Raw genomic sequence first — 96,881 nt, forward strand, 5'->3', positions numbered from 1 at the left:
CAGCAACAAAGCGCCCAGCTGGAACGGAAATCAACCGTACGTTATAGTGATGATCTAATTTTATCGTAATATGACTAAAAAATACCAAATTAGCACTTAATAGTTGTCTTCAAAGAGTATTCATAGCAAAATATAGAATAGAACATAATAAAAATTTAGGAGGTCAATCAATGAAAACTGAACAACAATATTTCAATGATGCGATTTCAATTCAACAATATATGGATAATATGACGACGTTAAAAGAGGAAAGCTTCCGTATTTATGATGGCTTCGATGCGCCACTAAACGATGGCTTTATCGAACTTCTGAAGGACAAGCAACCAAAAATTTTAACAATTACTGAGGATTGGTGCGGGGACGCAATGTTAAACAATCCAGTTATTCGTCGAGTTGCAGAGGCAGCAGGGTTAGAAATGCGCGCAGTACTACGTGATGCTGATACAGATTTAATTGATCGCTATTTAACAAACGGTGGCCGTGCAATTCCAATTTATATTTTATTAGATGATGCTGGTCAGGTTGTTGGAAAATGGGGTCCACGTGCACCAGAATTACAGGAATTAGTAGTGAGTAAACGAGCTACTTTACCAGATAAAGAAGATCCTACATTTGAAGATGCACAAAAAGCGCTATATGCTGAAATTCGTGAAGAGAATATTACGAATAAATCATATTGGACATTTGTCTATGAAGATTTTAAAAAGCAAGTAACAGCTGCATTACAATAATTGTAAATCGTAAGGCTGCATGTCAGAGAATGAGGACATGCCTTGCTTTTGTTGACTATTGGAAGCTTAATGCAACATTTAAACGAATAATTCATTGAAAGAAATAGAATCTTATGAAGCAAAGAAGGTATGTTATGAAACGAGCAAGAATCATTTATAATCCTACATCTGGGCGTGAAGTGTTTAAAAAGCATCTACCAGAAGTATTGGCAAAATTAGAGGTAGCAGGCTATGAGACATCTTGTCACGCAACAACTTGTGAAGGCGATGCAACCATTGCAGCAAAAAATGCAGTTGAACGTGGCTTTGATATAATCATTGCAGTTGGTGGAGATGGCACATTAAATGAAGTTGTTTCAGGTGTCAGTCCATTTGAGAACCGACCGAAAGTGGGTCTAATTCCGATGGGCACAACAAATGACTTTGCTCGTGCTGTGCAGATTCCTCGAAATATTGAAGCTGCAGTTGACATTATTATTAAAGGTGAATCGTTGCCGGTCGATGTTGGTTTATTAAATGGGGAACGCTATTTCATCAATATTGCCGCTGGTGGGCGTATTACAGAGTTAACGTATGAAGTGCCAAGTAAAATGAAAACAATGCTAGGACAGCTTGCTTATTACTTAAAAGCAGTAGAAATGATTCCATCAATTAAAGCTTCCCACATGCGTATCGAATATGATGGCGAAGTGTTTGATGGGGATGCCATGATGTTTTTATGCGGCTTAACAAATTCAGTGGGTGGCTTTGAAAAGCTTGCACCTGACGCGAGTATTAATGATGGCTACTTTACTTTATTAGTATTGAAAAAAGTAAGCCTGCCTGAATTTATTCAGCTTGCCGCAATGGCATTAAGAGGCGAGCATTTGAATGATGATCGTGTCATTTATAAAAAGGCAAGTGTCGTAAAAGTATCTACTGAAGATGAAATACATTTAAACTTAGATGGTGAGTATGGTGGGGATGCGCCTGCTACATTTGAAAACTTAAAGCGCCATATTGAGATTTTTGTTCCACTAGAAGATATTCGTGAAGAAGACCGTATTTAATGAAATATTAGAACAGGACGCTCTCAATTTAGGAGGAAGCCTTGTTTTATGGGTGAAATCGGTAAAAAAACCTATATGTAGGGGTAATTTCCTCCTATAATTGGTATTGTGAATGAATTAAGAAAAATGTTTGGCAAATGTGCGTATATTACTTGAACAAAATTTGAAACCTTTATAATAGGCCGAAATTCCGGTCCATTATAAAGGTTTTTTTCGTTGCAATGGTGGAAAATGGAGTAGAGATAAGGGAAAGGAAGTGTTGCCTTTGTATAAGTCACAGGAAAGAAAGCTCATTTGGCTAAGCTTTGGTGTTGCAATTATCATGCTACTTTCCATACTTGGAAGAATATTTGGAGGTTAGGGGGGCAATGAAATGGTGAATGAATCAGCAGTCTTTTGGAGTAGAGCATTAACGGAACTAACTTTATCGTTCCACATTATTTATGCAACGATTGGTGTTGGAGTACCGTTAATGATCATGATCGCACAATGGACTGGGTATAAAAAGAATGATGAGCACTATATTTTAATGGCGAGACGTTGGGCACGAGGTTTTGTTATTACGGTTGCAGTCGGCGTTGTCACAGGGACAGCTATTGGCTTACAGTTATCTTTACTATGGCCGAATTTTATGCAGCTTGCCGGTCAGACAATTGCATTACCACTTTTCATGGAAACGTTTGCATTTTTCTTTGAAGCCATCTTTCTAGGCATCTACCTATATACTTGGGATCGCTTCGATAGTCAGAAGAAGCATATGCTACTGTTAATTCCGGTTGCAGTCGGTGCATCGATGTCAGCTGTGTTTATAACAATTGTCAATGCGTTTATGAATGCGCCACAAGGATTTGATATTGTGGACGGCCAACTTGTGAATATTCAACCATTTTTAGCAATGTTTAATCCAGCAATGCCGACAAAGGTAGCACATGTTCTCGTTACAGCCTATATGACATCCGCATTTGTGTTAGCAGCAATTGCAGGATACCGTATGCTTAGAGGTTCTAAGCATATATATCATAAAAAATCTTTATTACTACTTATGAAGATTGGTCTGATTTTCTCCATTGCTTCAGCAATTATTGGAGACTTTTCAGGAAAGTATTTAGCGGAATATCAGCCAGAAAAACTAGCTGCAGCTGAGTGGCATTTTGAAACGGGAGACAAAGCTTCTCTTATACTATTTGGTGTATTAGATGGGGAAGAAGTAAAATATGCTATTAAAGTACCTTATGCTTTGAGCGTTTTAGCACATAATAATCCAAATGCAGAGGTAATTGGCTTAGATCAATTTGCTGAAGAAGATCGACCACCACTATATATCCATTACCTCTTTAATCTCATGGTGTTTATCGGTATGTTCATGGCATTGGTTTCATTGGTTTATGTATGCGGGAAAGCACGTGATTGGCAGTTTATTCATTCACGTTGGTTTAGATGGATTGTTGTTGCAGGTGGACCACTTTCTATTATTGCGATTGAAGCAGGATGGTGGCTTGCTGAAGTTGGACGACAGCCTTGGATCTTATATGGATTAATGAGAACACCAGAAGGGGCCACAACGAGTGACCATGTAGATTTAATGATGTTGTTGTTTACAGGTGTGTATGCCGTATTAGCAGTAGGAAGTATGGTGGTTTTAATTCGTATGTTCAAAAAGAATCCAATTGAGCGAGAAATAGAAGATCGCCATGCTGAAAAAGGCGGTGACATCTTATGACATTAGAGATTTTAGGTATTTCAGTTTTATGGATTTTCCTATTTGGCTATGTCATTGTAGCTTCAATCGATTTTGGTGCAGGCTTTTTTAATGCCTATAGCCTACTCATCGGAAAAAATCATATTTTAACGAATATTATTAAGCGTTATTTATCACCTGTTTGGGAAGTAACCAATGTCTTTTTAGTATTCTTCTTTGTTGGGATTGTTGGATTTTTCCCACAAACAGCTTTCTATTATGGAACGATATTACTTGTCCCTGTTAGTATTTCGCTAGTGCTTCTTGCAATACGAGGCTCTTACTATGCATTTGAATCATATGGTGCACGTGGACATATCGGTTACACGCTGACGTATGGGATAGCAGGCTTGCTCATTCCAGCCTCACTCTCTGTTGTATTCGCGATTGCTGCTGGTGGCTATGTTGATATTGTTGACGGGCAACCAGTCTTAAATTACTGGACATTGTATACGAGCCCATTTGCTTGGAGTATTGTCGTGTTGAGCATTGCAGCTGTACTTTATATTTCAGCCGTGTTTTTAACTTGGTACGCTCACAAAGCAAAAGATAAAGAAGCCACGAATTTAATGAGAAGATACGCACTTGCTTGGGCGATACCCTTGATGGTGAGTGCACTCGGCATTATGTACGAAATGAAATTCATCAATCCTGAAAGTTACGATCATATGGTTAATTTATGGTGGATGTTCGCCATTTCAGCCGTATTATTTATTATTACTGTAGTGTTAATTTGGATGCGAAAAAATTACGGTCTTGCGGTTGGATTATTGATTGCTCAATTTGCAGTGGCATTCTTCGCATATGGTATTGCACAATATCCATATTTACTGTATCCGTATTTAACAATTTACGATAGCTTTACAAGTACACAAATGGCGATCGCACTCGTCATTGCGTTTATTTTAGGACTGTGTCTGCTTATTCCATCACTGTTCTTGTTGTTGAAATTATTCCTCTTCAACAAAAATTATGTGACTGGAAAAGAAGACAATCACGTATAGGAGGGATAAAATTATGGCTAGTTTTTTAATTTTTTATGCGCCATTTATAGTTGTCATCCTCGGAGTAGTTGCTGCTTTCTGGTGGGCACCTAGAGATTACCACACAGTGAGGAAAGAGGGAAAGAGTCGCGAATAGCGGCTCTTTTTTCTACTCGTATAAAGGGGAAGATGTATTTGTTAGGGTACTCGGGTAAGCAGAGCAGATTACTTTTTTTGATCAGCTTGGGGTGAGAGCGGATCACATTTGGGTCCAGCCGAGCAGTTTGGGAGCAGAGCGGATCACTTTTTGGGCTAACCCGATCACTTCCTTAATACACCCGAGCGGTTAATATTAAGCCTTGTTCTTTTTTCATCCGCCACAACATGCTACAATAAAGAGATTGAAATGGAGGATGTACGAATGTCAGCACCCGTGAAAAAGAATGACCGACTAACAGTTTATATAGAAGATTTAACACATGATGGCAATGGCGTCGCAAAGGTCGATGGCTATCCATTATTTATCCAAGGTGCACTTCCTAATGAAACGGCGGAAGTACATGTTTTAAAAACGTTAAAAAATTACGGCTTTGCGAAGGTGGCAGAAATTCTAAAACCATCACCAGACCGAGTAGATGCGCCTTGTGAATATTTCAAGCAATGTGGCGGCTGCCAATTACAGCACCTGTCTTATGAAGGGCAGTTAAAATGGAAAGAAAATATGGTGCGTAATGTCATGCAGCGCATTGGTAAAATTGATGCGTCTGTTTTACCTGTGAAAGGCATGGAAGAGCCTTGGCATTACCGTAATAAAGCACAAATACCTTTCTCCTCAAATGAAGCAGGACAAGCTATTGCTGGCTTCTATAAAACGAAGTCACATAGCATTGTGGATATGGAGCGTTGCTTAATTCAGACAGGGGAAGCGGACGCAATTCTTGCAGGTTTGAAAAAGGAATTAGCGGCAATCGGTATTCGACCATACAACGAGCAAACACATGAAGGAATGCTACGCCATGTAGTCATTCGTAAAGCACGAGCAACTGGTGAAATTATGGTTGTTCTTGTAACTAAAAAGAAAAAATTCCCGCAAAAAGAAGCTGCTGTTGCGACAATTCAGAAGCTTGTCCCGAATGTAACATCAATTATGCAAAACGTTAACAGCGACAAAACGAACGTTATTTTCGGTGATGAAACCGTAAACCTATGGGGCAAGGACGTTATTATTGATACAATTGGCGATGTTCGCTTTGAAATATCAGCTCGTTCATTTTACCAAGTAAACCCTGAGCAAACGGAAGTCCTATACAAGCAAGCATTAGATTACGCTAACTTGCAGGGTGATGAACGAGTAATTGATGCTTACTGTGGTATCGGCACAATTTCATTATTCCTTGCACAAAAAGCAAAGGCTGTTATGGGTGTTGAAATTGTACCGCAAGCTATTGAAGATGCGAAGCGCAATGCAGAATTAAATGGTTTCACTAATACGTATTTTGAGGCAGGTCCAGCAGAGGAAGTAATTCCACGCTGGTATAAGGAAGGCAAAGAAGCGGATGTTTTAGTAGTAGACCCACCACGCAAAGGCTGCGATGAGGCACTTCTAAAGACAATTTTAGAGCAACGTCCAAAGCGCGTTGTTTATGTGTCCTGTAACCCAGCTACACTAGCACGTGACCTTCGAGTTTTGGTGGATGGTGGCTATCAAACGCAGGAAATTCAACCTGTAGATATGTTCCCGCATTCGACGCATGTGGAGGTTGTTACGGAACTAACTCTAAAGGAGCGATCATAATGGACGCAGCAAAAAAATGGCTCTCTATCCCGAAAGATATCAGAGAAATGCTCGTGAAAAACGTATTTTGTGGCAATTGTGGTGTAACGGCAATTGTGAAGTACACGATACAAGAGGGAGAATATGCCCCTGTATTGAAGGGGAAATGCAAGACTTGTGGTAGGGATGTTGCTCGGGTGATTGATTAGTAAATGATAGAACTCTGAAAGGATGGAGTGAATATTCCATCCTTTTTGTGTAAGCATAGAAAGGTTTTGGTTGAATCTTATGCTTGAATAGAAGAGGTTACTTTTGATATATGTGATGAAAATTATACACCTCATAATTGGTATCAGAACATTATAATAGGCAGTTCAAGAACGTGGGTTTGATATCAAAGGGTTTATAATTCGATTGCTTTATGATAAATTAACCGTTATCTTGAATTGCTTTTTTATGTTTTTGGAATAAAGTGTCCACTATTCGGGGTTCAGTTCAAAAATCTATGCCATCTACTTTTTGTTTATAAACATACCATTCAGGACCGATTTCCGTTAAAATAAACATTGCCGATTTACACAAATTATAAATGACAAAATGTACTTGTATTTGATAATCAATTATTAAGCATGATATAAGTGTAAACGAAGTGGAACATTTAGCTTCGTATTTTTTTGACCAAGAGTTTGAAGTTGTATCCATATTGAGAGGAATTGAGTTTGAAATGATAGATAATTTTTGGCGTGATTTACCACGACCATTTTTTGTACTTGCACCAATGGAAGATGTGACAGATGTTGTTTTTCGTCACGTAGTAAGTGAAGCAGGTCGACCGGATGTATTTTTTACAGAGTTTACAAACTCGGATAGCTATTGTCATCCAGAGGGCATGAAAAGTGTGCGTGGCCGTTTGATTTTTACAGAAGATGAACAACCAATGGTGGCACATATTTGGGGAGATAATCCCGAATATTTCCGGCAAATGAGTATTGGCATGGCAGAGCTAGGATTTAAAGGCATTGATATTAATATGGGATGCCCTGTACCGAATGTGGCATCGAGAGGGAAGGGTAGTGGCCTTATTTTGCGTCCAGACGTTGCGGCAGAGCTTATTCAAGCAGCAAAAGCGGGCGGACTCCCTGTCAGCGTGAAAACACGACTTGGCTTTAACGATGTAAATGAGTGGGAAGAATGGCTAACGCATATTTTAAAACAGGATATTGCGAACCTTTCTATTCATTTACGTACAAGAAAGGAAATGAGCCAAGTAGATGCGCATTGGGAGTTAATTCCGGAAATCAAAAAATTACGTGACCGTATTGCTCCAAATACGTTGCTAACAATCAATGGTGATATTCCTGACCGTCAAACTGGGCTACTGCTTGCTGAACAATATGGCATTGATGGCGTTATGATCGGGCGAGGTATTTTTAAAAATCCTTTTGCTTTTGAAAAGGAGCCAAGAGAGCATAGCAGTAAAGAGTACCTTGATCTTTTAAGACTGCAGCTGGATCTTCAAGATCAATATGCGGAAGAACTACCACGTTCCATCACAGGGCTTCATCGTTTTTTCAAAATTTATGTTAAAGGATTCCGTGGAGCTGGTGAATTAAGAAATCAATTGATGAACACGAAATCAACAGATGAAGTACGTGCATTGCTTGATAACTTCGAATCAAACAATGTTGATTGACGAAGGACGGTAAATAGACAAGAGGGGCAATGAACCCCTCTTTTTTGTTGCCTAATTCAGTTTTGTAAAGTATCTTATCTCTTCTGTATCCGTATAAAAGCCAACTGATTCGTATAGAGATAAGGCGGATTTATTTGTAGTTAGTACCATGAGAGTAGCTTTTTGTAGCTGATGTGACTTAAGATATTTCAAAGCTTGTGTAAGCAAATACTGGGCAATGCCGCGCTTCCTCCATGGTACACGGACAAAAACGTCCTCTATTACACCGTAGTCTTCTTCTTGCCATGCCATCAGTCCGCCAACAATAGTGTCTGTTTGACGTATGACCATGGATGTCCATAGCTTGTTATTCTTGTATTCAGGTAACCTATTAAGACCAAGTGGAGCGTCAGGCCAAATTTCAGCTTCTATATCAAGGTAATCTCTTTCCTCGCTAGATGTCTCCATGCTCCAGTGTGAGAATTGAAACTCCTCCTGAAGTTTGAACTCAGGAATCGGTTCATTCAAATCTCGATTCATACTATACAAACTATTCAGAGGGAGGTATCCTTTTTGGATAAAAAACTGATTGTTTGCTGTTTCTTCCGAATCGTTACCAACACAAAGTATTGTTCCATATTCTTTAGGCAAAGTTTCCTTTAATTGCTTTGCTCTTGTGAAAAGATATTGATAGACTTTGTCGAGCAGAGCAATGTCATGTTCTCTTTCAGAAATGGTTTTAAGATTAACGTATATGGAGTGATTATTCTCTTTTGAACGACCAGGAGGTACAACGTTAATGATGCTCACTTGCCCCTTAGCGACCATTTCCCCATCTTCAAATGCACAATAAACGTTACTCCAATTATCTTCATCCCCGACCCACCAAAATGTTGCATTTTCTTTTGCTGTTACGGATCGGTACAACTCGCCAAGTAAAGGCATGTCTCCATTTTCAAAGTTACGTATGAAATTTTCTGTTGATGAATGGCTCAAAATAACCCCCCCTTTCAGTAGTTGGGATTTTGCAGTTTAGAAGGTTAGCTATGCGAGTTCCCCGTATCGATACATTTATACATTATATATTATAAAATGGTATTATATGTAACATGGTGTTTAGTGCTCCTAAGCATGATTCTTTAAATAACTCTTTCTAAAATAGCTGTTACCCACTTCCCAAAAGGAGAATTAACTATGTACAAACTTATGCTTATTGAAGACGATAATGAATTAAGTGCGCTTATTCAAGAAAACTTGGAGCGCTATGGGTATACTGTTGTACAGCCTGAAGACTTTTTGAATATAGAGGATGAGTTTACGAAAATTAATCCTGATTTAGTTTTATTAGATATTAATTTACCTTATTATGATGGCTATTATTTATGTAGAGCTTTTCGTAAGCAGTCGAATGTACCAATCTTAATTATTTCTGCTCGTAATCAAGAACTAGATCAGATTATGGCTATTGAACTTGGGGCTGATGACTATATTACGAAACCATTTACGTTTGACATGTTGCAATCAAAGGTGAAAGCGACGACTAGAAGAGTTTATGGAGAATATGCAGCAAAAGAACAAAAACTTACGTGTGTTGGTCAGCTATGTATTAATGCCGATACACTTGTTTTAACTTTCCGTGAGAAAAAGATTAACCTTAGTAAAAATGAATATAAATTAATGAAAAAATTAATAGATAATAGGAATTCATTTGTTTCAAGAGAAGAGCTAATTGAGGAAGTGTGGGACTCAATTACATTCGTAGAGGACAATACATTAACTGTTAATATGACGAGAATAAAGCATATACTATCTGAATTAGGATATGCTGAAGTAATCAAGAGCAAAAGAGGAGTAGGGTATATGTTTCACCATTCTAATTCTACGAGGGGTTCGCAATGTTAAAGCATATTTTAATAAAATTTTTAAAAGATAGGTTCCGACTAATCATATTTTATTTAATAAATATGGTTTGCGTTATGACCTTTTTTCATCTAAATGAGCCGGCAAATGATGAAATTTTTTATCCATTATCGATAGGATTATTTTTATTAACTGTGTATTTAGTAATAGATTGGCTTAACTACTATCAAACGAACAAAGCCATTGAGCTTATGTTGAGGGGGCAATTTGTTGAATTACAACCACATTCAGAGGAACAGAAGGCGTTTTATCAATTGCTACAGAAAAATATAAGTGAACACACTCGCAAATACAATACAATGAAGGAACAGAAAAATGAAAGTCTATATTTTTTATCCCATTGGATGCACTTTTTAAAAACGCCTGTTTCTATAATAGAACTGATCATTAGTAAAGAAAAAACAGAGGATGCTACTGTCCTTTTTGAAAAAATTCAGCGAGAAAACAAACGAATACATACTTCAATAGAGCAAGCGTTAACGATGGTGAGAATGGAAAGCTTTGAAACGGATTTGGACATAAATGCAGTTGATTTACTTACTACTTTGCGAAAAGTCATTAATGGGCGAAAAAGGGAATGTATTTCCCATTCTATATTTCCGGTAATTGAATTTGATGAAGAAGAAGCCTTTGTAGTTACTGATGTAAAATGGAACGAAATTTTATTGGACCAGATTGTTTCCAATGCTATTAAATATTCTAGCTTAAAAAGCGGGAAGAAACAGCTTATTTTCAAGATTGAACGTCTCGGGGAGTACATCACATTATCCATTATTGATGAAGGGATTGGTATGCCTTCTTACGATGTGGATAGAGTATTTCAACCATTTTTTACAGGAGAAAATGGAAGGAAAATGCCCAATTCCACAGGTATAGGACTTTATATTAGTAAAAAAATAGCAGACAAGCTTGGACAAACGATTGCCATACAATCTGAAGTGTCGAGAGGTACAACTGTAACGATTCGATGGCAAGCAGCAGAAAATCATTTGTCTCAAGCATAACCAAACCTTACAGAGTTGTAAGGTTTTTTTAGTGAATCGAATTTTTGTACGTCCACTTGAGACTTAGAATGGTATTTAATAACGATTTCCTAGGGGGAAGAACAATGGTTATTTTAGATGCGAGAAATATAGTTAAAATATACGGAGAATCACTAGAAGAAGGTTCCACGACAGCACTGGGAGGAATAAGCTTATCAATGAAGAAAGGTGAGTTTGTTGCCATTATGGGACCTTCCGGGAGCGGAAAAACAACATTACTTAACATATTAAGTGGGATAGATAAGCCAACCTCTGGTGAAGTTACAATCGAAGGCAAAGCTATAAGTGAAATGAGCGCTGATGAATTAGCTTTATTTCGCCGACAACAATTAGGATTCGTCTTCCAAGAGTTTAACCTTTTAGATAGCTTAACGGTAAAAGAAAACATTATGTTGCCAATGATTCTGGAAAAGAAAGGCGCGGCTGAAATGGAGGAGAAGGTACAAAACCTATCTAAGCTTTTTGGTATTGATACGATCTTGAATAAATATCCCTATAACATATCGGGTGGACAGGGGCAGCGTACGGCTGTTAGTAGAGCACTAGTTAACGAGCCTAGTATTATATTTGCCGATGAACCAACAGGAAATTTGGATTCGAAAACATCAGAAATAATTATGGAATGCTTTGAAAAGATCGTCCAAGAGCTTGAGGCAACCATTCTTCTTGTGACCCATGATGTCTTTGCAGCTAGTTATTGTCAAAAAGTAGTCTTTATAAAAGATGGCTTTATTCATTCTTACATTGTGAAAAAGGGCAATAAGAAAGAATTTCTCAATCAAATCATTGATAATCTAGCTGTCTTAGGGGGAAGAGCCCATGACATTTAAGCAAGTTGTATGGAAAATGGCAAAGGTACATTATAAAAAATATCTTTTATACTTGGTCTGTAATAGCTTTGTCGTTATGTTTTTCTTTATGTTTTCCACCCTCTATTTCAATAAGCAAATCGAACAAGTTAAAAAGCTAGAATCTCTGGATTATGTGTTGAATGTACCTGCAATTGCTTTGATCGTTTTTATGATATTTTTCATTACATATGCACATGGTACTTTTATCAAAAGAAGAAAAAGCGAGTTTGGGCTATTCATAACGTTAGGGATGACCAATCGCGATATTAGCAAACTATTACTATTAGAGAATGCCATTATTGCTTTTCTTTCTATAGTTATCGGGCTTCTGTCAGGGGGCGTATTTTCGCGGCTATTCTTTTTACTTCTTATGAATAGTGTAGGCTTAGAGGAAATTGCTTTTCAGTTAAATAGCAAGATGCTTTACTTTCCTATTATCACTTTCATCATCATCTACTTTTTTGCGATTGGTAAATCACTTTATCTTATTTTGAATCGAAATCTTATACAAAGCTTAAAAAGCAATAAGGTTGCAGAATCAATTAAATTAAAAAGTCCGAAGCTTGGAGTGTTTGGACTTATATTGATTATTGGATCAGTTCTGGGGCTTTTTATCACGTATATTGGTCCACATGCTGGTGAATTTCTATATATTTGGTTTACCATAACAACTGTAGGTTTATATCTTTGTCTTTCTCAGTTTATGAGTTTTTTTATAGAGCTAGCGAAACAAAATAATGAATTTTTTTATCGACAATTATTGTTATTGACGAGTATAGACTATAAATTTAAGCAGTTCACCTCTATTTTAATGATGGTGACAATGATGATTATGATAACCATTCTGTACAGTACTATCATATTAACCACGTATACGTTAAATGAAAAGGAAGTGTTGAATCAAAATCCTTTTGATATAGCATTTCTCCAACCGGAAACGAAAGATAATTTGTCTATAGGAGAATTCGATGCAGTATTAAATAATAAAGAAAATCCTGTTCAAAAGCATATAGTGATTCCATTATATTCTTACTATGATAAAACGTACGATGGTTGGTATAACCTTTATAACATAATGTCAGTGGATCATTTTAATGCATTAACTTCTAGAGAGGTAATATTACAAGGACGAGAATATCTTCACTATTTGAATGTAGAACCAGAGTATGCAGGGGATGCGAATGAAGATATTCTAGAGTGGACAATCCCAAGTAGAAAAGGCAATATCACTTATTCACTAAAAAAATCTATTATTGAAAGTAATATTAATTCTCTTTTGGGTGTTTCCGATTTTATCATTGTCAGTAATTCCGAATTCGAGTTTCTTAAAGCGAATGTACATGGTTTCGCATCGAATCTCCATTTAATTAACGTTGTCAGCTGGAAAGAGACAACAAAGGCTGTTAAAGGCTTAGAGGAAAGATATAATAATGAAAAGACCCCATCAATTGTAGATGTTAGAGGAAAGAATGTATCACAAGAGAACCCATTCAAAATTGCCTCTAAAATAGGAGGCCATTATCGTAATATCCATTCTAATGGTATGTTATTCTTTGTCATGACTTTTTTGAGTATTATCTTCTTTTTTGGGTCCTTTATTTTAGTGTATTTAAATCTTTTTTCAGAGATCGATAAAGAACAAGTAAAGTATCAAAAACTTTATAATATAGGGATTACTGCAACAGAAGTAAAGCGAATGATATCAAGGGAGATGAAGATCATATTCTTTATCCCAACACTAGCAGGCATGGGCTTAGCCTTTCTATATGTTATTTCTATGGCAAATGATGTTGGCGGTGTCATAAGGAATCCAGAAATACTATGGCAGTTCTTTAGCATTTCAGGAATTTACCTTATCATTCAAATAGGATTTTATCTATATACAAGGAGGAAGATGTTTTCTCATCTATCACAGGGAAAATGAAGCATAAAAAAATCATTTTATCGCTACTTTCTAAGGGATAAGGTGATTTTTTCTACTATAAAACATTGCTTTTTCGATAATAATCTTATAGAATGTAGAACGATATAAATGAACGAAATAAATTTCCTTTAATACGGTCCAGAGAGGCTGAAAAGGGCTACATGATATTTTTTAAGCTAACAATATCTTTGTTTTCGCATGCCCTTTTTGTCCTCTGTGACAGAAGGGCTTTTTATTTTGCCAATTATACCTCTTTTAAAGGAAGTCCCGTGAGGCTTCAAAAGAGAATGGACAAGAATTGTGTAATCCATTCCCTCAAATAGGCTAAAAGAGATTTTAAAAAACTGGAGGATTGTAAGAATGGATTATCGTAAGAAAACAGTGGTAGCGTCAGTAGCTGGTTTAACGTTGGAAGGGATGGACATTATGTTTATTTCCTTTGCGATGACAATGATTATTTCGGAATTTAACATTGATTTTGCAACGGGTGGACTGATTTCTTCCGTAACGAATATTGGCATGCTGTTAGGCGGCATTATTTTTGGAGTTTTAGCTGATAAGTATGGGCGAGTAAAAGTGTTTACTTATACCGTCTTGTTGTTTGCGCTTGGTACAGCTTTAACTGGATTAGCAACAAATATTGAACAAATTTATATGTATAGATTTATTGCTGGTCTTGGTGCAGGGGGTGAATACGGCATTGGTATAGCGCTTGTTGCCGAGGCTTGGCCGAAGAATAAGCAAGGAAGAGCTTCTTCATATGTTAGTGTAGGCGCTCAATACGGAGTTATTTTAGCAGCGTTACTAAGTGCCGTTATACTTCCGACTTTAGGATGGAGAGCTTTATTCTTTGTTGGTGTGTTACCTGTCATCTTCGCATTCATTGTGCGAAAAAATCTTGAGGAATCACCAGAGTGGGTAGCTGCTCAGAGAAATAAAAAAATCGATAAGCAACATGAAAAAGGTAAGTTGGTGCAGCTATTTGAAACGCCTCGAACTTCGATGACGACAATCTCATTAATCGTTATGGCAACTGTTCAAATTGCTGGTTACAATGGCTTAATGATTTGGTTGCCATCTATGTTGCAAAAATCTCAAGGTCTATCCGTTTCAAGCTCGGCACTTTGGACAATTAGTACAGCAGTTGGCATGATTATCGGGATGCTAACATTCGGACGATTTATGGACCGATTTGGAGCAAAGCGTGCTTTTGGTTTCTTTTTACTTGCTTCAGCATGTGCTGTGTTTTTATACTCCTATGCCACAGGAAGTGTCGCAATTTTAATCGGTGGTGCAATTGTTGGCTTTTTCTCAAACGGCATGTTCGCAGGGTATGGAGCTTTAATTAGTAGCTTCTATCCGGTGCAAATTCGAAGTACAGCAACAAACACGATTTTTAACTTCGGTAGAGCAATTGGAGGATTTTCACCGATCTTTGTCGGCTATATTCTTCAAAGTTATGATATGACGGTCGTAATGATCTATTTAGCAGCCTTATATTGCATTTCCTTTATCGTGATGCTAACTCTTAAAAAAGGGGCAAGAGAGGCTTTACAACCGGTTGAAATTTAATAATTAAAATTGAAAGAACGAATTCCAATTTTAAAAAAGGGATTCGTTCTTTTTGAATTATTATTATAATAAACCTTTTGAACGTTTTTCAGCCATTTCTACGAGGCGTTTTGTTATTTCTCCTCCGACTGAACCGTTTGCACGAGAAGAGGCTTCTGGCCCTAATTGTACATTAAATTCTTGTGCGATTTCATATTTCAATTGATTAACGGCTTCATGTACACCGGGAACTAGAAGCTTATTTGAACTACGATTAGCCATTTATCTCACCTCCTTGTGATTAGAATGGTCGAGAGTTAGCTAATCATACATGTTAAAAAATAAAATGCACATTCTAAATACTATAGTAAAGTAACTTTTGGAAAGCTAACTAAAATTGTGAATGTCTCTGCTATAATAAAGTAATGCTTCAATTTGGATAGGATTATTAGAAGCGCTTTTACAGTTAAAATGGAGGTTTTTTAAAAATGACGAACAATGATATTTTAATCCGTTTAAGATATGCATTAGATATCAAAAATACAGATATGGTTAAAATTTTTCAGCTAGGTGGCATGGACTATACGAAGGAAGAAGTATTGAACATGCTTATTAAAGTTTATGATGAGGAAGAAGCACCAGAAGAATACATTAAATGTAATAATAAAATGGTAGAGGCTTTTTTAAATGGATTTATTACATTTAAACGAGGTCCGCAAAAGTCTAAGTCTGGTCAACCAGAAGGCCCACTACCTGTTTCAGGAAAAGAAAGCCCTAATAATATGCTATTAAAGAAAGTGAAGATTGCGTTAGCCTTAACGAGTGAGGAGATGCTCGATATTTTATATGATGGGGGCGTTAGCGTTTCAAAAGGTGAATTAGGTGCCATTTTAAGAAATCCAAGTCATCGTAACTATAAAGAATGTGGCGATCGCTTTGTGAGAAATTTCTTAAGAGGGCTTACAGATAAATATAGAGATTAAAAACGTCTCCTGTGAATTGTCAAGTGTAAAATTTGATAAAGAATCAATGAATTAATGATTAAAAAAGCAACCGCAATTTTGCAGTTGCTTTTTTTGTGAAAGGTTTTACATAAAATCTCTATTGCGATAAAAATATTCTGCAAAAAGCACGTTTTTCTTAGTTGAATGTAGTTGACAGTTTGTGACGAAATTGTGTACACTGAAATTGACATAAAGTTGTCACAAAGAGGAAAAATAAATGTTCACGAACAGAGGGGTGCTTTTATGTTTGGTTTAAACATTTTATTAGTTGCTTTCGCATGTGTTACGATCCCACTTGTTGTTGCTTCAGTGATGTTAGACATTTTTTATGCAGAAAAGAAACAAGTTCGTTTTTCATTACGCCGTACATCTATGTGGTATTCCTGTATGTTTGCTTTATCATTTATACCGTCAGTCTTATACATGACACTAAAATAGATATATCTTTAATTTGAATAATCATTTAGGGGTAATTGATTATTTAAAATTATAGTAGCAGCTACAATATTGCGTTGTAGCTGTTTTTAATTTCTCTGAAGAGAATTGCGGATGAGCCGAGAAAATTATGTAATATTGTTCATTTTATTGTAATAGTAAAATAGTAAATATTATGTGGTTTTTCAACTGGTAACATTGACTACTTTTACCCATTGTGTTAATTTGAGGAGGAAAAAGATGGGCAAATCTACTGAAAGGTAGAGACGCAAAGCTACAGATCTAAGGTAATAAATACTAGGATGGCTGAGCTGCAAAGGAGTACTAGTTAAGTACATATATTGCTAGTCATATTCTTTGATGCCTGTTTCTTTTGAAATAGGTTCTTTTTTTTGCCAAAAATACGATAAAGGAGGAAGTAATAATCATGAAGTTGTTTAAAAATGTTTCATTAAAAAACAAACTTTTACTAACGGTTTCTATTATTGTTTTGCTTCTAATTGCTATTATTACTACGCAAAGTATTAGAGAATTAAACAATCGAATGTCTGTTGATTTAGAACAAGAGTTGAAAAGTGTTGGTTTATTGACAGCTATGAATCTTGATAGTAATGAGGTTAAAGATTTATTGACTGAAAAGGGAGAGACTAATGCTGAATTTAAGAAAATTCAAAAGCAACTCGATAAGATCCAAGAAGAACAAGGTATTATGAGTTGGAGCTATATTTGGGATGTGAAGGACGCAGGTGGCGTTAACCCGATCGGCTATACATCTAATTTGAATGATGTCTATGAAGCGGGTGAAATCTTTACTGATTTAGCAGATGAACATGTAAAAACAGCTAAATTGGCAATTAAAAATAATAGCACTGCTGTAACTGATATTTTCGAAGATCCTTATGGTTCATGGCGAACTGTGTTTACCCCTATTAAAGATGACAATGGCAAGCTTATTGCGTTATTAGGTATCGATTATTCCGCGGACTACATAAATACCATCATTAAAACAAGTGTCATAAAACAAATTGTTATAGCTGTTATTGGAATTTTACTTCTATTAGTTTTACTCTACATAATTATTGATCGTCTATTAAAACCACTTAAGAAAGTAGTGAACGCTGCAAATCAAGTAGCGAATGGGGAATTAGTAAATGTAGATTTAGAAATAACGAAGGACGAAATCGGAAATTTATCTAAATCTATTAATACGATGGTTTCGAATTTACAACATATCATTTTAAATATTAGAAATACATCTGACAACGTTTCTTCTGCTGCTAATCAGCTAACTGTTAATGCAGCGGAAACATATAACAGCTCAACAACTATTGCTCAAGACATGGGACAAATCACGCAAAACGCTGAGGCTTCAATGGTAATGACTGAGGAAACAGCTGCTGCTATGGAAGAAACAGCGACAGGCATCCAGCAAATTGCTGACTCTGCTAATACGGCCGCTGAATCATCTATTTCTGCTTCGCAAGCTTCAGAACGTGGAAATCATGTTGTTCAGCAAGTCATTGCACAAATGGAGTTGATTAATGATTCTGTTGAACAAATCGGTACAACAATAAACGGATTACATATCAATACGAAAAAAATTAGCGATATCGTAAATCTTATTACAGCCATAGCAGATCAAACAAATCTACTAGCATTGAATGCGGCAATCGAAGCTGCTAGAGCTGGAGAGCATGGGAAAGGCTTCGCGGTTGTCGCTGATGAGGTTAGACGATTAGCGGAACAATCATCTCAATCTGCAACGGAAATATACAATTTAATTAGTACTATTCAAGCTGATTCTAACGCCTCTATCACGGTTATGGAAAAAGGGAAAGAAGATGTAAAGGCTGGTATGGAGTTTACAAACGAAGTAGGAGAAATCTTTAAAGAAATTCTCACTTCATCAGGAGAAGTTGCAAGTCAGATACGTGAAATTTCAGCTGCATCTCAACAAATTTCAGCTTCTTCGGAGGAGGTAGCAGCATCTGTTAATAATATTAAGCAATCTGCGGGGCAGTCATCTGAATTCTCAGCGAATGTGTCAAATGCAACACAAGAGCAATTGACGACCATGCAAGAGGTGAAAGAGGCATCTTCTTCATTAGGAAAAACAGCAGAAGAATTACAGGTACTTGTAGCAAAATTCAAATTGGAGAACGGTCAATAATGGAAATTAATTTTAAAGGAAAAAATGTACTAATTACGGGTTCAAGTAAAGGAATCGGCAAAGCCATTGCTTTAGGCTTTGCCGAGCAAGGAGCCAATGTATGTATCAATTATATTGGTGATGATAACGAGGCAGAAGAGGTTCGTGCACAAGCAGAAAAGTTTGGTGTACAGGCTATAAAATTTAATGCAGATGTATCGAATTCACAGCAAGTTCAAGCTATGTATCAATATTTGGACAAACAGTTAGGTGATATTGATATTCTTGTCAATAACGCTGGTTTCGCACAGGCTTCAAGTATTACGGATTTAACAGATGAGCAGTGGGATAAAATGATTAAAGTTCATCTATATGGTTGCTTCTACAATTGTCGAGAAGCAGCAAAAAGAATGAAAGAACGAAACAACGGAAAAATTATTAATATTTCTTCTGATATTGGTAGTTTAGGTTGTGAGGAATTTACGCATTATTCTGCTGCAAAGGGTGGCATTAATGCATTTACGAAGGCTTTGGCACGAGAGTTAGCACCTTCAATACTAGTCAATGCAGTAGCTCCTAGTGGTACATTTACAGACATCCTAAAGGAATTCGGAGAGAATTATGTAGAGGAAGAGTCTGCTAAATATCCGTTAAAACGATTAGCTCAACCAGAGGAAATCGCAAAGACTGTGTTATTTTTAGCTTCAGAAAATGCGAATTTCTATACAGGTCAAGTGTTAACGCCTAATGGCGGAGTCGTTATGAACGGTTAATGTGAAAAACTAAGGAGCAATACAATGTTAAATATAATCATCTTTAGCTTATACTTAATTTTTATTTATTACATTGGGTATAAAGGATACAAACGAGTTAATACTGCAGAGGATTTAATTGTTGCTGGGTGGAGCATGCCTTTATCTGTTGTCACAGGAAGTCTAGTGGCGGCCTTATTAGCAGCCCCATTCTTCTTTGCAGCAGTAGGCTCTGGCTACACAAGTGGCGGCTTTGAAGGTTCAGCGACAATGGGCGGTTTAGGGACTTGTATGATTCTTGGAGCACTCATTTGGACGAAGCCTTTACGTAGATTAAAAGGCTGGACATTAGCAGACTACTATGGATTAAGATATGGTAGCAAAAAGCTAGGTGCTTATACAGGCGTCGTCATGGCGATTGCCTTCGGTGTCTTTAATGCAGCGGCGTTAACAGTTGGAGGCACGTATATCATTCAGCAGCTGTTGCAAATTGATTTCGTTCCAGCAGCATTACTCTTTGTATCATTAACAGCCCTATATTCTGTTATTGGTGGCTTATGGGCTGTAGCCTATACGGAAATTGTTCAGGGAGCACTTGCAGTAGCGGGGATAGTAGGGATCACAATTTTTATCTTATTCTATTACCCTGATGTAACATTTAACCCGGAGTGGTGGAATATTAGTGAACTCTTCAATAAGGCTGGAGCAGAGTTTTGGACGCTATATCTTGTGTTAGCACTTGGTGATATTCCGGCAGTGGACTTAGGACAAAGGGTAGCCGCGGCTAAAAGTCCAAAAGTAGCACAGCGCAGTATGATTATAGCTGGAACTATTATTATCGCGATCAGCTGGATTCCGGGTATGTTAGGAGAAGCGTTCAAAACGATTTATCCTAATAGTACAAACCCAGAGACGTTAATGCTTGCCTTTGCTCAAGGATATTTCCCTCCATTATTAGCAGCCATCTTTTTAACAGCAATGGCAGCGATGGGGATGTCTACTGTAGCCGCGTGTTATGTTGCGACTTCAGGAATTATCACAAAAAACATTTATTTAGACTTTATTAATCGTAACCCAGATCCTAAAAAACTATTAAGATTTTCAAGACTTATTATTATTTTAAGCGCTTTGCTAGGCTTAGTTTTAGCGGTCAGCTTCCAGAAAGTAATTGATTTAGCATATTTGGCATGGGATATTGTCTTCGTGACGATTTTCTGGCCAATCGTTTTAGGGCCGTTTTGGAAGCGAGTAAGTACACCTGCAGTTTGGGCTAGTATAACTGTCGGGTTAGTTTATTACACTATTACATCTTTAACACATGTGCCTAGTCTTACAATCCAATCAAAAGGATTTTTAGGTTTGTTAAATGAACTGTGGCAAGCACCTGTTTTCTCAGGCGTTGTGATTACAGGTATTACAATTGTTATTGTAAGTTTGATTATTCCACCTTCGCAACATGTTCTCGAGATGCATAAAATTGAAAAAGATAAGACTTTAGACAATGTAGGCAGTAAAGAGGAATTAAAGGAACATTCAAATTAATAATTATTTATAAATAAAAATAGAAACATTTACAATATACAATATAAACATATGTTCTAAAAAGAAAAGAGCACTTCATTCCTCCCACCTTTGGAGAAGTGGGCTCCCTGAAGCTCACTTCTGTGATATTGCTTCACAAACTAATCTACTTGCATTAAATGCTGCGATTGAAGCAGCTAGAGCTGGTGAATCTGGAAAGGGCTTTGCCGTAGTAGCTGAAGAAGTTAGAAAGCTCGCGGAGCAATCAGAAAAATCAGCGAATAGTATATCAAATTTGATTTCCAAAATAAATGAGGATACGAGCTTAACGGTGCAAACGATGAATGTTGTAACAGGAAATGTAGAAGATGGTTTACAAGCTGTTGAAGAAGCTGGAAAATCATTTGAAAGTATTCTCCAATCTATTCAGGGCGTAGTATCTCATACCAAACAAGTTTCTGTAACCTCAGAAGAAATGTCCGCATTTTCTGAGGAGATTACAGCAGGCGTTATGGAAACAACGATGCTAGCTAATAAGGCTGCAAAGGCAACAGAAAGTGTTGTAGAGCGTACGATGGAGCAAGAAAGCTACAATCAAGATATCCTCCATTCTATTTTAAAACTGAACAAAATGGCAGAAGAACTGGAAAAATCCGTTTCAAAGTTTGATGTAGACGCTAAAAACACAGATATTTCCCACAGAAATTAAGAATGAAAAGATAATCGTTAGAATAAAATTTCTATTAACATGGATGAAATAAACCTATCGATTATCTTTTTGAGGGTGGGATATGGATGAAAACCTTTTTTCTTGTATTTCTAGGAATGATCTATTTATTACTAGCAAAGTTAGTCGAAACGGCTATCTTTAGCAACGTCTATTTTTTAATTGGTTTAGGAGTATTAATAGCAGGAATTATTCGATATGTTAAAGAACGATATATCTATAACAATAGATTAAATGAAATGAAAGAGGCAAGTGAGGAGGAGCTTATGGCTATCCCTCATACGCATTGCATTATCTCAAATGATTGTTTAAACGCTTTATTACTAAATGAACCTACAAATACACTTTTTCTCGTAAGTAGAGAAGATTTAGAAGAAGATTTGATTAAAAAAGAAATCTCATTCAATAAAATATATGAAGTTGCTATAGTAGAGGACGAAATGTATATTGCTAGGACTAGCAATAGTTTAATAAGTGGTTCATTACTTGGTGAAGATCTGGATATAGAAGAAGAGGAATCCGATGAAGAGGACCCTGAGGATAACACTGTGACTCAATTGACGTTGAAGATTGTAGCTGATAACTTATCTGATCCTATTCTAGAATATGTTTTTCTAGATAACGGTGAGCCTATTTCAAGAGAAGAGGATGAGTATCAAGAAGCGTTAGAGTTATGTGAGGAATGGTTTCAGAAGATCAGTGTTATTATCAAACGCTATGAGCTTGAAAGGGTACCAATTAGACAGTGGCAATAAACTAATATGTAGTAAAGAAAGCTATCTCGAACGTAATGTCGAGATAGCTTTTTAGCTTTTAGGATAATCTAGAGTAATGATCAGGTATCATCTTAAAGTGATCGGGTGAGCGTGAGAAGTGATCAGGTATCGTCTCGAAGTGCTCGGGTGAGCGAAAGAAGTAATCCGGTATCACTCCGAACTGCTCTGGTGAGCCAGAGCAGTGGTCAGGTAACACTCCAAAGTGCTCGGGTGAGCCAAAGAAGTAATCAGGTACCGCTCCAAAGTACTCGGGGTACCAAAGAAATCTCCGTTAGAGACCCAACACGCCACGTTCTCCAAATTAAGAATCCGAACCGAACTTTAAATTTTAAACTGCTGTAATTGGATATTTAGCTCTTCAGCCATACCAGCGAGTTGATTTGCACTCCTTGAAATTTCCTCCATAGTAGCGGCAGTTTCCTCTACAGTTGCTGTTGTTTGTTCTACACCAGCCGCAGACTCTTGAGAAATAGAAGCCATTTCATCAACAGAGACGTTGATAGACTCGGAATTTTGAGCGACTTTATTTAAATTACCTGAGATGGTATTTATGTTAAGAATCATTTCTTCAACGGCTTTCGAAATTTGGTCAAATGTTTCATTTGTTTGATTTAGTTGGGCGTTTCCTCTTTTTACTTCTTCATAGCCGGATTGCAGAGCGGTTGTTACATTGCCAGTTTCTCCTTGAATACGGTTGACGATTGTTGAAATATCAGTGACAGAGAATTGTACTTGTTCTGCTAGCTTCCGAACTTCATCGGCTACAACTGCAAAACCTTTACCATGCTCTCCTGCACGAGCTGCTTCGATGGCAGCGTTTAAGGCAAGTAAATTTGTTTGATTTGAAATATCATCGATGACAGAAACAAGCTTGGAAATTTCAGCAGACTGCACATTTAAGCCTTCAACTTTTTTCACTGAATTTAACACAATCTCATTAATAGCTGCCATTTGTTGTGTTGATTGTATCATTAAGTCTTTACCAGTTGTTGTTAGTTCTTGTACATGACTTGAATGTTCTTTTAATTTAACGCCTTCCTGTGTTGTTTCATGAATGCTACGCTGGAAAGAAGACATTGTTTCGGCTAAATCACCTGCTGTAGATGCTTGTGATTCTGTGCCAGAGGCTAACTCCTGCATAGTCACGGTAATTTGTTCTGTACCTGATTGCACTTCATTCGAAGATTGGGCCAGCTCTTCGCTACTAGCTGCTACTGTTTCGGAAACAATATAGATTGAGCTAATCGTTTGTTTTAATTTTTCATTCATTTCATTGGCGGAAATCATTAATTGACCAATCTCATCACGATGAGTTATTGGAAGTAGTTCATGTTGCAAATGGCCATCCGCTAATTCGCTCATGCGCTTTGAGACAATCGTAATAGGCTTAGAAATATCTCTAGCAGTGACAATAGCGATTAGGACACCTGCGATTATCAATACTATGCTAACAATCAGTCCGACTGTTTTATTGCTTAAACTGGTAGAGACTACGTCATCTCCTACCTTAGTAATGGCATCGGAGCGTTTATCGGCCAATTCTTCATAACCAACACGAACTTCGGTTACGAGATTATTGATAGCTGTTAAATTTTTTAATGCTAATTCTCTATCCCCTTTTTTATAAACATCGAATACTTCGGTATTTACGCGATTGCTCCATGTACGTGCCATTTCTACTAGTGCCGCACGCTCAGGCGTATTTTCGTATTTTTCAACTATACTATTACTTTCCTCAGCAATTTGACGATATTCATTAAAAGTTTCTATGTATTTTTCATCACCTGATACAACATAACTTAAAGCTGCAGAGAGACGAACACTCATAGACATTGCTAGATTCTTACTTGCAGTTAAGACTTGTAAATCTTCTTTCACTAAACCTTCTGCTTGTTTTTCCATCTTATTATTAGAAATGTAGCTATAGGTTGTATAACAAACAACTAGTACTAATAAAAGAATAAATGCACTTAATATTCGAGCTTTAAGTGTTTTAAACTGAAAAATACCTTTCATCTTTTCCCACCCTTTGCTAAATGGTCTCTAAAATATAATTGTTATAGTACAAATATTATTTTATAACTAAATCTTTACATAAATAAGCCCTTTTAATGGAAAAATGAAAAATAGTTTTTTAGTACAATAATATTTTGGTGTTAATGGGGTAGGTAGTTAAAAATATATTGTCTAATATGCAATTGTGAAGTTTTTTTAATATTTTTATGTATTTTTTCCTACTTGAGAAAAAGCACTTGCTGCACAAGTGCACCAAGCGCTCTAAATATTTGGTGTTTGAACACCCACTGAAAAGAAAACACATCTTCACCTCGCCATTTTTCAGCCGAGTCGTAATTGATTATTGTTGTTTTGCTTTTTTAGCTAGTCGTTCCCATTGTAGTAGTGATGGATATGGATCAAATGCCCATTCTGTACGTCCATTGAACTTATAAATGCCATAGTGAAGATGAGGCGGGAATTTTCCGGACGTTCCTTCTTTACCGTAGCCAGAACTACCAACATAACCGAGAACAGTTCCAGGCTCGACAAAGTCGCCTACTTTAATCTTCTTATTATAACTACCGAGATGGGCATAATAATGATATGAGTTATGATTATCACGAATTCCTATGCGCCAACCACCAAATTGGTTCCACCCTTTTATTTCCACTACTCCATAAGAGGTAGAAAGTACGGGAGTACCATAGCTAGCGAAAATATCTGTTCCTTCATGAATACGGCGTCCACCCCAGCCCCTATTGTCTCCCCATGTACTCCGATAACTGTAATCGTAATTAGTAGGAATTGGGAATGTGTGGGCATCGAGCTCAGTTGTTTTGAAATGACTATACATTTTGGAAATGGCGAAGATTTGATTTACGGCTTGTTCACTTCCGTAATATTCCCATAAAGCTAATTTAAAGTCCTCATCAGTTGTTCCGAATTTACTTAAAAATGTAGCCATGGAGAAAATTATATCGGCATCATCCTTTGGGCTGGCAACTCCGTCACTATTGCCATCTAGGCCCATCCCGCCAAAGTAACTAATTGTTTCTGGACGAGTATCATCTCGTACAGGATTTAAAGCACCTGACCAATATTCATCAGAAAATTGAATGGCAATGATACCATCCCGTTTCGGAATATCTTTGCGAACGGATTGTAAATTTCGTTCATATTGGTCAATGGCTGCTAAGAAATGCCATGGGATAAGTAATTCATCAAATTGTACGTAATAGGCCATACGTTGTTGCACAATTTCTTCTTGGGTGGGTTCTTCTTTTGCTAAAGCAACAGAGGGGAGAGTAAAACTCCATAATAACATCCATGATAAAAGGAATATAAAATGGCGATTCAATAGTGGACCTCCTTTCTAACGTTAGAATAACCGAATTTTTTATCTTCATTCAGCACTTTTTGTGGGAAAATGAAGCGGTAGAAATGAGCAATTTTTTGTGATAAAAACGGGCACATAGCGTAGGTTGATTTCCGTTCCGACTGGGCGCTTTGTTGCTACCGCTTCGCTTTCGCACAGATAAAACATTTGTTGCTGCCGCTTCGCTTTCGCACAGATAAAACATTTGTAGCTGACGCTTTGCTTTCGCTACAGGGCAGAGCTTCCTGGGGGCGTCCGATGAGCCGCTTGGGGCAACGCGATGTTGGTCACGAAGGCGTTATCACAGGACGTGATGGTTTTAGCCTTCGTTCCCCTATGCGCTCGCTCCAGGGTCTCATCTGTGACGCTAATCCCCAAGGAGTCGCCCAGTCTCCACTTCAATCAACTTATTCTCAAGTAGTATCTTTTAACAAATGTCATCCTAACTTTGGTGATGAAACAATAAAACGTCAGGTGAAACGAGTAAGTTTAAAACATTCTTTTTGTTTGACTTTGAATTCCTTTATTCTGTAGGAAAAAAATTATAGGCAATAAGAAGAAACTTCAACAAAGAAAAAGTATTGGGTATCATAATGCCATTTCCTTCATACTATGTTATAAATCAAGCCCTGAATGGAGGGAAGGCTATCAACATTTTAGATAAAGTGAAAAGCTATCGCGAAGAAGAAAATCGGCTAAAGTGGGAAGGTACATTTGCAGATTACTTAAACATCATCAAGGAAAGACCTGAAGTTGCTCAAACAGCCCATTCACGCGTCTACAATATGGTAAAAAATGCTGGTGTAGAGGAACGCGATGGGCAAAAAATGTATGAATTTTTTGGGCAAGAAATTTTTGGGCTTGAAACAGCCATTGAAAGACTGGTGGAGGAATATTTCCATCCAGCAGCGCGAAGATTGGATGTTAGAAAACGTATTTTGTTATTAATGGGACCAGTAAGTGGTGGTAAATCAACGATAGTGACCTTGTTGAAACGTGGACTCGAACAATTTTCGAGAACAGATGAGGGTGCAGTTTTCGCAATTAAGGGATGTCCAATGCATGAGGATCCTCTACATTTAATTCCACATCATTTGCGTAATGAATTTTTTGAGGAGTATGGTATACGAATTGAAGGAAGCTTATCGCCTTTAAATACGATGCGTCTTGAAAAGGAGTACGATGGACGTATTGAAAATGTAATGATTGAACGTATTACTTTTTCTGAAGACAAACGTGTGGGCATAGGAACATTTACGCCATCAGATCCAAAATCACAGGATATTGCAGATTTAACAGGTAGTATTGATTTCTCAACAATCGGAGAATTTGGTTCAGAATCTGACCCCCGTGCTTATCGCTTTGACGGGGAGTTAAATAAGGCAAACAGAGGTATGATGGAGTTCCAAGAAATGTTAAAGCTCGATGAAAAATTCTTGTGGAATTTATTATCTTTAACACAGGAAGGTAATTTTAAAGCAGGTCGATTTGCATTAATTAGTGCAGATGAATTAATTGTTGCGCATACGAACGAAACAGAGTATCGTTCATTTATTTCAAATAAAAAGAATGAGGCGTTACATTCACGTATTATTGTCATGCCGATTCCGTATAACTTAAAAGTTAGTCAGGAAGAATTGATTTACGAAAAAATGATTAAAGAAAGCGATATGTCACATGTTCATATTGCGCCGCATGCATTGAAGGCCGCAGCAATCTTTTCGGTTCTAACAAGACTAGAAGTACCGAAAAAACAAGGTGTGGATCTTATAAAAAAAATGCGACTGTACGACGGAGAAAATGTGGAGGGATTTAATTCCGTTGACTTAGAGGAGCTTAAAAAAGAGTTTCCGAACGAAGGCATGAACGGTATAGATCCACGATATATTATTAATCGTATTTCTTCTGCAATTATTCGAAAAGAGATACCATCTATTAATGCGTTAGATGTTCTGCGTGCACTAAAGGATGGGCTTGACCAGCATGCTTCCATTTCTCAGGAAGATCGAGAAAAATATATGAACTATATTGCAGTTGCTCGAAGAGAGTATGATGAAATTGCCAAAAATGAAGTGCAAAAAGCATTTGTTTATTCGTATGAAGAGTCTGCAAAAACATTGATGAATAATTACCTCGATAATGTAGAGGCGTTTTGTAATAAAAATAAAATTTTCGATCCATTGACTGGTGAGGAAATGAATCCTGATGAAAAATTAATGCGCTCTATTGAAGAACAAATAGGTATTTCGGAAAATGCGAAAAAGGCATTCCGTGAGGAGATATTAATTCGTATTTCTGCTTATGCTCGAAAAGGTAAGCGTTTTGACTATAATTCTCATGAAAGATTACGAGAAGCAATACAGAAGAAACTATTTGCGGATCTTAAGGATGTCGTGAAAATTACAACATCTTCAAAAATGCCGGATGAATCACAGCTGAAGAAGATTAATGAGGTTGTAGCAAGACTTGTTGATGAGCATGGCTATAATACAACGTCTGCTAATGAATTATTGCAGTATGTAGGTAGTCTGTTAAATCGTTAGTGGCTTTAACCTATTCAGTGGAAACTATAAGACTATTGATAGGAATGAATAGGAGTGTCCCATTTTAGGGCACTCCTTTTATCTTCATATAAGTTCAAGAAAGCGAATGACTAGCATAGTATAGAAAAAGCGAATTTGATAGATGGGTGAGGATAAAAATGACTGAAAACGAAAATAAACGTTTTGCCATTTCTCAGGAAAATTGGTCCCTCCATCGTAAAGGGCACCAGGACCAGCAACGGCATATGGAAAAAGTAAAAGATGCGATTAAGAATAATTTACCGGATTTAGTTAGTGAAGAAAGCATTGTCATGTCCAATGGTCGCGAGGTAATTAAAATACCTATACGTTCACTTGATGAATATAAAATTCGATATAACTATGATAACTCCAAACATGTTGGGCAAGGTCAAGGAGACAGTAATGTAGGTGATGTGGTTGCGCGTGATCCCAGCAGAGGCAATCAGGCTAATGGTCAAGGAAAAGAAGCTGGTGACAAGCCAGGTCAGGATTATTATGAAGCTGAAGTAAGCATTGAAGAGGTTCAAAATGTGTTATTTAACGAGCTTGAGCTACCAAACCTACAGCAGAAAGAAAAAGCGGATATTAAGACGGAAAAAATTGAGTTTAACGATATTCGGAAAAAAGGTTTAATGGGAAATGTCGATAAAAAGCGCACAATCCTTAATGCGCTAAAGCGTAATGCTATTCAAGGAAAAGCAGAAATTACGCCGATTCATAATGATGATCTGCGTTTTAAAACGTGGGACGAAGTGGAAAAACCTGAATCGAAGGCAGTGGTCCTTGCTATGATGGATACAAGTGGCTCGATGGGCTCCTTCGAAAAATATTGCGCAAGAAGTTTCTTCTTTTGGATGACAAAATTTTTGCGCTCCAAGTATGAGACAGTGGAAATTGAATTTATTGCGCATCATACCGAGGCAAAAGTAGTGACAGAAGAGGAGTTTTTTACGAAGGGAGAAAGCGGTGGAACGATTTGTTCATCTGCCTATATAAAAGCATTGGAACTAATTCGGGAAAAGTATAATCCTGCTCGCTATAATATTTATCCAGTACATTTTTCAGATGGTGAAAATATATCGATGGATAATGAAAAGTGCTTGAAGCTAGTGGGAGAGTTAATGGATGTATCGAGCATGTTTGGATATGGTGAAGTCAATCAGCATAACCGCTTCTCTACACTTATGTACACTTACAAAAAAATAGATGACCCTAAATTTAGATATCATATTTTGAGAAAAAAAGGCGATGTGTACGATGCCTTAAAGAGCTTTTTCAAAAAAAATGAATCTTAAATCATGTTCAAAGGAGGGGGCAGAAAAGTGGAGATGAACGAACTTGAACGAGCAATTGATGAAATTACAGAAATTGCCTCAAGCTTTGGCTTAGATTTCTTTCCAATGCGCTATGAAATTTGTCCGGCAGATATTATTTATACATTTGGCGCATATGGTATGCCTACTCGATTTTCACATTGGAGCTTCGGTAAACAATTCCACAAAATGAAGCTTCAATATGATTTAGGGCTAAGTCAAATCTATGAGCTAGTGATTAACTCAAACCCATGTTATGCATTTTTACTAGATAACAATACGTTAACACAAAATAAATTGATTATTGCGCATGTATTGGCACACTGCGATTTCTTTAAAAATAATGTACGCTTCTCCAATACTAGAAGAGATATGGTGGAGAGTATGACTGCAACAGCTGAACGGATAGCTGGCTATGAAAGAGAATATGGAAAGGAAGAGGTCGAACAGTTTTTAGATGCGGTTTTAGCGATTCAGGAGCATATCGATCCTTCCCTTTTACGACCAAAATTGTCTTGGAATACGGAGGATGAACTTGAGGAGGAAATTCATCAAGCAAAATCACCGTATGATGATCTCTGGCGTTTAGACGATAAGGAAAAAGAGTATAGATCGGTAAGGCGAAAAATAAAGCACTTCCCACCAAAGCCAGAAAAAGATTTATTGCTATTTTTAGAGGAGCATAGTCGGGAGCTCGAGGACTGGCAGCGAGATATATTAACGATGATGCGTGAGGAAATGCTTTATTTTTGGCCACAATTAGAGACAAAAATAATGAATGAGGGCTGGGCTTCCTTTTGGCATCAACGCATCATGCGTGAGCTTAAGTTAACAACAGCGGAAACGATTGAATATGCGAAATTAAATGCAGGTGTTGTGCAGCCTTCAAAAACATCCATTAATCCTTATTACCTTGGTGTGAAAATTTTCGAGGATATTGAGAACCGCTATAATCATCCAACGGAAGAGATGAGAAAGCTAGATGTTCAGCCAAACTCAGGTCGAGAGAAAATGTTTGAGGTTAGAGAGATAGAGTCGGATATATCCTTTATCCGTAACTATTTGACGAAGGATTTAGCAAGACGTGAAGATCTTTATTTGTTCCAGAAAAAGGGCAGTGAATACCGTATTACAGATAAGGAGCATGAAATGGTTCGAGATCAGCTCGTATCGATGCGTGTAAACGGGGGATTCCCATATATCGTCGTTAAAAACGGAGATTACCTTCGTAACGGAGAGCTCTATTTAGTACATGGCTACGAGGGAATGGAGCTCGATCCACACTACTTAGAAAACGTTTTGCCATATATTTATCAGCTATGGGGTCGTCCTGTACATCTAGAAACAAATGTGGATGGAAAGCCAATGCTTTATTCATATGATGGTACAAAAAATTATAAACGCAATGTGTGAGACATGGTTCCTTGGTGGATAATCAAAACAAAAACTTCTATCTGTTGGTATGAAATACCCCTACAGATAGAAGTTTTTGCAGTTCAGAAAATAAAGGTTCATCGCCATGATTTCCGTTCCGACTGGGCGCTTTGTTGCTGACGCTTCGCTTTCGCACAGATAAAACAATTGTAGCTGACGCTTCGCTTTCGCACAGATAAAACAATTGTAGCTGCCGCTTTGCTTTCGCACAGATAAAACAATTGTAGCTGCCGCTTTGCTTTCGCACAGATAAAACAATTGTTGCTGCCGCTTCGCTTTCGCACAGATAAAACAATTGTTGCTGGCGCTTCGCTTTCGCACAGATAAAACAATTGTAGCTGCCGCTTTGCTTTCGCTACAGAAAACAATTGTAGCTGGCGCTTCGCTTTCGCACAGAGCAAAGCTTCATGGGGATGTTCGATGATCCCAATAAACTTTATTCGTTGTTATTTTCCTCTAACAATGGAGAGAACTCATTTTCATCTTCACTACTTTCACTATGATTCGAAGATGAATGGATATCGCTGTCGATCACTCTACTGTCTCTTACTTTTATGCCTTGTTGTCCGCCAGCTTCATCATTATCGTCACTTGCAATACCGCTTCTACCGTTTCCATCGGCGAATTGGGAGTTAATATTTCTAGTACTGCCGTGTATGGCATTTTGACCTCCTTGGTTGGCATTAGTACCTACATCCTTATTTATCTTCATTCAGGAGAAGATTCTCACCTATGAAGATGGTGAGATGAATGCGGATGTGATTCCTTTTCAATGGATGTTCAAACACCTCCTGAATGAAGATAAAGCCTCCGGCGGATGTCACGGATTTTCAAAGGAATGAATTGTGCGGGCACAATTCAAAATCCGGACGCAATTACGCCAAGGCGAAATTGATTGGTCCGCCACCTTCAGCCCTTTGTTCAAAATGGATTTCTTTATTGCCAATATTAATAGTAAGATGGATGGTAATATGATTTTTAGATGGATCCTTTGAATGTTCATTATCAGGCATAATTTTCACCTCCTTCATTTTAGCATTACTATTAAGTTATTAACTTTTCTCTAGCTTACTTGTTCATGTAGCCCTAAGATGTATAAATAATGTGAGGGGATGGAGACTGAAAAACTGTTCCTTATCGTAAAATTTGATAAAATGAATAGGATTTGAATATAAGAAGAACTGGAACGGTGAATCAACGTTGAGAACATTTAAAAAGGTTTATATAGAAATAACGAGTGTCTGTAATTTAGCATGTAGCTTTTGTCCGCCAACTGCTCGTGCAAAGGGACTTATTAAAGTAGAACAATTTAATAAAATATTGGATGAAATACGTCCTCATACGAAATATATTTATTTGCATGTAAAAGGAGAGCCGCTTTTACACCCACGTATTGATCAATTACTTGATGCAGCACATGAGAAAGGTTTTAAAGTTAACATTACAACGAACGGTACGCTAATTAAAAAGAATCGTGAAAAGATACTAGGGAAACCAGCCTTACGTCAAATCAATTTTTCTTTGCATAGTTTCGACGGCCATGAGGGATCGGAAAATCGTGAGAAATATTTAGGGGATATATTAGATTTTGTGCGTGCTTCGAGAGACTATAATACGATTATTTCATATCGTTTATGGAATTTACAAAAGGATAGTGTAACGGATATTGCGGCACGAAGAAATCGTGAAACGCTTGAAATTCTAGAAAATGAATATAATCTTGATTATCGCATCGAAGAAAAAGTGCAGCCCGGTAAAGGTGTAAAGATTGCTAATAATATTTATTTAAATCAAGATCATGAATTCAAGTGGCCAAGCTTACTGGAGCCGGAGGATGAAGGCAAAGGTTTTTGTCATGCCCTACGAAGCCAAGCCGCTATTTTAGTGGATGGTACAGTAGTGCCTTGCTGTCTTGATGGTGAGGGCGTTATTAATTTGGGGAATGTGAATGAGAAATCCTTTACAGACATTGTTCAAGGAGAACGTGCAAATAATATTATCGACGGATTTTCACGTAGAGAAGCAGTAGAAGAGCTATGCAGAAAATGTGGCTATCGTCAAAAGTTTGGAATGTAATAGAAAGATCCATTTGGTTGTAGACTAAATGGATTTTTTATATGGTTAAAACAATGGCATGCCACCAGGATAGAACAGGTTCATCATCAAAAATTTTGGATGACATTTGATAAAATAATTTGTAGTTAGCCGTCAAACAGCTCCAACGTCATTGACTATTGGAGCTGTTTTTCTTTGATTGTGAATCAATAGTATCTAAAAAATCCTTCGTAATACGTACTACGTATTTCACTTCGTCTAAATTGCGCTCCCTTAATACTGAACGATGTATATCAAGCACAAGGTTCTTTTCTTCAATATCAGTAACACCAGATAATTTTTGAAAATTAAAAAGCTCCTCAGGTGCAATATCTAATGCTTTCATCAGTGTTTCTAAAGTGCTTAATGTAATATTAGATTGCCCGTGTTCAATGTTTGAGATTCGTCCTTTACTAAAACCTAGTTTCCCCGTTTTTTCTGCTACTTCTTCCTGACTAAGCCCCTTGGAAACCCTAATAATACGGAGTTGTTCGCCTACTAGCTTTAAAAAGTCTGACATATGATTCACCTCTATGTAAAAAGCTAGTGAAAAACATTAAAAATGCCTATACCATTATAGTGGTATAATAGAGTTAATGTTACATTAAAATGGTACAATGATTGGTAGTAAGTTTTTATTGAGAAAAAAGACTTATGAAAAATAGTGTTGATGATTCCAGTAGCTTGTTTTAGGGTATAACTAATTAAGTTGAGGATTGGAGGATTCAGGCATGGTAAAGCGTTATCGATTAGATGAAGTTGCTAAAATAGAAGAGGGGAAAATAGTACCGAAGAAAAAGTATTTTACAAACGTCGGAGTACCCCTAATTACAGCAGAAAATTTAAAAAAGTTAATGCTAAATGGTGATATTGAACAATTACCAAAAGTTAATAATACATTTAAAAAACATTTTAAGTGTGCACCAGTACCAGCTAAAACCATCATTCTTACTAAAGCTAATTTGAAGGAAACAAATAAATATATTTATCAATGCGAAACTGAAACATGTATTGCAAATGATATCGTCGCTATTATTCCAAATGAAACAATTATTTTAAGTGATTATTTATTACACTTTCTTAGATGGTATCAAATTAATAAAGAATGGCATCATTTGTACCATATATCCATTGATATTCCGATGATAGATAACCAACACAGAAAGGTGCAAATTTTAAATAAGATTCATCTTTTATTAAAAAATAAAGAGTCTTTGATGATAGCAGTAGAGGGGCTACCACAGCATTTTAACAATTTTTCAATGCAAATAGAAAATCACTCACAAAATTTACAACATGGGTTTAATCGGGCTCAGCATATTTACAATATAATGCTACATAAAATTTTTAAGGGTGAGCTTAAATAAAGTAAAAAGGTTCTTCATCCGCACTGGAATCGGATAAAATGAATTTAGTCGGTGTAAAGGTAAAAACCCCTTACACCGACTTTTATCAATTATGCCTCGGCATAATTGCGTCCGGAATCGGCTTTGTGCTTGCACAAAGAACTCCTTTCCGATTCCGTGACATCCGCCGGAGGCTTTAACTTCTTTCAGCGGATGTTGGGACATCTGCTGAAAGAAGTTAAATTTCGATAATTATAGGTAAAATCATTGGTTTTCTTTTTGTTTGTGTAAATAGATATTGACCGACAGCTCTTTTGATTTCTCTTTTTAAGACATGGATTGGCTGCTTACTTTCTTCCTGAAGCTCATTTACCGTTTCTTTGACGAGAATATTTACTTTCGTTAAAAGCTCCTCAAAGTCTTTGGCATAAACAAAGCCCCGCGAAATTGTATCCGGTTCTGAAATAAAGGCACCATCTATTTTATTAAGTGTTATAACGATAACGAGCATACCGTCTTCTGATAGCTGTTTGCGATCTCGTAAAACAATTCCTTCGACTTCACCGATACCGATACCGTCGACATACGTATCACCTGAAGGAATTTTACGTGTTTGCCTAGCCATTGCATTTTCAATATCAACAACATCCCCGTTTTTCATAATAAACGTATGCCCTCTTTTGACACCAACGGACTCAGCTAACAAACGGTGCTGATGTAACATACGGAATTCACCATGAATCGGAATGAAAAATTTGGGCTTCATTAGCGTCAGCATTAGTTTTAAATCTTCCTGGTAGCCATGACCTGAAACGTGCATACCGGTATGACTGGCCGAGCCATAAATAACCTTCGCACCTAGCTGGAACAAATTATCAACGATCCGTGATACACCCTTTTCATTCCCTGGAATAGGGGATGAAGCTAAAATAACTGTGTCATCAGGTAAAATTTTGACTTCACGATGATTTCCATTTGCTAAGCGAGAGAGTGCAGCTAATGGCTCACCCTGACTACCCGTACATAATACAACAACCTCTTCGGGAGGAAGATATTTCACCTCACGTGCATCTATTAACATATCCTCTGGAATGTTTAAATAGCCTCGCTCAAGCGCAACATCTACAACATTCACCATACTCCGCCCAAGTAATGCAAGTTTTCTATTTGTAGTAATCGTTGCATCTACAATTTGCTGTATGCGATTAACATTAGAAGCGAAAGTAGAGATAACGATTTTACGCTCAGCATGTAAAAATGCATCTTCTATATGACTACCGACAAGCTTCTCTGAAGGAGTTAAACCAGGTCGTTCGGCATTCGTACTTTCAGAGATAAGTACTAATACGCCTTCTGATCCTATCTCAGACATTTTATGAATATCTGCAAACTGATTATTGACAGGCGTTAAATCAAATTTAAAATCTCCGGTGTGTACTATATTGCCTTCAGGTGTATTCATAACGATTCCTAAGCAATCAGGTATACTATGGTTTGTTCTAAAGAAACCAACATCAACTTGTCCGAAATTTAATGATGAATCAGAACGAATTTCAATTAACTCAGTCTCTCTTAAAAGCTTATGTTCTTTCAACTTTAGCTCGATTAAACCAAGAGTAAAGCGTGTTGCATAAATAGGGACATTTATTTTTTTTAACAGATAAGGGATACCGCCGATATGATCCTCATGTCCATGTGTTACAATTAATGCTTTGATTTTTTCTTTATTTTCCAGTAGGTACGTAATATCAGGAATTATTAAATCGATACCTAGTAGGCTTTCGTCTGGAAATTTAGCGCCACAGTCGATAATTAAAATATCATTCCCATACTGTACTACATACATATTTTTTCCAATCTCATTAATGCCACCTAAGGCGAAAATCGATAACATATTGTCTTTTGTGGACAAGCCTATTCCCTCCTAATTTTTCAGTATGTTCCTTTAATGAAAATTCAGCATTAGTAGTATAGCTTTAAGCGTTTCATCCTATACGAAAAGACAATTTTAGGTTAAGCATTAATATTAGATTTTCATGAAGAATAGAATAGAGGAACGTATAGAATAAAGGAGATGTGACTGGTTGTCGAATTACTTACAGCATGCGATGTTTGAACATAGGTTTTGGCTAAGAATACTGAAAGACCATTCTCAATTTATTCATGATTCCTTGTATCCATCGGAAACAGAGGATATTAAAAGAGCGAGCGCATTTATTCTTCAATTTTCTCAGCTTCTTGCCTATGTAAATTCGATAGAGGCCAATAATGCGGTTTCCTTCTCACTTACAGTCGATGAAGCTGTAGAACAACTAAAGCAATTTAAATTTTATTTGCTTAGAAAGCAATTAACGGGAAATATTAATACCCATCTACCACCTACCTTTTTTAATCATATGGTGAATGAATTAGAGGAGTATCAAAATGTACTTAGCTATTTGAAGAAGGGGGAAGTCCCGCCAATCTTTCATGAGCTACATCATCACTTACTCTGGCTGTTAGATGCATCAGGACATGCAGGTATCATTCATGACGATTTGGATGGTGTAGAAAGAAGATTGAGACAAAAAAGTACTACCTTCGCTCAACATTTTGAAGAGTTTTATTTAAAAGCAGTAGAGCTTACAGGATACTTGCGTTCAAATATAGACTCATTTCCCGCATTAACTCGTTTTAATCATGATGTGGATATAGAAATGGGATTATTCAAAACTTTTTTACGGGAGTTAGAGGAGATGGAGTTAAGTGCAGAAGTATTAGGTACATTTACAGCTCTAATGGCGGATCATATGCTAAGAGAGGAGCAATACTATTTATCGAAGCTTGCACAATCTAGAGGCGAAGGTTAATTTCACTAAAGAGGTCTCTTTAGCAAAGTGAGAGGTTGATTTCCGTTCCGACTGGGCGCTTTGTTGCTGACGCTTCGCTTTCGCACAGTTAAAACATTTGCCGCTGACGCTTCGCTTTCGCGCAGAGCAGAGCTTCCTGGGGGCGTCCGATGAGCCGCTTCGCTGCAGGCTCTCATCTGTGACGCTGATCGCCAAGGAGTCGCCCAGCCTTCACTCCAATCAACCACTTCACATAGCGTGTATCTTCTGGCACGTCACCCTGGATGTTGGCATAAAAAGTGAAGGCAACCTGAGATTTTCAGGTTGCCTTTTTTATTCCGATAAATCAGCATAATGTTCCGATAAAACTAAAAAACATTCCGATAAAATCTTAGGAATGTTTTTAGTCTGAATTATGATGATTGTAAGCGCCTAACTTAAAGAGTGGAGGCTACTCGGCTTCACTCACGTTGTTGAATTTTAAGGATGAATAAAAACGCCAGTACCGATTGGGACAATGCTTGCAAGCTCTTCGACATCCTTATTATGCATACGAATACAACCCCGTGAAACGGCATGACCGATAGAGCTAGGATTATTAGTTCCATGAATACCATAATGCTCTTTCGATAAACTCATCCACATTGTCCCAAACGGACCACCGGGATTTGGAGCTTTATTAATGATTATAAAATTTCCAGTAGGTGTATCATGTAACATCCTACCAACCGCAATTGGGTATTGCTTTTGAAGAATATTATCCTTATATAACCGTAGCCATCGATTTTCCGTAGAAATATCTATTCTATAAGGAATAGTATTTGGATTAGGAAATCCAGGTATAACAATTTGTTGTCCTAAATAAATTACATTCGGATCTAACCCAGGATTAGCAGCCATTATGGATGATAACGGTGTACGATAATTTCTAGCTATTTGAGCCAAAGTTTCTCCTGCTTTAACTGTATGAATCAAATTTATCACCTCCAATAGATTAAGGCTCATCTCCAAAAGTTGGGGATGATATTTGTTAAAACGAATGTCGTTTCGAAAGCGCCAAGTCGGAACGGAAATCAACCCACGCTATGGTGATGTGCCTAAAATAATTTCATTTATACAGGTTATGCCGTGGATATAGAAAATACCTTTAACTTCTTTCAGCAAACACCTGTACCTGTACCTGTAGATACGCTTTCGTGCAAAAAACATCTGCAGGCCTAAACCATAAAGCCAATTCCAGACGTAATTATGCCGAAGCATAATTGATTTTTCATAAGGATAGCTACTGTAGTTAGTTGGATATGATAAGCAGTAACAAACTATATCCAGTAATCGAGGAGTTATTTATGAAAGAATTTAAAATTACTTATTTTTTTGATGAAATGCATTATGTACGGAGATTTATCCATATCGAATCACAGGAAAAAGCAGAGGCATTAGTTCGCAGCGAACGAGATCAATATATATCCTTTACAGATAGTAGAGGGATGTATCATGAGCTGCATACAAGAAATGTTCGGGTCATTCAAATATCTGAATATCATCGTATCGATAAAAGTGCGAAAACGAAAGGTACATGATTTGTCCAATATTGCACATGCTACAGGTAAAGGAGTGAGCAAAGATGGACATAGAAAACATACCACATGAGAAAAAAATATTTATGAATTTAGCAAGCAAGAACAAGCCAGACATGGTCGAATCAGATACAATAAGTCTTTTCGATTTACACGAAGATATGCAAACGGTTGATGCTATACCGATTAAGGAACTCAATAAAAAAGTAGAACGAGAAGGCGATGAATTGATCGAATTGCAGCCTGATGAATTATAGAAGGTAGGGATTTATATGACTGACCATAATGAAGCTCAGTTTACTTCTGCTGGAACAGATATTAATGAAGTAAAAAGAGAAAATGCAGAAGGTGGTTTATCATACAACGAAGTGAAAAAGCTACTAGCCCAAAGAGGTGGGCATGGTACGGAAATATATAGTGATACAGATGTCGAAGAAGTAAAGCAACAGATTCATGGGAAAAAGCAATAAGCTAATTGGGGAGGAGTATGAAATTAAGTACTCCTCTATTTTCTATTTAGATGAAAAAAATCACTGATTAAAATACAGCTTTATTTTACAATGAAAAGTAAATGTAAGGAGGTGTGCGAATGGAGGAAAAACGTTGTCCGTTATGTGGACAAGAAAATCATTGTGGGGTAGTAAATGGGCAAAAGGATTGCTGGTGTATGACAAAGAGTTTCCCTAAAGAAATCCTTGAAGAAGTACCTAAAGAGCAATGTATTTGTCAAAAGTGCTTGGATACATATAAAAAAGATTAAACGATTTCGGTATTAAAAATACTTCAATGCTGTTACGAAACAATAGAGATCAGTTGGTACAATTGTCTACCGCACAACAACCTATCGGACATATATTACTCTGAAAGGAGTGTGTCTAATGACTAAACCAGTTGTACTCAGTAATGTAACAAAGGTTTATTTAGAGGAAAACCAAAGGATCCTCGATAAAATGATGCAGGGCATGACCTATGTGACCATAACATGTAGTATTTCAGAAAATTTTATTAAGCAAATATTACCGCATCAAGTAGCTGCTATTAAATTGTCGGAAAACGTTTTGCGATACACCACGAATATACTTGTACAAAATCTCGCGTTAGAAATAATAGCAACAAGTACGGAAACTGTTGAATGCCTCGAAGCGATACAAAATAGATGCTGTATCGTACAAAATTCGGAATGTGAATTGTACGAATATATGTGTGCTTATAAAGAAATTACTGGGGCTATGTTCCAAGCAATGAGTTTACCGCCAGTTTCCAATAATATTAATATAAACTTTCTGCGAACAATGATTGTTCACCATCAGGCAGGCGTTCGACTAGCGCAAAACGTTTTAAGGTTCTGTATTTGCCAAGAATTAATACCAATCCTTCGAAATATGATTCAAACTATGTGCGATCGTATTTGCGAAATGGAAAAATTACTAGATGCTTTAAAGGATTGCGAGAATTGCTAGTTTGAATTTAACATTTATAAAGTGAAAAAACGCTAGAGTCGAAGTCGATTTTAGCGTTTTTTTTGTGACTACAATGTATATCAGCGAAACTCAACTCTTGATGAAAAATAATCAAACATTCTCAACAGAAGGAGCGCACATAAATGTTACTGTTCGTTTATTACTATCGTAAAGACACCATTCTCGATGATCAACAACCGATCCAACATTGATACCGTATTGCTTTTCTTGTAATGCGATTGGTTGGCCATAGCGAATACGAATAGGTAACTTTTTATTGCGATGATAAAGACCTGATTCATGACTATGTCCGAAGAAAAGAAGCGATTTATTAAATGGCGGAAATGTAGGCTGCCACGTCACACTCCATTTAAATTGATGTCCATGCATAAGTGTTGCACCATCAATCTCCATTGTCTCAGGTAGTTCTGTAAAACGTTCAATACCAGTTACACGTGTAATACGCTCTTCCTGATTGCCACGAATAGAGGGGAATGTTAGTAAATTTTCAAAATCATTTTCGACTATCGCAGCTTTTTGTAGCGGTATACCCGACATTGTTTGAGCCTTTTTCTTACTTACAGTACATTCGTATAAATCACCTAATCCCAATACCTTTGCATCTTTCGCAGATTGCTGAATATGGGCTAGAACTGCCTTAGTATCTTCTATATTAGAATGTAAATCTCCTAAAAGTGCGTACAACATTTTAATCAGGCCTTTCATCAATTATGCCTCGGCATAATTCCGTGACATCCGCCGGAGGCTTTAACTTCTTTCAGCGGGTGTCCAAACATCTGTAGCTGACGCTTAGCTTTCGCTACCAAAACATTTGCCACTGACGCTTCGCTTTCGTGCAGATAAACATTGTACCTGTCGCTATGCTTTCGGTTCAAAAGACATTTGCTGAAAGAAGTTATTCATTATACAAATATCATACACCTAACAGAAATTGATAGAAAAGTAAAATGTATAAATATATTTAGTTACATATGGATTATATTTCAGTTCATCACCATAACATCGAGTTGATTTCCGTTCCGACTGTGTGCTTTCCTAGAGGCGTCCTATGAGCCGCTTGGGCCAATAAATGTTGGTCACGAAGTCGTTATCCTAGGACGTAATGTATATAGCCTTCGTTCCACTATTGCTAATCCCAAAGAATCAGCAGTCTCCCTCCAATCAATTTTCCCGCATGACAAATACTTTAATAAAATGTCATCTCTAACTTTCGGTAATGAGTCTTATATTTTTTATGTGTAGAAAAATTGCCAACGTTTTCATAGATTGATAAAATATAATTGGAATTTTCTGATTTTTCTAGAACGATTCTACAGGGTATGAGGGAAATGAATTTTAAAAAATTTGGGGGGCTTATGATGACGATGTTAATGACAGATATTCTACAAAACTATGCTATGCAGCAACCAAATGGGATTGCAACGGTTTACGATGGGACAAAGCTATCCTATAGTGAATTTTATAAAGGTGCAGAAACATTCGCATCATACTTACAAGAGCAAGGCTTTGAAAAAGATGATGTAATTGCATTATATACGCTCAATTCAGATATATTTTTAATCGCTTATATCGGTGTTCAGTTAGCAGGCTATGTTGTCATGCCTATTAATACAAAACTAGCAGCTCCAGAGGTCGAATTTATTTTTAATCATTCAGAAGCTAAAGGGCTTATTTATGATGAAAGGTTAGAGGATGTACTCGCAACTATTGCCTATCCATTTCAACATACTGTAGGGCTCAAAGAGATGAAAGACGTTATTAAAAACTATCCAGGTCAAAGAAAAGCTGTCAAATTGGAGCCTCATGATACTGGTGTTGTTATGTATACTTCTGGGACGACGGGTAAACCAAAAGGGGTAATGCTAACTCATCAAAATATTGTATCAACTGCGGATATATGGTCGTCCTCAATGGATATGACCAATGAGGATAGAATGTTTATTTGTACGCCTTTATTTCATTGTGCAGGCCTTCATGTATTTGCGATGCCGATGTTTTATAAAGGCGGTACGATGGTTATAGAAGAGGCTTTTTCTGCGACAAACACTTTAGAACAGTTTGTTGCTACAGATTCAACAATTTTCTTTGGTGTTCCGTCAATGTATACAATTATTTTAAATACACCTAACTTTAAGGAACATACATTTAAAAATTTACGTTTATTATGTTACGGAGCGGCACCGATGCCTTATGAGCTTGTTAAGCAAGTGAAGGAGGCTTTCCCTAATGTGAAAGTACAAAACCTGTATGGACAAACTGAAAATTCTCCTGCAACTACTTCTCTTTTAGATGCCGATGCATTGACAAAGATTGGATCAGTAGGAAAACCATTAGCTCAAACGGACGTCCGTGTTGTTGATAGCTTTGGTGAAACGGTGCCAGCGGGTGAGGTAGGAGAAATTTGTGTCAAAGGACCACAAGTCATGAAAGGTTATTTACGTAACCCTGAAGAAACAGCTAGAGCAATTAAAGATGGCTGGCTCTATTCAGGAGATTTAGGGCGTTTTGATGAAGAAGGTTATCTCTATATTGTTGATCGTAAAAAAGATATGATCATTCGAGGTGGCGAAAATATTTATCCTATCGAGATCGAAGAGGTTTTATATCAACTGCCAGAAATTTTAGAGGCTGCCGTTGTAGGTTTACCACATGAGGTATATGGCGAAGTCCCGAAAGCATTTGTCGTATTGAAGGAAGGGAAGTCTTCCGATGAAGAGGCGATAATGGCTTATTGTCGGACTCAGCTTGCAAAGTATAAAGTGCCACATGAAATTGAATTTTTAACTGAATTGCCACGTAATGCTTCTGGTAAAGTTTTAAAGCATGTATTACGACCAAGAGTAAGCACGCATAACGTGTAAAACGGTTTGATGAAACTCGAAAATAGCAAACATAGTAATACCTTATCGGGCGTACACTGAATTTAGAGATGCTATTGTGTAGAGGATTTATATTAGGCCTCTGCGCAATTGCGTTCGAGGCTTTTACTTCTGGATGTTTGGACAACCGCTGAAAGAAGTTAAAATAGGAACGTCTATGAAATTAGCGTATAATAGAGTCTGCGACAAATTGAAATAATATAATAGAATTGAAGTTATTGTCTTCAAACAAGATAGGAGCGGAATTTGTCTTGTGGACGAGGTATAAACGCCTTTTACTAATAGGTATTATGATAATCATGCTACTTTCAAGTTGCAATCCGTTTTCGCAGCATGAAACGCAAAACAAAGGATTAACTGTGTTAACGGTAGAGTTTAATAGTGGTGCCCCCATACCTAACCTTTATATAACTGCTACAGATGTAGAGAAAGGAGAGGTAGTGGAGGATGCGGTTGGCTCGGAAGAGGGCGAAGCAACATTTTCGAAGCTTATCGAGGGGCGGAAATATGCTATGGCAGCAACTACGCTTGAAAATAGTACAACAAACGATGGTTATACGACAATCGAAAATTTTACATATGATGCGACAAAGCCGTATTATCGATTGGAAACACATTTTTCGAGGGATGAGCAAGAGCTGGATGTACCAGTTGTTATGCAAAATCCTGAACTACCACATGGCTGTGAAATAACATCATTAACAGCTGTATTAAATTATTATGGGCTAGACGTTACGAAGCTGGAAATGGCTGATAATTATTTACCAAAGCAAACAATAAGTACTGTAGACGGACAACGATTTGGTCCAAATCCAGCACAGGCTTTTGCAGGAAATCCTCGTGATAAAGCACACGGTATGTATGTCTTTGCAGCTCCGATTGTCAAAGCCGCAGAGGCAGTAATAGCAGATAAACAGGCAAACTTACAGGTGACAAATAAGAGTGGTGCCACGCAGGACGAAATTTTACAGCTTGTTCGAGAGGGAGTCCCTGTTGTGACATGGGTTACATTAGATTTATCAGAGCCAAAAAGAGATCTAGATAAGGGCTGGATCTATGAAGGTGAAAAAGTGCCGCATGAAGCGTATATGAACTTACATGCTGTTGTTTTAACCGGGCATTTAGGAGATAAAGTAGTTGTTATGGACCCGTTAAAAGGCTTTGTCACTTATAATGTGGATCAGTTTTTTAAAAGCTATAGAGAGTTAGGTGAACAAGCTGTAGCCGTTCATAAATGATTCGAAAGAAGAGTTATAAGTCGTACAAGGAAAGTATGTTACACTTGTAAAAAAAGGCTTGTCACTGGGGATGACCCCCACGTGATGTGAGAGCCAAATAAAAGCTAAAGTGAGTTGAGTAGAATGGCCATTGAGCACGCTTTTTTACCGGTTTTATTAGGAGATGAAATGAATGCTTACGGCATGGCAAGAGCATTTTACGAGTCCTATGGCGTTAAACCACTTGCATTAAATCATACGAATATGGAGAAAATACAGCAGAGTGATTTATTAATATTTCGTGAAGTTCCAAGACTCCATATTGAAGATCGTTTTGTCGTGGCGTTAAAGGCAATTGCAGAGGAATTTGCAGGAAAAAAATTGCTGTTGTTAGCCTGCGATGAATTTTACGTAAAAAAAATTGTGCAACATAAAGAGGAGCTAGCAGAGTATTTTGTAATTCCTTATGTGGATGCAAACCTTGCTAATGAGCTATTAACGCGTGAGAGCATGTATGAACTTTGTGCGAAGTTCGGCTTTCACTATCCGGCAATGCATGTTTGCACCGTCAATGATTACGAGGAATTTGACATTCCTTTTGAATACCCCGTTGTCATTAAACCTTTGAATATGACAAAGTATGCTACATGTATTTTTCGAGGCAAGAAAAAAGTGTATATTGCAAAAGATAACGACGAAAAGGATGCTATTTTCCACGCCATTTATAAGGAATCGGCATACCGAGATGACTTAATGGTACAGCAATATATTCCTGGCGAAGATGCTCATATGTGTGTCGTAAATGCTTATGTTGGGCAAGATAATAAGGTAAAACTGCTATCTGTAGGTAACCCAATTTTAGAAGAGCATTCTCCAGAGGGGATTGGTCGCTATGTAGCCATCATGACAGCATACGATAAAGACTTAATGGACCGCGTGAAATTGTTTTTAGAAGAAATTCGATTCCAAGGCTTTGCCACGTTTGATATGAAGTATGATGAACGTGACGGTCAATATAAGTTATTAAGTATTGAATTACATAATGAACTTTCAAATTATTATGTGACTGCAAGTGGCTATAATTTAATGCAATATGTTGCAGATGATTTTATCCGAGGAAGCAAGCAACAGCTAACATATGTTCAGAACAAGCATCTTTGGACAATTGTCCCTAATGGTGTCCTTTTTAAATATGTTCAAAATGAACAGCTTGTGATAGAAGCGAAAAGCCTTATTCGCCAAGGAATGGCTACGGATTCCATCTTTAATTATAAAGATATGAATGCGAAGCGTTGGTTGAATATAACGCTTGATAATTTAAACTTTTATCGCCAATATAAGAAATATTTTAACAACAAAGGTCTGTCAAACTAATGAAAAAACAAACTTTAGGTATAATTGGTGGCGTTGGTCCACTTGCAACGATGTTTATCGGTGAAATGATTGTAAGACGTACGAAGGCAGCGAAGGATCAGGAACATTTACATACAATCATTGATAATGATACGAATATCCCTGATCGTACTGCCTTTATTTTAGATAGTACAAAAGAAAATCCTGTACCAGTGATAGTCGCAGATGCAAAAAAGCTTGCTTCTGTTGGGGCAGATGTGATTGCTATTCCATGTAATACGGCACATACCTTTTATGATGAGATTGTTGAAGGTTCTCCGGTTCCGGTATTACATATGATAAGGGAAACGGCAAAGCGCGCCTCTGATTTAGGGGCAGAGCGTGTAGGTATTTTAGCGACAACGGGTACATTAACCTCACGTATGTATCAAGATGCGTTAGAGGAATTTGGTATCATACCAGTAGTTCCAGACGATGTGATGAAAGAAAAAGTCATGTCTATTATTTATGATTATGTAAAGGCTGGAAAAGATGTCTCTCAGGAGGATTGGCAGCCGATAGAAGAAGCAATGCTTGCACTTAATTGTGATCGTATCGTATTAGGATGTACTGAATTATCAATCGTCAATCGAGATTTAAAATTAAGTGACAAATATATCGACTCATTAATCGTGTTAGCAGAACGTGCTATATTAGCATGTGGCTATGAAATTGTAGATTAACAATCGTATGAACCAAATAAAATCTGCACGCTTTTCACAGGTAAGTTGTAAACCTTCAAAGAATCTCAAGTATCTAAAAGGGCTTGAAGGCTGACAAATCCCGTGATGAGTCGTGCAGATTTTTTTATCTGTATACTCAAAATTCATTTGGGGAGATTAAGAAAGCCCCGTTTTTGAAACGATTATACAAAGGTTTACGTACATATGAAGTAGGAAAATGATTAGTGTGTTAAACTAGTGTCAAGTAGATAGAAGGTGGGAAATTACATGTCAGTAATAAATGTATTAAATGAAGATTTACAAGCAAAATGGAAATTTGAAGAGCCGATGAAAATTCAAGAAGAAATGATTCCAGCTATGCTTGAGGGCAAAGATATTGTAGCCGAATCACCGACAGGGTCGGGGAAGACTTTAGCGTATGTACTTCCTTTACTAAATAAAGTAAACGGTTCAAAAAAACAAACACAAGGACTTATTGTAGCCCCGTCACAGGAACTAGCAATGCAAATTGTAGAGGTTATCCGTGAATGGACAGCGGGTTCTGATATTACGGTTCAACAACTAATTGGTGGGGCAAACTCTGCACGTCAAATCGAAAAGTTAAAGAAAAAACCGACAATAGTTGTAGGAACACCTGGCCGATTAAATGAATTAGCACGTGCTGGGAAATTAAAGCTAAAAGAAATTGAAACAGTTATTTTAGATGAGTGCGATCAGTTACTAAGTCGTGAATATCGTGTTGTCGTAAAATCCTTTATCGAAAGTGCAGCATTTGGGCGACAAGTAGTTGTTGTTTCAGCAACAATTACGGAGGAAATTGAATTAGTGGCTAGTCGCATGATGTTCGAGCCGATACGTTTCAAAATTAAACCAGAGGATATGTTAAAGGTTGGTAAAGTTGTACACTCTTTCGTGAAAGTGGAGGAGCGTGATAAAACTGATTTCTTACGCCGACTATCACATATAGAAGGATTACGTGGGTTGGCTTTCGTCAACAATATCGATCAATTGCTAATGAAGGAAACGAAATTACAATATCGTACGGCACCGATTGTGACATTACATTCTGACATGAAGAAGGAAGAACGTAAAAAGGCGTTAGATGCTTTTCGTAAAGGTGATGCGCGTATTTTAATTGCTACAGATATTGCAGCACGTGGTTTAGATATTGAAGGTTTAACACATGTTATTCATGTCGATGTACCAAGAACAATTGAGCAGTATCTGCATCGTTCTGGTCGTACAGGCCGTGCCGGAGCAGATGGTGAAGTATTAACGTTATTATCTTATCGTGATGAAAAAACGTATAAAAAATGGACAAGAGAAATTTCTGCGAAACCTGTACAGAAAGTATGGCATGAAGGCAAGTTAGTGGAGGGTAATTCAAAAACAATTGGACAAAAGCGAGGTAAATAATATGACGTTTGAAGAAAAATTACAAGCATATGCAGAACTTGCGGTAAAAGTCGGTGTTAATATTCAACCTGGGCAATACTTATTAGTTAATACTTCAGTGGAAGCATTAGATTTCGCCCGTTTAGTTGTGAAAGAGGCTTATAAAGCTGGTGCAGGACGTGTTCATGTTAATTTTTCAGATGATGAAATGGATCGTGCTTACTTTGAGCATGCTTCAGATGAAGAATTTAATCGTTTCCCAGAATGGGTAGTTAAAATGCGTGATGAAGTGATCGATCGTAAAGGAGCACTATTATGGATTGATGCTGCAGACCCTGATAAATTAGCAGGTATTTCAGCAGATCGCCTAGCTACTCATCAAAAGGTATCTGGAGCTGCTCTGAAAAACTATCGTAACGCCGTAATGAAGGATTTAATAGCTTGGTCGATCGTTGCTGTCCCTTCTCCAAAGTGGGCATCGAAAGTATTCCCGAACTTAGCGGCTGAGGAACAAGTACCAGCATTGTGGGAAGCTATTTTTAAAACTGTTCGTATCGGTGAAGGCAATGCTGTTGAAAACTGGCGTGAACACGTAGTAAATTTAGAATCTCGTGCGGACCTGCTAAACAATAAAAAATATGCAAAGCTGCACTATACAGCACCAGGTACTGATTTAACAATTGCCTTAGCACCACAGCATAAATGGCTTACTGGAGGTAGTAAAACGCCAGATGATACTATCTTTATTGCTAATATGCCGACTGAAGAAGTTTATACGTTACCGATGAAACAAGGTGTAAATGGCTATGTAAGCAATACAAAACCATTAGTTTATCAAGGAAATATTATCGATGGCTTTAAACTGACATTCGAAGAAGGAAAAATTGTTAAGGCTGAAGCACAAGTAGGCCATGATTTATTACAGGAGCTTATTAATGTAGATGAAGGCTCTTGCTATTTAGGTGAGGTAGCACTTGTACCGCATGAATCACCAATCTCAGCATCGGAGATTTTATATTTTAATACATTGTTTGACGAAAATGCATCGAACCATTTAGCGATTGGCGAAGCTTATCCAACTTGCTTAGAAGGTGGAAGAGATTTAGAAAACGGACAGCTTGAAGCGTTAGGTGCAAATATTTCAGTGACACATGAGGACTTTATGATTGGTAGTGGTGAGATGGACATTGACGGTATTTTACCAGATGGAACGGTAGAGCCAATTTTCCGCAAAGGTAGCTGGGCATTTTAAGCTCTTGATAAAACATCTTTCAGCAAATGTCTTTTGTACCGAAAGCGTAGCGACAGGTACAGGTGTCCAAACACCCGCTGAAAGATGTTAAAGCCTCCGGCAGATGTCACGGAATCGGAAAGGAGTTGGGCAGATGAAACGATTACTAAGCTTAATTGGTACAGCTATATTCATGATGGTATTTTGTGCTTCATCTGCTTTTGCTCATACTGAAAACTACCTATCAATTGGAGATTCCTTGGCGGCTGGTCAAACACCTTATCAACAGATTGATACAGGCTATAGTGATTTAATTGCTATGAGATTAGGAATGACTGGGCAATTAAGTTTCTATACAAAGGAGCTCGCTTTCCCAGGCTATACAACAGCTGATGTCTTGAAACGAGTACAATCAGAGGAAGCGAGTGACTTACTAGCTAATGCAACACTTATTACTATTTCGGCAGGTGCCAACGATTTACTGCGTCTAGTGCAGGTCAATCCAACTGCAGGTACATTAGCCTTTACGCAGCTGCAAACAGATTATGCATTAAACATTGCCAGAAAAAATATGGCGAAGATTTTGGATGAGTTGAAAGTGCGAGCACCTAAAGCTAAGGTCTATGTAATGGGCTATTATTTTGCCTATCCAAATGTTCACGCTACGCAAAAAGAAGGCACAAATGCACAGCTTGTAAAGTTAAATACGATTTTACAGCAACAGGCAGAGCAAGCCGGAGCAATTTATGTAAACGTCTATGATGCTTTTGGGTTAAACGCAACAAACTTTTTACCCAATATTTCTGACGTACATCCAAATTTTGAAGGCTATCGCCAAATGGCAAATGCATTTTTACATAAATATAGTGGAAGTAAAGCTTTAGCCATTTCTTCAAACGAACTGCCAAAGCCTAACCCTATTTCATTTGAGCAGATTTTAGAACAACTAGCGAAGGCAGAGCAGAAACAAGAAGAAAAAGAAACGCCAAGCCCTACTGCGCGTGCCATTCAAGATTTTACAGGATACGTTGCTTTTATGGAGAAGGTAAGAGCAAAACGTTTTAATCATAACTATTTGTAACAGGGCATCGACAAAGATGCTCTTTTTTATGTTGAATATCTATCAAAATATAAGCGACGGATGAAATCAGCGGGTCGAAGGGTAGAATCCCCTGAGCGACAGATAAAACCGGGGCGACGGAAAGAACCCTCGAAGCGACGGATAGAATTGCCGAAGCGACGGAAAGAACCCCTGGAGCGACGGAAAAAATCTTTGAAGCGACGGATAGAATTGCCGAAGCGCCGGAAGGAACCCCCGTAGCGATGGAAAGAACCGGAGCGACGGATACCCCAACACCTCAGCTCCCACATTATATGAGGAACCTTTATCAAACTAATAAAAGGAAAAACAATCAATCCATCAGCCGTGATAAAATGAAATAGACAGGAGGCGCAAAGAATGAAAATATTTCATACAGCAGATTGGCATTTAGGAAAGCTTGTACAAGGCGTCTATATGACGGAGGATCAACAATATATTTTACAGCAATTTATGCTAGCCATAGATGAGGAAAAACCGGATGTTATCGTTATAGCAGGTGATTTATATGACCGTTCGATGCCCCCTATTGAGGCAGTGAATTTACTAAATGATATTTTGGCGGAAATTGTGCTTGATAAAAAAATCCCCGTGTTAGCGGTTGCGGGGAACCACGATAGTGCAGGTCGCTTGAACTTTGGCAGTAGTTTAATGAGTGATAGTGGCTTACATATTAAAGGCCAATTTACGAAAGATCATGCACCGGTAGTTTTAAATGATGAGTATGGTGAAGTACATTTTCATCTCGTACCATATGCAGAGCCGGCTTCAGTACGGACTATTTTAGAGGATGATTCCATTCGATCTCATCAAGAGGCGATGGAAAAAATTGTCGACCATATTGGACATAGTTTAGATTCAACAAAACGTAATGTTTTTGTAGGACATGCCTTTGTGACGAAGTATGGAGAAGAGGAAGCGAATACGAGTGATTCTGAGCGACCTTTATCAATAGGAGGCTCGGATTGCATAAATGCAGCATTGTTTAAGCCTTTTCATTACACAGCACTTGGACATTTGCATAAAGCACATTTTGTGTTGAATGAAACGATTCGATATGCCGGTTCTCCATTGAAGTATTCATTATCTGAGCACTTACATGAGAAGGGCTTTTTAATAGTGGAGCTAGATGCAAAAGGAGAAATCACTGTCACAAAACGTAAGCTTATAGCGAGACGGGATTTACGTGTGGTAGAGAGCTTAATGGATGATTTATTGCAATTACCACCTAGTGATGATTATGTATTTGTACGACTAACAGATGCTACGTCAGTAACTTCGCCGATGGAACGTATTCGTACGGTGTTTCCTAATGCGATGCATGTTGAGCGAAAAGTAGCACGCCAAGAGGTATCACATGAAATTCAGACGATTGAGACAGAGAAAATAGAAGACATCGATTTATTCCGATCATTTTTTACAGATATAATTGGCGTACAGCCAGATCAAGATACAGAGCGTCTATTTACAGAAATGCTACAAGAATTATTAGATGAGGAGCGGGAGACAGTAAAATGAAGCCTTTAAAGTTAACGATTACTGCATTCGGTCCATATAAAAATACAGAGGTTATTGATTTTCAACAGCTTGGTGAACAACGTCTATTTGCGATTTCTGGAAAAACAGGTGCTGGGAAAACGACGATTTTTGATGCTATATGCTATGCACTTTACGGATCGGGTAGCGGTGAAGATCGTCAGGATACTGCTATGCTACGAAGTGGGTTTGCAGATGATGATATGTATACTGCAGTGGAGCTCGTTTTTGAAATGCATGATAGAGTCTATCAAATTTTACGTCAGCCAGGTCATATTAAAGCAACAAACAAAAGTGTTACTGGTAAGAAAATTGAACTGGCTGAAATCAAAGGAGACACGCTTGATTATAGTATTGTAGAAAAGCAGCAAACGCTTGAGGTAGATAAAAAGCTACAGGATATTATCGGCCTCACAAAGGATCAGTTTAGTCAAATTGTTATGCTGCCACAAGGTGAATTTCGCAAGCTGTTAACCTCAGATTCTACGAATAAAGAAGTTATTTTGCGTAAAATTTTTAAAACAGATCGCTTTGGTGCGATAACAAAAAGACTTGATGCGAAACGAAAAGAAGCGGAAAGTGATTTACTGCGTGCTCAACAATTAAAGGAACATCTTCTTGGCCAAATTGCAGGCGCTTTACCACAGCGTTCGTCATCTTTATTTACTTGCATTACTAATAATACTGAAAATATGCATCAGCTGAAGAAGGCTCTGGAAGAGGAGCAGACCTATTATACGGAATGTATACAATTGGAACAGCAACGCTATAAAGAGGCTTATGCACATCATCAAAAAGAGCAAGAATTTTATAGTAGAGCGAAAACACTGAATGAGCAATTTGATGAGCAAACTAATCGTCAGAATCGCCTACAAGCATTGCTAAAAGACCAAGATATATATAGCGCAAAAGAACGCGAAATTGCATTAGCAGAGAAAGCCGAGCGTCTTGTCATACTTGAACAACAATGTATCGATTTACGTGCTGAGCAAAATCGTAAAGAACAATCCTATCAGCAAGTGATGACAGAGCAGAAAAACACAGAAGCTCAGTTAAAAATAGCACAGGAAAAGTTTCACGTTGAAGAGGCGAAAGAACCTGAGCGTCAACACGTTCTACAACAGGAATTACAGCTACAAGCATTATTGCCGACATTCGAGGCGTATGAGAATAATCTGCAGCAAATGCAAATAACTGAACAATATGTTGCAACAGCAAAGCTAGCAGTAGTCGATAATAGTAAAATCGTAGAAACAGGACAAATGCAAGTTCAGCAATTAGCAAAAACAATTGAACAATATGAAAATCAACTTCAGCCATATGAAAGTTATTTAGAACAGCTACCGAAGCTAAAAGAGCAAGTATCGTTACTAGCGCAAGTTGAAAAATATACGAGAGCGGTTGCAACTGCAGAGCAGGATGTAGCCACTACTAATGTCCATTATCAAGAAAGTAAGCAGGCTCTTCAAAAGCTGGAGCAACAATGGATTGCGAGTCAGGCAAGTATTTTAGCACAGCAACTTAAGGACGGAGAGCCTTGTCCAGTGTGCGGTAGTACAACACATCTCGAAACACATCGTGAGCAATTAGAGATGATCGAATTAGCAGAGGTGGAGGCTTTACGAGGAAAGGCTAGTACTGATGAGCGCAAGTTTTTAGAAAAAGAAGCTTTATTGAACTCTACAAAGCATCTTCTACAAGAGGCGCTAGAACAGATAGAGACGAATGAGATTGATCAATCGAATCAAGCACAAATTGTAGCCTCCTTGCAAAACGTAGAGCAACAAATAACAATCTTAAAAGTAGTGAGCAATCAATTGTCTGATGTACGTATGCAACAAAAAGATCATCGTACACGAATGGAGCAGCTACAAGAAAAGCAATTAAAACTAGAGCAATATTTAGCTGAGAAGACAAAGGAATTGACTAAGGAACAAGCAATTGTGGAAGAGCAGCAAAAGCATATTCCAGAAAATCTTACGACGCTGCAAGCATTGAAACAGGCAATCGCTGATATAGGGTCACAAAAGGTTGCATTACAAACCGCGTGGAATATTAGCCAACAAAGTCTGCAATCTGCCAAGGAAGCAGCAAATAATGCTAGAATGACCGTAGAAATAGCGAAACAGGCATTTGAGGAATTAAAGCTGAAAATGGATGAAAAGCGCGAGCAATTTTCAGTAAGTATGACGGAAGCGGGCTTTGAAAACTATGAAGAATTTGCTACTGGGAAGCGAAGCATGCTGCAAATAGAAGCTTTACGGAAGGCTTGCAATGATTATGCACTACAAATCCACACATTACAGGTACAAATTACTGAGGGCGAGAAGCACCTTAAAGGGCAAGAGAAACAAGATTTAACGGTAATGGAAGAAAAGCTAGGGATGCTGCGTGTCACATATGAGGAAGCCTTCAAAGTATTGCAGCAAATGGAAGGATTTGCGAAGGCTTGTGTAGACTTTATCGAAAAAGTTGAGGAGACCGAACGGGAGATTCATTTACTTGAAAAAGAGGCAGGACGAGTGAAGGAGCTCTATGCAATGTTAAATGGACAGAATGCGAAAAAGCTGTCTTTTGAGCGTTATATTCAAATCAATTATTTAGATAAAATTACAGAGGCAGCAAATGTCCGGCTTTATCATTTATCCAACGGTCAATTTGAGCTACGACGTTCTGATCGCTTAGAAAAGCATGCTAAGCAAAGTGGGCTTGGACTAGATGTGTATGATGCTTATACAGATCAATTACGAGATGTGAAAACACTATCAGGGGGAGAAAAGTTTAATGCTTCTTTAAGTCTTGCCCTTGGGATGGCAGATGTCATTCAAAGCTTTCAAGGTAATATCCGCATTGAAACGATGTTTATTGATGAGGGCTTCGGTTCTCTCGATGAAGAAGCATTAAATAAGGCGATTGATACGCTTATTGATTTACAAGATTCCGGACGCATGATTGGAGTCATTTCACACGTTGCAGAGTTAAAAGCTACAATGCCTGCTGTGTTGCATGTTGAAAAAGCAATGAACGGTCACAGTCAAACATATTTTGAAGTGAAATAACAAAGAGGCGTATTTCTGTTTATATGGAAATACGCCTTTTTTGTTATTTTTTTGTTACGTTAGGATTTGTTCCTTTTTTTGCAGCGATTACTTTTTTGACAATCGGGATAACGATAGGTGCTAATTTTACAGCGGTTTTAACAACTTTAGATACTTTCACAAAATAACAGCTCCTTAAGTACTATCTGTTTAAGGAGAGGTTGAGATGAAACTTATCGGATCACGCGAACAGCCTGAACAATATTCCAAATAACGACTCCTAATGAAACGAGAATGTAAATTGCGAATGAAGCAAACCAAATGATAAGAAAATTATTACTACCGTCAAAATTGGTGTTGAATGATAAAGTTGAGAAGACAAAGACTGCAAAGAATATGATTCCGAATGCGACTGGAATTATATGCGAAATCAGTGCTCGAATAGAGTGCCTCTTTACGTCGCTATCTTTTGTAACAAAGTAAACGACTAATGGCACAATAAAGGGTGCGAATAAAATACTGAGATAACTAAAGGCAGATAAAATTTTTTGGTTCTCCATAGTAGTACCTCCTTTTTTAATATTTACGCATGAAAAACGATAAAGTTTCAAAAAAAAATGTGGAAGAGGTTGTAATCGTAACAGTGTTTGCGTACAATGAGGTTGTTCAATTAAATTAAGATGTAACGACCACAAGGGGAGCTGATGATGTCAGCTGAGACTGGGCACGTAATGCCTTGACTCTTCGAACCTGTAAGTTAACACTTGCGTAGGGATTGTGGATAGAAACCGACACTTTTACGATGTGAGGCTCTGTCCTGGCATCGTTTTTTTATCTTTATTGATGCCAGATAGGGACATATTTGCCAACTGATTTCTATTCCTGCTCTTGTATCCTACATCGGAACAAAGGAGAGAATATTTATGGACAATAAAAAACTTTTAATGCTTGTGGAGATTGCGATATTCGCAGCGATTGGCCTTGTACTAGATCAGGTTTCCTTTAAAGTATGGGCACAAGGCGGCTCTGTTAGTCTAGTGATGGTACCAATAATTTTAATAGCATTCCGCTGGGGCCTTATTCCTGGCCTGACAACGGGATTACTTATTGGTGTGATGCAAACAATGTTTGGCGCCTATATTATACATTGGCTACAAGGATTACTTGATTATGGTGTTGCCTTTACAGTAGTAGGCTTGGCGGCCGTTGTTCGCCGACCAGTGCTCGATGCTGCCAAAGATTTAAACAAAAAGAAAATGGCACTTTATATTATTGTAGGAACTGTATTAGCGGGCTTTTTACGTTATGCAGCACATACCATTGCGGGCGCTGTATTTTTCTCAGAGTATGCTGGCGATCAAAATGCGTGGATTTATTCAATCATCTACAATGGAACATATATGCTACCAGCAACGATTTTAACAGCGATTGTCGGTGTTCTACTATTTACAGCAGCACCTCAATTAATGCAACGAAAATCATAATTAGTATGCCCTTCACATAAGTGGAGGGTTTTATTATTATTGAAACTAGAACACCCACCTTTTATACCCTAAAAAGAATCCAAAAGGCGGAGGATTTTTAGAGCTAGATAGGGATGGCATTTGTTAAAACGTATCCATGGATATAGTTGATTGGAGTGGAGACTGGGCGACTCTTTGGGGATTAGCAATAGAGGAACGGAGGCTAAAACCATCACGTCCTGTGATAACGCCTTCGTGACCAACATCCTGTTGGCCTAAGCGGCTCATCGGACGCCCCCAGGAAGCTTTGCTCTGTGCGAAAGCGAAGCGACAGCAACAAATGTGTTTCTGTAGCGAAAGCAAAGCGTCAGCTACAAAGCGCCCAGTCGGAACGGAAATCAACCCCACGCTATAGTGAAGAGCCTGTTTTTCAGCACTTTACAATTCATGATGGCATATAATATTTAAAGCGTTTAGCGTTTTTTGTATAAAAAGTTATGTTATATTAATGAATAGACATTAGATGAAAGGGACGTTAAAAATGATTGTAAAAACGCAAGAAGAGATTGAAGCATTTAAAAAAATCGGCCGTATTTGTGCTGAAATTCGTGAGGCAATGAAGGCTGCTACAAAACCAGGTGTAACAACACTTGAATTAGATGAAATTGCAGGTCGTATGTTTGCAGAAGCAGGAGCAATTTCTGGACCTAAAGGGGAGTATGATTTCCCAGGATACACATGTATTAGTGTGAATGAGGAAGTCGCACATGGTATTCCAGGTAAACGTGTGATTAACGAGGGAGATATCGTAAATATTGATGTATCTGGTTCATTAAATGGCTATTTTGCTGATACGGGCATTTCATTTGTAGTTGGTGATGGCTATGAGGATAAAGAAAAGTTATGTCGCGTAGCTAAAAGTGCTTTCGACCGTGCGATGACAAAAGTAAAAGCTGGATCAAAATTAAACCAAATCGGTAAAGCTGTTGAGCGTGAAGCATATGCCAATGATTTAACAGTGATTATGAACCTAACAGGTCATGGTTTAGGTCGTTCTTTACACGATGAGCCAAATCATATTTTAAACTACTACGATGCTTGGGATTCAACAATTATGAAAGAAGGCATGGTGCTTGCAGTCGAGCCATTTATCTCAGCGAAAGCGGAGCATATTGTAGAGTCAGGTGATGGCTGGACATTCGTTACGCCAGACAAATCATTAGTTGCTCAAATCGAGCATTCAATTATCGTTACTAAAGACAAACCAATTATTTTAACTTCTCTAGATGAACAATAAAAAAGCTAAAAATCCTGCTAACCAATTTATTTTTGGTAGGCAGGATTTTTTTTAATAAATAATATACCGACAAGTAGCACTCCGCATAAAAACAAGGCTGCAGTTGTCACAAGTAGCTCATCAAAACCATTATGTAATGCGACCCCGATATAGGACCAGATAAATACACTTGGGTAGATAATATCAAAATAATGGAATCCAATATGTAGCGCTATTGCTGCTCCAACTGTTAGTAAAATAACTGCCCAAAGTGGATCACTAAGGCCAAGACCATTCCATTGATAAGATGTTAGCGTAAAGCTTACATTTGTCATTAGGCTAAATGTAACCCAGGCTAAATAAATCGAGAAGGGTATACGACCTGTGAGTGAATTATTGCTGAGAGGGTACGTTTTGTACAACTTAAATAAATACAGTACTAAAGCAAACGTACTGATAATTGACATGATAAATAGTTCGTGATGCCAAACAACAATTGCTAACGCCTGCATAATACATATGCTACTATAGAGAACAGTCTGTTGAATAGATGTCTTTTTTAGGTTCATGACTAACCAATAACCAAGTAACATGTAAACCACAATCCAAATCATATAACTAACATTAAACGGTGCAAATATTACTGGAAAACGATTTAAGATCTCTAAAAAAGAATGATCGTTTATTTTCATGAAATAGGATGAAAAGGTTAGGATGAGTGAGACAATAAAAGTTATTGTCATCAAAAAAAATCGAGGCATGTTTTCTCTCCCTTCGTGTTAAATTGTATAGGGAAAAGACAAATAAGTATAGGACTGTAACATTATATTTTCATTATAACGGAAATTTCCAACAATGTATCGTGTTGTTTCGTTAAAAATATCTACAATTTACCATTTGAATAGTTATTCATATATTTCTTTAGTACAATGAGAATATTCAAATGTAAGGAGTGAAGTTTTAATGACTCAAAATTTAAATGATCTAGATTTATCAGTTAAACTGGATAAGAAAATGTATAAAAAGAAATTAAAAGTACTCCAATATGAAATGTTAAATGCTCAACAGTTTTTATTAAAAAATAAAATTGGGTTAATTTTAGTTTTTGAAGGTATGGATGCTGCTGGCAAGGGAGGCGCTATTAAGCGTCTAATTGAACGTGCCGATCCACGTGGCTATGTCGTGCATCCAATTGCAGCACCTCAGCCTCATGAACTACGCTATAATTATTTACAACGTTTTTGGCGAAAGCTGCCACAGCATGGACAAATCGCTATTTTTGATCGCTCATGGTATGGTCGTGTATTAGTTGAGCGTATTGAAGGATTTGCAACAACAGAAGAGTGGTCTCGTGCATACGAAGAAATTAATAATTTTGAAAAGATTTTAACATCAGGAGATTATATTGTTATTAAGTTTTGGCTTCAAGTATCTGATGAGGAGCAGCTTAATCGTTTTAAAGAACGTGAAGAGGATCCGTATAAGTCTTGGAAGCTAACAGATGAAGATTGGCGAAATCGTGAAAAAACACCTCAGTATATAGAAGCTGCGAATGAAATGTTTGAGAAGACCGATAAGAAAAGTGCGCCATGGGTTCTAGTACCAGGTGACGATAAACAATATGCTCGTGTACAGGTGTTGCAAGAAACATTAGCACATATTGAACGTGAGGCAAAAAAACGTGGCCTTCATTTAACGAATGTATTAGGCAAAGCACATTTAGAAGATGCTGAATCATCTAGCCTTGAATTGCTAGAGGAGAAGCCTAAAAAACAAAAACAAAAAGTGAAATAATATTATGGATGCTGTAACAACAAGACGAGATGTTTTAGTTGTAGCAGCATCTTTTTTTACATACAATAAAGTAAAACTGCAATTAGTGGGTGTTTCTTCCATTGGTAAATGAGCTCTGGCATTAAAACGTATTGATAATTATCGGAAGGTTAGTGTGGAAAAATGGTGCTTAAAATTTGGAGATTATTAAGGAAAAAGGGTGAAAATGTGGTATCAATTCAAGGAGGGAAATGCTACATTCGCACATTTTATGAAAAAGATGCACAAAGTTTAACCGATCTCGTAAGTCGCAATAAATACTTTTGGTCTACACATGAACCGTTACAACGACCTGAATACTATACAATTAATGCTCAATATAAAAAAATTCAAGAATGCTTATACTTAATGGACTCAAAGAGGGAATTTACTTTTGGTATTTTTGAGCAAAGTACAAATAATCTAATAGGACATATCGCTCTTTATGCAGTAAAACGTTTACCGTATTCTAGTGCGTTTGTTGGTTATGCGATGGATGAAATTTATATTGGAAAAGGGATCGTCACAGAAGCAGTTAATATGGTCGTGCAATTTGCATTCGAGCAAGTAGGCTTACATCGAGTAGAGGCTTATGTTTCAACACAAAATAATCCTTCTATCCGAGTCTTAGAAAAGGCTGGATTCCAGCGTGAGGGTCTTTTGAGAAAGCTGCTGTACATTAATGGTAAATGGGTGGATCATTATATGTATGCACGTTTAGAAGATCAATAAAAAGAAGCGTCTATCTTTCAGTGTTTGAAGGATAGACGCTTCTTTTTTTATTATTGTTTACTACCGTTTATGATTAAATCAAGGCGACCTGTATTTGGATCAATTACTAATCCATGAACAGGCACGTCTTTAACCATTAACGGGTGATTGCGAATTGTATCGACGCTTTTCTTTACACTTGTTGCTACGTCACCAAAGCCACGTAAAAACTCTTTTAAATCAAAACCTGAATATTCTATCGTGTCGATAGTCTCAGGGGTAATCCCTCTAGCAACCATTTTATTTAGCATTGCTTCTGGGTCAACTGCACTCATACCGCAGTCGTAATGTCCAACAACATACACCTCATCTGCTTGTAGTTCATAAACAGCTACAAGTAAACTACGCATAATTGCACCAAAAGGGTGACTAACTAATGCCCCAGCACTTTTAACGATCTTTACGTCGCCATTACGCAAATTCATAGCTTTGGGTAACAGCTCTACAAGTCGAGTATCCATACAAGATAACACAACGATGCGCTTATCAGGATACTTTGTTGTAATAAAAGGCTCATATTTTTTTTCTTGAACGAAATCTTCATTAAACTTAAGAATATCTTGTAACATTGTCATGAAAGATTGCTCCCTTCCTTACAGGAATTATTTTAGAGCAAAACTATAAATATGCAAACAATAATGACAATATTCACGCAATTTTTTACGAAAAAAAAAGAAGTTTAGTAATTTATTTAGCAAATCGAAATAATTAAGTATCCGCAAAATCCGCCGGAAGATAAATAAAAAACAGCTACAATAATGTAGCTGTTTTCAACAAAATTAAAATTTTTCGTTTGGTTTTGGATCTACAGTTACTGAAGACTTAGAATCTAAACCAACTTGTAGGTAGTGGATGAAGAATGCCAAAGAGATTAATAAAACGGCACTAAAGCCTAATACAGTCGTAATGAACATAATAAAAGCCCCTCTCTACTAAAATAATCTACAATATTATCTAAAGTAATTATACAATAGGTTACTATGAAAATCTAAGGAGAATTTATGACATCCACAACATACCTAGTCCAGACTAATATTAGTAGGTATAAATTACTTAAATTGTCCAGTTAACAATACGGAATGTTAATTATTTTTACCTAATCGTGGTAGTGCTTTCTATATTCAATTGCCCGAAATAATCATATAGTAATGTACTGAGCTTTGAATTAGTCCAAAGCTCTCCAATGAACAACGCTTCCCACTCTCAAAACAAAAAGTTATAGGCAATCCCTTGCAAAAAAATAGAGACATCTAATCAGATTGTCAATAGGTGATGTGTGTTACTAACGCTATTTAATAATGTGCATTTCGTCTGTTGAAATAATTGATTTTAAATTTTCTTGTCCTTGCTTAGCCGTGACGTTTTTTGTAACGAAAGCGTAGCGGCAGGTACAGAAGTCTCAGTCTTTAGTTGGTGAAAGTTCTTTGTGCCAGCACAAAGCCGAATCTAGATGTAATTATGCCGAGGCATAATTGATTAAATATGGGAAGAAATAAAATGAGTCTTTCGGAGCGTTTTCGTAGCGAGTGCGAAAAAAGTATTTTGTCGAATAAATCGACATCAAACTGTTTTATATCATTTTAATGTGACGTTTTAGTAATTATCTGAATTAGTTTTTAATTGTCAGTCGAATTACTTATATGAATGCGTTGGTTTTATTGGATATTTAATCCTGATTTTATGACTAATCAAACATATTTTAGTAATTTTGTGTCGAAGAATAATAATAAATTCTTAACTTTTTTCAAATAAAGACAATTTAGTGTATTATTCTTAATTCAATATAATCAAATATGGTCGAAAAGTGAATAAAAAGTATTTATTACATCGAAAAAAATGTGAAATACATTTATACTATATTATGTATTTATTTAAAATATGGAAAAAAAGGACGAAATAAAGGTAAATAGGAGATTTGGAGGTTCTAGAATGGATATATCGTCGATTGTAGGGTTAATACTTGCGTTTATAGCGCTATTAACAGGAATGGTGCTAAAGGGTGTAAGTTTAAGTGCGTTTTATAACCCAGCTGCCATTCTAATTATCATCTTCGGTACAATTTCCGCAGTAACAATTGCCTTCCCCATGAAGGAGTTAAAGCGTGTACCAAAGCTATTTAAAATTCTTTTTAAAGAAACAAAATTAGCAGATGATATTGAGATTATTAAGATGTTTTCACAATGGGCTGATTTAGCTCGCCGAGAAGGTCTATTAGCACTTGAAAGTAAAGCTTCAGAGATTGAAGACCCTTTTTTAAAAAATGGACTTACATTAGCAATTGATGGTCAGAATGCGGACTATATTCGTGATGTCCTAACAGAAGAAGTCGAAGCGATGGAAGAACGTCATGCTAGTGGTTCTGCAATCTTTACACAAGCTGGTACATATGCCCCGACTTTAGGGGTACTTGGTGCGGTAGTAGGGTTAATCGCCGCATTAGCAGATATGAATGACATAGAAAAGCTAGGACATGCTATTTCAGCTGCTTTCATGGCTACATTATTAGGTATTTTTACAGGTTATGTTTTATGGCATCCGTTTGCGAATAAATTAAAACGTAAATCAGCTATCGAAGTTAAGCAAAAAAGAATGATGATTGAAGGCATCCTTTCTGTCTTAGAAGGGGAGGCTCCACGTGTTATTGAACAAAAATTATCGTCTTACTTAACAATGGAAGAACGTCGTCAAATTTCTGATGAAAGCGGGGCGGGCGGCCTTGGCAAAGAAAGCTAAGAAAAAAAAGCATGATGAACATATCGATGAGTCTTGGCTCGTTCCGTATGCAGATATTTTAACACTGCTATTAGCTGTATTTATCATATTATTTGCATCCAGTTCAGTAGACCAAGAAAAGCTAGAGAGAATGTCAGCGGTGTTTAATCAAGTATTTGATGGTGGAACAAGCTTTTTAGAGCAGCCTTCACCGATACAAAGTCCGAATGCTGAAAGTGATCAAACACCACAAACGCAGCAAAATTCAGCTTACTTAAAGGATCAGCAGGAGTTAGCTCAAATTAAAGATAGTGTTGATAATTTCATTGCTGTTCATGAGATGGAAGGTCAATTCGCAACAGCGATGACTGATGAAGGATTACTTGTTACAATTCGTGATAGTATCCTGTTTGATTCAGGGAAGGCGAATATTAAACCGGAGTATAAGCCAACAGCAAAAGAGCTTGCAGATGTATTGGTATCTAATCCGCCACGTAATATTGTTGTTACTGGTCATACGGATAATGTTCCGGCTGGTCCAAACTTCTCTTCTAATTTACAGCTCTCCGTATTGCGTGCAGTGAACTTCGCAGAACTTTTATTGCAGAGTAACTCGAAGTTAGATGGTCGAAACTTTAGTACACAAGGTTTCGGTGAGAACCGTGCTGTTGCACCGAATGATACTAAAGAAGGGCGTGCGAAAAACCGTCGTGTAGAAGTGTTAATACAACCACTTGTAACTGAGGATGGTTCTGCCGCAAAAAATACAAAATAGAAAAAAGCTATTAGCAAACGGCTTTGGTGCCTCATCGCTAATAGCTTTTTGTTTACAAACTTCTATTTATTTGCGTAAAGCTCCTAATTCAGCAACGATAGCTTGCATCTCGCTTGGACTAAATGTATCGCGCTTCATGATCATTTCGTATAAATAGACTAGGTCTTCGTAATTAGCTTCATCGAAATTTTCCGATTTCATTGCATCGACATTAACCATGCGAAGCTTGTCTTTCATTTGATCAATCATATAAATAACGTTTTCTTTTGACGGTACTGATAAATCCATTATTTAAACCTACCTTTCGTAATCCTCGAAAATATCATTTCATTGAATAAAAAAAATGTCAACACTGTATTTCGACATTGCTTTAAAAATAGACTGTTATTGGGTAGAATAAGGGCAGTGAGCAGTTTAATTATATTTACTAAAGCAGGGGGTATTTAATATGGGACGAAGTAAATTATTAGCATCTATCGTAGTTGGTGCCACAGTTGGTGCTGCATTAAGTATGTTGGACCGTACAACGCGTGAAAAAACAATAGCTTCAACGAAAAAGATGAAAGAAGCAATATCGTATTATGCAACCAACCGAGAGGAATTACAAGTGCTAGTTGAGGAAAAAGTAATGGCCACTAAAGTGCTATGTGAAAGTGTTTCAGAAAATGTCAACTCAATCATTGATAAAGTTGATGAGTTTAAAGAATTACCTTCCACGATTGAAGGCATGATTAATGACACGAAATCAGCCTTTTCTTTGCCTGATAAAGAATAGTTGTCGTACAGGAGGGAATTTGTATGGAGAAGAAAAAAGCATCGATACATTCAGCTGTCGGTGTGGTGAAATCATTTGTCTCACCAGACGAAGACACTGTAGATGTGATGACATCAAGGGGCTTCATGCAAGATTTAATGCTACGCATACAGCGAGTGGAAATATCAGCTCTTGCAGCGGAATTGGCTTATTTCTTTTTACTGTCTTTTTTCCCACTACTAATTTTTCTAGTTACATTACTACCGTATTTGAATATACAGTCGACGCAAGTGTATTCATTTCTAGTGAATATTATGCCGGACGAGGTATACAGGCTTGTTGAAAATACCTTAGATGAAATTTTAACAAGTCGTAATAGTAGTTTATTATCTGTCGGGGTACTTGGGACAATTTGGTCCGCTTCCAAAGGAATTAATGCATTGATTAGAGCCTTAAATAAGGCTTATGATACAGAAACTAGGGGGAGTCTATTAGATCGAGGATTATCCCTTGTTTTCACCTTAGCATTCGTCGTCGTTATTGCTGTCGTTCTACTTTTACCGGTTTTTGGGCAACAAGTAGGGCATTTCTTATTTTCGATTGTTGGCATTGAGGAGCAATTTGAAATAATCTGGCATAGAATGCGTTGGTCGATACCGCCTCTACTTATTTTTATAGTTTTAATGGGAATATATAGATTTGTTCCAAATACAAATCCTCGTTTAAAGTTAATGGGGGTTTGGCCAGGGGCATTGTTTTCAACTCTTGCCTGGTTGGCAGTAACATATGCTTTCTCTTTTTATATTAATAATTTCGCGAATTATTCCGCTACATATGGCAGTATTGGAGGCGTTATTATTTTAATGCTTTGGCTGTATTTAACGGGGATTATTTTAATTTTTGGTGGCATTTTAAATGCGACGATGCAGAAAAAAGTATTGCAAAAAGAACTTATGAAGCAGAAAACACTAACGAATAGGTAGGAATATGAAAAGAACAGCCTCGCATCACGCTTTGTGATACGAGGCTGTTTGTTTTTTAGGCGTTTTTATTAAGCATACGTAAGCCATTTAAAATAACTAAAATAGTGCTTCCTTCATGTCCAATTACACCTAGCGGTAAATCGACCACTTGTAAAAAGTTTGAAGCAATTAATAAAACGATAACGCCGATAGAGAAGAAAATGTTTTGTTTGATGATGCGTTGCATTTTACGTGATAAACGTACTGCATAGGCAATTTTTGATAAGTCATTTTTCATTAAAACGACATCTGCTGTTTCTAAAGCAACATCTGTGCCTTCTCCCATAGCGATTCCGGTAGTTGCAGTTGCTAAAGCAGGTGCATCGTTAATACCGTCACCGACCATCCCTACAAATTTATGTTCAGAAAGAAGGCGTTTCATCTCAGTCACTTTTGTTTCAGGGAGACATTCTGCAACGTATTCTGTCACGCCTGCTTCCTTGGCAATTACCTTAGCAGTCTTCTCGTTGTCGCCCGTTAGCATGATAACATCAATGCCTAGCTCTTTTAGTAATGATACTGCTTTTTTTGCTTCACTGCGAACGGTGTCCTTTAAGGCTGCCAATGCAGCAATGCCATCTTGGTCACGAATAAAAATAACGCTTTTTCCTTCTGAGGCAAGTTTTTCTGCTGCACCATTTGCAAATTCATTTGCCTCATCTAGACCAACAAAGTCTGGTTTACCAACAAGATACTCGACTTCATTAACGTAACCTTTAATACCCCAACCTGGGATATCTTCTATAGTGGCTTGAGCAAACTGTGTGATCCCTTCTTTTCTTGCGAATAAAGTAATTGCTTGAGCAAGTGGATGGTTCGATTGTGCTTCAATACCTGCAAGGATTGCCATTGTATTTTCACGGTCTAATCCTTCTCGAACAATAAAATCAGTAACGGTTGGTTTTCCTTGTGTTAAAGTACCTGTTTTATCTACCGCTAGTGCACGTAATGCACCTAGATGTTCTAAATGTAGGCCACCTTTGAATAGCACACCGTGTTTTGCACCATTTGAAATGGCTGCAAGTGTTGCTGGCATAATGGATGCAACAAGTGCACATGGAGAAGCAACTACTAGGAGTACCATTGCTCGATAGAAAGTTGTTGTCCAGTCCCAACCGAGTACAAAGTGAGGTAGAAACATCATAAGGGCCACGGTAAGTAGCACAATTTTCACGTAAGTACCTTCGAATTTTTCTATAAATTGTTGAGATGGAGATTTTTCACTCTGAGCACTTTGTACAAGCTGGATAATTTTTTGGAATAGTGTTTCAGAATTTGGTTTTGTCATTTCCATCGTAATGGCACCATTTAAGTTCACTGTACCTGCAAATACTTCATCGCCTTCACGTTTTGCCACTGGAAGCGGTTCACCGCTTATTGCGGATTCATCGATAGAAGACTGTCCTTTAAAGATTACACCGTCTGCTGGTACACGTTCACCAGGTTTTACGAGTAGGTGATCTCCAATTTGTAATGTAGAGACAGAAACTTTCATTGGTTCAAAGTTACCACGAACAAGCCAAGCTTCTTCGGGTTGTAAGTTCATGAGTGCAGAAATTTCACGATGACTTTTATTCATTGCGTATGTTTCAAGAGCGCCACTTACAGCAAAAATGAAAATAAGAATAGCACCCTCCGTCCAATAACCGATTGCAGCTGAACCAACTGCAGCTAATACCATCAATAGTTCAACATTAAGTTCTTTATTTTCAATGGTTTCTTCAATACCTTCTTTTGCTTTAGCAAATCCACCAACACAAAATGCAACAATATATAAAATAATAGAAGCGGTTGTTTGCCCGCTAGTATCTAAACGCCATGCAAGCAAAATAAACAAACCTGCTATAAGGGCAGCAATTAATTCAGCGTGTTCTTTTGTTTTCTCAATTAAACTGAAATTTTCTCGTTTAGAATGTTCCACTTTTATCCCTCCTGATAATGAAAATCAATATCAAAACCCATGTAAATCAATGTATATAAACAATATCTAATTGAAAATCGATTTCGATTAGCTCCTTTCTTATTTAGAATTATTATAACAAAGGTATTTTAAAAAAGAAAGTAAGAAATTTGAAGGGATTTTTAAAGAGTGGGGATAAAAGCAGTCTGGGATTGAGATGGCGGCGATTTGAGGATTTTTGAAATAATTTTGAACATAAGAAAAGCACAGTTATTCATAGGAATATTCTGTGCTTCTCAAATTTGTGCAGGCGGCTTATCACTAAAAAGTGGGGTTGATGTCCGTTCCGGCTGGGCGCTTTCCTAAGGGCCAGTCTTCACTTCAATCAACTGACATACGTTTTAATAAATGTCATACCTAACTTTTGGTGATAAGCCATAAATTATTAAGTTATAAATTCGTTTTTGCAGTATGGCTGACGCTATGCGTACTCCACAGCTTAAAAACTAGTTATGCTATTCAACGTAACGCTTTTATTAGAATACTCGTTCTGCGTGTAGAGCAAGTTTTTCTAGGGATGATTTATCTACATCTGCGTGTAGTGAGTTACCGTGAGAGTCCATTGTTACAACAGCTGTAAACTTCTCAACGTTTAAATGCCACATTGCTTCTGGAATACCGAATTCCATTAGGTCAACGCCTTCAACACCTTTAATGCAGTCTGCATAGTATTGTGCTGCACCACCGATTGCATTTAAGTAAACACCACCGTGCTCTTCTAATGCAGCAAGTGTTTTTGGTCCCATACCGCCTTTACCAATTACAGCGCGGATACCGAATTTTTTCATGATGTCACCTTGGTATGGCTCCTCACGAATAGAAGTAGTTGGACCAGCTGCTTTTACTGTCCAGTTGCCTTCTTCGTCTTTTGCCATTACAGGGCCACAGTGATAAATAACTTGTCCATTAAGATCAACTGGAGCATCATGGCTCATTAAGTGATGGTGAATTGCGTCACGGCCAGTGTACATACGACCAGTAATTGAAACAACGTCACCAACTTTTAGAGCACGAATTTGTTCTTCAGTAATTGGTGCAGTAAGTTCTACTACATCTGTAGTAGTATCTTCTGTTGTTGCTGCAACTTCATCTTCTTTAAATGTAATTTTTTCGCCTTCTTGGTAATGCCAGTTAATAATTTCACCAGTTTGAGGATTGATGTCCACAGCCATACGACGGTATGCCCAGCAGTTATAAGCTACAGATACGTAGAATGATGCAGGGATACGGTGCATAACACCAATTTTACAGCCAAGTAATGTTGCTTCACCACCGAAGCCCATTGTACCGATACCAAATGTGTTTGCAGTTTTCACAACATATTCTTCTAATTTAGCAAGATCAGAATTTGGATTTGTATCTTCCACATGACGGAATAACTGTTCTTTCGCTAAGTCGTAACCAGAAGAGCGATCGCCACCGATACCTACACCGATGAAACCAGCTGAACAGCCTTGTCCTTGTGCTTGGTATACTGAGTGAAGGATACATTTACGGATACCATCTAAATCACGACCAGCGCGGCCAAGACCTTCAATCTCACATGGTAGGCTATACTGAATGTTTTTATTTTCACAGCCGCCACCTTTAAGGATTAATTTAATTGTAATATAGTCTTTTTCCCATTGTTCGAATTTCATAACAGGTAGACCGTCACCTAGGTTATTACCGCTGTTTGCACCTGTTAACGAATCAACCGCATTTGGACGTAATTTTGCATCTGCAGAAGTATCGATAATAGCTTTTTTAATAGCTTCTTTAATTTCTAATTGATTTACACCGACAGGAGTATAAATTTTGAATGTTGGTAGACCAGTATCTTGACAGATTGGTGATACATTATCTTCTGCCATAATGATATTATTTGAGATTGTGTCTAAGCTCATTGCAGCACGAGTACCTGAATTCTCGGCTTCTTTAGCTTTCTTAATAGCACGACGTACGTCTTTTGGTAGATTTGTAGACGTTTCAGTAATTAAATCGTAAAGACTTTTCTCCAAAGTTTGGATATTCATTTGGTATTGCCCCCCATAGAAAATTTGATTATTTCCACGTTACATTATACTCTTTTCAACTAATGAAAAAAAGAGTTCAACTCATTGTGGTTGGAATTATAGGTCTATTCTCAAAAAGAGGAAATTTAAATGTGAAATTATGTTATCTGCCGTTGAGGTGTTAGAAGATAATGGGAGAGGATCACTTTTGGAGCCGAGCTGATCAAATCACCATAAAGATTGCTCGAGAAGAACATTCGTTCTATAATAAATTTAAATTTCCTTTAGGAGGTAATAATATGAAGTTACTTAATTTACCCGAAGCATTTGAACAATATCGGTCTGTAATAGAGGAAACGATACAGCCTACTGTATTTATTGAAACGGAAGAACGAAAAACATCTTTATTTGAAAGTAAGTTTGCGGGTGATCCGTATTTTCCGCTGTCAATGGAATATCCGAAAAGTCCTGAAGGGCAGCCATTAAAATTACTAGCACAAATTAATTTTACAGATGTACCTAGGCATTTACCAAATTTCCCTGAAGAGGGAATCTTACAGTTTTATATTGATGGTTATGATGATGTTCTAGGGATAGATTTTGATAATGGTCAAAATCAGGAGGGTTTCTGCGTCATTTTCCACGAACATATTGTCAGTGATGAGTCGCAGTTAGTACAAGACTTCTCATTTGTTGAAGTGAAAGAAGAAGAATTTTTCTTTCCAGTGGAAAAAGAAATGGCATTGTCTTTTGGAACAAGCTATGAACCATTATCAGCAAATGACTTTAGAAGTGAAAAACTATATGCGAAGATCCTTGCTAATATAGAAGACAATGATAATTTAGTAGACTCATTTTATGAAACTTTAAATAGTTCAGGTCATAAAATTGGAGGATATCCATTCTTTACCCAAGAAGATCCAAGAGCATATGGCGACTATACAGATTCAACAATTTTGTTGCTTCAGATTGATAGTGTAGGGGAACAAATTGTTTGGGGGGATGACGGGGTCGGCAATTTTTTCATCACAGAGGATGAGCTGAAACGTAAAGATTTTAGTAAAGTTCTATATAATTGGGATTGCTACTAGCCGGAAATGGACAAGAAAAAAAGCAAGTGGATATATAGCTTTCCACTTGCTTTTATATAGCCTCCGGACGCAATTACGCCAAGGCGAAATTGATTAGTAGTTATTGTTCACGAGCATTAAATTGCTCCATTTTGTCTTCTAAATCATCCATCATTTGAATTAAACGATCGATATCCTCTAATTCAGTTGTTTCAGGATCAATTGCATCTAAAACTTCTAAAAACATTTCAAGACGCTCTTTTAAGTAGTTCATTTGCTGTTTTTTATCAGTGATTGGATTTGACATACATACACCTCATTTCATCCCCTTCATCTTAGCTGATTTGGGACTAAATTTCAATGTTTAGGCAAACACCTAGGACTTAGAGATTATTTTGTAAAAATCAATAGACAGAATATTTACAATAATGAATGTGTGTGTTAAATTAATATTAAGAAAAAGTAAAGGAGCTGATTAAAAAAAACAAAAGAACTCTAACTCGAAAAGGAGGGAGTTTAAACAAGTACTCGGCGATGTAAAAGTCGAAATTCGTGTTTATACAATTAAATGGAGATAAGTATTAGTTAGGCCTTAGCGTAAAATCACATGTGGTGAGCGCTAAGGCTTTTTGTTATGCTGTTATTTGATAGAATGACTTGATGTTGGAGGAAATGATGACATACTTCTCAGATTACAACAAAAAAAGATTTGCCATTCTAGTGTTAATTGTATCTATTTCAGGTTTTTCACAAGGGATGCTTTTACCGTTAATTTCAATTATTTTCGAACGTGATGGAGTTTCCTCTGCGTTGAATGGATTGAACGCAACAGGTCTATACATAGGAACTTTATTGATCTCACCGTTTATCGAGCAGCCATTACGAAAATGGGGCTACAAACCAATTATTTTAATAGGCGGTGCACTTGTCTTCGCTTCACTGCTTGCATTTCCTTTATGGAAGAGTGTGACCTTTTGGTTTACCCTCCGCTTACTCATTGGAATTGGGGATCATGCATTACATTTTGCAACACAGACGTGGATTACAAGCACAACGGATCATAAAAGCTTAGGAAAAGGTATGGCCATTTACGGCTTGTCCTTTAGTACAGGTTTTGCGGTCGGTCCTTTGATGGTGAAACGTATACAAGTTTCAGAAGCATTACCGTTTATTGTGTCCTCGATTATGTGCTTATTGGCATGGGCTTTTGTCTTCCTTCTACAAAATGAAAAATCAGAGCGATTAACGGGAGACTTACATGCAAGGGGTTGGCATCGTTATAAAATGGCTATCGCATTCGGGTGGATTGCATTTTTAGGGCCATTTGTTTATGGGTTTTTAGAATCCTCTTTAAATGCTTTGTTCCCAGTTTATGCGTTACGTAAAGGTTTCGATGTGAATATGATTCCTATTATTTTATCAGTCTTTACATTTGGTGGGATTTTGACACAAGTACCACTTGGAGCTATAGGGGATAAATTAGGACGACGCAATGTCTTGATGATAGGCTCATTTGGTGGGGCTGTTATTTTTGGCATTGCAAGTTTTGTAGAACATTCACAAATGGCAGTAGCCGTAGCATTTTTCTTTACAGGTACATTAGTCGGTTCGATGTTTTCGTTAGGTATTACCTTTATGGCTGACTTAACACCAAAGGAGCTACTACCAACAGGAAATCTGCTTTGCGGTATTGCTCTTAGTATCGGTAGCTTAACAGGGCCATTTTTAGGAGGCGTTTATTTAGAATATGTAAATTACAGCTTCCTTTTATTAGTGGCGATGCTTTTGCTAGCTATAGCCATTGTTTTACTAGTATTTGGACGAAAAAAAATAAGCGACCAGTGTCGATGTAAGGGGCATTGTCTTTTGGAATGATCCTTGAAGCGGAAAAAAGAGAGTCAGCTCGGAGACTTTTGAGCAACGTATAATTTTGGACAAAATAAAAGAGCGGGGCTCATCTCCCGCTCATAAAACAAAAAACGCCCAGCAAATCCGTGCTGTTATGGCGTTCTTTGCGTGACAAGGATGTTCCGTCCAAGTCACATAGGTTTGGCACCTAGAATGATATTATACAGACAAGTAAACATAAAATCAAATAATATTTGTAGATAGTAATATTTGGACTTTGGATTTCTACCTCTATATAATAGAAGAACACTAACTAAGATACTAATTATAATGAGGAGATTAACACATGGCAGAATATAAAAAATTATCGATCCACCGTGCATTAACAGAATTAAAGATGCTAAATCACCGCATCGAAGCAGCAACGCATGAAGTTAGTTCAGTGTTAGCTAATCGTAAAAGCAATAGCAAAATTAATGGTGTAGAGATTCAAGAATATGAAAAGCAAATGCAAGCCTCATACGATAAAGTAGTTAGCTTAGTTGACTATCGCAACCGAATTAAGGCGCTAGTTGTACAGTCCAATGCTAAAACAAAAGTAATAGTGGGAAAAGAAGAAATGACTGTAGCAGAAGCGATTGAACGCAAACAGTCCATTCAATATGAAAAGGAACTGTTAGAAGTCATGCAACAGCAATATCGTTCAGCGATAAATACGGTTGCAAAAGAAAATGATGCGTTGCCTGGAAAGCTAGAAACGTATTTAGTTAATATATTAGGAAATAAAGATAAACAATCTCCAGAAGAAGTAAAATTACATACAGAGACATTTATGAAAAGAAACGAGTACGAGTTAATTGATCCGATGAATGTTAAAAAGAAAATCGAAGCGTTAAGTAATCGAATTGAAGAATTTGAATCAGAGGTCGACGCTGTATTATCAGAATCAAACGCAACTACATTTATTGAAGTGCAAGCCTAACAAAATATGCATGGCCTAGCGAAAACGGAAAACGATAAATCGCTCGCGCTTCAAGACATGTGTGCGAGTTAAAACCAGAAACATGTCTTACTACAATGGATAGTTCAAATAATCGGAGATAAAAGCTCAAAGATTAAAGTTAAAAGTCCAAAGTTTACGTTTCAAAGTTCTTTCGTATTAAAGCTAAAAACTTAAAGCATAAAATTCTTTTAAATCCTGGGCTACTGGTTAAGGTGTTGATTTCTCTGGACCGTCCGTCATCCACCAGGCAGCTAGAGCTGTGCAATACATATAAGGCGTCTCTTAATTTTAGAAGACGCCTTTTTTCTGTTTAATTCTCTTTTAGAATTTTTAAAGGGCGTCTCTCATTTTTTGAGGACGCCCGTTTTTATTACTTATTTTTCAACACAAGCTTCGCCACGCACTCCACTTGTGCGGTTTGTGCGAACATATCCACCGGCTGAATATACTCTACATCATAAAACTTCGATAATTCGTTTAAATCCTTCGCCAAAGTTGATGGATTACACGATGTATAGACAAAGCGCTTCGGTTTTAGCTTCAACACTGTGCGGATGAATTCTGGTGCTAGACCTGTGCGTGGTGGGTCAACTGTAATAACATCAGGTGTAAATCCTTCCTTGCGCCATTTTGCTAAAACACTTTCTGCAGTACCGACTGCGTATTTTGTATGCTTGAAGCCATGGTTACGTGCATTTTTACGTGCATCCTGAATGCTTTCTGGAATAACGTCCATTCCACGAACTTCTTTTGCTTTGTCAGCTAGCCATAAACCGATTGTTCCAACACCGCAGTAAGCATCAACAACTGTTTCTTTGCCTGTTAATGCTGCTGCTTTTTTAATTTCATCGTAGAGATGAACGGTTTGTGTTGGATTCAGTTGGAAAAAGGCACGAGCTGATAAATCAAAGGCTAATTCTCCAAGCTCCTCATGAATCGTTTCCTTGCCATCGAGGACAATCGTTTCATCGCCAAAGATTAACGATGTTTTCTCACGGTTAATATTTTGGGCAATCGAAACGATACTTGGGTCGATTTTTTTAATACGTGCAATGAGTTCTGCCTGATGTGGAATTTCTTTACGTGTTGTAACGAGCACGACTTGTGTTTCACCAGTACGAATCCCAGTACGTACTACAATCGTACGCACTAAGCCATCAAGCGTACGGCCATCGTAAATAGTAATATTCAGTTTTTGTAAAATTTTACGCGTTGCCACTGTGATTTTTGATGTAACCGGATGTTGAACAAGGCAATCGTTGATGTTCAGTAACTTGTTACTACCTTCTGCAAATAGCCCTGCATAGACACGTTTACCCTCTTTACGTACTTGATACTGACTTTTGTTACGATAATTCCATGGATTATCCATCCCTAAAGTTTTGCGAACTTCAACTGTATTAGCTAAAGGCTTAGCATAACGTTCTAATGCTTGAATTACGATATCATGCTTTTCGATTAGCTGTTTTTCATATGTCATATGTTGAAGCTGGCAGCCGCCACATTCGTTGTAAACTGGGCATGGTGCTTCCTGACGATATTTTGAAGCTTTACGAATAGTTACTATTTCTGCTTCAGCAAAGTTTCGCTGTGTTTTAGTTACTAGTGCTGTAATTTCTTCACCAGGAATAGCGCCTTTTACGAATACAACATTACGCTTATAAAAGCCTACTCCTTCGCCATTAATACCAAGTCTTTTTATTGTTAGAGGAAATTTTTGTCCAACTTCCATTGATGTTTGTTGCGTCAAGCGTTCCACGTCCCTGTTCTTTTAATATCATCTCCCCATTATAACTAAGGAGTAGACGATTGCAAAGCGACGGGAAGATCTTCATGTTCTAAAACTAAATCGTCAAGGGATAAAAATGTATAGCCTTGTTTTTTCGCTTCGGCAATAAACCTTGGGAGAGCTTCAGCGTTATCCTGTGCAACAGTATGCATTAATATTACGGCACCAGGGTGAAGCTGTTCCATTAATGCATTATACGCATAATCTGCGCCACGACGTACATCCCTTTCCCAATCCTTAAAGGCAACGGACCAGAAAATATGACGGTAGCCTTCAGCATTTCCGACCTCTAATAATTTTGCGTTAAATATACCTTCAGGTGGACGAGCGTATGTTGTACGTTCAATACCCGTCAATTCACGTAACTTATCATCGAGTTTCTTCCATTCACTACGCATACCATCTGGCGTAAGCCTCGCCATATTTGGGTGCCCCCATGAATGGTTGCCGATAGTATGTCCATCTTTAACCATGCGTTTTACTAAATCAGGGGCACTTTCTAAATAATGACCAGTTAAAAAGAAGGTAGCTGGTGCGTTTTCCTTCTTCAATGTATCCAAAATGCTTTCCGTGAATCCATTTTCATATCCGTTATCAAAGGTTAAATAAGCAACTTTTTTATCTGGCTTACCTTTATAAATTGCACCATACTTCTCAAGTAGCTGATCAAGCTGTGCCCCAGCCTCAGCTGGTTCACCGTTTTTCGCTCGCTTTAATCCCCAATGGTATTCATCAGAGCTAGCAGCCGAATATGGATTAAAGCTAATTGCCGCGGCAATAATAAAAGTAGCGATGACCGCTCCTACTATATGCTGTTTCCACATAAAAACGCATCCTTTCTTTTTCATTAGAATGCGTGTTTTTTAAAAAATTATCCTAGTTGAAGTGCTTCTTTTAAATTAGGGAATTTAAATACAAAATGATGATGATGTTTTTCTAAAAAAGTAGGTAGTACATGGACCTTTCATTCATATAAATGTTTTGCTCTCTCTTTAATAATACCCGCGCGAAACGGGAAAATACTCGCGGAAGAGAAGTGAACACCCACGAACATAGAATATGCCTACGGGAAAAAAGCAATACCCGCGAAAAATGTTATAATGGTAAATGGTGAGGTGTTACTAATGCGTATTATTACGAAAATTGCACGTCAAAAAAACAATCCAGAACGTTATAATATATATTTGAACGAAGAATACGCTTTTCCTGTAGATGAGGCAATTCTCATTCAATTTGGATTAACGAAGGGAAAAGTGCTTGAGGAATTTGATATTCAAGAAATTGCCTATGAAGATGAGATTCGAAAAGCTTTTAATAAAGGGTTAAATTTTTTATCTTATCAAATGCGTAGCGAGCATGAAGTAAAGAAAAAGCTTCTCACGTTAGAATTTGGGGAAGCTGTTATTTTAGAGGCTATACAAAAGCTTAAATCATACGGCTTTTTAAATGATGAAACTTACTCCAAGGCATTACTTAATACGAAAAAAGCTACGATGAAAAAGGGGCCCAAGGCAATTAGACAAGACCTTATAAAAAAAGGAATTGATAAAAGCTTACAGGATGAGGTACTTGCTACGTACAGTCATGCGGAACAGGTGAAGCTTGCAACACAATTGGCTGAGAAGGTCATTCGATCGGAAAAAAAGAAAACACCAACACAAATAAAAGCTAAAATTCAAGATTTTTTAATGCGAAAAGGTTATTCTTTTAGTGTTGTAGATGATGTGCTAAGTCAAATAGAGATTGAACAAGATGAAGATGAATGGCAACAGCTACTTGCTGGACAAGGCGAAAAAGTTTGGAAAAAGTATTCATCGAAGTATACTGGTTATGAATTGAAAATGAAAATAAAGCAGGCGCTCTATCAAAAGGGGTTTCCTATAGAGGTTATAGATCGTTTTATAGAAGAGAAGGAGAATGAGGAATGAACGAAAAAAATTATGCTGCGATGTCAGAGCACGAATTACGTGAGGAAATAGCTATGATAAAGGAAAAGGCACGTAAGGCGGAGCAGCTAGGGATCATCAATGAATTCGCAGTATATGAGCGTAAGGCTTTAATGGCGGCTGCTTATTTAGTGGATTTAGATACAATAATTCCTGGAGAAATGTATCGTATTGACGGCTCTGAAAATGAATTTTTCCAAGTGGATTATTTGAAAGGACGCTTTGCTTGGGGACATCGCTTAGGGGGCGAAAAATACCAAGAGGCTTTACCTGTATCCATGCTATCTCCTGTAAAGGTGGGCAAATAAATGGATGAAAAAATTGAAAAACTAACTGCTGAATTACTTGCAAAAAACCCGCAAATGTCAGTAGGACGTGCACGAGTATGGATTGAGCTTTTATGGAGTGATTTTGAATCGACTTCTGCAAAAGCTGGCTACTCCTATCGTGGTGCTGATTACACTGAAAATTTAGTGCGTCAATTAATTACCAGCTACGGTGATAAACTGCATGCATTTGCAGGACGTAATCCCAAATACGCACATTTACTTGATGCTAGTGATGATATGGTGCAATAACAAAACCCTGACCAATATTTGGTCAGGGTTTGCTGATGTTTAATTACTTGCGCCAACCTGTAATTTTTTCTGAAGTTTATCTTCGGTGAAAATCCAGCCTGTGTATGAAGTGATAATCTCATTGTCATCGTTTAAATGAGCGACAGCAACGAACGGATAGCGATTATCACTACGGTAACGCAGATCAATTAATCTTACTTCTGTTAAGCCATTATCGAGTTCTGAAATTTCCCAACGATACAATGGTGAGAATGACACGAAAGCAGCGAGATTGCGATCTTTCAATGCTATTTCGATAATAGGCGTTTTCGGTAAAGGTTTTATTTCGAATTTATCGTAAATATTCACAGTTCGCCCATAAGCGCGCCCAACGTAATAATGCGTTTTGGATTTTGCTGCAATTCGCCAGTGCAAGAATCGCATTGTAGGGGCTACTATGACATACTCTTCATCCTGTATGGTATTATGCACAGCGTTCTTTACAGCCTTTTGGACTGCAAAGCGTAAAATGTAGTAAACGATAATAATGAGATACATGATACTAAATGTCCAAACTGGATTTGCACCAAATGCCCAAAGTAAAATGCCAAGGCAATGTAGCGTAAAAATAATAGGATCAAATGTATTAATGACACCAAGTGCCACCCATCTTCTAGAGAATGGTCGAAGCGCTTGTGTACCATAAGCATTGAAAATATCAACAAAGACGTGAAGTGCTACTGCGAAAAATGTCCAAAGCCATAAATGAAACACATTTGCGTCTTGAATAATAAGTGCTAAAACCGCTGTAATTAAGATGGGCCAAAGAGCTACTGCTGGTAGTGAATGTGTAATTCCTCGATGATGTCGAATATAAACGGCGTTGTTGCGTAGTTTTAACACTGTATCGACATCAGGTGACTGTGAGCCAATGATCGTACCTGCCATTACTGCGGTAAAGGTCATTGAATGATCTGCTACAACGGGGTCGACTAATGCAAGACCGCCGAGGGCAATACCCATAACGAAATGTGTGCCTGAATCCAAAAATATCCACTCCTTGTATGCAACAAAAAAGAGTACAATTGCATACATGTATATTTCAATAATCCGTAATACCTGATATTTACTTTATTAAGACAGTCGTTTTAAAGCTGGAAAAATTTTGACGTTTTTTGTCGTTTCTGACAATGGTCTTTTCTTAATTGTATACTCTTTTTACCATAAATAAAATCGTAAAGACGCAGGAGGTCACTGTGAATTATCCATATGTAACAAAATTTCGACAATCTTTAGTCGCATGGTTTAATGTTGAGAAACGTGATTTGCCTTGGAGACATACTACGGATCCTTATAAAATCTGGGTATCGGAAGTGATGCTACAGCAAACACGTGTCGACACAGTTATTCCTTATTACAATCGTTTCATGGAAAGTTTTCCAACGTTAGAATTACTCGCGGAAGCTCCACAAGAATACTTATTAAAGCATTGGGAAGGCCTCGGCTATTATTCCCGTGCTCGTAATTTACAGGCAGGTGTTCGTGAGGTATTAGAAAACTACGGTGGGATAGTACCCGATAATCGCCACGAGATTTCAACATTAAAAGGCGTAGGCCCATATACTGCTGGAGCTATTTTAAGTATTGCCTATAATAAGCCCGAACATGCGGTTGATGGCAATGTTATGCGCGTTTTAAGTCGTGTGCTTAATATTGATGATGATATTGCAGCTCCAAAGACTAAAAAGATTTTTGAAGCGGCTGTTGAAGAATTGATAGATCCTAAAAATGCATCGTCCTTCAATCAAGGCTTAATGGAGCTGGGTGCACTTATTTGTACGCCAACTTCACCAAAGTGTTTATTGTGTCCAGTTCGCGAATACTGTACGGCTTTTAATGAAGGTGAGCCTGAAAAATTACCTATCAAATCTAAAAAAGTAAAGATGAAGCATATCACATACGATGTGCTTGTATGCCAAGATGACAAAGGTCGAATTTTATTGGAGCAGCGTCCTGCAGAAGGTTTACTAGCTAACCTATGGCAGTTTCCAATGCTTGAGCACGGTAAAGATTCAATAGATATTTTTATTAAAGATTATGCTATGAATGTTCAATCGCAACAGGATTTGTTAACATTTAAACATGTTTTTTCACATTTAACATGGCATATAAATAGCTATTTTATGAAATGCAATTCAGCAGTAAAGGGCGAATGGCTGACTCGAGAACAAATAGAATTATTACCAATGCCCGTTCCAATGCTGAAAATTTGGCAAGAAATTAAGGATTAATCAAGAAAATAAAATTTATAAAAATTTATGAGCATAAAATCATTCACCTCGGTACACAATAATGAGCGTGGAGGTGAATGAATAATGAAAAAGCAAAACAACAACCAAAATTTACAACCGAATAAAAACATGCAACGTCAAAGTCAAGAATTTGGTTATGAAACAGACGTTAATGAAGTGCAAAAGCAAAATGCTAAAGCGGAGCAAAATAAAACTCAAGCTTCAGGTAACTTCAATAAAACTAACCAAGATCTTGGTGAATAACACTTTGTAATTGCATAATTGCATTTACCTCTAAGGAGCTGTCTAAAATCGAAAAGATTAAAAAGCAGCTCCTTTTTATTTTTTATATAGCAAGATGAGAAAATTGCTCGGGTAGGCAAGGAAACCGCTCAGGTAGAAAGAAGAACTGATCGGGTAGGCAAGGAAACCGCTCAGGTAGAAAGAAGAACTGATCGGGTAGCTGAGGAAACTGCTCAGGTAGGCCGGAGAATTGCTCGGGTAGCCAAGGAAACTGCTCAGGTAGAGCGAAGAACTGATCGGGTAGCCAAGGAAACTGCTCAGGTAGAAAGAAGAACTGATCGGGTAGCCAAGGAAACTGCTCAGGTAGAAAGAAGAACTGATCGGGTAGGCGAGGAAACTGCTCAGGTAGGCCAGAGAACTGATCGGGTAGCTGAGGAAATTGCTCAGGTAGAAAGAAGAACTGATCGGGTAGCTGAGGAAACTGCTCAGGAGAACGAAGAACTGATCAGGTAGCCCAAAAAATCGCGATCGGATGCGAGGAAGAACGGCTCTAATTCAGAAAAAAATCCGATTTGATATATAAGTAAAGCGAAAAAATTCCAATTGGGTTGTTGTTATGATAAAATCCGCTTCAAATTAACGAAATTTTGTACAGATTTAAAAGAGCGCAGGGAAATTTGTGGTTTTCTAACTACACCTTTCGCGTACACATTGCTATAATATACTAGAGACTGCTAGATTTAGGTAGCATAGACGAAAAGGTGGGCTTCAAAAATGGCAATACCGGTAGAAGGAGAAACGATACAAATACATAGTTATAAGCACAATGGCCGTATCCACCGTGTTTGGCAAGAAACAACGGTTTTAAAAGGAACGAAAAATATCATTATCGGTGCGAATGAACGGACACTTGTGACAGAATCCGATGGTCGTACTTGGCTAACGAGAGAGCCTTCTATTTGTTATTTCCATGCGGAGCACTGGTTTAATATCATTTGCATGCTACGTGAGGACGGTGTGTATTATTATTGTAATCTAAGCTCACCATTTGTTTTCGATAATAATGCCATTAAATATATTGACTATGATTTAGATATTAAAGTTTTCCCTGATCTGTCTTATTCACTCTTAGATGAGGATGAATATGAGCTACATCGTAAGGAAATGTCTTATCCAGATGTCATAGATAAAATTTTAAAGCGCAATGTCGATAAATTAATTAGCTGGATTCAACAAAAAAGAGGACCCTTTGCACCTGATTTCATCGATGCCTGGACGAGCCGTTATAAGTTTCAGCTCGATATGCAAGCAGATGATTGTTAGTTGCACCTATTAGTTTTACTAATGGGTGTTTTTTTATGTCTTCAACAATCGAATTGTAAAATAGTTAGTGATAAAGCTAAATTAAATGTACTTAAAACAAAATATTGCTATAATACGTTTGGGCATTCAGTTTGTGGATGTCTGTTTCTTTTTATGTATTACATAAGAGCGAGGCTTTTAAAATAAGGATGTGATAAAAAATTGGGTAGTATAAAGCGTTATATGAAATTTGTAAAACCATATACATGGGAAATTATTTTAACAATTTTAATTGGTATTGTGAAATTTGCGATTCCGTTATTTATCCCATTGCTCATAAAAATTGTGTTAGATGATATTATCGCTGCAGATCATCTAACGGATGCAGAGAAGACAAAAGAACTATTTTATTGGTTAGGTGGTACGATCATTGTATTCTTTATTATTCGACCACCGATCGAGTATTACCGTCAATATTATGCTCAGCATGTCAGCAACAAAGTGCTTTTCGATATTCGAAAACAAATATATGCACATTTACAGCGACTAAGTTTAAGATACTATGCGAATACAAGAGCTGGCGATGTTATTTCAAGAGTGATTAATGATGTGGAACAAACAAAAAACTTTATCATGACAGGCTTGATGAACGTTTGGCTTGACCTTGCAACAATTGTTATTGCTATCGGTATTATGCTTGCCATGGATGTTAAGCTTACGCTAGTAGCATTAGTTGCGTTCCCATTCTATGGATTTAGTGTGAAGTACTTCTTTGGTAAACTTCGATCTTTAACACGTAAACGATCACAAGCGCTTGCGGGTGTGCAAAGTTATTTGCATGAACGTGTAGCTGGAATGAGCATTATTAAAAGCTTCACGCTAGAAAAGCATGAGCAAAAATTATTTGATGAAGCAAATGGTGAATTTTTAGAAAAGGCACTAGACCATACAAAATGGAATGCTAAATCCTTTGCGGTGGTGAATACCATCACGGATGTAGCACCTCTCCTAGTCATTGCTTATGCAGGTTATCAGGTTATTAATGGTCCACTTTCAGTTGGGACAATGGTAGCCTTTATCGCCTATATCGAACGACTTTATGGTCCACTTCGTCGTCTTGTAAGTTCATCAACGATGTTAACACAATCATTTGCATCAATGGATCGAATGTTTGAATTAATAGATGAACCTTATGAAATAAAAAACAAGGCAAATGCCTTAGAGCTACCACGAGTAAAGGGTGAAGTCCGCTTTGACAATGTGAACTTTCAATATGAAGAAGAGGGCTCACAAATTTTAAACAACATCAATTTCACGATTAACCCTGGAGAGACAGTAGCATTTGTAGGAATGAGCGGTGGAGGAAAATCAACGATCATAAGTTTAATTCCTCGCTTTTATGATACAACGAGTGGCGCAGTGACTATTGATGAATATGATGTACGTGATATATCATTACATTCTTTACGTTCACAAATTGGAATAGTGTTACAGGATAATATTTTGTTCAGTGATTCGGTAAAAGAGAATATTTTAATGGGTAAGCCAGAAGCTTCTGATGAAGAGGTTATTGCTGCTGCAAGAGCGGCAAATGCCCATGATTTTATTATGAGTTTACCAAATGGCTATGACACAAAGGTCGGGGAGCGCGGTGTGAAGTTATCAGGTGGGCAAAAGCAGCGAGTAGCAATCGCTCGTGTATTTTTAAAAAATCCTCCTATTTTAATATTGGATGAAGCAACCTCTGCTTTAGATTTAGAAAGTGAGGCACTTATTCAAGAATCATTGGATGTACTTGCACATGAACGCACGACCATTATAATTGCTCACCGACTTTCTACAATTACACATGCAGATAAAATTATTGTTATAGATCATGGACAATTAATTGAAAGTGGTACTCATGAGCAATTAATGCAAAAAGAGGGGACTTACTTCAATTTATTCCAGGTGCAACATTTAGATTGATACACCATGCTATAATAGAAAAAATCTGGCTTACCATCATAACGTGGGGGTGATTTCCGTTCCAGCTGGGCGCTTTGTAGCTGACGCTTTGCTTTCGCTACAGAAAACAATTGTTGCTGTCGCTTCGCTTTCGCACAGATAAAACATTTGCCGCTGACGCTTCGCTTTCGCGCAGAGCAGAGCTTCCTGGGGGCGTCCGATGAGCCGCTTGGGGCAACAGGATGTTGGTCACGAAGGCGTTATCACAGGACGTGATGCTTTTAGCCATCGTTCCCCTATGAGCTCGCTGCAGGGTCTCATCTGTGACGCTGATCCCCAAGGAGTCGCCCAGCTCACTCCAATCAACTAATAAAAGTAATATCCGTATTTTGGTAATGAGTCAATAATCTAAAAATAGCTTTCCGTTTAAACATAAACGGAAGGCTATTTTTTTGTTATATTATTAAAATATTATCGATTAATAAGACAATATTAATATAGAACTCGAACGATGTAGAAAATCTATGTTAATTGCAGAATAATAATGATTGAAAGAGCAGTAGTTTTTGGTTAGAATTATCTGAAAATAGGGAATTGAGTGATAGTGAATGTAATTAAGTGAAAATATGGGTAGGATGGGGCGATTGATCATGAGAAAAAAGCTGCTAGAAATAAAAGGTTTAAAGACAACCTTTTTTACAGATGATGGACAAATTCCTGCCGTAGATGATATCGATTTTTCTGTTCATGAGGGAGAAATATTAGGGATTGTAGGGGAGTCGGGAAGTGGAAAAAGTGTCACATCACTGTCCATTATGGGATTAATACCATCGCCACCTGGAAAAATAACAGGTGGTGAAATAGTATTAGATGGCAAAAACCTCGTAACATTATCTGATAAACAAATGCAGAAAATTCGTGGGAAAGATGTGGCAATGATTTTTCAGGAGCCTATGACATCCTTAAATCCTTTGTTTACAATTGGGGATCAGCTAAAAGAAGCGATTCGAATTCATAATCCAAAATGGTCGAAAAAAGAAGCATTTGCAAGGGCAATTGAAATTATGAAACTAGTAGGTTTACCACGAGCTGAGGAATTATTAAAAGATTACCCACATCAACTATCGGGAGGGATGCGACAACGGGTCATGATTGCGATGGCACTTGTCTGTGATCCGAAGGTATTGATTGCTGATGAGCCGACTACTGCATTAGATGTTACGATTCAAGCTCAAATCTTGCAGCTTATGAAAGATTTAAATAAACGTTTAAATACAGCTGTATTATTAATTACACATGATTTAGGCGTTGTTGCAGAAACATGCGAGCGAGTTATTGTGATGTATGCAGGTCAGATTGTAGAGGAGGCACCTATTCAGGAGATATTCGTTAATCCAAAGCATCCTTATACACAAGGGCTTATTAAATCTGTACCGGATATGCGTTATAAAAAGGACAATCTATACTCTATACCAGGTAGTGTACCTAAGCCTGGAAGTATTCAGGAAGGCTGTCGTTTTGCAGCGCGTTGCGAATTTGCGATGGACCGTTGTGTACAAGAAACACCACCTTTATATGAAGCAACAGAGCGGCATAAATCGAGATGTTTTTTACTAGAGAAACAGGAGGTGGAGCAACATGTCGAAAGTGTTGTTGAAAGTTGATGGTTTGAAAAAATATTTCCCCATTCGGAAGGGTGCTTTGAATACACAGGTTGGAGACGTAAAGGCAGTGGATGATGTTTCCTTTGAAGTTTTTGAAGGAGAAACATTAGGCATTGTAGGTGAGTCCGGATGTGGTAAATCAACGACTGGTCGACTTTTAATGCGATTGCTTGAGCCAACAGAGGGCGAGATTGAATTTGCAGGTAAAATGATTTCTGAATTATCGAACAATGAAATGCGCAAAGCCCGTAGAGATATTCAAATGATTTTCCAAGATCCTTATGCCTCTCTTAATCCTAGGCATAACATTGGGAAAATATTAGAGGAGCCTCTTATTGTTCATGGAATGGGTAATTCAAAGGAACGGAAACAGAAGGTATTAGAGCTTCTCGAAATTGTTGGGTTAAATGAATATCATGTGAAACGTTATCCACATCAATTTAGTGGTGGTCAAAGACAGCGTATCGGCATTGCCCGTGCTCTGATGACGAATCCACGTTTAATTATTGCGGACGAGCCTGTCTCTGCACTCGATGTGTCAATACAGGCGCAAGTATTGAATTTATTGCAAAACTTACAAAAGGACTTAAAGCTAACTTATATTTTTATTTCCCACGATTTAGGAGTTGTACGCCATATTAGCAATCGTGTAGGCGTAATGTATTTGGGGAAATTAGTGGAGCTGACAGCAAGTGAGGATTTATATGCTGAGCCACTTCACCCATATACTCAGGCACTGCTATCCTCGGTACCTGTTCCAGATCCTACGTTTGAACGTGAACAGCTCATTATTTCTGGAGATATTCCAAGTGCTTCGAATCCGCCAAGCGGGTGCACTTTCCATACAAGATGTCCATTTAAAAAAGAAGAATGCTCTCAAGTAGTTCCAAAAATGCAAGAAGTGAAACCGGGTCATTATGTTGCTTGCCATCTATATGATGCGATCCAACATTCAATGATATAAAAAAATTTAGGGGGAAATTCAATGAAGAAAAAGAAGCTTTGGACTTTGGGTGTAATGCTTATCCTTGTTCTTTCGACAATCTTAGCTGCTTGTGGTGGCTCAGATACTAAGGATGCGGGTAGTAAAGATACTTCAAGTGGTGGCGATAAAGCTAGCGGTGGACCAAAAACATTAGTATATGGTCGTGGAGCAGATTCCACTGCTCTCGATCCAGCGACAGTAACAGAAGGTGAATCGTTCAAAGTTACGGTTAACCTCTATGAGACTCTAATTAACTTTGGAGAGCAAGATGTAACATTGCAGCCAGGGCTAGCAAAATCTTGGGAACCTTCAGAAGATGGATTAACGTATACGATGCAACTTGAAGAAGGGGTTAAGTTCCATGACGGTACTGATTTTAATGCTGAAGCAGTCGTGAAAAATTTTGAGCGCTGGAAAGCTGGTGGTGCTGAAAAATTCCCATATTACGCCTCTCAATTTACAGTAGGTGGAAAGCAAGTAATTGAGTCGATTACTGCTGATGGTGATTATAAAGTTATCTTTAAATTATCTCAACCACAAGCACCATTCTTGAAAAATTTAGCGATGTCTCCATTTGCTATTGCTTCACCAACAGCATTTGAAAAAGATGATGAGGCACTTAAAGATCATCCAGTAGGTACTGGTCCATTTAAATTTGTAGAGTGGAAACGAAATGATTCCATCACAATTGAGAAAAACCCAGATTACCGTATTGCAGATTTGCCGAAATTAGATAAAGTTATTTTCCGTTCTATTCCAGAAAACTCCACACGATTCAATGAATTAACTAACGGTGATGTTGATGTAGTTGATGGCTTAAGTCCATCTGATAAAGCTTCCATCGAATCAAATGCAGATTTACAATTAATCGAACGTCCATCTATGAATGTTGGATACCTTGGATTAACTGTAACACGTCCACCGTTCGATAACGTAAAAGTTCGTCAAGCAGTAAATTATGCAATCGATAAGCAAGCATTAGTAGATGCATTTTATGAAGGCTTAGGTGAACCAGCAAAAAATCCAATGCCGCCATTAGTTGCAGGCTACAACGATGACACTAAAGGCTATGAATATGATCCAGAAAAAGCAAAAGCATTATTAGCTGAAGCTGGCTATGATGGTAAAGAAATCGAGCTATGGGCAATGCCTGTGCCACGTCCGTACATGCCTGATGGTCAAAAAATTGCGGAAGCCATTCAGAAGAATTTAGCTGATGTTGGTATGAAATCTAAGATTGTAACGTTTGAATGGGCTACGTATTTAGATAAGGCGGAAAAGGGAGAGGCGGATGCGTTCTTACTTGGTTGGACAGGTGATAACGGAGATGCGGATAACTTCCTTTACACTTTATTAGACGGAGATAATATTCATTCTAACAACTATACATTCTATGACAACCAAGAAGTGCACAAACTATTAGTTGCAGCGCAAACTGAAATGAATGAGGACAAGCGTAATGCCCTTTACAAGCAAGCACAGGAGATTATCTCTAAAGATGCACCATGGGTTCCAATTGCTCACTCTACTCCAATTTTAGCTGCTAACACTAAAGTTACAAACTATATTGCACATCCAACAGGTTCTGACCGTTTAGAAGCAGTTGATATGAAGTAGGCTTAAAGGGCTATCTTGAACAGGTTTTAATTTAAATTTTAAAGAATCTGCTTGCTTTCTGCGGGTAAGCCGTAGGAATCTAGCGGATTCTTTTTACAAGCTAGAGGTATTTTTTTCTGTATGAAAGACCAATCATCTAAACGATCAATTATGCCTCGACATAATTGCGTCCGGAACCGTTTGGTGAAGGCTGACCCTTTCTACAGTATGTGTAAAGACTTCAATGCTTTTCATACAAAAGTATATTATGAAAATAACAGAGGGGTGAAGAAAATGCTTCACTATATGGGAAGACGTTTATCTCAATTAATCCCAGTTTTGCTTGGAATGACTTTTATCGTTTTCATGTTAATTCGTGCAATTCCTGGTAATCCAGCACAAGTAATTTTAGGACAGCAGGCAACGAAAGAAGCGGTCGAAGCGTTAAACGCAAGTTTAGGATTAAATAAGCCGTGGTATACACAATATTTTAGTTATTTAGGTGGCATTTTTCAGGGGGATTTAGGAGTATCATTACGTACTAAATTACCTGTATCAGAGGAAATTTTCCCGTATTTAGCGGCAACAGCTGAGCTAGCGCTATTTGCCATGGTTATCGCAGTGATTGTTGGGGTAAATGCAGGCATTATTTCTGCATGGTTTCAAAATTCTTGGTTCGATTATGTGGCAATGGTAGTTGCTTTAATCGGGGTGTCTATACCCGTTTTCTGGCTTGGCTTAATGGAACAATGGGCTTTCAGTAATCAGCTTGGCTGGTTCCCGACATCTGGGCGAGAAGATGTGCGAGATCCAATAACCGCCATTACTCATTTTTATTTACTGGATACGTTAATACAAGGCCGTTTTGAGCAATTTACTGAAGTATTAAAGCGATTAGTATTACCGGGTATAGCTCTTGCGACAATACCAATGGCGATTATTGCAAGAATGACTAGGTCGTCTATGCTTGAAGTAATGCGCTCTGACTATGTACGTACCGCTAGAGCAAAAGGGCAAAAAATGTTTATTGTTGTTTATAAGCATGCCTTGAAAAATGCAGTTATCCCGGTATTAACAGTAATCGGTTTGCAAACAGGGTTACTGCTAGGTGGTGCCATTTTAACAGAGACGATTTTCAGCTGGCCTGGAATTGGTCGTTATATTTATGATGCCATTGGCTTCCGTGACTATCCTGTTATTCAATCAGGTATTTTAGTAATTGCATTTATTTTTATCATGATTAACTTAATTGTGGATTTACTGTATACGGTGATAGATCCACGGATTAAATACAAATAGAGGGGAGCAGCGATAATGACTGGAGCGATAGATATAAAAACAGCAGCACCAAGTCGTGAACGAGCGGCAGGTCCTTGGAGAGAAGGCTGGCGTAGCTTTAAAAAGAGCAAAATCTCCCTAGTAGGTGCAGGCATTGTACTATTTTTTATTATACTTGCTATATTTGGCTCGATGATTGCTCCTGAAGGAATTAATGAACAAAATCTTTCGAATCGTTTATTAGCACCGTCAAGTGAGCATTGGTTTGGAACAGATGACTTTGGACGGGATATTTTCTCTAGAGTTATACTTGGAGCTAGTATTTCTTTGAAGGTAGGCTTTTTTTCGGTTATTCTTTCTGTAATTGTAGGTAGTTTCCTTGGCATTATTGCGGGTTATTATGGAAGATGGATTGATACGATAATCTCGCGTATTTTTGATATTCTGTTAGCATTCCCTAGTATTTTACTTGCTATTGCAATAGTAGCAGTACTAGGACCATCATTACAAAATGCATTGCTTGCCATTGCCATTATTAACGTGCCGAATTTTGGGCGCTTAATTCGTTCGAAAGTATTGAGTGTTAAAGAAGAGGAATATATTGTAGCAGCAAAGGCTATCGGAATGCGTGATTCAAGGATTTTATTCTCACATATTTTGCCAAACTCAATGACGCCAATCATCGTACAAGGAACGCTAGCGATAGCGACAGCGATAATTGAAGCGGCGGCATTAGGCTTCCTTGGATTAGGAGCTCAAGCACCAGCGCCAGAATGGGGTAAAATGCTTGCGGATTCCCGTATCTATTTATTAAAGGCTCCGTGGACGATGATTTTCCCAGGTTTAGCTATTATGTTTACGGTTCTCGGTTTTAATCTAATGGGGGACGGCCTACGTGATGCGCTTGACCCGAAAATGAAAAGCTAATACAAAAGAGCGAAGGGTGGATATAATGCCAACCCTTCGCTCTTTTGCTACCAAAACATTTGTAGCTGACGCTGCGCTTTCGCTACCAAAACATTTGCTGAAAGAAGTTAAATAAACTCTTCTTCAAATTCCACATTGATTTCTTGGCCATGATGAGTTTGATACGACACGATGAGCGTATCTAAATGCTCTAGGTTTTCTTCGTAATCTAAAATACGAGATAAAATATAAAGCAAGTGATAACTCGAGAATTCTGTATCGCCTTCATCATGCGCATAAGTTATTTGTTTTATAAATATCTCCATTAACTCGTTACGCTGAACATAATCATTATGTTTACTCCACTCGGAATGTTCGGGCTTTAATTTCCCAGTATATTTTAGCAGTAGCTGTTCATGGTAAGTTAGCAGGAAATCAAGTCGCTCTTGAATCATTAAATGAAATTGTGTCGGTAGCTGGGCTAATTCGTTTTCATGATTATGAAGACGATGAAGCAGCTCTAAACTTTTCTTTGACGTTGTAATCATTTGACGATAAACAACTAATTTACGTGCTTTAACAAACTTTTTATTTTTAAAGTAATTACGCTCTTCCTTATAAAAATCATACAATGTGTCAACTCGTTGCATACGAGACTTAAATTTGCTTAATGCTTCTTTTGTAGAAGTATGCTCAGATGCCTGGCGAACAGCAAGTCGCGTCCATCGGATAATATCATCCTGTAAAAAGTAAATCTTACGGAAAAGCTTTACTTCATATTTTGGTGGTAGGAAGAACAGATTGACAACAAATGCTGCTAGCACCCCAACTAATATGGTAATAAAGCGAATAAGACCAAATGTAAGAAAATCATCTCCTTGAAACTCCATAATAGCTACAACTGTAACAAGTGCTAGTGACAATGATTTTTCAAGTTTAAATTTCAACATGATACCGATCGCAACAATGACGGCAATGCCAATTGCTACTACATGGTGGCTGAAAAGCAAGCCAAAAATGACCGCGATGGTAGCTCCTATAATATTGGCTTGTATTTGCTCAACGATTGTTTGATAGGAGCGATAAATAGATGGCTGAATCGCAAAGATGGCTGCAATTCCTGCAAAAACAGGTGAAGGTAGCTCTAACAGCTCAGCAATAAATAGTGCAAACACGATGGCGACACCAGTTTTAAATACACGGGCACCTAATTTCATAGAAAATGGATGTCCTTTCTGTCTAAAATTTTAACTTCTTTCAGTAGAAGTTTCCCACCTCAATAGGGGCAGTTAAATGCTGCTTAAGTTACTTTACCCAATCATCCACTGGCCTAAGCCTCCGGCGGATGTCTTCTATACATTATAGAAGGAAGCGCTCATAAAATACATAGATTTGTATGTCATTTACAGAAAAAAGACGACTCACAGGGGAGTCGTCTTTAAAAGTTAACCATAGAAACTGTTCTATATTGCTCTTCTCACTAAGCGTTTAGCCATTGCATTTACAAATTACAATTGTGAAAATGCAATATCTACCGCTTTAATTGTTTCAAGAATATCTGCTTCTGTATGCTCTGTTGTTAAGAACCATGCTTCATATTTTGATGGCGCTAAATTAATGCCTTGTGCAAGCATTAATTTAAAGAAGCGACCAAAGATTTCACCGTCTGAGTTTTCAGCCTGCTCATAGTTTTCTACTGTCACATCTGTAAAATAAATTGTAAGAGCCCCTTTAAGACGATTAATAGTAATTGTTACATCATGTTTTTTTGCTGCAGCCAAGATACCTTCTTCTAAAATGGCTCCAAGACGGTCCATTTCATCATAAATTCCTGGAGTTTGTAATACTTCTAGGCAGGCAATACCAGCTTGCATGGATGCAGGGTTTCCTGCCATTGTGCCTGCTTGATAGGCAGGTCCAAGTGGAGCAACTGTATCCATAATTTCTTTACGACCGCCGTATGCACCAATAGGTAAACCACCGCCGATTACTTTACCAAGGGCAGTTAGGTCTGGTGTTAAGCCTAATAAGGTTTGAGCACTACCATAGTGGAAGCGGAAAGCAGTAATAACTTCATCGTAAATAGTTAATGCACCTTTTTCCTTTGCTGTGGCATGAACTAATTCTAGGAAGCCAGGGTTAGGCTCTACAATACCGAAGTTTCCAACGATAGGCTCTATTAAAATAGCTGCGATTTGATCGCCCCATTTATCCATTGCTTCTGTAAATGCTTCAGGGTTGTTAAATGGTACAGTAATTACTTCCGCTGCTGTTGAAGTTGTAACACCAGCTGAGTCTGGAGTACCTAATGTTGCAGGACCAGAACCAGCAGCTACTAGTACTAAGTCAAAGTGACCATGGTAGCAACCAGCGAATTTCATAATTTTTGTACGACCAGTATAAGCACGTGCAACACGAATTGTTGTCATTACAGCTTCTGTACCAGAGTTATTAAAGCGTACTTTAGCCATAGATGGGATTGCTTCTTTTAGCATTTTAGCAAAAGTAACCTCATATTCAGTTGGAGTCCCAAACAAAGTTCCATTTTCAGCTGCGTGTGTAATAGCCTTTGCGATATGTGGGTGACCGTGACCAGTAACGATTGGACCGTAAGCTGCTAGATAGTCGATATAACGGTTGCCATCAACATCCCAAAAATAAGCGCCTTTCCCACGAGCCATTGCAACAGGTGAACCTCCGCCAACTGCTTTATAAGAACGAGAAGGGCTATTTACACCACCAACGATATGCTGTAGCGCTTCTGCGTGTACTGCTTCAGATTTTGTGTGATTCATATATATTGCCTCCTAAATCTTTATACTTCATCTATTGTAGACCTATCAGTGCAAGAAATCCAAAGAAATTAAGGGATATGATTTGTTTTACTATTTAGAGTAAAATAGAGCGTACAGAGGAGGAGATTGATATGGCTTTAATAGAAGGTAAAAAAGCACCTGATTTTTCCCTTATAAATGAAACAGGAGAAACAGTAAAGTTAGCGGATTTCAAAGGACAAAATGTTATTTTATATTTTTATCCTAAAGATATGACACCAGGCTGTACGACGGAAGCTTGTGACTTCCGTGATAAGCATGAGGATTTTAGTAAATTAAATGCAGTTGTACTTGGCGTTAGTCCTGACGATGCAAAAAAGCATACCAAATTTATAGATAAGCACGGTTTGCGATTCTCGTTATTAGTAGATGAGGATCATGCCGTAGCAGAAGCGTATGGCGTGTGGGTACTGAAGAAGATGTATGGACGTGAATATATGGGGATAGAACGTTCGACATTTTTAATTGATACAGAAGGAAACTTGATAAAGGCTTGGCGTAAAGTACGTGTAAAAAATCATATTGAAGAAGTATATACATATTTAGCAGAATGGGAGGTGACTCAATGAGAATTTATTTTACGTTTGAACCAAGACCGAATTTACGTGAGCCACTAGTAGCAGAATTTCCACAAGTTGATTTTATTTTTGAAAATGGCTTATCAATCGATGAGCTACAACAAGCGGATGTGCTTGTCACATATGGTGAAGATTTAAATGATGAAAATATTCAGTATGCGACAAAGGTTAAATGGATTTTTGTAGCTTCAGCGGGGATCGAAAAAATGCCAGCTCAAGCCATTATTGAACGAGGGATATTTGTTTCGAATGTGCGCGGCATTCATAAAACACCAATGGCAGAATCAATGCTTGCCCATATTTTAGCGATTAAGCGTGCGCTGCCTTGGAAGTATGAACAGCAGAAGAAAAGTGAATGGTCCAAAAAAGCGAAACAAACCGAGTTGCGGGATAGTACAGCGCTTATTTTAGGACCTGGGGCTATTGGCTCGGAAGTAGGTCGCTTATTACAAGCTTTTGGTGTTGTGACAATTGGCTGCAACCGTTCAGGGAACGAAGCGGCATCTATGAATGAGATGGTGAGCTTTGGCCAATTAATCGAAGCTTTACCTAAGGCTGATATTGTCATTTCTGTATTACCTAAAACAGAAGAGACGACACATTTACTAAAAGAAGAGCATTTTAAAGCGATGAAAAATGATGCCATTTTCATGAATTTTGGTCGTGGAAACTTAGTAGAGGAAAACGTTTTGGTGCATGCCATTCAAGTAGGTGAAATTGGTTATGCTGTTTTAGATGTATTTGAACAAGAGCCTTTAGCTGAGGATCATCCTTTATGGACTTTACCGAATGTCATTGTCTCTCCGCATATTTCAAGTCACTCTTCTCGCTATGTTGAACGTAGCTTAGAAATCTTTAAGCCAAGTTTAGAGAAGTGGTTACGCGGTGAAACAGATTTAGAAAATAGGATGGATTTATCAAGAGGTTATTGAAGCAGTAGTCCTAAATCACTCATGCCTCGGCATAATTGTAGCTGTCGCTGCGCTTTTGCCACAGGACGTGGCGTTCTTACTGAGTTCCTCTATTTCAGTGGATGTTTGGACACGCGCTTAAAGAAGCTAAACTCAAATGTGTATGAATGTTGACAGAAGTAAGAGTAATTCGATACACTAATTATAACAATTATAAATTAATAATCTTTATGGAAGAGGTGCATGACGATGTCTGAAACGCATTTACAGGATGCACTTGACACGTTAAAAACAACTGGTGTTCGTATTACTCCTCAGCGTCATGCTATTTTGGAATATTTAATTCAAACAATGGCACATCCAACTGCCGATGAAATTTATAAAGCACTTGAAGGGAAATTCCCAAATATGAGTGTAGCGACCGTCTATAATAACCTTCGCGTATTTCGTGAAGTTGGTCTAGTAAAAGAACTAACTTTTGGTGATGCTTCAAGTCGCTTTGATTTCGTTACAAACGATCATTATCATATGATTTGTGAATGCTGTGGCAAAATAGTCGACTTCCATTATCCTGGTCTCGACGAAATTGAGCATTTTGCATCACAAGTAACAGGCTTTGATGTGCATGCGCATCGTTTAGAAATTTACGGCACTTGTCCATCGTGTAAAGATGTATCTGCAAAAGTACAATAAAAAATCCTAGCTCTTAAATGAGGGCTAGGATTTTTTTGTCTTATTATAAGATTGGTCGAACTCTTTTCCTTCTAGAGTTGGATCCAATGTTAATGGTTCATTACAGTACATACACATATCTACACGACCTAATACTTTTGTATGCTTATGGCAATTAGGGCATTCTACTTGAACAGCTTTTGTTGAGAGCAGTCCAATCCATGCATAAACGACTGTACTACCAATAATACAAAGTACACCAAGGGTCATGAAAATTAATACTAGAATAGGATAGTTTTTAAAGAAGATTCCCCCATACATAACTACAAAGCCGATAAAAATAAGTGCTAATGCGAATGAACGGATTTTATTAATTTTACTTTTGTAAGGTTTCATATATCATCTTGCCTCCCAATCTAAAATCTACTATAACATATAAGAACAAAGTATTTTAGCTTTGATAACGTGGAAAGAAGGAATACTTTTAGAGTATGTCGAATTTTTAACGAAATCAATTTCGCATTGGTGTAATTGAGTACGGTGAAAATCCGTGACATCCACTGAATGAGGTTAAAAGGTAACAAGCAAATAGAGGGGGACTGAACATGGAACAAGTTTTGCGTCCGATATATCAGGAACGGGCAAGTCAGTCGAATACGTTAGGCGTTATTTTAGTGGGAAAACGCGAAGAAAAAAGTAATGTTACAGATACATTTGATACAGTCTTACTTATTATTGTAAAGGAAGCAGAAAAGCCAGTCTTTACGAAACATTACTTATATGAAGGAAATAAAGTAGCTTTACATACAGTTACTGAGAAAATATTACGAAAATGGCTACTCATTGGCTCAAATAAAAAAGTGGTCGATTGGATTTTCTTTGGTAGAGTATTATTTGATCGTAATGAATTTCTTCATAAATTAAAAATTGAATTACAGGAGTTTCCGTTTAGTGGTCGTAAAATCAAAACGGGCATTCAATTTTCAAAGTTAATTCGACGTTACTTAGAAGGGAAAGAATACTTTGATAAGGGTAGCTATCTCGATGCTTATAATCATGTAGTAGATTCATTACATCATTTGGGGCGTTTATCCATCATTGATAGTGGACTGTACCCTGAAGTAACTGTTTGGGCACAGGTGAAAAAATTAGAACCAGCGATTTATAAATTATACGAGGAGCTCGTTACAAGTAATGAGCCGATAGAAAAACGTTTAGAGCTATTATTTTTAGCAAGCGAGTTTTTAATACATTCACGTACTCGAGACGGCGCTCAACATATTTTAGAAGTAATGCAAACAAAAGAGACTTGGACAATTCAGGAATTGCACGATCATAATGAGCTCATGAACTACTCAGTAGATTTAGAAGTGTTTGTAGAATATTTAGTGGACAAAGGTTATATTCAAATTGAACCTATCGTTGCGAAAAGTGAAATGATATTCCACCGTCATTATAAGGTAAATAAAGAAGCTCTAGAAATGGAGCAAGGACTGTAGTATGCTAGTTATCGAGGTATGAAAAATACCTCGATAATTTTTTATAAAAAGTTGTTGACTTTTAATTTGTTGATATTGTATTATATTAATTGTCGCTAAGACATAACGAAATAACTCAATGAACGAAAAAAACTTTCTAAAAAAGTTATTGACACGAAATGAGTTAAATGTTAATATAAAGAAGTCGCTGAAAAACAACGGCATCAGCATGAACCTTGAAAACTGAACAAGCAAAACGTAATCAATAAAGTTTTTAGTAGCTAACCTTGAGTTGGTGAACGAAACAAAATTTTGGACATCAAACATGATGCCAGCAAAACAATTTGAGCTAATCAAATTTCTT

At 37.6% G+C, this 96,881-nt stretch carries 92 protein-coding genes, 1 pseudogene and 2 riboswitches; of the genes and pseudogenes, 68 read left to right on the plus strand and 25 right to left on the minus strand.

Annotated elements, in window-relative coordinates; genetic code table 11:
- Positions 1-170 precede the first annotated feature (170 nt).
- The 8 genes from ACIQ7T_RS15360 (at position 171) to ACIQ7T_RS15395 (ending at position 7,968) form a co-directional block, all read left to right on the plus strand.
- Positions 171-731, plus strand: coding sequence for a thioredoxin family protein (locus ACIQ7T_RS15360; RefSeq protein ID WP_370079197.1), 561 nt, complete (start codon positions 171-173; stop codon positions 729-731).
- A gap of 134 nt (positions 732-865) precedes the next feature.
- Positions 866-1,780 (plus strand): diacylglycerol kinase, encoded by a 915-nt coding sequence (locus ACIQ7T_RS15365; RefSeq protein WP_370079199.1) that lies wholly within the window; start codon positions 866-868, stop codon positions 1,778-1,780.
- A 373-nt stretch (positions 1,781-2,153) separates the two neighbouring features.
- Positions 2,154-3,500, plus strand: a complete 1,347-nt coding sequence (locus ACIQ7T_RS15370) for a cytochrome ubiquinol oxidase subunit I (RefSeq protein WP_402871352.1) — start codon at positions 2,154-2,156, stop codon at positions 3,498-3,500.
- Positions 3,497-4,522 (plus strand): cytochrome d ubiquinol oxidase subunit II, encoded by a 1,026-nt coding sequence (locus ACIQ7T_RS15375; RefSeq protein WP_402871354.1) that lies wholly within the window; start codon positions 3,497-3,499, stop codon positions 4,520-4,522. Before ACIQ7T_RS15370 ends, ACIQ7T_RS15375 begins: the two co-directional genes overlap by 4 nt.
- 13 nt (positions 4,523-4,535) lie before the next feature.
- Positions 4,536-4,658, plus strand: coding sequence for a cytochrome bd oxidase small subunit CydS family protein (gene cydS, locus ACIQ7T_RS15380; RefSeq protein WP_255350000.1), 123 nt, complete (start codon positions 4,536-4,538; stop codon positions 4,656-4,658).
- A 264-nt stretch (positions 4,659-4,922) separates the two neighbouring features.
- Positions 4,923-6,296: a 23S rRNA (uracil(1939)-C(5))-methyltransferase RlmD gene (gene rlmD, locus ACIQ7T_RS15385; protein WP_402871356.1), complete on the plus strand. Its 1,374-nt coding sequence runs from the start codon at positions 4,923-4,925 to the stop codon at positions 6,294-6,296.
- Entirely contained in the window at positions 6,296-6,484 is a 189-nt protein-coding gene (locus ACIQ7T_RS15390) for a hypothetical protein (RefSeq protein WP_323655684.1), read from the plus strand. Before rlmD (ACIQ7T_RS15385) ends, ACIQ7T_RS15390 begins: the two co-directional genes overlap by 1 nt.
- Positions 6,485-6,999: 515 nt before the next feature.
- Positions 7,000-7,968, plus strand: a complete 969-nt coding sequence (locus ACIQ7T_RS15395) for a tRNA dihydrouridine synthase (RefSeq protein ID WP_370079365.1) — start codon at positions 7,000-7,002, stop codon at positions 7,966-7,968.
- A 51-nt stretch (positions 7,969-8,019) separates the two neighbouring features.
- On the opposite strand, the gene ACIQ7T_RS15400 is transcribed toward ACIQ7T_RS15395, so the two are convergent.
- Complete coding sequence (locus ACIQ7T_RS15400; protein ID WP_402871358.1) at positions 8,020-8,943, minus strand: GNAT family N-acetyltransferase; 924 nt, start codon at positions 8,941-8,943, stop codon at positions 8,020-8,022.
- 198 nt (positions 8,944-9,141) lie between these two features.
- Here ACIQ7T_RS15400 and ACIQ7T_RS15405 point away from each other — a divergent pair, with 198 nt between their 5' ends.
- From ACIQ7T_RS15405 to ACIQ7T_RS15425, 5 genes are all read left to right on the plus strand, one after another.
- The gene (locus ACIQ7T_RS15405) at positions 9,142-9,849 is read left to right on the plus strand and encodes a response regulator transcription factor (RefSeq protein ID WP_370079215.1); all 708 of its coding nucleotides are present in this window, start codon (positions 9,142-9,144) and stop codon (positions 9,847-9,849) included.
- Positions 9,843-10,871 carry a sensor histidine kinase gene (locus ACIQ7T_RS15410; RefSeq protein WP_402871361.1) on the plus strand — a complete coding sequence of 343 codons (1,029 nt, stop codon included), beginning with the start codon at positions 9,843-9,845 and terminating at the stop codon, positions 10,869-10,871. Before ACIQ7T_RS15405 ends, ACIQ7T_RS15410 begins: the two co-directional genes overlap by 7 nt.
- Before the next feature lie 104 nt (positions 10,872-10,975).
- The gene (locus tag ACIQ7T_RS15415) at positions 10,976-11,740 is read left to right on the plus strand and encodes an ABC transporter ATP-binding protein (protein ID WP_370079219.1); all 765 of its coding nucleotides are present in this window, start codon (positions 10,976-10,978) and stop codon (positions 11,738-11,740) included.
- Positions 11,730-13,685 (plus strand): FtsX-like permease family protein, encoded by a 1,956-nt coding sequence (locus ACIQ7T_RS15420; protein WP_370079221.1) that lies wholly within the window; start codon positions 11,730-11,732, stop codon positions 13,683-13,685. The genes ACIQ7T_RS15415 and ACIQ7T_RS15420 overlap by 11 nt, the downstream gene beginning before the upstream one ends.
- 360 nt (positions 13,686-14,045) lie before the next feature.
- Positions 14,046-15,257 carry an MFS transporter gene (locus tag ACIQ7T_RS15425; protein WP_402871366.1) on the plus strand — a complete coding sequence of 404 codons (1,212 nt, stop codon included), beginning with the start codon at positions 14,046-14,048 and terminating at the stop codon, positions 15,255-15,257.
- Between the two features lie 63 nt (positions 15,258-15,320).
- On the opposite strand, the gene ACIQ7T_RS15430 is transcribed toward ACIQ7T_RS15425, so the two are convergent.
- A complete protein-coding gene (locus tag ACIQ7T_RS15430; RefSeq protein ID WP_053483023.1) occupies positions 15,321-15,518 on the minus strand; it encodes an alpha/beta-type small acid-soluble spore protein in 198 nt (65 codons plus the stop codon).
- A 206-nt stretch (positions 15,519-15,724) separates the two neighbouring features.
- Here ACIQ7T_RS15430 and ACIQ7T_RS15435 point away from each other — a divergent pair, with 206 nt between their 5' ends.
- From ACIQ7T_RS15435 to ACIQ7T_RS15465, 7 genes and pseudogenes are all read left to right on the plus strand, one after another.
- The gene (locus ACIQ7T_RS15435; RefSeq protein WP_370079226.1) at positions 15,725-16,219 is read left to right on the plus strand and encodes a YehS family protein; all 495 of its coding nucleotides are present in this window, start codon (positions 15,725-15,727) and stop codon (positions 16,217-16,219) included.
- Between the two features lie 264 nt (positions 16,220-16,483).
- On the plus strand, positions 16,484-16,678 hold the full coding sequence (locus ACIQ7T_RS15440) for a hypothetical protein (protein ID WP_142510112.1): 195 nt from the start codon (positions 16,484-16,486) through the stop codon (positions 16,676-16,678).
- Between the two features lie 230 nt (positions 16,679-16,908).
- Positions 16,909-16,994, plus strand: a riboswitch (cyclic di-GMP riboswitch).
- Positions 16,995-17,102: 108 nt separating this feature from the next.
- Entirely contained in the window at positions 17,103-18,845 is a 1,743-nt protein-coding gene (locus ACIQ7T_RS15445; protein ID WP_402871370.1) for a methyl-accepting chemotaxis protein, read from the plus strand.
- On the plus strand, positions 18,845-19,597 hold the full coding sequence (locus ACIQ7T_RS15450; RefSeq protein ID WP_402871373.1) for an SDR family NAD(P)-dependent oxidoreductase: 753 nt from the start codon (positions 18,845-18,847) through the stop codon (positions 19,595-19,597). Before ACIQ7T_RS15445 ends, ACIQ7T_RS15450 begins: the two co-directional genes overlap by 1 nt.
- 24 nt (positions 19,598-19,621) lie before the next feature.
- On the plus strand, positions 19,622-21,118 hold the full coding sequence (locus ACIQ7T_RS15455; RefSeq protein ID WP_402871376.1) for a sodium:solute symporter family protein: 1,497 nt from the start codon (positions 19,622-19,624) through the stop codon (positions 21,116-21,118).
- A 124-nt stretch (positions 21,119-21,242) separates the two neighbouring features.
- Positions 21,243-21,806: pseudogene (locus ACIQ7T_RS15460) on the plus strand (methyl-accepting chemotaxis protein); the annotation flags it as partial.
- A gap of 86 nt (positions 21,807-21,892) precedes the next feature.
- Complete coding sequence (locus ACIQ7T_RS15465) at positions 21,893-22,579, plus strand: hypothetical protein (protein ID WP_402871379.1); 687 nt, start codon at positions 21,893-21,895, stop codon at positions 22,577-22,579.
- Positions 22,580-22,921: 342 nt separating this feature from the next.
- Here ACIQ7T_RS15465 and ACIQ7T_RS15470 read toward each other — a convergent pair whose 3' ends face one another.
- Both ACIQ7T_RS15470 and ACIQ7T_RS15475 read right to left on the minus strand, forming a co-directional pair.
- Positions 22,922-24,616 carry a methyl-accepting chemotaxis protein gene (locus tag ACIQ7T_RS15470; RefSeq protein ID WP_370079238.1) on the minus strand — a complete coding sequence of 565 codons (1,695 nt, stop codon included), beginning with the start codon at positions 24,614-24,616 and terminating at the stop codon, positions 22,922-22,924.
- A 340-nt stretch (positions 24,617-24,956) separates the two neighbouring features.
- On the minus strand, positions 24,957-25,955 hold the full coding sequence (locus ACIQ7T_RS15475; protein WP_370079240.1) for a M23 family metallopeptidase: 999 nt from the start codon (positions 25,953-25,955) through the stop codon (positions 24,957-24,959).
- A 276-nt stretch (positions 25,956-26,231) separates the two neighbouring features.
- Here ACIQ7T_RS15475 and ACIQ7T_RS15480 point away from each other — a divergent pair, with 276 nt between their 5' ends.
- The 4 genes from ACIQ7T_RS15480 (at position 26,232) to ACIQ7T_RS15495 (ending at position 31,263) form a co-directional block, all read left to right on the plus strand.
- Entirely contained in the window at positions 26,232-26,507 is a 276-nt protein-coding gene (locus ACIQ7T_RS15480) for a hypothetical protein (RefSeq protein WP_370079242.1), read from the plus strand.
- A gap of 113 nt (positions 26,508-26,620) precedes the next feature.
- Complete coding sequence (locus ACIQ7T_RS15485; protein WP_370079369.1) at positions 26,621-28,516, plus strand: PrkA family serine protein kinase; 1,896 nt, start codon at positions 26,621-26,623, stop codon at positions 28,514-28,516.
- A gap of 158 nt (positions 28,517-28,674) precedes the next feature.
- Positions 28,675-29,832, plus strand: a complete 1,158-nt coding sequence (yhbH, locus tag ACIQ7T_RS15490; RefSeq protein ID WP_370079244.1) for a sporulation protein YhbH — start codon at positions 28,675-28,677, stop codon at positions 29,830-29,832.
- A gap of 33 nt (positions 29,833-29,865) precedes the next feature.
- Positions 29,866-31,263, plus strand: a complete 1,398-nt coding sequence (locus ACIQ7T_RS15495) for a SpoVR family protein (protein WP_370079371.1) — start codon at positions 29,866-29,868, stop codon at positions 31,261-31,263.
- 457 nt (positions 31,264-31,720) lie between these two features.
- On the opposite strand, the gene ACIQ7T_RS15500 is transcribed toward ACIQ7T_RS15495, so the two are convergent.
- Positions 31,721-31,996, minus strand: a complete 276-nt coding sequence (locus ACIQ7T_RS15500; protein WP_402871384.1) for a hypothetical protein — start codon at positions 31,994-31,996, stop codon at positions 31,721-31,723.
- 163 nt (positions 31,997-32,159) lie between these two features.
- Positions 32,160-32,297, minus strand: a complete 138-nt coding sequence (locus ACIQ7T_RS15505; protein WP_402871387.1) for a hypothetical protein — start codon at positions 32,295-32,297, stop codon at positions 32,160-32,162.
- Between the two features lie 187 nt (positions 32,298-32,484).
- Here ACIQ7T_RS15505 and ACIQ7T_RS15510 point away from each other — a divergent pair, with 187 nt between their 5' ends.
- Positions 32,485-33,360 (plus strand): radical SAM/SPASM domain-containing protein, encoded by an 876-nt coding sequence (locus ACIQ7T_RS15510; RefSeq protein WP_370079250.1) that lies wholly within the window; start codon positions 32,485-32,487, stop codon positions 33,358-33,360.
- Positions 33,361-33,508: 148 nt separating this feature from the next.
- Here ACIQ7T_RS15510 and ACIQ7T_RS15515 read toward each other — a convergent pair whose 3' ends face one another.
- The gene (locus tag ACIQ7T_RS15515) at positions 33,509-33,898 is read right to left on the minus strand and encodes a helix-turn-helix domain-containing protein (RefSeq protein WP_142510121.1); all 390 of its coding nucleotides are present in this window, start codon (positions 33,896-33,898) and stop codon (positions 33,509-33,511) included.
- A 211-nt stretch (positions 33,899-34,109) separates the two neighbouring features.
- Here ACIQ7T_RS15515 and ACIQ7T_RS15520 point away from each other — a divergent pair, with 211 nt between their 5' ends.
- The gene (locus ACIQ7T_RS15520; RefSeq protein WP_370079252.1) at positions 34,110-34,745 is read left to right on the plus strand and encodes a restriction endonuclease subunit S; all 636 of its coding nucleotides are present in this window, start codon (positions 34,110-34,112) and stop codon (positions 34,743-34,745) included.
- Positions 34,746-34,962: 217 nt separating this feature from the next.
- Here the strand turns inward: ACIQ7T_RS15520 and ACIQ7T_RS15525 are convergent, their stop codons facing one another.
- A complete protein-coding gene (locus ACIQ7T_RS15525) occupies positions 34,963-36,636 on the minus strand; it encodes a ribonuclease J (RefSeq protein WP_370079254.1) in 1,674 nt (557 codons plus the stop codon).
- A gap of 172 nt (positions 36,637-36,808) precedes the next feature.
- Here ACIQ7T_RS15525 and ACIQ7T_RS15530 point away from each other — a divergent pair, with 172 nt between their 5' ends.
- Positions 36,809-37,573 (plus strand): DUF2935 domain-containing protein, encoded by a 765-nt coding sequence (locus tag ACIQ7T_RS15530; RefSeq protein WP_370079256.1) that lies wholly within the window; start codon positions 36,809-36,811, stop codon positions 37,571-37,573.
- 459 nt (positions 37,574-38,032) lie between these two features.
- Here the strand turns inward: ACIQ7T_RS15530 and ACIQ7T_RS15535 are convergent, their stop codons facing one another.
- On the minus strand, positions 38,033-38,527 hold the full coding sequence (locus ACIQ7T_RS15535) for a L,D-transpeptidase family protein (protein WP_370079258.1): 495 nt from the start codon (positions 38,525-38,527) through the stop codon (positions 38,033-38,035).
- Positions 38,528-38,898: 371 nt separating this feature from the next.
- On the opposite strand from ACIQ7T_RS15535, the gene ACIQ7T_RS15540 reads away from it, so the two are divergent.
- From ACIQ7T_RS15540 to ACIQ7T_RS15560, 5 genes are all read left to right on the plus strand, one after another.
- Positions 38,899-39,132 carry a hypothetical protein gene (locus ACIQ7T_RS15540; protein WP_370079260.1) on the plus strand — a complete coding sequence of 78 codons (234 nt, stop codon included), beginning with the start codon at positions 38,899-38,901 and terminating at the stop codon, positions 39,130-39,132.
- 44 nt (positions 39,133-39,176) lie between these two features.
- The gene (locus ACIQ7T_RS15545; protein ID WP_370079262.1) at positions 39,177-39,386 is read left to right on the plus strand and encodes a hypothetical protein; all 210 of its coding nucleotides are present in this window, start codon (positions 39,177-39,179) and stop codon (positions 39,384-39,386) included.
- A gap of 15 nt (positions 39,387-39,401) precedes the next feature.
- Positions 39,402-39,599, plus strand: a complete 198-nt coding sequence (locus ACIQ7T_RS15550) for a gamma-type small acid-soluble spore protein (protein ID WP_370079264.1) — start codon at positions 39,402-39,404, stop codon at positions 39,597-39,599.
- A gap of 119 nt (positions 39,600-39,718) precedes the next feature.
- On the plus strand, positions 39,719-39,889 hold the full coding sequence (locus ACIQ7T_RS15555) for a cysteine-rich CWC family protein (protein ID WP_370079266.1): 171 nt from the start codon (positions 39,719-39,721) through the stop codon (positions 39,887-39,889).
- Between the two features lie 118 nt (positions 39,890-40,007).
- Positions 40,008-40,589: a DUF305 domain-containing protein gene (locus tag ACIQ7T_RS15560; RefSeq protein ID WP_370079268.1), complete on the plus strand. Its 582-nt coding sequence runs from the start codon at positions 40,008-40,010 to the stop codon at positions 40,587-40,589.
- 111 nt (positions 40,590-40,700) lie between these two features.
- Here ACIQ7T_RS15560 and ACIQ7T_RS15565 read toward each other — a convergent pair whose 3' ends face one another.
- A complete protein-coding gene (locus tag ACIQ7T_RS15565) occupies positions 40,701-41,297 on the minus strand; it encodes a metallophosphoesterase family protein (RefSeq protein WP_370079373.1) in 597 nt (198 codons plus the stop codon).
- A 671-nt stretch (positions 41,298-41,968) separates the two neighbouring features.
- Here ACIQ7T_RS15565 and ACIQ7T_RS15570 point away from each other — a divergent pair.
- From ACIQ7T_RS15570 to ACIQ7T_RS15610, 9 genes are all read left to right on the plus strand, one after another.
- Positions 41,969-43,471 (plus strand): class I adenylate-forming enzyme family protein, encoded by a 1,503-nt coding sequence (locus ACIQ7T_RS15570; protein WP_370079270.1) that lies wholly within the window; start codon positions 41,969-41,971, stop codon positions 43,469-43,471.
- 269 nt (positions 43,472-43,740) lie between these two features.
- The gene (locus ACIQ7T_RS15575) at positions 43,741-44,727 is read left to right on the plus strand and encodes a C39 family peptidase (RefSeq protein ID WP_370079272.1); all 987 of its coding nucleotides are present in this window, start codon (positions 43,741-43,743) and stop codon (positions 44,725-44,727) included.
- A gap of 123 nt (positions 44,728-44,850) precedes the next feature.
- Complete coding sequence (locus tag ACIQ7T_RS15580) at positions 44,851-46,080, plus strand: carboxylate--amine ligase (RefSeq protein WP_370079274.1); 1,230 nt, start codon at positions 44,851-44,853, stop codon at positions 46,078-46,080.
- Positions 46,080-46,781 (plus strand): cysteate racemase, encoded by a 702-nt coding sequence (gene cuyB / locus ACIQ7T_RS15585; protein WP_370079276.1) that lies wholly within the window; start codon positions 46,080-46,082, stop codon positions 46,779-46,781. The genes ACIQ7T_RS15580 and cuyB overlap by 1 nt, the downstream gene beginning before the upstream one ends.
- Before the next feature lie 267 nt (positions 46,782-47,048).
- On the plus strand, positions 47,049-48,197 hold the full coding sequence (locus tag ACIQ7T_RS15590) for a DEAD/DEAH box helicase (protein WP_370079278.1): 1,149 nt from the start codon (positions 47,049-47,051) through the stop codon (positions 48,195-48,197).
- Between the two features lies 1 nt (position 48,198).
- The gene (locus ACIQ7T_RS15595; RefSeq protein WP_370079280.1) at positions 48,199-49,428 is read left to right on the plus strand and encodes an aminopeptidase; all 1,230 of its coding nucleotides are present in this window, start codon (positions 48,199-48,201) and stop codon (positions 49,426-49,428) included.
- Positions 49,429-49,561: 133 nt separating this feature from the next.
- The gene (locus ACIQ7T_RS15600) at positions 49,562-50,488 is read left to right on the plus strand and encodes an SGNH/GDSL hydrolase family protein (RefSeq protein WP_402871400.1); all 927 of its coding nucleotides are present in this window, start codon (positions 49,562-49,564) and stop codon (positions 50,486-50,488) included.
- Positions 50,489-50,866: 378 nt separating this feature from the next.
- Positions 50,867-52,024, plus strand: coding sequence for an exonuclease SbcCD subunit D (locus tag ACIQ7T_RS15605; protein ID WP_402871403.1), 1,158 nt, complete (start codon positions 50,867-50,869; stop codon positions 52,022-52,024).
- Positions 52,021-55,101: an AAA family ATPase gene (locus ACIQ7T_RS15610; protein ID WP_402871406.1), complete on the plus strand. Its 3,081-nt coding sequence runs from the start codon at positions 52,021-52,023 to the stop codon at positions 55,099-55,101. The genes ACIQ7T_RS15605 and ACIQ7T_RS15610 overlap by 4 nt, the downstream gene beginning before the upstream one ends.
- A 212-nt stretch (positions 55,102-55,313) precedes the next feature.
- Here ACIQ7T_RS15610 and ACIQ7T_RS15615 read toward each other — a convergent pair whose 3' ends face one another.
- On the minus strand, positions 55,314-55,640 hold the full coding sequence (locus ACIQ7T_RS15615; RefSeq protein WP_370079290.1) for a magnetosome magnetite crystal formation protein family: 327 nt from the start codon (positions 55,638-55,640) through the stop codon (positions 55,314-55,316).
- A gap of 124 nt (positions 55,641-55,764) precedes the next feature.
- Positions 55,765-55,873, plus strand: a riboswitch (TPP riboswitch).
- 130 nt (positions 55,874-56,003) lie between these two features.
- Here ACIQ7T_RS15615 and thiT point away from each other — a divergent pair.
- On the plus strand, positions 56,004-56,564 hold the full coding sequence (thiT, locus tag ACIQ7T_RS15620) for an energy-coupled thiamine transporter ThiT (RefSeq protein ID WP_370079292.1): 561 nt from the start codon (positions 56,004-56,006) through the stop codon (positions 56,562-56,564).
- Between the two features lie 123 nt (positions 56,565-56,687).
- Here thiT and ACIQ7T_RS15625 read toward each other — a convergent pair whose 3' ends face one another.
- Entirely contained in the window at positions 56,688-56,831 is a 144-nt protein-coding gene (locus tag ACIQ7T_RS15625) for a hypothetical protein (RefSeq protein WP_402871410.1), read from the minus strand.
- Between the two features lie 253 nt (positions 56,832-57,084).
- On the opposite strand from ACIQ7T_RS15625, the gene map reads away from it, so the two are divergent.
- Positions 57,085-57,840 (plus strand): type I methionyl aminopeptidase, encoded by a 756-nt coding sequence (gene map, locus ACIQ7T_RS15630; RefSeq protein ID WP_370049202.1) that lies wholly within the window; start codon positions 57,085-57,087, stop codon positions 57,838-57,840.
- A 26-nt stretch (positions 57,841-57,866) separates the two neighbouring features.
- Here the strand turns inward: map and ACIQ7T_RS15635 are convergent, their stop codons facing one another.
- Complete coding sequence (locus tag ACIQ7T_RS15635) at positions 57,867-58,580, minus strand: hypothetical protein (RefSeq protein WP_402871414.1); 714 nt, start codon at positions 58,578-58,580, stop codon at positions 57,867-57,869.
- Positions 58,581-58,782: 202 nt separating this feature from the next.
- On the opposite strand from ACIQ7T_RS15635, the gene ACIQ7T_RS15640 reads away from it, so the two are divergent.
- Together ACIQ7T_RS15640 and ACIQ7T_RS15645 are read left to right on the plus strand one after the other, a co-directional pair.
- Entirely contained in the window at positions 58,783-59,613 is an 831-nt protein-coding gene (locus ACIQ7T_RS15640) for a polyphosphate kinase 2 family protein (protein WP_402871416.1), read from the plus strand.
- Positions 59,614-59,775: 162 nt separating this feature from the next.
- On the plus strand, positions 59,776-60,363 hold the full coding sequence (locus tag ACIQ7T_RS15645; protein ID WP_402871418.1) for a GNAT family N-acetyltransferase: 588 nt from the start codon (positions 59,776-59,778) through the stop codon (positions 60,361-60,363).
- Between the two features lie 50 nt (positions 60,364-60,413).
- Here the strand turns inward: ACIQ7T_RS15645 and ACIQ7T_RS15650 are convergent, their stop codons facing one another.
- A complete protein-coding gene (locus tag ACIQ7T_RS15650) occupies positions 60,414-60,977 on the minus strand; it encodes a beta-class carbonic anhydrase (protein ID WP_370079302.1) in 564 nt (187 codons plus the stop codon).
- Positions 60,978-61,181: 204 nt separating this feature from the next.
- On the minus strand, positions 61,182-61,316 hold the full coding sequence (locus ACIQ7T_RS15655) for a hypothetical protein (protein ID WP_370079304.1): 135 nt from the start codon (positions 61,314-61,316) through the stop codon (positions 61,182-61,184).
- 1,015 nt (positions 61,317-62,331) lie between these two features.
- On the opposite strand from ACIQ7T_RS15655, the gene motA reads away from it, so the two are divergent.
- Positions 62,332-63,135 (plus strand): flagellar motor stator protein MotA, encoded by an 804-nt coding sequence (motA, locus tag ACIQ7T_RS15660; protein ID WP_370079306.1) that lies wholly within the window; start codon positions 62,332-62,334, stop codon positions 63,133-63,135.
- Positions 63,119-63,889: a flagellar motor protein MotB gene (motB, locus tag ACIQ7T_RS15665; RefSeq protein ID WP_370079308.1), complete on the plus strand. Its 771-nt coding sequence runs from the start codon at positions 63,119-63,121 to the stop codon at positions 63,887-63,889. The genes motA and motB overlap by 17 nt, the downstream gene beginning before the upstream one ends.
- A gap of 66 nt (positions 63,890-63,955) precedes the next feature.
- Here the strand turns inward: motB and ACIQ7T_RS15670 are convergent, their stop codons facing one another.
- Complete coding sequence (locus tag ACIQ7T_RS15670; RefSeq protein ID WP_049668842.1) at positions 63,956-64,177, minus strand: DUF1128 domain-containing protein; 222 nt, start codon at positions 64,175-64,177, stop codon at positions 63,956-63,958.
- Positions 64,178-64,337: 160 nt separating this feature from the next.
- Between ACIQ7T_RS15670 and ACIQ7T_RS15675 the strand changes: the two genes are divergently transcribed.
- Positions 64,338-64,664, plus strand: a complete 327-nt coding sequence (locus ACIQ7T_RS15675) for a YtxH domain-containing protein (protein WP_402871423.1) — start codon at positions 64,338-64,340, stop codon at positions 64,662-64,664.
- A 23-nt stretch (positions 64,665-64,687) separates the two neighbouring features.
- Complete coding sequence (locus tag ACIQ7T_RS15680; RefSeq protein WP_370079314.1) at positions 64,688-65,626, plus strand: YihY/virulence factor BrkB family protein; 939 nt, start codon at positions 64,688-64,690, stop codon at positions 65,624-65,626.
- Between the two features lie 55 nt (positions 65,627-65,681).
- Here ACIQ7T_RS15680 and ACIQ7T_RS15685 read toward each other — a convergent pair whose 3' ends face one another.
- Both ACIQ7T_RS15685 and ACIQ7T_RS15690 read right to left on the minus strand, forming a co-directional pair.
- A complete protein-coding gene (locus ACIQ7T_RS15685; protein ID WP_402871426.1) occupies positions 65,682-67,586 on the minus strand; it encodes a heavy metal translocating P-type ATPase in 1,905 nt (634 codons plus the stop codon).
- Between the two features lie 515 nt (positions 67,587-68,101).
- Positions 68,102-69,640: a fumarate hydratase gene (locus ACIQ7T_RS15690; protein ID WP_370079318.1), complete on the minus strand. Its 1,539-nt coding sequence runs from the start codon at positions 69,638-69,640 to the stop codon at positions 68,102-68,104.
- 278 nt (positions 69,641-69,918) lie between these two features.
- Between ACIQ7T_RS15690 and ACIQ7T_RS15695 the strand changes: the two genes are divergently transcribed.
- Positions 69,919-70,710 (plus strand): YwqG family protein, encoded by a 792-nt coding sequence (locus ACIQ7T_RS15695; RefSeq protein ID WP_370079320.1) that lies wholly within the window; start codon positions 69,919-69,921, stop codon positions 70,708-70,710.
- Between the two features lie 100 nt (positions 70,711-70,810).
- Here the strand turns inward: ACIQ7T_RS15695 and ACIQ7T_RS15700 are convergent, their stop codons facing one another.
- On the minus strand, positions 70,811-70,996 hold the full coding sequence (locus tag ACIQ7T_RS15700; RefSeq protein ID WP_049668848.1) for an SE1561 family protein: 186 nt from the start codon (positions 70,994-70,996) through the stop codon (positions 70,811-70,813).
- Positions 70,997-71,364: 368 nt separating this feature from the next.
- Here ACIQ7T_RS15700 and ACIQ7T_RS15705 point away from each other — a divergent pair, with 368 nt between their 5' ends.
- Positions 71,365-72,564 (plus strand): MFS transporter, encoded by a 1,200-nt coding sequence (locus tag ACIQ7T_RS15705; protein ID WP_402871430.1) that lies wholly within the window; start codon positions 71,365-71,367, stop codon positions 72,562-72,564.
- Positions 72,565-72,883: 319 nt separating this feature from the next.
- Positions 72,884-73,519, plus strand: coding sequence for a hypothetical protein (locus ACIQ7T_RS15710; protein ID WP_402871433.1), 636 nt, complete (start codon positions 72,884-72,886; stop codon positions 73,517-73,519).
- A 391-nt stretch (positions 73,520-73,910) separates the two neighbouring features.
- Here ACIQ7T_RS15710 and rlmD (ACIQ7T_RS15715) read toward each other — a convergent pair whose 3' ends face one another.
- Together rlmD (ACIQ7T_RS15715) and ACIQ7T_RS15720 are read right to left on the minus strand one after the other, a co-directional pair.
- The gene (rlmD, locus tag ACIQ7T_RS15715) at positions 73,911-75,290 is read right to left on the minus strand and encodes a 23S rRNA (uracil(1939)-C(5))-methyltransferase RlmD (RefSeq protein ID WP_370079327.1); all 1,380 of its coding nucleotides are present in this window, start codon (positions 75,288-75,290) and stop codon (positions 73,911-73,913) included.
- A 44-nt stretch (positions 75,291-75,334) separates the two neighbouring features.
- Complete coding sequence (locus ACIQ7T_RS15720) at positions 75,335-76,153, minus strand: polysaccharide deacetylase family protein (RefSeq protein WP_370079329.1); 819 nt, start codon at positions 76,151-76,153, stop codon at positions 75,335-75,337.
- A gap of 300 nt (positions 76,154-76,453) precedes the next feature.
- Here ACIQ7T_RS15720 and recX point away from each other — a divergent pair, with 300 nt between their 5' ends.
- Genes recX through ACIQ7T_RS15735 form a run of 3 tightly spaced genes read left to right on the plus strand, consistent with a single transcriptional unit; the run spans position 76,454 to position 77,853 of the window.
- Positions 76,454-77,257, plus strand: coding sequence for a recombination regulator RecX (gene recX, locus ACIQ7T_RS15725; RefSeq protein WP_370079331.1), 804 nt, complete (start codon positions 76,454-76,456; stop codon positions 77,255-77,257).
- The gene (locus tag ACIQ7T_RS15730) at positions 77,254-77,583 is read left to right on the plus strand and encodes a YfhH family protein (protein ID WP_053483069.1); all 330 of its coding nucleotides are present in this window, start codon (positions 77,254-77,256) and stop codon (positions 77,581-77,583) included. The genes recX and ACIQ7T_RS15730 overlap by 4 nt, the downstream gene beginning before the upstream one ends.
- Positions 77,584-77,853 (plus strand): YfhJ family protein, encoded by a 270-nt coding sequence (locus tag ACIQ7T_RS15735; protein WP_402871437.1) that lies wholly within the window; start codon positions 77,584-77,586, stop codon positions 77,851-77,853. It begins immediately after the preceding gene.
- Positions 77,854-77,892: 39 nt separating this feature from the next.
- Here the strand turns inward: ACIQ7T_RS15735 and ACIQ7T_RS15740 are convergent, their stop codons facing one another.
- Entirely contained in the window at positions 77,893-78,879 is a 987-nt protein-coding gene (locus ACIQ7T_RS15740; protein ID WP_370079335.1) for a metal-dependent hydrolase, read from the minus strand.
- Positions 78,880-79,088: 209 nt separating this feature from the next.
- Between ACIQ7T_RS15740 and mutY the strand changes: the two genes are divergently transcribed.
- The 9 genes from mutY to nikC all read left to right on the plus strand — a co-directional run bounded on the left by mutY (position 79,089) and on the right by nikC (position 90,065).
- Entirely contained in the window at positions 79,089-80,123 is a 1,035-nt protein-coding gene (gene mutY, locus ACIQ7T_RS15745; protein ID WP_370079337.1) for an A/G-specific adenine glycosylase, read from the plus strand.
- An 84-nt stretch (positions 80,124-80,207) separates the two neighbouring features.
- Positions 80,208-80,387, plus strand: a complete 180-nt coding sequence (locus tag ACIQ7T_RS15750; RefSeq protein WP_402871440.1) for a gamma-type small acid-soluble spore protein — start codon at positions 80,208-80,210, stop codon at positions 80,385-80,387.
- A gap of 753 nt (positions 80,388-81,140) precedes the next feature.
- On the plus strand, positions 81,141-81,689 hold the full coding sequence (gene ntdP, locus ACIQ7T_RS15755) for a nucleoside tri-diphosphate phosphatase (protein ID WP_370079341.1): 549 nt from the start codon (positions 81,141-81,143) through the stop codon (positions 81,687-81,689).
- A 201-nt stretch (positions 81,690-81,890) separates the two neighbouring features.
- A complete protein-coding gene (locus ACIQ7T_RS15760) occupies positions 81,891-83,636 on the plus strand; it encodes an ABC transporter ATP-binding protein (RefSeq protein ID WP_370079343.1) in 1,746 nt (581 codons plus the stop codon).
- A 629-nt stretch (positions 83,637-84,265) separates the two neighbouring features.
- Entirely contained in the window at positions 84,266-85,279 is a 1,014-nt protein-coding gene (locus ACIQ7T_RS15765; RefSeq protein ID WP_370079345.1) for an ABC transporter ATP-binding protein, read from the plus strand.
- Positions 85,254-86,243 (plus strand): ABC transporter ATP-binding protein, encoded by a 990-nt coding sequence (locus ACIQ7T_RS15770; RefSeq protein ID WP_370079347.1) that lies wholly within the window; start codon positions 85,254-85,256, stop codon positions 86,241-86,243. Before ACIQ7T_RS15765 ends, ACIQ7T_RS15770 begins: the two co-directional genes overlap by 26 nt.
- A gap of 21 nt (positions 86,244-86,264) precedes the next feature.
- Positions 86,265-87,881: an ABC transporter substrate-binding protein gene (locus ACIQ7T_RS15775; RefSeq protein ID WP_370079349.1), complete on the plus strand. Its 1,617-nt coding sequence runs from the start codon at positions 86,265-86,267 to the stop codon at positions 87,879-87,881.
- Positions 87,882-88,154: 273 nt separating this feature from the next.
- Positions 88,155-89,159, plus strand: coding sequence for an ABC transporter permease (locus tag ACIQ7T_RS15780; RefSeq protein WP_370079351.1), 1,005 nt, complete (start codon positions 88,155-88,157; stop codon positions 89,157-89,159).
- Positions 89,160-89,174: 15 nt separating this feature from the next.
- Entirely contained in the window at positions 89,175-90,065 is an 891-nt protein-coding gene (nikC, locus tag ACIQ7T_RS15785) for a nickel transporter permease (RefSeq protein ID WP_370079353.1), read from the plus strand.
- Positions 90,066-90,172: 107 nt separating this feature from the next.
- Here the strand turns inward: nikC and ACIQ7T_RS15790 are convergent, their stop codons facing one another.
- Both ACIQ7T_RS15790 and ACIQ7T_RS15795 read right to left on the minus strand, forming a co-directional pair.
- Entirely contained in the window at positions 90,173-91,261 is a 1,089-nt protein-coding gene (locus ACIQ7T_RS15790) for an FUSC family protein (RefSeq protein ID WP_370079355.1), read from the minus strand.
- Between the two features lie 291 nt (positions 91,262-91,552).
- Entirely contained in the window at positions 91,553-92,839 is a 1,287-nt protein-coding gene (locus tag ACIQ7T_RS15795) for a glutamate-1-semialdehyde 2,1-aminomutase (protein ID WP_402871446.1), read from the minus strand.
- A 131-nt stretch (positions 92,840-92,970) separates the two neighbouring features.
- Between ACIQ7T_RS15795 and bcp the strand changes: the two genes are divergently transcribed.
- The 3 genes from bcp (at position 92,971) to perR (ending at position 95,060) form a co-directional block, all read left to right on the plus strand.
- A complete protein-coding gene (bcp, locus tag ACIQ7T_RS15800) occupies positions 92,971-93,447 on the plus strand; it encodes a thioredoxin-dependent thiol peroxidase (RefSeq protein WP_402871449.1) in 477 nt (158 codons plus the stop codon).
- A complete protein-coding gene (locus tag ACIQ7T_RS15805) occupies positions 93,444-94,388 on the plus strand; it encodes a D-2-hydroxyacid dehydrogenase (protein WP_402871452.1) in 945 nt (314 codons plus the stop codon). The genes bcp and ACIQ7T_RS15805 overlap by 4 nt, the downstream gene beginning before the upstream one ends.
- Positions 94,389-94,616: 228 nt before the next feature.
- Positions 94,617-95,060: a peroxide-responsive transcriptional repressor PerR gene (perR, locus tag ACIQ7T_RS15810; RefSeq protein WP_049668868.1), complete on the plus strand. Its 444-nt coding sequence runs from the start codon at positions 94,617-94,619 to the stop codon at positions 95,058-95,060.
- A gap of 24 nt (positions 95,061-95,084) precedes the next feature.
- Here perR and ACIQ7T_RS15815 read toward each other — a convergent pair whose 3' ends face one another.
- Entirely contained in the window at positions 95,085-95,435 is a 351-nt protein-coding gene (locus ACIQ7T_RS15815; RefSeq protein WP_132363284.1) for a YgzB family protein, read from the minus strand.
- Positions 95,436-95,644: 209 nt separating this feature from the next.
- Here ACIQ7T_RS15815 and ACIQ7T_RS15820 point away from each other — a divergent pair, with 209 nt between their 5' ends.
- The gene (locus ACIQ7T_RS15820) at positions 95,645-96,538 is read left to right on the plus strand and encodes a nucleotidyltransferase-like protein (RefSeq protein WP_370079363.1); all 894 of its coding nucleotides are present in this window, start codon (positions 95,645-95,647) and stop codon (positions 96,536-96,538) included.
- Positions 96,539-96,881 lie beyond the last annotated feature (343 nt).

Origin of the sequence: Lysinibacillus sp. NPDC096212 (assembly GCF_044763105.1) — a bacterium.
Taxonomy (GTDB): Bacteria; Bacillota; Bacilli; order Bacillales_A; family Planococcaceae; genus Lysinibacillus.

Bases quoted from the DNA above. Each gene is read 5' to 3' on its own strand.
- ACIQ7T_RS15565 (WP_370079373.1), bottom strand. From the start codon at position 41,297: ATGTTGTACGCACTTTTAGGAGATTTACATTCTAATATAGAAGATACT.
- ACIQ7T_RS15515 (WP_142510121.1), bottom strand. From the start codon at position 33,898: ATGTCAGACTTTTTAAAGCTAGTAGGCGAACAACTCCGTATTATTAGG.
- ACIQ7T_RS15615 (WP_370079290.1), bottom strand. From the start codon at position 55,640: ATGGAGAACCAAAAAATTTTATCTGCCTTTAGTTATCTCAGTATTTTA.
- ACIQ7T_RS15555 (WP_370079266.1), top strand. From the start codon at position 39,719: ATGGAGGAAAAACGTTGTCCGTTATGTGGACAAGAAAATCATTGTGGG.
- thiT (WP_370079292.1), top strand. From the start codon at position 56,004: ATGGACAATAAAAAACTTTTAATGCTTGTGGAGATTGCGATATTCGCA.
- ACIQ7T_RS15430 (WP_053483023.1), bottom strand. From the start codon at position 15,518: ATGGCTAATCGTAGTTCAAATAAGCTTCTAGTTCCCGGTGTACATGAA.
- ACIQ7T_RS15610 (WP_402871406.1), top strand. From the start codon at position 52,021: ATGAAGCCTTTAAAGTTAACGATTACTGCATTCGGTCCATATAAAAAT.
- ACIQ7T_RS15795 (WP_402871446.1), bottom strand. From the start codon at position 92,839: ATGAATCACACAAAATCTGAAGCAGTACACGCAGAAGCGCTACAGCAT.
- ACIQ7T_RS15465 (WP_402871379.1), top strand. From the start codon at position 21,893: ATGAAAACCTTTTTTCTTGTATTTCTAGGAATGATCTATTTATTACTA.
- nikC (WP_370079353.1), top strand. From the start codon at position 89,175: ATGACTGGAGCGATAGATATAAAAACAGCAGCACCAAGTCGTGAACGA.
- cydS (WP_255350000.1), top strand. From the start codon at position 4,536: ATGGCTAGTTTTTTAATTTTTTATGCGCCATTTATAGTTGTCATCCTC.
- ACIQ7T_RS15370 (WP_402871352.1), top strand. From the start codon at position 2,154: ATGGTGAATGAATCAGCAGTCTTTTGGAGTAGAGCATTAACGGAACTA.
- ACIQ7T_RS15495 (WP_370079371.1), top strand. From the start codon at position 29,866: ATGAACGAACTTGAACGAGCAATTGATGAAATTACAGAAATTGCCTCA.
- ACIQ7T_RS15720 (WP_370079329.1), bottom strand. From the start codon at position 76,153: ATGTGGAAACAGCATATAGTAGGAGCGGTCATCGCTACTTTTATTATT.
- ntdP (WP_370079341.1), top strand. From the start codon at position 81,141: ATGGCAATACCGGTAGAAGGAGAAACGATACAAATACATAGTTATAAG.
- ACIQ7T_RS15625 (WP_402871410.1), bottom strand. From the start codon at position 56,831: ATGAGCCGCTTAGGCCAACAGGATGTTGGTCACGAAGGCGTTATCACA.
- ACIQ7T_RS15650 (WP_370079302.1), bottom strand. From the start codon at position 60,977: ATGACAATGTTACAAGATATTCTTAAGTTTAATGAAGATTTCGTTCAA.
- ACIQ7T_RS15365 (WP_370079199.1), top strand. From the start codon at position 866: ATGAAACGAGCAAGAATCATTTATAATCCTACATCTGGGCGTGAAGTG.
- ACIQ7T_RS15710 (WP_402871433.1), top strand. From the start codon at position 72,884: ATGGCAGAATATAAAAAATTATCGATCCACCGTGCATTAACAGAATTA.
- ACIQ7T_RS15410 (WP_402871361.1), top strand. From the start codon at position 9,843: ATGTTAAAGCATATTTTAATAAAATTTTTAAAAGATAGGTTCCGACTA.
- ACIQ7T_RS15655 (WP_370079304.1), bottom strand. From the start codon at position 61,316: ATGTTCATTACGACTGTATTAGGCTTTAGTGCCGTTTTATTAATCTCT.
- ACIQ7T_RS15450 (WP_402871373.1), top strand. From the start codon at position 18,845: ATGGAAATTAATTTTAAAGGAAAAAATGTACTAATTACGGGTTCAAGT.
- map (WP_370049202.1), top strand. From the start codon at position 57,085: ATGATTGTAAAAACGCAAGAAGAGATTGAAGCATTTAAAAAAATCGGC.
- ACIQ7T_RS15605 (WP_402871403.1), top strand. From the start codon at position 50,867: ATGAAAATATTTCATACAGCAGATTGGCATTTAGGAAAGCTTGTACAA.
- ACIQ7T_RS15730 (WP_053483069.1), top strand. From the start codon at position 77,254: ATGAACGAAAAAAATTATGCTGCGATGTCAGAGCACGAATTACGTGAG.
- ACIQ7T_RS15470 (WP_370079238.1), bottom strand. From the start codon at position 24,616: ATGAAAGGTATTTTTCAGTTTAAAACACTTAAAGCTCGAATATTAAGT.
- ACIQ7T_RS15675 (WP_402871423.1), top strand. From the start codon at position 64,338: ATGGGACGAAGTAAATTATTAGCATCTATCGTAGTTGGTGCCACAGTT.
- yhbH (WP_370079244.1), top strand. From the start codon at position 28,675: ATGACTGAAAACGAAAATAAACGTTTTGCCATTTCTCAGGAAAATTGG.
- ACIQ7T_RS15500 (WP_402871384.1), bottom strand. From the start codon at position 31,996: ATGAAGATAAATAAGGATGTAGGTACTAATGCCAACCAAGGAGGTCAA.
- ACIQ7T_RS15790 (WP_370079355.1), bottom strand. From the start codon at position 91,261: ATGAAATTAGGTGCCCGTGTATTTAAAACTGGTGTCGCCATCGTGTTT.
- ACIQ7T_RS15425 (WP_402871366.1), top strand. From the start codon at position 14,046: ATGGATTATCGTAAGAAAACAGTGGTAGCGTCAGTAGCTGGTTTAACG.
- ACIQ7T_RS15805 (WP_402871452.1), top strand. From the start codon at position 93,444: ATGAGAATTTATTTTACGTTTGAACCAAGACCGAATTTACGTGAGCCA.
- ACIQ7T_RS15375 (WP_402871354.1), top strand. From the start codon at position 3,497: ATGACATTAGAGATTTTAGGTATTTCAGTTTTATGGATTTTCCTATTT.
- ACIQ7T_RS15680 (WP_370079314.1), top strand. From the start codon at position 64,688: ATGGAGAAGAAAAAAGCATCGATACATTCAGCTGTCGGTGTGGTGAAA.
- ACIQ7T_RS15405 (WP_370079215.1), top strand. From the start codon at position 9,142: ATGTACAAACTTATGCTTATTGAAGACGATAATGAATTAAGTGCGCTT.
- ACIQ7T_RS15395 (WP_370079365.1), top strand. From the start codon at position 7,000: ATGATAGATAATTTTTGGCGTGATTTACCACGACCATTTTTTGTACTT.
- ACIQ7T_RS15390 (WP_323655684.1), top strand. From the start codon at position 6,296: ATGGACGCAGCAAAAAAATGGCTCTCTATCCCGAAAGATATCAGAGAA.
- ACIQ7T_RS15540 (WP_370079260.1), top strand. From the start codon at position 38,899: ATGAAAGAATTTAAAATTACTTATTTTTTTGATGAAATGCATTATGTA.
- ACIQ7T_RS15595 (WP_370079280.1), top strand. From the start codon at position 48,199: ATGACGTTTGAAGAAAAATTACAAGCATATGCAGAACTTGCGGTAAAA.
- cuyB (WP_370079276.1), top strand. From the start codon at position 46,080: ATGAAAAAACAAACTTTAGGTATAATTGGTGGCGTTGGTCCACTTGCA.
- ACIQ7T_RS15560 (WP_370079268.1), top strand. From the start codon at position 40,008: ATGACTAAACCAGTTGTACTCAGTAATGTAACAAAGGTTTATTTAGAG.
- ACIQ7T_RS15435 (WP_370079226.1), top strand. From the start codon at position 15,725: ATGACGAACAATGATATTTTAATCCGTTTAAGATATGCATTAGATATC.
- ACIQ7T_RS15700 (WP_049668848.1), bottom strand. From the start codon at position 70,996: ATGTCAAATCCAATCACTGATAAAAAACAGCAAATGAACTACTTAAAA.
- ACIQ7T_RS15570 (WP_370079270.1), top strand. From the start codon at position 41,969: ATGACGATGTTAATGACAGATATTCTACAAAACTATGCTATGCAGCAA.
- ACIQ7T_RS15440 (WP_142510112.1), top strand. From the start codon at position 16,484: ATGTTTGGTTTAAACATTTTATTAGTTGCTTTCGCATGTGTTACGATC.
- ACIQ7T_RS15545 (WP_370079262.1), top strand. From the start codon at position 39,177: ATGGACATAGAAAACATACCACATGAGAAAAAAATATTTATGAATTTA.
- recX (WP_370079331.1), top strand. From the start codon at position 76,454: ATGCGTATTATTACGAAAATTGCACGTCAAAAAAACAATCCAGAACGT.
- ACIQ7T_RS15580 (WP_370079274.1), top strand. From the start codon at position 44,851: ATGGCCATTGAGCACGCTTTTTTACCGGTTTTATTAGGAGATGAAATG.
- ACIQ7T_RS15820 (WP_370079363.1), top strand. From the start codon at position 95,645: ATGGAACAAGTTTTGCGTCCGATATATCAGGAACGGGCAAGTCAGTCG.
- bcp (WP_402871449.1), top strand. From the start codon at position 92,971: ATGGCTTTAATAGAAGGTAAAAAAGCACCTGATTTTTCCCTTATAAAT.
- ACIQ7T_RS15775 (WP_370079349.1), top strand. From the start codon at position 86,265: ATGAAGAAAAAGAAGCTTTGGACTTTGGGTGTAATGCTTATCCTTGTT.
- ACIQ7T_RS15815 (WP_132363284.1), bottom strand. From the start codon at position 95,435: ATGAAACCTTACAAAAGTAAAATTAATAAAATCCGTTCATTCGCATTA.
- ACIQ7T_RS15645 (WP_402871418.1), top strand. From the start codon at position 59,776: ATGGTGCTTAAAATTTGGAGATTATTAAGGAAAAAGGGTGAAAATGTG.
- ACIQ7T_RS15770 (WP_370079347.1), top strand. From the start codon at position 85,254: ATGTCGAAAGTGTTGTTGAAAGTTGATGGTTTGAAAAAATATTTCCCC.
- ACIQ7T_RS15705 (WP_402871430.1), top strand. From the start codon at position 71,365: ATGACATACTTCTCAGATTACAACAAAAAAAGATTTGCCATTCTAGTG.
- ACIQ7T_RS15520 (WP_370079252.1), top strand. From the start codon at position 34,110: ATGGTAAAGCGTTATCGATTAGATGAAGTTGCTAAAATAGAAGAGGGG.
- ACIQ7T_RS15420 (WP_370079221.1), top strand. From the start codon at position 11,730: ATGACATTTAAGCAAGTTGTATGGAAAATGGCAAAGGTACATTATAAA.
- ACIQ7T_RS15735 (WP_402871437.1), top strand. From the start codon at position 77,584: ATGGATGAAAAAATTGAAAAACTAACTGCTGAATTACTTGCAAAAAAC.
- ACIQ7T_RS15550 (WP_370079264.1), top strand. From the start codon at position 39,402: ATGACTGACCATAATGAAGCTCAGTTTACTTCTGCTGGAACAGATATT.
- ACIQ7T_RS15505 (WP_402871387.1), bottom strand. From the start codon at position 32,297: ATGCCTGATAATGAACATTCAAAGGATCCATCTAAAAATCATATTACC.
- ACIQ7T_RS15695 (WP_370079320.1), top strand. From the start codon at position 69,919: ATGAAGTTACTTAATTTACCCGAAGCATTTGAACAATATCGGTCTGTA.
- motA (WP_370079306.1), top strand. From the start codon at position 62,332: ATGGATATATCGTCGATTGTAGGGTTAATACTTGCGTTTATAGCGCTA.
- ACIQ7T_RS15640 (WP_402871416.1), top strand. From the start codon at position 58,783: ATGACTCAAAATTTAAATGATCTAGATTTATCAGTTAAACTGGATAAG.
- ACIQ7T_RS15780 (WP_370079351.1), top strand. From the start codon at position 88,155: ATGCTTCACTATATGGGAAGACGTTTATCTCAATTAATCCCAGTTTTG.
- ACIQ7T_RS15600 (WP_402871400.1), top strand. From the start codon at position 49,562: ATGAAACGATTACTAAGCTTAATTGGTACAGCTATATTCATGATGGTA.
- ACIQ7T_RS15750 (WP_402871440.1), top strand. From the start codon at position 80,208: ATGAAAAAGCAAAACAACAACCAAAATTTACAACCGAATAAAAACATG.
- ACIQ7T_RS15415 (WP_370079219.1), top strand. From the start codon at position 10,976: ATGGTTATTTTAGATGCGAGAAATATAGTTAAAATATACGGAGAATCA.
- ACIQ7T_RS15455 (WP_402871376.1), top strand. From the start codon at position 19,622: ATGTTAAATATAATCATCTTTAGCTTATACTTAATTTTTATTTATTAC.
- rlmD (WP_402871356.1), top strand. From the start codon at position 4,923: ATGTCAGCACCCGTGAAAAAGAATGACCGACTAACAGTTTATATAGAA.
- ACIQ7T_RS15690 (WP_370079318.1), bottom strand. From the start codon at position 69,640: ATGAATATCCAAACTTTGGAGAAAAGTCTTTACGATTTAATTACTGAA.
- ACIQ7T_RS15670 (WP_049668842.1), bottom strand. From the start codon at position 64,177: ATGGATTTATCAGTACCGTCAAAAGAAAACGTTATTTATATGATTGAT.
- ACIQ7T_RS15765 (WP_370079345.1), top strand. From the start codon at position 84,266: ATGAGAAAAAAGCTGCTAGAAATAAAAGGTTTAAAGACAACCTTTTTT.
- ACIQ7T_RS15635 (WP_402871414.1), bottom strand. From the start codon at position 58,580: ATGCCTCGATTTTTTTTGATGACAATAACTTTTATTGTCTCACTCATC.
- perR (WP_049668868.1), top strand. From the start codon at position 94,617: ATGTCTGAAACGCATTTACAGGATGCACTTGACACGTTAAAAACAACT.
- ACIQ7T_RS15445 (WP_402871370.1), top strand. From the start codon at position 17,103: ATGAAGTTGTTTAAAAATGTTTCATTAAAAAACAAACTTTTACTAACG.
- ACIQ7T_RS15360 (WP_370079197.1), top strand. From the start codon at position 171: ATGAAAACTGAACAACAATATTTCAATGATGCGATTTCAATTCAACAA.
- ACIQ7T_RS15590 (WP_370079278.1), top strand. From the start codon at position 47,049: ATGTCAGTAATAAATGTATTAAATGAAGATTTACAAGCAAAATGGAAA.
- ACIQ7T_RS15480 (WP_370079242.1), top strand. From the start codon at position 26,232: ATGAGCCGCTTGGGGCAACGCGATGTTGGTCACGAAGGCGTTATCACA.